82 protein-coding genes, 2 tRNA genes, 1 other RNA gene and 1 pseudogene are annotated in these 84,486 nt (G+C 52.4%); 35 read left to right on the forward strand and 51 right to left on the reverse strand.

Annotation, left to right across the window (positions count from 1 at the left end; translation table 11 throughout):
• On the forward strand, positions 1-546 hold a 546-nt coding region (locus tag OGX94_RS11105; RefSeq protein WP_286569229.1), incomplete at its 5' end, for a hypothetical protein.
• Positions 547-548: 2 nt separating this feature from the next.
• Here OGX94_RS11105 and OGX94_RS11110 read toward each other — a convergent pair.
• Together OGX94_RS11110 and OGX94_RS11115 are read right to left on the reverse strand one after the other, a co-directional pair.
• Entirely contained in the window at positions 549-1,076 is a 528-nt protein-coding gene (locus OGX94_RS11110; protein WP_161623273.1) for an HNH endonuclease, read from the reverse strand.
• A 403-nt stretch (positions 1,077-1,479) separates the two neighbouring features.
• Positions 1,480-1,755, reverse strand: coding sequence for a hypothetical protein (locus OGX94_RS11115; RefSeq protein ID WP_286569231.1), 276 nt, complete (start codon positions 1,753-1,755; stop codon positions 1,480-1,482).
• Between the two features lie 11 nt (positions 1,756-1,766).
• Between OGX94_RS11115 and OGX94_RS11120 the strand changes: the two genes are divergently transcribed.
• Positions 1,767-1,904 carry a hypothetical protein gene (locus OGX94_RS11120; RefSeq protein WP_286569233.1) on the forward strand — a complete coding sequence of 46 codons (138 nt, stop codon included), beginning with the start codon at positions 1,767-1,769 and terminating at the stop codon, positions 1,902-1,904.
• Positions 1,905-2,200: 296 nt separating this feature from the next.
• On the opposite strand, the gene OGX94_RS11125 is transcribed toward OGX94_RS11120, so the two are convergent.
• From OGX94_RS11125 to actS, 7 genes are all read right to left on the reverse strand, one after another.
• Entirely contained in the window at positions 2,201-2,836 is a 636-nt protein-coding gene (locus OGX94_RS11125) for a hypothetical protein (RefSeq protein WP_202633504.1), read from the reverse strand.
• On the reverse strand, positions 2,820-3,749 hold the full coding sequence (locus OGX94_RS11130) for a hypothetical protein (RefSeq protein WP_161623266.1): 930 nt from the start codon (positions 3,747-3,749) through the stop codon (positions 2,820-2,822). The genes OGX94_RS11125 and OGX94_RS11130 overlap by 17 nt, the downstream gene beginning before the upstream one ends.
• A gap of 173 nt (positions 3,750-3,922) precedes the next feature.
• Positions 3,923-4,270: a hypothetical protein gene (locus OGX94_RS11135; protein WP_137362210.1), complete on the reverse strand. Its 348-nt coding sequence runs from the start codon at positions 4,268-4,270 to the stop codon at positions 3,923-3,925.
• A gap of 243 nt (positions 4,271-4,513) precedes the next feature.
• Entirely contained in the window at positions 4,514-5,293 is a 780-nt protein-coding gene (locus tag OGX94_RS11140; protein WP_161623265.1) for a helix-turn-helix domain-containing protein, read from the reverse strand.
• Positions 5,294-5,594: 301 nt separating this feature from the next.
• Entirely contained in the window at positions 5,595-6,167 is a 573-nt protein-coding gene (locus tag OGX94_RS11145) for a recombinase family protein (RefSeq protein ID WP_016154337.1), read from the reverse strand.
• Positions 6,168-7,382: 1,215 nt separating this feature from the next.
• Positions 7,383-7,456 (reverse strand) — tRNA-Gly (locus OGX94_RS11150).
• A gap of 79 nt (positions 7,457-7,535) precedes the next feature.
• A complete protein-coding gene (gene actS / locus OGX94_RS11155; RefSeq protein WP_257662072.1) occupies positions 7,536-8,294 on the reverse strand; it encodes an amidase activator ActS in 759 nt (252 codons plus the stop codon).
• A 166-nt stretch (positions 8,295-8,460) separates the two neighbouring features.
• Between actS and idi the strand changes: the two genes are divergently transcribed.
• Entirely contained in the window at positions 8,461-9,009 is a 549-nt protein-coding gene (idi, locus tag OGX94_RS11160) for an isopentenyl-diphosphate Delta-isomerase (protein ID WP_003825528.1), read from the forward strand.
• A 95-nt stretch (positions 9,010-9,104) separates the two neighbouring features.
• On the opposite strand, the gene lysS is transcribed toward idi, so the two are convergent.
• The 5 genes from lysS to xerD form a co-directional block, all read right to left on the reverse strand.
• Positions 9,105-10,622: a lysine--tRNA ligase gene (lysS, locus tag OGX94_RS11165; protein WP_003026911.1), complete on the reverse strand. Its 1,518-nt coding sequence runs from the start codon at positions 10,620-10,622 to the stop codon at positions 9,105-9,107.
• Positions 10,623-10,631: 9 nt separating this feature from the next.
• A protein-coding gene (gene prfB, locus OGX94_RS11170) for a peptide chain release factor 2 (protein WP_100194817.1) occupies positions 10,632-11,730 on the reverse strand; the annotation gives its coding sequence in 2 pieces (ribosomal slippage) (positions 10,632-11,654 and positions 11,656-11,730; 1,098 coding nt in all).
• A gap of 91 nt (positions 11,731-11,821) precedes the next feature.
• Entirely contained in the window at positions 11,822-13,555 is a 1,734-nt protein-coding gene (recJ, locus tag OGX94_RS11175) for a single-stranded-DNA-specific exonuclease RecJ (protein WP_063940915.1), read from the reverse strand.
• A gap of 5 nt (positions 13,556-13,560) precedes the next feature.
• A complete protein-coding gene (gene dsbC, locus OGX94_RS11180; protein WP_003825520.1) occupies positions 13,561-14,274 on the reverse strand; it encodes a bifunctional protein-disulfide isomerase/oxidoreductase DsbC in 714 nt (237 codons plus the stop codon).
• Positions 14,275-14,297: 23 nt separating this feature from the next.
• Entirely contained in the window at positions 14,298-15,194 is an 897-nt protein-coding gene (gene xerD / locus OGX94_RS11185) for a site-specific tyrosine recombinase XerD (protein WP_126317441.1), read from the reverse strand.
• 113 nt (positions 15,195-15,307) lie between these two features.
• Between xerD and fldB the strand changes: the two genes are divergently transcribed.
• On the forward strand, positions 15,308-15,829 hold the full coding sequence (gene fldB, locus OGX94_RS11190) for a flavodoxin FldB (RefSeq protein WP_003825517.1): 522 nt from the start codon (positions 15,308-15,310) through the stop codon (positions 15,827-15,829).
• Positions 15,830-15,930: 101 nt separating this feature from the next.
• On the opposite strand, the gene OGX94_RS11195 is transcribed toward fldB, so the two are convergent.
• Complete coding sequence (locus OGX94_RS11195; protein WP_003825515.1) at positions 15,931-16,338, reverse strand: protein YgfX; 408 nt, start codon at positions 16,336-16,338, stop codon at positions 15,931-15,933.
• Positions 16,319-16,585, reverse strand: coding sequence for an FAD assembly factor SdhE (gene sdhE, locus OGX94_RS11200; protein ID WP_003825514.1), 267 nt, complete (start codon positions 16,583-16,585; stop codon positions 16,319-16,321). Before sdhE ends, OGX94_RS11195 begins: the two co-directional genes overlap by 20 nt.
• Positions 16,586-16,842: 257 nt before the next feature.
• Between sdhE and ygfZ the strand changes: the two genes are divergently transcribed.
• On the forward strand, positions 16,843-17,826 hold the full coding sequence (gene ygfZ, locus OGX94_RS11205; protein WP_126317440.1) for a tRNA-modifying protein YgfZ: 984 nt from the start codon (positions 16,843-16,845) through the stop codon (positions 17,824-17,826).
• Positions 17,827-17,957: 131 nt separating this feature from the next.
• Here the strand turns inward: ygfZ and trhA are convergent, their stop codons facing one another.
• Both trhA and yqfB read right to left on the reverse strand, forming a co-directional pair.
• Positions 17,958-18,620 (reverse strand): PAQR family membrane homeostasis protein TrhA, encoded by a 663-nt coding sequence (gene trhA / locus OGX94_RS11210; RefSeq protein WP_257662074.1) that lies wholly within the window; start codon positions 18,618-18,620, stop codon positions 17,958-17,960.
• 163 nt (positions 18,621-18,783) lie between these two features.
• Complete coding sequence (gene yqfB / locus OGX94_RS11215; protein ID WP_257662075.1) at positions 18,784-19,095, reverse strand: N(4)-acetylcytidine aminohydrolase; 312 nt, start codon at positions 19,093-19,095, stop codon at positions 18,784-18,786.
• Between the two features lie 52 nt (positions 19,096-19,147).
• Here yqfB and OGX94_RS11220 point away from each other — a divergent pair, with 52 nt between their 5' ends.
• Together OGX94_RS11220 and bglA are read left to right on the forward strand one after the other, a co-directional pair.
• On the forward strand, positions 19,148-19,876 hold the full coding sequence (locus OGX94_RS11220; protein ID WP_008785744.1) for a MurR/RpiR family transcriptional regulator: 729 nt from the start codon (positions 19,148-19,150) through the stop codon (positions 19,874-19,876).
• 120 nt (positions 19,877-19,996) lie between these two features.
• Positions 19,997-21,430 carry a 6-phospho-beta-glucosidase BglA gene (gene bglA / locus OGX94_RS11225; RefSeq protein WP_003825504.1) on the forward strand — a complete coding sequence of 478 codons (1,434 nt, stop codon included), beginning with the start codon at positions 19,997-19,999 and terminating at the stop codon, positions 21,428-21,430.
• Positions 21,431-21,523: 93 nt separating this feature from the next.
• Here the strand turns inward: bglA and OGX94_RS11230 are convergent, their stop codons facing one another.
• The 8 genes from OGX94_RS11230 to OGX94_RS11265 form a co-directional block, all read right to left on the reverse strand.
• Positions 21,524-22,267 carry an SDR family oxidoreductase gene (locus OGX94_RS11230; protein ID WP_200921214.1) on the reverse strand — a complete coding sequence of 248 codons (744 nt, stop codon included), beginning with the start codon at positions 22,265-22,267 and terminating at the stop codon, positions 21,524-21,526.
• A gap of 77 nt (positions 22,268-22,344) precedes the next feature.
• Complete coding sequence (gcvP, locus tag OGX94_RS11235; protein WP_257662076.1) at positions 22,345-25,218, reverse strand: aminomethyl-transferring glycine dehydrogenase; 2,874 nt, start codon at positions 25,216-25,218, stop codon at positions 22,345-22,347.
• Positions 25,219-25,349: 131 nt separating this feature from the next.
• Positions 25,350-25,739, reverse strand: a complete 390-nt coding sequence (gene gcvH / locus OGX94_RS11240; RefSeq protein ID WP_003026965.1) for a glycine cleavage system protein GcvH — start codon at positions 25,737-25,739, stop codon at positions 25,350-25,352.
• A 25-nt stretch (positions 25,740-25,764) separates the two neighbouring features.
• Positions 25,765-26,859: a glycine cleavage system aminomethyltransferase GcvT gene (gcvT, locus tag OGX94_RS11245; protein ID WP_003825494.1), complete on the reverse strand. Its 1,095-nt coding sequence runs from the start codon at positions 26,857-26,859 to the stop codon at positions 25,765-25,767.
• A 452-nt stretch (positions 26,860-27,311) separates the two neighbouring features.
• Positions 27,312-28,514, reverse strand: coding sequence for an FAD-dependent 2-octaprenylphenol hydroxylase (gene ubiI / locus OGX94_RS11250; RefSeq protein WP_257662077.1), 1,203 nt, complete (start codon positions 28,512-28,514; stop codon positions 27,312-27,314).
• Between the two features lie 115 nt (positions 28,515-28,629).
• The gene (gene ubiH, locus OGX94_RS11255) at positions 28,630-29,808 is read right to left on the reverse strand and encodes a 2-octaprenyl-6-methoxyphenyl hydroxylase (RefSeq protein WP_286569244.1); all 1,179 of its coding nucleotides are present in this window, start codon (positions 29,806-29,808) and stop codon (positions 28,630-28,632) included.
• Positions 29,805-31,130 carry a Xaa-Pro aminopeptidase gene (gene pepP / locus OGX94_RS11260; protein ID WP_060683272.1) on the reverse strand — a complete coding sequence of 442 codons (1,326 nt, stop codon included), beginning with the start codon at positions 31,128-31,130 and terminating at the stop codon, positions 29,805-29,807. Before pepP ends, ubiH begins: the two co-directional genes overlap by 4 nt.
• A 24-nt stretch (positions 31,131-31,154) precedes the next feature.
• On the reverse strand, positions 31,155-31,733 hold the full coding sequence (locus tag OGX94_RS11265; RefSeq protein ID WP_003026978.1) for a YecA/YgfB family protein: 579 nt from the start codon (positions 31,731-31,733) through the stop codon (positions 31,155-31,157).
• Positions 31,734-31,900: 167 nt separating this feature from the next.
• On the opposite strand from OGX94_RS11265, the gene zapA reads away from it, so the two are divergent.
• The 3 genes from zapA (at position 31,901) to OGX94_RS11280 (ending at position 33,071) form a co-directional block, all read left to right on the forward strand.
• The gene (gene zapA, locus OGX94_RS11270; RefSeq protein WP_003026980.1) at positions 31,901-32,230 is read left to right on the forward strand and encodes a cell division protein ZapA; all 330 of its coding nucleotides are present in this window, start codon (positions 31,901-31,903) and stop codon (positions 32,228-32,230) included.
• 41 nt (positions 32,231-32,271) lie between these two features.
• Positions 32,272-32,455, forward strand: a non-coding RNA gene (gene ssrS, locus OGX94_RS11275) — 6S RNA.
• Positions 32,456-32,474: 19 nt separating this feature from the next.
• Complete coding sequence (locus OGX94_RS11280) at positions 32,475-33,071, forward strand: 5-formyltetrahydrofolate cyclo-ligase (protein WP_003825482.1); 597 nt, start codon at positions 32,475-32,477, stop codon at positions 33,069-33,071.
• Between the two features lie 120 nt (positions 33,072-33,191).
• Here OGX94_RS11280 and serA read toward each other — a convergent pair whose 3' ends face one another.
• Positions 33,192-34,424: a phosphoglycerate dehydrogenase gene (gene serA / locus OGX94_RS11285; RefSeq protein WP_003825480.1), complete on the reverse strand. Its 1,233-nt coding sequence runs from the start codon at positions 34,422-34,424 to the stop codon at positions 33,192-33,194.
• Positions 34,425-34,695: 271 nt separating this feature from the next.
• Entirely contained in the window at positions 34,696-35,355 is a 660-nt protein-coding gene (gene rpiA, locus OGX94_RS11290; protein WP_003825479.1) for a ribose-5-phosphate isomerase RpiA, read from the reverse strand.
• Between the two features lie 170 nt (positions 35,356-35,525).
• On the opposite strand from rpiA, the gene argP reads away from it, so the two are divergent.
• The 5 genes from argP (at position 35,526) to scpC (ending at position 42,072) form a co-directional block, all read left to right on the forward strand.
• On the forward strand, positions 35,526-36,419 hold the full coding sequence (argP, locus tag OGX94_RS11295) for a DNA-binding transcriptional regulator ArgP (RefSeq protein WP_257662079.1): 894 nt from the start codon (positions 35,526-35,528) through the stop codon (positions 36,417-36,419).
• A gap of 233 nt (positions 36,420-36,652) precedes the next feature.
• The gene (gene scpA, locus OGX94_RS11300) at positions 36,653-38,797 is read left to right on the forward strand and encodes a methylmalonyl-CoA mutase (protein WP_257662080.1); all 2,145 of its coding nucleotides are present in this window, start codon (positions 36,653-36,655) and stop codon (positions 38,795-38,797) included.
• Positions 38,790-39,785, forward strand: a complete 996-nt coding sequence (meaB, locus tag OGX94_RS11305; RefSeq protein ID WP_286569255.1) for a methylmalonyl Co-A mutase-associated GTPase MeaB — start codon at positions 38,790-38,792, stop codon at positions 39,783-39,785. Before scpA ends, meaB begins: the two co-directional genes overlap by 8 nt.
• A 10-nt stretch (positions 39,786-39,795) precedes the next feature.
• Positions 39,796-40,581 carry a methylmalonyl-CoA decarboxylase gene (scpB, locus tag OGX94_RS11310; protein WP_003825473.1) on the forward strand — a complete coding sequence of 262 codons (786 nt, stop codon included), beginning with the start codon at positions 39,796-39,798 and terminating at the stop codon, positions 40,579-40,581.
• Between the two features lie 24 nt (positions 40,582-40,605).
• Positions 40,606-42,072 carry a succinyl-CoA:acetate CoA-transferase ScpC gene (scpC, locus tag OGX94_RS11315; protein ID WP_257662081.1) on the forward strand — a complete coding sequence of 489 codons (1,467 nt, stop codon included), beginning with the start codon at positions 40,606-40,608 and terminating at the stop codon, positions 42,070-42,072.
• On the opposite strand, the gene srsR is transcribed toward scpC, so the two are convergent.
• The 8 genes from srsR to tkt all read right to left on the reverse strand — a co-directional run bounded on the left by srsR (position 42,069) and on the right by tkt (position 51,695).
• Positions 42,069-42,965, reverse strand: a complete 897-nt coding sequence (gene srsR, locus OGX94_RS11320) for a LysR family transcriptional regulator SrsR (RefSeq protein ID WP_164562489.1) — start codon at positions 42,963-42,965, stop codon at positions 42,069-42,071. The genes scpC and srsR overlap by 4 nt on opposite strands.
• 123 nt (positions 42,966-43,088) lie before the next feature.
• A complete protein-coding gene (locus tag OGX94_RS11325) occupies positions 43,089-43,835 on the reverse strand; it encodes an oxidative stress defense protein (RefSeq protein ID WP_257662082.1) in 747 nt (248 codons plus the stop codon).
• Between the two features lie 93 nt (positions 43,836-43,928).
• Positions 43,929-44,564 (reverse strand): arginine exporter ArgO, encoded by a 636-nt coding sequence (gene argO, locus OGX94_RS11330; RefSeq protein ID WP_003027005.1) that lies wholly within the window; start codon positions 44,562-44,564, stop codon positions 43,929-43,931.
• A 196-nt stretch (positions 44,565-44,760) separates the two neighbouring features.
• Positions 44,761-45,621, reverse strand: a complete 861-nt coding sequence (locus OGX94_RS11335) for a small-conductance mechanosensitive channel MscS (protein ID WP_003825461.1) — start codon at positions 45,619-45,621, stop codon at positions 44,761-44,763.
• Positions 45,622-45,812: 191 nt separating this feature from the next.
• Positions 45,813-46,892 (reverse strand): class II fructose-bisphosphate aldolase, encoded by a 1,080-nt coding sequence (fbaA, locus tag OGX94_RS11340; RefSeq protein WP_003027029.1) that lies wholly within the window; start codon positions 46,890-46,892, stop codon positions 45,813-45,815.
• 88 nt (positions 46,893-46,980) lie between these two features.
• Positions 46,981-48,144 (reverse strand): phosphoglycerate kinase, encoded by a 1,164-nt coding sequence (pgk, locus tag OGX94_RS11345; protein WP_003027032.1) that lies wholly within the window; start codon positions 48,142-48,144, stop codon positions 46,981-46,983.
• A gap of 39 nt (positions 48,145-48,183) precedes the next feature.
• Positions 48,184-49,212, reverse strand: coding sequence for an erythrose-4-phosphate dehydrogenase (epd, locus tag OGX94_RS11350; protein WP_257662083.1), 1,029 nt, complete (start codon positions 49,210-49,212; stop codon positions 48,184-48,186).
• Between the two features lie 491 nt (positions 49,213-49,703).
• Complete coding sequence (tkt, locus tag OGX94_RS11355; protein WP_003825453.1) at positions 49,704-51,695, reverse strand: transketolase; 1,992 nt, start codon at positions 51,693-51,695, stop codon at positions 49,704-49,706.
• A gap of 279 nt (positions 51,696-51,974) precedes the next feature.
• Between tkt and loiP the strand changes: the two genes are divergently transcribed.
• Positions 51,975-52,733: a metalloprotease LoiP gene (loiP, locus tag OGX94_RS11360; RefSeq protein ID WP_003825452.1), complete on the forward strand. Its 759-nt coding sequence runs from the start codon at positions 51,975-51,977 to the stop codon at positions 52,731-52,733.
• Between the two features lie 99 nt (positions 52,734-52,832).
• Here the strand turns inward: loiP and speB are convergent, their stop codons facing one another.
• The 4 genes and pseudogenes from speB to yqgG all read right to left on the reverse strand — a co-directional run.
• Entirely contained in the window at positions 52,833-53,753 is a 921-nt protein-coding gene (gene speB, locus OGX94_RS11365; protein WP_003825449.1) for an agmatinase, read from the reverse strand.
• A 207-nt stretch (positions 53,754-53,960) separates the two neighbouring features.
• On the reverse strand, positions 53,961-55,937 hold the full coding sequence (gene speA / locus OGX94_RS11370) for a biosynthetic arginine decarboxylase (protein ID WP_071692619.1): 1,977 nt from the start codon (positions 55,935-55,937) through the stop codon (positions 53,961-53,963).
• An 8-nt stretch (positions 55,938-55,945) separates the two neighbouring features.
• The gene (gene yqgB / locus OGX94_RS11375; RefSeq protein WP_003027062.1) at positions 55,946-56,077 is read right to left on the reverse strand and encodes an acid stress response protein YqgB; all 132 of its coding nucleotides are present in this window, start codon (positions 56,075-56,077) and stop codon (positions 55,946-55,948) included.
• Positions 56,078-56,335: 258 nt separating this feature from the next.
• Positions 56,336-56,437 (reverse strand): annotated as a pseudogene (gene yqgG / locus OGX94_RS11380) (small protein YqgG); the annotation flags it as partial.
• Positions 56,438-56,979: 542 nt separating this feature from the next.
• On the opposite strand from yqgG, the gene metK reads away from it, so the two are divergent.
• From metK to ruvX, 8 genes are all read left to right on the forward strand, one after another.
• Complete coding sequence (gene metK / locus OGX94_RS11385) at positions 56,980-58,134, forward strand: methionine adenosyltransferase (protein ID WP_020996311.1); 1,155 nt, start codon at positions 56,980-56,982, stop codon at positions 58,132-58,134.
• A gap of 398 nt (positions 58,135-58,532) precedes the next feature.
• Entirely contained in the window at positions 58,533-59,927 is a 1,395-nt protein-coding gene (gene galP / locus OGX94_RS11390; RefSeq protein ID WP_008785766.1) for a galactose/proton symporter, read from the forward strand.
• Between the two features lie 78 nt (positions 59,928-60,005).
• A complete protein-coding gene (locus tag OGX94_RS11395) occupies positions 60,006-60,503 on the forward strand; it encodes a SprT family zinc-dependent metalloprotease (RefSeq protein WP_003825440.1) in 498 nt (165 codons plus the stop codon).
• A gap of 94 nt (positions 60,504-60,597) precedes the next feature.
• The gene (endA, locus tag OGX94_RS11400; protein WP_008785767.1) at positions 60,598-61,305 is read left to right on the forward strand and encodes a deoxyribonuclease I; all 708 of its coding nucleotides are present in this window, start codon (positions 60,598-60,600) and stop codon (positions 61,303-61,305) included.
• 74 nt (positions 61,306-61,379) lie between these two features.
• On the forward strand, positions 61,380-62,111 hold the full coding sequence (gene rsmE / locus OGX94_RS11405; protein ID WP_008785768.1) for a 16S rRNA (uracil(1498)-N(3))-methyltransferase: 732 nt from the start codon (positions 61,380-61,382) through the stop codon (positions 62,109-62,111).
• A gap of 19 nt (positions 62,112-62,130) precedes the next feature.
• The gene (gshB, locus tag OGX94_RS11410; protein ID WP_003027083.1) at positions 62,131-63,078 is read left to right on the forward strand and encodes a glutathione synthase; all 948 of its coding nucleotides are present in this window, start codon (positions 62,131-62,133) and stop codon (positions 63,076-63,078) included.
• A 175-nt stretch (positions 63,079-63,253) separates the two neighbouring features.
• Positions 63,254-63,817 carry a YqgE/AlgH family protein gene (locus OGX94_RS11415; protein ID WP_003027086.1) on the forward strand — a complete coding sequence of 188 codons (564 nt, stop codon included), beginning with the start codon at positions 63,254-63,256 and terminating at the stop codon, positions 63,815-63,817.
• Complete coding sequence (ruvX, locus tag OGX94_RS11420; RefSeq protein ID WP_257662084.1) at positions 63,817-64,233, forward strand: Holliday junction resolvase RuvX; 417 nt, start codon at positions 63,817-63,819, stop codon at positions 64,231-64,233. Before OGX94_RS11415 ends, ruvX begins: the two co-directional genes overlap by 1 nt.
• Here ruvX and OGX94_RS11425 read toward each other — a convergent pair.
• A complete protein-coding gene (locus OGX94_RS11425) occupies positions 64,230-65,210 on the reverse strand; it encodes a type IV pilus twitching motility protein PilT (protein WP_257662085.1) in 981 nt (326 codons plus the stop codon). The two genes, ruvX and OGX94_RS11425, sit on opposite strands and share 4 nt — an antisense overlap.
• Before the next feature lie 17 nt (positions 65,211-65,227).
• On the opposite strand from OGX94_RS11425, the gene OGX94_RS11430 reads away from it, so the two are divergent.
• Genes OGX94_RS11430 through hemW form a run of 5 tightly spaced genes read left to right on the forward strand, consistent with a single transcriptional unit; the run spans position 65,228 to position 68,534 of the window.
• Positions 65,228-65,932 carry a YggS family pyridoxal phosphate-dependent enzyme gene (locus OGX94_RS11430; RefSeq protein WP_057067562.1) on the forward strand — a complete coding sequence of 235 codons (705 nt, stop codon included), beginning with the start codon at positions 65,228-65,230 and terminating at the stop codon, positions 65,930-65,932.
• A gap of 18 nt (positions 65,933-65,950) precedes the next feature.
• On the forward strand, positions 65,951-66,517 hold the full coding sequence (locus tag OGX94_RS11435) for a YggT family protein (protein WP_003825417.1): 567 nt from the start codon (positions 65,951-65,953) through the stop codon (positions 66,515-66,517).
• Entirely contained in the window at positions 66,514-66,804 is a 291-nt protein-coding gene (yggU, locus tag OGX94_RS11440; RefSeq protein WP_003027101.1) for a DUF167 family protein YggU, read from the forward strand. The genes OGX94_RS11435 and yggU overlap by 4 nt, the downstream gene beginning before the upstream one ends.
• Before the next feature lie 7 nt (positions 66,805-66,811).
• Positions 66,812-67,405: an XTP/dITP diphosphatase gene (locus OGX94_RS11445; RefSeq protein ID WP_003825414.1), complete on the forward strand. Its 594-nt coding sequence runs from the start codon at positions 66,812-66,814 to the stop codon at positions 67,403-67,405.
• Positions 67,398-68,534, forward strand: a complete 1,137-nt coding sequence (hemW, locus tag OGX94_RS11450) for a radical SAM family heme chaperone HemW (protein ID WP_048236736.1) — start codon at positions 67,398-67,400, stop codon at positions 68,532-68,534. Before OGX94_RS11445 ends, hemW begins: the two co-directional genes overlap by 8 nt.
• Positions 68,535-68,648: 114 nt before the next feature.
• Here the strand turns inward: hemW and ansB are convergent, their stop codons facing one another.
• The 4 genes from ansB to trmB form a co-directional block, all read right to left on the reverse strand.
• Positions 68,649-69,695 carry an L-asparaginase 2 gene (gene ansB, locus OGX94_RS11455; RefSeq protein ID WP_003027108.1) on the reverse strand — a complete coding sequence of 349 codons (1,047 nt, stop codon included), beginning with the start codon at positions 69,693-69,695 and terminating at the stop codon, positions 68,649-68,651.
• 188 nt (positions 69,696-69,883) lie between these two features.
• Positions 69,884-70,603, reverse strand: a complete 720-nt coding sequence (locus tag OGX94_RS11460) for a YggN family protein (RefSeq protein WP_286569259.1) — start codon at positions 70,601-70,603, stop codon at positions 69,884-69,886.
• Positions 70,604-70,652: 49 nt separating this feature from the next.
• Entirely contained in the window at positions 70,653-70,979 is a 327-nt protein-coding gene (locus tag OGX94_RS11465) for a YggL family protein (RefSeq protein ID WP_003027115.1), read from the reverse strand.
• A complete protein-coding gene (gene trmB, locus OGX94_RS11470) occupies positions 70,979-71,698 on the reverse strand; it encodes a tRNA (guanosine(46)-N7)-methyltransferase TrmB (protein ID WP_003825406.1) in 720 nt (239 codons plus the stop codon). Before trmB ends, OGX94_RS11465 begins: the two co-directional genes overlap by 1 nt.
• Positions 71,699-71,858: 160 nt before the next feature.
• Here trmB and mutY point away from each other — a divergent pair, with 160 nt between their 5' ends.
• The 4 genes from mutY to OGX94_RS11490 all read left to right on the forward strand — a co-directional run bounded on the left by mutY (position 71,859) and on the right by OGX94_RS11490 (position 75,847).
• A complete protein-coding gene (mutY, locus tag OGX94_RS11475) occupies positions 71,859-72,911 on the forward strand; it encodes an A/G-specific adenine glycosylase (protein ID WP_257662086.1) in 1,053 nt (350 codons plus the stop codon).
• Positions 72,912-72,938: 27 nt separating this feature from the next.
• The gene (locus tag OGX94_RS11480; protein ID WP_003027126.1) at positions 72,939-73,208 is read left to right on the forward strand and encodes an oxidative damage protection protein; all 270 of its coding nucleotides are present in this window, start codon (positions 72,939-72,941) and stop codon (positions 73,206-73,208) included.
• An 86-nt stretch (positions 73,209-73,294) separates the two neighbouring features.
• Entirely contained in the window at positions 73,295-74,380 is a 1,086-nt protein-coding gene (gene mltC / locus OGX94_RS11485) for a membrane-bound lytic murein transglycosylase MltC (protein ID WP_257662087.1), read from the forward strand.
• Positions 74,381-74,590: 210 nt separating this feature from the next.
• The gene (locus OGX94_RS11490) at positions 74,591-75,847 is read left to right on the forward strand and encodes a nucleoside permease (RefSeq protein ID WP_008785778.1); all 1,257 of its coding nucleotides are present in this window, start codon (positions 74,591-74,593) and stop codon (positions 75,845-75,847) included.
• A gap of 52 nt (positions 75,848-75,899) precedes the next feature.
• On the opposite strand, the gene OGX94_RS11495 is transcribed toward OGX94_RS11490, so the two are convergent.
• Positions 75,900-78,035, reverse strand: coding sequence for an ornithine decarboxylase (locus OGX94_RS11495; RefSeq protein ID WP_257662088.1), 2,136 nt, complete (start codon positions 78,033-78,035; stop codon positions 75,900-75,902).
• Between the two features lie 468 nt (positions 78,036-78,503).
• Between OGX94_RS11495 and OGX94_RS11500 the strand changes: the two genes are divergently transcribed.
• Together OGX94_RS11500 and OGX94_RS11505 are read left to right on the forward strand one after the other, a co-directional pair.
• Positions 78,504-79,211 carry a DUF554 domain-containing protein gene (locus OGX94_RS11500; RefSeq protein WP_003825390.1) on the forward strand — a complete coding sequence of 236 codons (708 nt, stop codon included), beginning with the start codon at positions 78,504-78,506 and terminating at the stop codon, positions 79,209-79,211.
• A gap of 105 nt (positions 79,212-79,316) precedes the next feature.
• Positions 79,317-79,392: transfer RNA gene (locus tag OGX94_RS11505), tRNA-Phe, on the forward strand.
• A gap of 214 nt (positions 79,393-79,606) precedes the next feature.
• Here OGX94_RS11505 and OGX94_RS11510 read toward each other — a convergent pair.
• From OGX94_RS11510 to tssF, 5 genes are all read right to left on the reverse strand, one after another.
• Complete coding sequence (locus OGX94_RS11510) at positions 79,607-80,947, reverse strand: VasL domain-containing protein (RefSeq protein ID WP_257662092.1); 1,341 nt, start codon at positions 80,945-80,947, stop codon at positions 79,607-79,609.
• Position 80,948: 1 nt separating this feature from the next.
• Entirely contained in the window at positions 80,949-81,392 is a 444-nt protein-coding gene (gene tssE, locus OGX94_RS11515; RefSeq protein WP_126957932.1) for a type VI secretion system baseplate subunit TssE, read from the reverse strand.
• Positions 81,392-81,925, reverse strand: coding sequence for a type VI secretion system lipoprotein TssJ (gene tssJ, locus OGX94_RS11520; RefSeq protein ID WP_126957934.1), 534 nt, complete (start codon positions 81,923-81,925; stop codon positions 81,392-81,394). The genes tssE and tssJ overlap by 1 nt, the downstream gene beginning before the upstream one ends.
• Positions 81,900-82,988, reverse strand: coding sequence for a type VI secretion system baseplate subunit TssG (tssG, locus tag OGX94_RS11525; protein WP_257662093.1), 1,089 nt, complete (start codon positions 82,986-82,988; stop codon positions 81,900-81,902). The genes tssJ and tssG overlap by 26 nt, the downstream gene beginning before the upstream one ends.
• Positions 82,949-84,486, reverse strand: a 1,538-nt coding sequence (gene tssF, locus OGX94_RS11530) for a type VI secretion system baseplate subunit TssF (RefSeq protein ID WP_286569263.1), incomplete at its 5' end; no start/stop codon positions are given. The genes tssG and tssF, both read right to left, overlap by 40 nt.

An 84,486-nucleotide genomic window follows, 5' to 3' on the forward strand; every position in this document is an offset into this window, starting at 1 on the left:
TGGCTCATGATGTCCCTCTGGGATGCGCTCCGGATGAATATGATGATCTCATATCAGGAACTTGTTCGCACCTTCCCTAGATTACGGAACATAACGGCACAACTGTACCTGTATTATAACAATCCCATTCAGCAAGGGGCTAGTATGCTCAAGGTATTCATAATTAAAGGGCGGGCTATCTCAATAGTAGCCCAACTTATCGCACTGGGCTTTGTAGTAAGCATTCTATTTGTATTCTCTCGCGCTCCAATGAATGATGAAGCATCATATTATATTGGAAGCGGCACTGATAATATTTCTTTACGTGAGGTTAATATTAAACGCTTTAACGGCTGGTACTATAGTCTCGGTTGCTTATTAGAAGTCAACGGGCATCTCGTCACCGCCTCCCCTGACTCTTGCAATCAGTTACTAAATGAAACGATAACTTTATTCGATAAATACTACCCAACCAAGCCGAGGGAGTTTATTATTTACGGTCGAAATATTGGGCGGTGCAGTGACTTAACAACGCCCCGCTGCCCCGCCCTAGAAGATAATAAATAAATCTATCCATGACATGCGAATTGCCCGTGTGAGATTGTACGGGCTAATTGAACCTCATGGGTGAGTTGCTCAAGGTTCTTCCCATGCTTACGCCACCGTTTCCCATTACCTTGGACTTGAGCACAATAAACCCCATTTGTTTTATTAACACTAATTCCCTTGGGTAGATTATTACCTGTAATACATTTACGTGCATTCTGGTTGTTCTGCGCTCTGGTAGCTAATCGCAGATTCAGGATATTGTTATTACCTCTATCCCCGTCTATATGGTCGATACAATGCCCAGCAGGAATAGTACCGTTGATAACAGACCAGATAATACGATGTACAGCGTACTTCTTTCCTTTTAATTGAACAGACCAATAACCATCTTTACCGAGAGTCCCAGCACAAGCACCGATTTTAACTCTCTGGGATAGGGCACGCTTCCAAGTTAAACCGCTCGGAGATTCTGTATCGACTGCGAAGCAATTAACTATAATATCATTCCCCTTATCATTACTTATAATAAGACACTCCTTAAAACACATTGAGTTTATATTGAGCAACAAAAAACAAACCAACAATAGAAATCAATATCAGTAAACCTATGAGGAACACCCTGCAATCTAAAACCATGTTAACCGCTCATAAATTTAAAAACACTGAACACCCATATTATGGAGCATTACTTTCATGAACGATTAACATGTACAAGAAGCAGAGCAAGGTTAAATTTTTTTGATTGAGACTTAACAGCACGGTAATAGTATAGGGGGGGGTATTGGTGACAGCAGTATCGTACCACATTATACCAACTGATGATTTGAGTTAGAGGCACGATTGCTATTACCAACGTATAAGACGATATACCGGTACAAGTTTGATTGAATTTTAAATCAATGGAGTATATTATTTTTGAAGTTAAAATACGTTGCGGCGATATGTAGCCCCTTAATCGGCGCTCCGACCATTGAACCTAGATACTTTTTTAACGTCTTTTTTCTGCACTTGCTCTTTATCAGTCTCAACAATTCGCGTTAGCAACTGAATCTCACGCTCAAGCTCCAAGTGCTTCAAAGCAGCGCGAACCTCAGCAGCAGGGAATGTTTCTAGCAAGGGATTAACGTCCCACAAGCCCTCGCCTATTTCTTGAATATCCCAGCCTGTTTGTACTGACACTTCATAATCTAACGGGTGCAAGTGCTGGCCTCTGAACGTCTCAGCCACATCAGGAGGCCATGACGATATCACTGTGGGTAATCCCGCAACACAAGTCGGGACGTGAACACCAAGCGAACTGGACACGCGATAACGAATACCGGATGGAGAATCATTGGCTAAGCAAAGCGACTCGTGAAGCGCTGGTACCTGCGTAGGCAGCGCCTTTTGTTTTGTGTACAGCATCAAACCTCCTTTTTGATTCGCTGGACAGATTCCAGACTCAGCAGAATCCGAACGGCGGCGGGAGCAGTCCACCGCCTCCCGTTCACCATGACTCGATAATCCCGCCCACCCGTTCTATTTAAACCGCCTGCTGGGTCGCCTTCCCGCTTATTCGCTTTGCCTTTCCCAGAGCGTGCTCGCCACGCCAGCCCCGACGGTGCATCGCTACACAGCTTTAAAATGCGGTTAAGGGCAATAGCTTCTTGTAATGAACAACCAAGATCACCGTTCATGGCCTTTCTCCTATAGTGTTTTCGATATAATTCAAGATTTCCCGATACTCGGGATTGTTCATAAACTCAGCGTGTCGTTTCTGGTTAGGCTGGAGATACTGCACTCCCTGAGAACGTCCACCCTTGCCCGGCTGAAACAGCACGCCACGCTCTAGCAGCCACTGACCGCACTGGACACGCACCAGCATTAACTCGCCCCTGAACCAATCGAGGTACTGCTTCGCCTGCACGCGCTCCTGATACCGCTCTGAGGCCACCTCATCGGGGATATACCGGTACTCGGGATTCAGGATGTAAGGCGATTCGAGAAGAACAAACACCGCCTTGCTACGTTTAATACAGCAACCACGGCAAGCCAGATTCCGGGTGTACTGCTCGACACCGCCACATTTCACACACCGGAAGTCACCACTAGTGAAGAGTTTCTGCTTATCCATAATGGCGTTGTATCGAGCGGGGTTATGCTGCTGAATGCTGCTGAGCCGTTGTTGGTACTCGGGATAGCCAAGTCGCATTAACTGCAACTCTCGGTTCGTTGGGTGCTGCCCGTTTTGGAGTGGTGCAGGGGCCGCGCAGCCCCTACCGTTCTGTTTAGCGTTTGGCTTATTCGCTCCGTTAATCTGCTGGTACATGCTGCTCAGCCTCTACCGCTTGTTGAATTAGGTCGGGGAACATGCCGGTAATAACGGGGCGGGAACGTTGTAACGCTTTGTCGAACTCTAGCTTGTGCTTACGCTCCTGAATAGCGGTAGCCTTTGCACCATCTGAACACTGCACCGGGTGCCAGCCGTTTGCCCACACGTTCAGCGTCCAACCGTTTCCAGAAGGAATAACTGCCACTTGATTGCCGATTGTTTCAGTTGGGAGGATAGACACCGTTACCGCTGACGCATTTGGGATACTAGCTAATGCATCAGCCTTGGTTTGCCAATCAGGAGAATCAGCAAGGAAACGCACGTCTTGTCCTGCTAGATTCTGGGCAAACTTGTAGTTGCCCTTCTGGACATGCTCGGTGAGCGCTGCCATCTCATCTGGAGAGAACTGTTTCTGTAACTGCTCGCGTTGCATAAATGCCAGTAAAGCCCGTTTCAGTTCTTCGCCTACAGCATCGGAATTAGCCTGTGCTTTTGCTGCTGCACGCTGCGTAAGGGTTGCGCTGCGATATCGGTTCGCCTGATTAACCAGAGCGGTATGTACCGCCTGAACCAGATAAAGAATATCGGCCTCAGTCTGGATACGTGCGTTAATCAATGCCGATTTCAACGGTTGCACAACGCTACTCGAGTTTTCGATCATCCACGAACTGACACCCTCTGGGAAAGCTGGCTCAGGCTGGATCGCTGGAAGCTCTGCGTGCTGCTGTGCGGCTTGGATTCGCTGGAAAAGGGCTAAGGTACTGCTGGTACAAAGCGCCTCTGAGAATGGCACAGAGGCCGTTTCTGAGGGCTTCTCAGCATAAGGAGACGGTAGTACTACGGTACCGGCTGGAGTGTTAACAGATGTGTTTACGGATGTATTTACTGCTTTGTTAACTGAATTAATCATTATTGGTTTCCTTATGGAATAGGTAATATTTAGACGTGCAGCATCACCCGAGAAATTAAGCGGGTCTGTATCTGCACTATTTATTTATAGATTACGTCTAAATCACTTCTTGTTTAAATCGGTTTGGTAAAGGTCTGGTGTACACATTATAAATTTACACTTCAAACTTAATACTATTCGTTGGGGAGGTATCGGCTAATTTCTTGTAGTTTTCCTGCGTCATCAGTTGATAATTCATCTGCTGTGCTGCTACCCGTTTTAGCGTACTGAGTGATCATCCTGATATCTGCGGGTGTTGGATTAACCGAATCAAGCATCTCATCGAACTCAGCCATTAACCGCTCTCGTTTCTTTCCAGTTGCGGAGCGGAGTTCTCTGCCCAACTCTGGAATACGTTGGCGCTGAGATGGACTAAATGCAGTGCGCTTCGATTTAACATCGAAAGTATTTTGGTATCCAGTCCCGACTCGTGAGTGTTTGCCAGTTGGGAAGGTGCTATTAAAACTATTTGAATTATTCATTCTGACTCCTTTGTTATTACGATAAGTATTTACCTGTGTGGGTAAACAGATTTCTTGATTTACTTTGTGGGATGGTGCAGTTCTCACCATGTATAATATGCGGTGATTTATTGAGACACTTCTTAGAAGTGTTGTTGAGTATGACATGACAGGGAGAGGTGTAGCTATATACTTCCTTTAGGAAGTAAGACTTTTTGGGGTTTATGGGGGTGCCAAAGGGTGCCAAATCTGACACCCCTCCGATTACAGACCGTGTGCCTTAATCCAGTTACGTACGGTGCTCTGTGACGTTCCGGTAGCAGTGCTGATAGCTTTGTAGCCTAAACCCTGTTTACGCAGCTCAAGTACCCGTTGCTCTGGTGTCTGTCCTGAGTCCTCAATAGCGTGGCGCTTCTCGGTGTTAGCCTTGAATGCCTCCAGCTCTTTCAGGCGGGACTCCATATCACCCAGGCGCTTCTCATGCTCATCCAGCTTACGCACTACCATAGCCGCGTTCTGTAAGCTCAGCAGGCCACTCGACAATGTATCGGCATCCATACGAATAGGGTTTCCCTGCTTTTGTGCGGTAACTACAGCCGGATGGCTTGCATTGGCTTTGAGGGCTTTCTTCATACGTTTACGCTGCTGAGGTCTATTCATCACGGGCTTAACATCCTTTCCGGGTAACAGATCACGCACGATTTGTACCGATGGTCGAGTCTCGCCAGTGCAGTAAACGTCTAGTGAGGTTCTTACTGCGTGGGTGACTTGGGATTGGTTTAGGCTAATACGATTGGGGTTCTGCATGGCAATACGTCGTATAGCGCTCTCTGCGCGTAGCTTCTCAGCTATCGCAGCCTTTAAATCATCTCGTCCGTGCTGCGCCCTGTAGCGTTCGTACAGCGCCTTCATTGATGGGGCTTGAAGGTCGTTAGCCGTTGGGACGTAACCCCTCTTGAATGCGCCCCACATAATGCGGTCAGTGTTTTTTAAATCGGTGGGAGTGTCGTCGAACTGGTTTGGCAGATCATCGGTCTGAAACATATTTCTCCTTTGGTTACGGTGCGGGGTGTGGTGCTGGGATTAAGTCTGAGGTTGCACCAGTGGATTTACCCCGAGCACACGTGCCACGGAGAATTACAGGAGGGTGTGAAAGCGTTTTGTGCGGACTTCGCCTCCTTCCCTAGAGAGTGATATTCTAATTACCATCGTTTGTAAGACAGGATTTCTACAACCCTAGTCGGTACTCGCTTCCTTCCCCTTACAAGTGTGGTTCTAATTACCACATAGTAAATTCAATTACTTACAGAAGCTTAAGTTAAGGCAGCAGAATTGGATAAACCATTTAGATGTGTTTATTCCAGTGCCGTTTAACCGTTGCAATCCCGATACCTAGTTGTTTTGCTGCCGCTGACTGACTCAGACCACCCTCCCTACATCGCTGTACACTCACAGTCGTGTCCTTAGCCTCGGGCCTGCCCAACTTAACGCCCTGAGCTTTCGCACGCCTTAGCCCTTCCTGAGTGCGCTCCCGGATACGGTCTTTCTCGAACTCAGCAAAGGCAGAAAACATCCGTAACATTAATTTACCCTCGGAGCTGGATAGGTCTGACACAGGCAAATCAAGTGATACCACTTTAACGCCCTTCTGCATGAGCATTTCAATAGTCTGCTGCACATCGATATTGTCACGGCCTAAGCGATCCAACTTCAACACAACAAGAACATCCCCGCTCTCTAGCTTATGCTCTACCAGTGACTTAAAACCATCACGCTGCATAGCAGGCACACCACCGGATACTTGCTCTTGCACTACTCGGGCATCAGGTATCTCGTAGCCCGCATTATGAATAGCAAGCAATTGATTCTCGGTTGTCTGCTCGGTGGTTGAAACTCGACAATATGCAAATGTTCTCATCGTGTATGCTCCCTTGACTGGTATCAATTAACGGTATCATCGTATGTATTGGAATCACTTAATGTCAATGGCTATTTTAATGATGCCAATCATGATACCTAATTCTAGTATCACTTAACGAACGATTGTCGATACCAGACCAGCACCTACGATTAGCCGCATAAAAATCCATAACAATCCTAGCTATTGATACCGCGAAGCCTTTCAGGAAAAGGGCAAAGAGAACTATTAACACAACTGGTGTAGTGCAATCACATAATCGCTATAAACTACCGGAATAAAAAGAGAGTAAACTTCTTTAAAATCAACAAGTAAATAGTTCCATACTATACAGAGAGAGAGAAGCAAACCTCTTCACAAATTGAAGAATGCCGCAGGTTGATACAGGAAGCTGCACCGCATATCTGTGCTGTCACCAATAGACCCCCTACACTACGCTGCACCCTATAACCCCTCAGGTGCACCGCACATAACAAACGGCACTGTACCCACGCACGAACAACCTCGCTCAGAAGCTGAACAAGCGTCTGTACGTGAATTCTGATAGACCAGCAAGGTGAATCCCCAGCAGAACACACAGAGCGTTTGTAGTAGCGTTCCACAGCCACCCAGATCCGAAAGGCACACGGGGGAAAGGCTTCCTTTGGGTGGGGGACACCCCCTCGCCTGAATACAGTACTTTTCAGTCGTGGCCTTTTGGTACTTTAGTAAATATCGAGAAGCCTTGAGAATTAACTCATTACAAGATTTCAGACAATACAAGCCATAAAGCCCGTTGGTGGTAAGACAACGTGCGGAGCGTAGCGACTTCATCGGGGGTTATGTCAGACAGTGAAGTTTATCAGGATCGCCGTGTACCCTTTCGGGAGCGTGGCTGAGACGCTGGCAGAGCTTGCATATGGTTTGCAAGTACCGTAACCACCATAAAACCTGTTTATTCCCTGCAACGTCATCTCGACGTGTGGCATGTGGGAGCATCGGCAAAAATGCGCTTCACTGAAAGCTGTAGGAGTTATGCCGGGCGCTCGGCTTTTTGTTCGTTGTTGGGCTATCGCGGTAAGAACGTGGAACCACCGCCAGCTATTTGATATGCTCCCTAACCACATACCAGATCGCAGCAGCAATGAGTAGCCCCGTGGGTACCTTTAAAGGTAACACTGGTTACATCCGCTTTTAGCTTATTGATTCTAAAGAATATTTTAGAGTGGAAATAGCTGGAGCGGGCGAAGGGAATCGAACCCTCGTATAGAGCTTGGGAAGCTCTCGTTCTACCATTGAACTACGCCCGCATCGAAGTGCGTAAGGGATTATAAACCTTACGCTCTTCTTGGCAAGGGACTAACCGACTGACTGGCGATTAAATCACCGTCAGCATTTTGGCTTACTGCCCTGCGGCGGCAAATAACGCAGTGGATCGATAGCTGTCGCCCGATAGCGGATTTGGAAATGCAGCCGCACCGTATTCGCATCCGAGCTGCCCATCGTCGCGATTTTCTGCCCGGCCTTCACGTTTTGACCGTTGTTCACCAGCATGGTGTCATTATGCGCATACGCAGTGATGTAGTCCTCACTGTGCTTAATCATGATGAGATTACCATAGCCCCGCAGCTGATTACCGACGTAAACCACCTTCCCGGCGCCGGCGGCATAAATCGGTGTACCGCGCGCAGCCGAGATATCAATGCCCTTATTGCCGCCGTCCGCGGTTGAATAAGGCAGGATCACCTTACCGCTGGCAGGCCACTGCCAGCAACGTTGCCCTACTGGTGGCCAGGAAGACTGCGGTACGGACGAAGACGGTCTGACCGCTGCCGTTTTGGTTGAGGATTTCTTGGTTGTTTTGCCAGAGTTAGAACTGGTTTTCGCGCCACCGCTGACCTTCAGTTTTTGCCCTACTTCAATGGTATAGGGTGGTGAAATATTATTCAGGCGGGCGATCTCTTTCACGCTGGTCCCGGTAGCGCGCGAAACACGGTATAGCGTATCCCCCCGCTTCACGGTATACACGGAGCCGGAATAACTTCCTGTATCAGACGACTTGCTCCCGGAACACCCTGCTAACAGCAGACCGACACACAGCAACATCACGATACCCAGGCCATTTTTCTTCAGGCGTCCTGCACTCAAAACAATACCTCGCAACATTTTCAGACGCTTTATCATAGCAGCCAGAAACCGGATGCCAAATCATATCGCGCAACGAACCGTCGGTCCTGGCATTTCACACCCTCTGTTAATCAATCTGACTTAATTAAGCATATAATATGGGTGCTTAAGATTGATGGTGGACGCTATGCGACAGGAACATGTCATTTTATTGAATGAGCAGGACCAACCCTGCGGAACGCTGGAAAAATATGCGGCGCATACCGCCACAACTCCCCTGCATTCCGCTTTCTCGTGCTGGATATTTAACGAGCAGGGCCAACTGCTGGTCACCCGCCGCTCGCTGCACAAAAAAGCCTGGCCTGGCGTCTGGACCAACTCTGTCTGTGGTCACCCGCAGCTGGGTGAAACCCACGAAGACGCTATTGTCCGCCGGGCTCGCTTCGAACTGGGTGCAGACATCGACTCGCTCAGCCCCGTATATGCTGACTTTCGTTATCGCGCTACAGACCCGAGTGGAATTGTGGAAAACGAAGTGTGCCCGGTTTATGCCGCACATATCGTCAGTGAGCTACAGCTAAACCCAGATGAAGTGATGGATTGCCAGTGGAGCAGTCTTGAGGATGTCTTAAGCGGGATTGACGCGACGCCGTGGGCTTTTAGCCCGTGGATGGTAATGCAGGCATCGAATGATAAAGCACGAGAATTATTGCGCGAGTTTGCTAACCGTAATTGATTGCCGGATGGCAACGCAAACGCGTTTTATCCGGCCTACGAATCGTCTCCACGTAGGCCGGATAAGGCATCAGCCGCCATCCGGCATTTCACATCTTACTTAACCGGGCGCATCGCCGGGAACAGGATCACGTCGCGGATGGTATGGCTGTTGGTGAACAGCATAACCATACGGTCGATACCAATGCCCAGACCCGCAGTCGGCGGCAGACCGTGTTCCAGAGCCGTAACGTAGTCTTCGTCATAGAACATTGCTTCGTCATCGCCCGCATCTTTAGCGTTAACCTGATCCTGGAAACGCTGCGCCTGATCTTCCGCATCGTTCAGCTCGCTGAAACCGTTACCGATTTCACGTCCGCCGATGAAGAATTCGAAGCGGTCAGTGATTTCCGGGTTTTCATCATTACGACGCGCCAGCGGAGAAACTTCTGCCGGGTACTCGGTAATGAAGGTCGGTTGAATCAGGTGCGCTTCCGCAACTTCTTCAAAGATCTCGGTCACGATACGGCCCAGACCCCAGCTCTTCTCAACTTTGATGCCGATAGATTCAGCAATCGCTTTTGCAGAGTCGAAGTTATCCAGATCGGCCATGTTGGTTTCTGGACGGTATTTCTGAATCGCTTCGCGCATGGTCAGTTTTTCGAACGGCTTACCGAAGTCGAAGACTTCTTCACCATAAGGCACTTCAGTCGTTCCCAGAACGTTCTGCGCCAGCGTACGGAACAGCGATTCGGTCAGTTCGATCAGATCTTTGTAGTCCGCATAAGCCATGTAGAGTTCCATCATGGTGAACTCTGGATTATGGCGAACAGAGATGCCTTCGTTACGGAAGTTACGGTTAATTTCGAATACGCGTTCGAAGCCGCCAACCACCAGACGCTTGAGGTACAGTTCCGGCGCGATACGCAGGTACATGTCCAGATCCAACGCGTTATGATGGGTGATAAACGGACGCGCTGCCGCACCGCCAGGGATCACCTGCATCATCGGGGTTTCTACTTCCATAAAGCCACGAGCAACCATGAACTGACGGATGCCAGCCATAATCTGTGAACGCACTTTAAAGGTATTACGGGATTCATCGTTAGAGATGAGATCCAGGTAACGTTGACGATAGCGCGCTTCCTGATCCTGCAGACCGTGGAATTTGTCCGGCAGCGGGCGCAGCGCTTTGGTCAGCAGACGCAGTTCGGTGCAGTGAATAGACAACTCACCGGTCTTGGTCTTGAACAACTTACCTTTCGCGCCGAGGATATCGCCCAGATCCCATTTTTTGAACTGCTCGTTGTAGACGCCTTCCGGCAGGTCATCGCGAGCAACGTACAGCTGAATGCGGCCGCCAACGTCCTGCAGCGTAACGAATGATGCTTTACCCATAATACGACGGGTCATCATACGGCCAGCAACGGATACCTCAATGTTCAGCGCTTCCAGCTCTTCGTTTTCTTTTGCGTCGAAGTCAGCATGCAGTTGGTCTGAGGTATGATCGCGACGGAAATCGTTCGGGAACGGGATCCCCTGCTCACGCAGGCTCGCCAGCTTCTCACGGCGCGTTTTCAGTTCATTGTTAAGGTCGGCTACCGCGTCAGCGCCCTGTACGTGTTGTTCAGACATGTTGGTTCCTCATAACCCTGCTTTCAAACTTGCTTCGATAAATTGATCCAGGCTGCCATCCAGCACCGCCTGCGTGTTACGGGTTTCAACCCCGGTACGCAGATCTTTGATGCGGGAGTCATCAAGGACATAAGAACGAATCTGGCTACCCCAGCCGATATCTGACTTATTGTCTTCCATCGCCTGTTTCTCGGCATTCTTCTTCTGCATTTCCAGTTCATAAAGCTTCGCTTTCATCTGCTTCATGGCCTGGTCTTTGTTCTTGTGCTGTGAACGGTCGTTCTGACACTGCGTCACAATCCCGGTCGGGATGTGGGTAATACGCACCGCAGATTCCGTACGGTTAACGTGCTGACCACCTGCACCGGAGGCACGGTAAACGTCAATACGCAGATCCGCCGGGTTGATATCGATATCAATATCATCGTCAACTTCTGGATAAACAAACGCAGAGCTGAACGACGTATGGCGACGTCCGCCGGAGTCGAACGGACTCTTACGAACCAGACGGTGTACGCCGGTTTCAGTACGCAGCCAACCGTACGCATATTCGCCAGCAATTCTGATGGTCACGGATTTAATACCCGCCACTTCACCTTCAGACTCTTCAATAATTTCAGTCTTGAAGCCGCGCGCTTCAGCCCAACGCAGATACATGCGCATCAGCATGCTTGCCCAGTCCTGCGCTTCCGTACCGCCAGAACCTGCCTGAATATCGAGATAGCAATCTGCGCTGTCATATTCACCGGAGAACATACGACGGAATTCCAGCTGGGCCAGCTTATCTTCCAGCGTATCGAGTTCTGCTACGGCTTCGTTAAAGGTTTCTTCGTCGTCGGCTTCTACAGCCAGCTCCAGCAGGCCGGAGACATCTTCCAGGCCCTGGCTCATCTGATCGAGCGTATCAACGATGGCCTCAAGAGAAGAACGCTCTTTACCCAGCGCCTGCGCGCGTTCGGGTTCGTTCCATACGTCCGGCTGTTCCAGCTCGGCGTTTACTTCTTCCAGACGCTCTTTCTTGGCATCATAGTCAAAGATACCCCCTAAGAACGTCAGAGCGCTCCGTGAGGTCCTGAATGCGGTTATTTACCGGATTAATTTCAAACATTGTCTGATTTCTTTTATTGGACTAGTCAAAATGCGGTGATAAGAGCGGGATTGTAACTAATCCACGCCCTTTTTTATAGCGATTAGTGACGCTAAAGTGGCCAGATATTGTCGATTATAATCTGCAAACTACGGTTGCCGCGAAACTCATTAATATCCAGTTTGTAGGCAAGCTGAACTTCGCGCACGCCGTTGTCCGGCCAGCAGGTGGTATCGACATTAAACGCAATACCGTCCAGAAGTGGACCACCGCCTACGGGCTCGACCATTACCTTCAGATGACGCTCACCGACCAGACGCTGCTGGAGCAAACGGAAATGCCCGTCAAACAGCGGTTCCGGGAACATTTGTCCCCACGGTCCGGCATCGCGCAGCATTTGTGCGACCTCCATGGTCATCTCCGACGCGTTCAGTGGGCCATCCGACACCACTTCACCTTGCAGTAAGGCGGGATCCAACCACTCGGTTACCAGTTCGCCAAAACACTGCTGGAAACGCTCAAACTGCGCCTCTTCAAGCGATAAGCCCGCCGCCATGGCGTGACCGCCAAACTTGAGGATCATGCCCGGATAAAGGGTGTCCAGGCGCTCCAGCGCATCGCGCATGTGCAGCCCCTGAATCGAACGCCCGGATCCTTTGAGGGTACCGTCACCTGCCGGGGCAAACGCTATCACCGGGCGATGGAATCGCTCTTTAATACGCGATGCCAGAATCCCCACTACGCCCTGATGCCACTCGGGATGATACATAGCCAGACCGCCAGGTAGCGTATCGCTACTGCGTTCCAGCTTTTCACACAGGGTCAGCGCTTCTGCCTGCATACCCTGCTCAATTTCTTTGCGCGTCTGGTTGAGTGCGTCCAGCTCATTGGCCAGCACGCGCGCTTCACCAATGTTGTCGCACAACAACAGCGCTACGCCAACGGACATATCGTCCAGACGCCCTGCCGCATTCAGCCGTGGCCCGAGGGCAAAACCTAAATCACTGGCTGCCAGCTTTAGGGGGTCGCGATTGGAAATCTCCAGCAGCGCTTTAATACCTGGGCGGCATTTTCCGGCGCGGATACGGCTTAAGCCTTGCCACGTCAGAATGCGGTTATTGGCATCCAGCGGGACCACGTCCGCCACCGTGCCAAGCGCAACCAGATCGAGCAAATCAGCCAGGTTCGGCGGTGCAATGCCTCGCTCATCAAACCAGCCTTTGTCACGCAGGAAAGTGCGCAGCGCCAGCATCAGATAGAAAGCTACACCAACGCCTGCCAGCGATTTCGACGGGAACTCACAGTCGTGCAGGTTAGGATTGATGATCGCCTCTGCGCCCGGCAGCGTATCCCCTGGCAGGTGGTGATCGGTTACAACGACCGGGATCCCCAACGTTCTGGCATGTTCGACACCCATGTGAGACGAGATGCCGTTGTCTACGGTAACAATCAGCTGAGCACCACGGGCATGGGCCTGATCAACGACTTCCGGGCTTAAACCATAACCGTCCTCAAAACGATTTGGCACCAGGTAGTCAACGTTACTGCAGCCCAACGCGCGCATCGCCAGGATGCTTAGCGCCGTGCTGGTCGCGCCATCGGCATCGAAATCGCCGACAACGATGATGCGAGTTCCCGCACGAAAGGCGTTGTAGAGGATCTCAACCGCCTTTTCGACACCGTTTAAATGCTGCCACGGCAGCATTCCTTTCACGCTACGCTCAAGTTCCTGCGCGCTGCGCACGCCGCGACTGGCGTATAAACGGCGCAGCAGTGGCGGCAAGTCGGCAGGTAACTCGGCTGTCTCGTCGGCCTCACGCCGACGAAGTTGTATCTGTTGTTTCACGCGAATTATTTACCGCTGGTCTGTTTTGCATGTGCGTCGAGGAATTCTTTCATCTCTTTCGGGCCCTGATAACCAGGTACGACATAACCATTGCTCAGCACAATCGCCGGTGTACCGCTGACGCCAAACTGTACGCCCAGCGCATAGTGGTTAGCGATATCCACATCACAGGTCGCCGCTTTCACGCCCTTGCCAGTCATCGCGTCGTCAAAGGCTTTGTTTTTGTCCTTAGCACACCAGATAGACTTCATGTCCTGCTCAGCCTGACTGTCCAGCCCCTGACGTGGGAAGGCCAGATAACGTACGGTGATCCCCAACGCATTGTAATCTTTCATCTCTTCATGCAGCTTGTGGCAGTAACCACAAGTGATGTCGGTGAAAACGGTAATGACGTGTTTTTCCTGCGGCGCTTTGTAGATGATCATCTCTTTTTCCAGCGCGTTCAGATGTTTCATCAGCAGTTGGTTGGTGACATTCACCGGACTTGCGCCGCTCACGTCGTACATCGGTCCCTGAATAATATGTTTACCGTCTTCGGTAACGTACAGCACGCCGCTATTGGTCAGTACAGTTTTCATACCCGCAACCGGAGCAGGTTGAATCTCGGTGCTCTGCACACCCAGCTTTGCTAATGACTGACGAATTGCCGCGTCGTCTGCATGTACCATGCCGGAAAACGCCGTCGCCAGCAGGGTGAACATCATAAAACGTTTTTTCATAGCCTATCCTATCCTGTCAGCACTCACGCTCGCGGGTGATGCTGTTGATGTAGTTGCCGCAAGCGCTCCGTTGCGACATGAGTATAAATTTGCGTTGTCGAGAGATCGCTATGCCCCAGTAGCATCTGCACCACGCGCAGGTCTGCGCCATGGTTAAGCAGATGCGTGGCAAACGCGTGCCGCAGGACGTGCGGTGACAGCTTTTCGCTGTCGATTCCCGCCAACACAGCATAGTGTTTGATACGATGCCAGAAGGTCTGACGGGTCATCTGTTGCGCCCGCTGACTAGGAAACAGCACATCAATCGATACGCCGTTGAGCAACCATGGACGCCCATGCTCCAGGTATGTTTCCAGCCAGTACACAGCCTCCTCACCCAACGGGACAAGGCGCTCTTTGTTACCTTTACCGATCACCCGTACCACACCCTGACGCAGGCTGACGTCACTCATCGTCAGTCCTACCAGTTCAGACACGCGCAGGCCTGTTGCATACAGCACTTCCAGCATGGCTTTGTCGCGTAGCTCCAGCGGTTGCTCAACAAGCGGCGCTTGTAGCAGCCGCTCAACCTGTGCTTCGCTGAGATCTTTAGGCAGGCGCTGCGGAAGTTTAGGTGATGCAAGCGAGGCGCTGGGGTCATCTTCACGATATTTTTCGCGGTACAGATGCTGAAAAAAACGTCGCGTCGCACTGAGCAAACGTGCGGAACTGGTGGCTTTATACCCTCCATCCATCCGCTCAGCCAGCAAGGCTTGCAGATCATCACTTTGCGCGGTCGCAAGCGAAGCGCCGCGGTGATGTAACCATTCCACAAGCATGGTCAGATCGCGACGATACGCACTTAATGTATTTTCCGCCAGATTTCGTTCCAGCCACAGGGCATCAAGAAACTGCTCGATGCGCGCCAGATCCTGTTCCACTCGCGCCCCTTATTCCACTCTCATTTTTGATGCATTATGCCTCATTGTGCCGAGAATGCGGCGATTCTGTTACACTACCCGCAACGCTACAGCAGAATTGAGATGTTTACGTCATGAACATGGGTCTTTTTTACGGTTCCAGCACCTGCTACACCGAAATGGCAGCAGAAAAAATCCGCGATATCCTGGGTCCCGAACTGGTGACACTGCACAACCTCAAAGACGATTCCCCGACCCTAATGGAGCAATATGACGTGCTCATTTTGGGCATTCCAACCTGGGATTTCGGTGAAATTCAGGAGGACTGGGAAGCGATCTGGGAGCAACTGGACGACCTCAACCTGGAAGGCAAGATTGTCGCGCTTTACGGTATGGGCGATCAGTTGGGATACGGCGAATGGTTCCTGGATGCGTTGGGTATGCTGCACGATAAACTGATCACCAAAGGTGTAAAGTTTGTCGGCTACTGGCCCACAGAAGGCTACGAATTCACCAGCGATAAACCCGTCATTGCTGATGGACAACTGTTTGTTGGCCTGGCGCTGGATGAGACGAACCAGTACGATCTCAGCGATGAACGCATTCAGGCCTGGTGCGAGCAAATTCTTGGGGAAATGGCCGAGCACTGGTCCTGATAACCGATTTGCCGGATGACGGCGTAAATGCCTTATCCGGCCAGCATGACGCACCTAACTGTAGGCCTTCAAGCTGCGCGCCATCAGGCATGTGTCATGCGTTACCCTTGCTTCGCCTTTTGCAGCATCAACCGCCGTAAATCCCGCCACTCTGCATCATCCATACTGTCTGCTGCCAGCCACAAATGTTGACGTTTTCCGGCATCAGATCGCAAACGCAGCATCATGCCTGTTTTAACCATCCAGGGGGCGCTAACGATAGACCACTCTTGCCCTTGCCAGCGCAGACGGCCATCCATCAACAGCCGAATCTCACCCTGACAGGCGTTGATTCGACGCTGACTGCGAACGCTATCGAACACCACCAGAGAGAGCAAAACCAGCCATAATGGGGTGTAGCTCAATGGCCAGGGCATCAATAAAATAAATACCGCGACCAGCCCATGAATTAGCAGTGAAAGCCACTGCGCGCGCCATGATACGCGTAAATCAGATTGCCACTGGACCACGTTCCCGATTCCGTGTCTGGATAAGTCGCACCATCTGTTCCAGCTGCTCATCAGCTGGTTTCCCATGATTCATCAACCAGTTAAATAAATCTGGATCATCACATTCTAGCAGACGGATAAAGATACGTTTTTCTTCGTCACTTAAGCTGTCATATTCATGTTCGAAAAACGGCATGATCGAGATGTCCAGCTCGCGCATACCGCGGCGGCATGCCCAATGAATACGTGCTTTGTTGTTAATATCCATGTTCTTCTCCCTGTCTCGCGAAAACGAAGTATCCCGCTATTGTAACGTGTTTTTCCCGCTCTTTTTACGGGAATATCAGTAAACTGAAGCTCGCTCGCTAAATAAAACCTTATTAAGCCAAAGGATTCACCATTTTTGGATGTCTCCTCGCAAAGCGCAACATATGGCACAAATAGCCTGTTTAAACCGCTTGCAATGGGCCATAGCTCTTTTACCATTAGTCATTATCACTGCGTTAAGCAAATCAGGACATTATTATGGCTTTTACATCTTTTCCTCCTCGCCAGCCTTTCGCGTCAACGCGTTTGCCTCTGACGCTAATGACGCTCGATGACTGGGCGCTCGCCACCATCACCGGTGTCGACAGTGAGAAGTATATTCAGGGTCAGGTCACGGCGGATGTCAGCCAGATGACCGAGCATCAGCACCTGTTGGCTGCACATTGTGACGCCAAAGGTAAAATGTGGAGCAACCTGCGTCTGTTCCGCCAGGGTGACGGTTTTGCATGGCTTGAGCGCCGTAGCCTGCGTGATGCGCAGCTCAGCGAGCTGAAAAAATATGCGGTCTTCTCGAAGGTGGTGATTGCCCCGGACGATGAACGAGTACTGCTGGGCGTAGCGGGATTCCAGGCACGTGCAGCGCTGGCCAATCTCTTTAGCGAATTGCCGAACAGTGATAAGCAGGTCATTACCGAAGGTGCCTCCACGGTATTGTGGTTCGAACACCCTGCCGAACGTTTTCTGCTGATCGTTAATGCCACCACAGCAGAAACCTTGGTTGAAAAGCTGCGTGGCGAAGCTGAGTTAAATAACAGCCAGCAGTGGCTGGCGCTGGATATCGAAGCGGGTATCCCCGTTATTGATACAGCCAACAGTGCACAGTTTATTCCACAGGCTACCAATCTGCAGGCTCTGGGCGGGATCAGCTTTAAAAAAGGCTGCTACACCGGTCAGGAAATGGTGGCTCGTGCAAAATTCCGCGGAGCCAACAAACGCGCCATGTGGACTTTGGCGGGTGCCGCCGGTCGAGTACCGGAAGCGGGTGAAGACCTGGAGCTGAAAATGGGCGAGAACTGGCGCCGTACCGGCACCGTACTCGCCGCAGTACAACTGGCTGATGGTCAGGTACTGGTGCAGGTTGTGATGAATAACGACATGGAGGCCGACAGCGTGTTCCGCGTTCGTGAAGACGCGAAAACGCTGCATATCGTACCGCTGCCATATTCGTTAGACGAAGAGTAATTGGTAGGCCTGATAAGCGCAGCGCCATCAGGCAATTCGGCACAGGCTACCGGATTGCGGCGTTGGCTTGTCCGGCCTATAAAATACAGTCCGGGCGAGGCGTTTACGCCGCCCCCGGGGTTGCACTGAATCTATGCGTGTTGCCCCACGTACAGATAGATCGCCAGGAAATGGCAAACGCTGCCGCCCAGCACAAAGCCGTGCCAGATCGCATGGTTGTAAGGAATACGCTTACAGACGTAGAAAATTACGCCCAGCGAATACACCACACCACCAACAGCCAACAACGTCACGCCTCCCGCCGCCAACTTAACCGCCAGTTGATACACCACAATCAGCGAAAGCCAGCCCATTGTCAGGTAGGTCACCAGTGACAGAACCTTAAACCGGTGCGCAATGGTTAGTTTGAATAAAATACCGATCAGCGCCAGGCTCCAGATAACAATCATCAGCCCATGTGCCAGCGGCGAATCAAGCCCCACCAGCAGAAATGGCGTGTAAGTCCCGGCAATCAGCAGATAAATCGCACAGTGGTCGAATTTTTTCAGCCAGACTTTCGCTCTCTGATGGGGGATCGCGTGATACAAAGTTGAGGCGAGGAACAGCAGGATCATGCTGCCGCCGTACAGGCTATAGCTGGTAATCGCCATAGCGCTGGCGTTGGTATCCACTGCCTGGACCAGCAATAACACCAGTCCGACAATCCCAAACACCAGCCCGATACCGTGACTGATGCTGTTGGCTATTTCCTCTGCCAGCGAATATCCCTGCGCGATTAATGGCTTCTGAACCATAACTTACTCCCGAGAAACGAACCCTATCGTGATTGCTCCTCTAGCGTAACTGAGAATGGTTCCAGTGAACACCTGTTAGCTAAAATAATTACCAGATAAATGTTTATCATTAAAAATCATAGTGTTAGATTTTAAATTTCAGCTAACATGCGTACCATTAAAATCAAAGGCATTTAAAATCAATCACATAAAATTGCGTCTGATCCGGATAAATCTCGGCAATGACATGTTTAAGTTCTTCAAGCGTCATGTTTTCCTGCTGGGCATGTTTATCCGTCAGCGTATCCAGCGTGACGGTTGAGGCGCCTACAACCTCAATCGTGCAGAAGTAACCGTCATCTTCGAAGCGCCCAACCCGTAAAATGTCCCCGGCTTTGAAGTGTGATTCGGACTCGTCACGAATAGTGATGGTCTTGCGTCCGGCCAGAATGTCATCCTGGAAACGCTGAAAAAAAGTGATGTCATTTGGCTGCATGTTATTATTCCCTGTAGATGAAGTCTGATGAGTGAGTTTTGCCATTGTGAGTATGTTCTCCCACGCTGCCATCGCCAGTCTCAACAATCTTGAGATGCTGGTCTACAACTATGTCATCAAAAACCGTGACAAAGTCATGTACATGACCATTCGCGAACTGGCCGATGCCGTGGGTGTTTCCACTACAACCGTACTGCGCTTTTGCCGCAAGCTTAAGTGTGAAGGTTACTCAGAATTTCGCGTGCGCTTCAAATTATATTTAGAGCAGAATGAACCGCAACAGGCTAATTTCGGTGCCAGCGAAATTATCAGCTTCTTTAAAGGCGTTAATAACGATGAGTTCGATAATCTGCTCGATCAGGCTGTTGATATTATATTATCTTCCGAACGTATTATATTCGTCGGAGCGGGAACATCCGGAGCCTTAGCCAAATATGGCGCACGTTTTTTCTCAAACGTTGGAAAATTCAGTAATCACATTGATGATCCTTATTTCCCGGTAACGAATGACATGGCCAGAAACGCGCTGGCGATCGTGCTTTCTGTTTCCGGTGAAACAGAAGAGATCCTGCGCTTTGCCAGCCAGTTCAGCCTGCATAACTGTAAGGTCCTGTCTGTCACCAGTCATGAACATTCGCGGCTGGCCAAATTGGCTGACTTTAATCTCTCCTGGCACGTTCCACAGACGCGCATTGCCGGAGTATACGATATAACCACACAGATCCCTGTTATTTATATTCTGGAGTCACTCGGCCGCAAGTTGGCGAAAAGAATAGCGTAAAAAAACAATCTGTTTTTTGGATGTAACAAATCACATTAGCGCTATTTTGTTATATCGTGACATTTATCTTTCCTTTGTTAGACTCAAAATCAGATTGTATTAATTTGAGACTGAGCGCAGATGAAAAAACTTACCTTACCAAAAGATTTTTTATGGGGTGGCGCGGTTGCGGCGCACCAGGTTGAAGGCGGCTGGAACAAAGGTGGCAAAGGCCCCAGCATTTGCGACGTACTGACCGGAGGGGCACACGGCGTTCCGCGAGAAATCACTCAGGAAGTTGAACCCGGTAAGTACTACCCCAACCACGAAGCTGTCGATTTTTACGGTCATTACAAAGAAGACATCAAGCTGTTTGCTGAGATGGGCTTCAAATGCTTCCGCACCTCAATCGCCTGGACCCGTATCTTCCCCAAAGGGGATGAAAGCCAGCCGAATGAAGAAGGGCTAAAGTTCTACGACGACATGTTCGATGAACTGCTGAAGTACAACATCGAACCGGTCATCACCCTTTCCCACTTTGAAATGCCGCTGTACCTTGTTCAACAGTACGGTAGCTGGACCAATCGTAAAGTCGTCGATTTCTTTGTCCGATTTGCTGAAGTCGTTTTTGAGCGCTACAAACACAAGGTCAAATACTGGATGACCTTTAACGAGATCAATAACCAGCGCAACTGGCGCGCACCGCTGTTTGGTTATTGCTGCTCCGGCGTGGTGTATACCGAGCATGAAAACCCGGAAGAAACCATGTACCAGGTGCTGCATCACCAGTTCGTGGCCAGCGCTCTGGCAGTGAAAGCCGCACGCCGCATCAACCCGGAAATGAAAGTCGGCTGCATGCTGGCGATGGTGCCACTGTACCCGTTCTCCTGTAAGCCTGAAGATGTGATGTTCGCGCAGGAATCGATGCGTGAGCGCTACGTTTTCACCGACGTTCAACTGCGCGGCTACTATCCATCATATGTACTGAACGAGTGGGAACGCCGCGAATTCAACATCCGAATGGAAGCCGGAGATGAGCAAATCCTGCGTGAAGGCACCTGTGACTATCTCGGATTCAGTTACTACATGACCAACGCGGTAAAAGCGGAAGGCGGCAGCGGCGATGCCATTTCTGGTTTTGAGGGCAGCGTACCGAACCCGCACGTAAAAGCGTCCGACTGGGGCTGGCAGATTGATCCGGTCGGTCTGCGTTACGCCTTATGTGAACTGTATGAGCGCTATCAGAAACCGCTATTTATCGTAGAAAACGGATTTGGTGCCTACGACAAAGTGGAAGAAGACGGCAGCATCAACGACGACTATCGCATCGACTATTTGCGCGCCCACGTTGAAGAGATGATGAAAGCGGTAACCTATGATGGCGTAGACCTGATGGGCTACACGCCGTGGGGCTGCATCGACTGTGTCTCGTTCACCACCGGTCAGTACAGCAAACGTTACGGCTTTATCTACGTGAACAAACACGACGACGGCACCGGCGATATGTCGCGTTCACGCAAGAAAAGTTTTAACTGGTACAAAGAGGTGATTGCCAGCAACGGCGAGAAACTTTGATTTTTTGCCGGATGGCGGCGTATACGCCTTATCCAGCCTACAGATTAAATTCCCGTAGGCCGGATAAGCATAGCGCCATCCGGCGATTAAATCCTACTTCCCGCCAGCCAGTTCCAGAAAACTGCCCGTTACGTACGACGCCTTCTCGCTCAGCAGCCAGGTAATCGCCTGCGCGACCTCCTCCGGTTGTCCTCCGCGCTGCATAGGCAACATCGATTTCACGCGATCGACCCTTCCCGGCTCGCCGCCAGAAGCGTGCATTTCAGTGTAGATAAGACCAGGTCGCACGCAGTTTACGCGGATCCCTTGCGCCGCAACCTCCAGTGCAAGGCCGATGGTGAGCGTGTCCACAGCGCCTTTTGAGGCCGCGTAATCAACATATTCGAATGGCGCACCAAGCCGCGATGCCGCCGAAGAGACATTCACAATCGCCCCGCCTGGCCCTCCGTGTTTGAACGACATGCGCTTTACCGCTTCCCGACAACACAAAAAATAGCCGGTAACATTGGTCGCCAGCACGCGGTTAATTCTTTCAGCGGTTAGGCTTTCCACCGTGCTCTGTTCAAACAAAATCCCGGCATTATTCACTAACGCAGTCAGTGGTTCACCTTCGCGGTCAATAGATTCAAACATTGCCACAACCTGGCTTTCATCGCTGATATCAGCCCGTAGAGCAAACGCCTTTCCCCCGGCAGCGACAATGGTATTCACCACCTCCGTTGCCGCACGGATATTGTGATGAAAGTTAACCGCAACCGTGTAACCCTCTTGCGCTAACTGCAGCGCAGTTGCCCGCCCGATGCCGCGACTGCCGCCAGTAACCAGTGCGATTCCCATGGATACCTCCAGATATGAAAAAGCCGGGAGGCGACTTCGCCTTACCCGGCCTACAAAAGCTTTACTGCGCGGAAAAGTTACTGATATTCGCTCATCGGCACGCAGGAGCAGAACAGGTTACGGTCACCGTAAACATCATCAAGGCGTTTCACGGTCGGCCAGTATTTGTTCGCCACACCAGCCGGGAAGACGGCGATTTCGCGGCTATAACCGTGATTCCACTCCGCGACAAGCTCGTTTTGCGTGTGCGGCGAGTTAACCAGCGGGTTATCTTCCAGTAACCATTCACCGGCTTTCACGCGATCGATTTCAGCGCGGATTGCCAGCATCGCATTGATAAAGCGATCAAGTTCCACTTTGCTTTCAGATTCAGTCGGTTCAACCATCAGGGTACCCGCGACCGGGAATGACATAGTCGGCGCATGGAAACCGTAATCGATCAGACGCTTGGCAATATCCAGTTCGCTGATGCCGGTCTCTTCTTTCAGTGGGCGAATGTCGAGAATACATTCATGCGCCACGCGACCGTCGCGACCGGTATACAGTACCGGATAAGCATCTTTCAGACGGCTGGCAATGTAGTTAGCATTAAGGATCGCCACCTGGCTTGCCTGCTTCAGACCTTCTGCGCCCATCATACGGATGTACATCCAGCTGATTGGCAGAATAGATGCGCTACCGAACGGCGCCGCAGAAACTGCGCCCTGACGGGTGAGCATTCCTTCAATCTGCACTACGCTGTGACCCGGTACGAACGGTGCCAAATGTGATTTGACGCCAATCGGTCCCATACCTGGGCCGCCGCCGCCGTGCGGAATGCAGAATGTTTTATGCAGGTTGAGGTGCGAGACATCTGCGCCGATAAAGCCTGGCGTGGTGATCCCAACCTGAGCGTTCATGTTCGCGCCATCAAGGTAAACCTGGCCGCCAAACTGGTGTACAACGTCGCACACTTCACGGATCGTTTCTTCATACACGCCGTGAGTAGACGGATAGGTCACCATGATGCAGGAGAGGTTCGCAGCATGTTGTTCTGCTTTTGCTCGCAGATCGTCCAGGTCAATGTTGCCGTTCTTATCACAGGCGACAACCACTACCTGCATCCCCGCCATCTGTGCGGATGCCGGATTGGTGCCGTGGGCAGAAGCCGGGATCAGACAGATATCGCGATGGCCTTCGTTACGGCTTTCGTGATAGTGACGAATCGCCAGCAGACCCGCATACTCGCCCTGCGCGCCGGAGTTCGGCTGCATGCAGACGGCGTCATAACCGGTCAGTTTTACCAGCCACTCGGAAAGCTGGCCGATCATCTGGTGATAACCTTCTGCCTGCTCTGGCGGGCAGAACGGGTGAAGTTCAGCGAATTCCGGCCAGGTGATAGGGATCATCTCGGCGGCAGCGTTCAGCTTCATGGTGCAAGAACCCAGCGGGATCATCGCCTGGTTCAGCGCCAGATCTTTGCGCTCCAGCGAGTGCATGTAGCGCATCATCTCGGTTTCGCTGTGATAGCGATTAAACACCGGATGGCTGAGGATCGCATCGTCACGCAGCATGCTGTCCTGAATGGAACGGCTGTCGAGCGCCACATCTTTATCCAGCGTATCGATATTCAAACCGTGGCTGTCGCCCAGCAGAACATTGAACAACTGCACCACGTTTTCACGGGTGGTGGTTTCATCAAGCGTAATACCTACCGCGTTATGGATATCGCTACGCAGGTTGATTTCTGCCGCTTCGGCACGCGCCAGAACAGCCGCTTTGTCGGCCACTTCAACACACAGAGTGTCGAAGTAGTGCGCATGGCGCAGCTTCAGCCCTTTCTGCTGCAGGCCGGCCGCCAGAATATCAGTCAGGCGGTGGATGCGATTAGCGATACGTTTCAGGCCAACCGGACCATGATAAACGGCATACAGGCTGGCGATGTTGGCCAGCAGAACCTGCGAGGTACAAATGTTGGAGTTCGCTTTCTCGCGGCGGATATGCTGCTCGCGAGTCTGCATCGCCATGCGCAGTGCGGTATTGCCCGCCGCATCTTTCGATACGCCGATAATACGGCCTGGCATGGAGCGTTTGAATTCGTCTTTAGCGGCGAAGAATGCCGCGTGTGGGCCGCCGTAACCCATCGGAACGCCGAAGCGTTGCGCAGAGCCGAAAACAATATCCGCGCCCTGTTTGCCCGGTGCAGTCAGCAGTACCAGCGCCATAAAGTCGGCAGCGACACTGACCACAACTTTACGGGATTTCAGCTCGGCAATCAGTTTGCTGTAGTCGTGTACTTCACCGGTGGTGCCAACCTGCTGCAACAGCACGCCAAACACATCCTGGTGATCCAGTGCTTTCGCCGCGTCATCAACAATGACGTCAAAGCCAAAGGTTTCTGCACGGGTGCGAACCACGTCCAGCGTTTGCGGGTGAACATCAGCCGCCACAAAGAAACGGTTGGCATTTTTCAGTTTGCTGACACGTTTGGCCATCGCCATGGCTTCAGCAGCCGCAGTGGCTTCATCCAGCAGAGAAGCGGAAGCCATATCCAGCCCCGTCAGGTCCAGTGTGACCTGTTGGAAGTTCAGCAGAGCTTCCAGACGCCCCTGGGAGACTTCCGGCTGATACGGCGTATATGCGGTGTACCAGCCTGGGTTTTCCAGCATGTTACGCAGAATAACTGGTGGCAACTGCACGGCGGTGTAGCCCATGCCAATGTAGGACGTGAAGCGCTTGTTACGCCCGGCGATGGCTTTTAATTCAGCCAGCGCAGCGTATTCGGTCGCCGCCTCGCCAACCTGTGGCGGGGTTGCGAGCTGAATGTCTTTCGGCACAATCTGGCCGATCAGCGCGTTTAACGACTCGGCGCCAACCGCATTCAGCATCTCTTGCTGCTGCGCGGCGTCCGGTCCGATGTGGCGTTCAATGAAAGCGCCGCTGTTTTCAAGCTGGCTTAACGTCTGTGTCATGGGCGATGGTTCCTGAAACGTGCAGTGAATCGTGATGGTCTCTGTCTACGTGCCCGGTGGCGCTAGCGCTTACCGGGCCTACGCATGCTTTGTAGGCCGGATAAGCGCAGCGCCATCCGGCAAAAGCGTATTTACTCGTCTTCTAACAAAGCTTCGTATGCGGTCGCATCCAACAGCGATTCAATTTCGCTTTCATCGCTGGCTTTGATTTTGAAAATCCAGCCACCCGCATACGGCTCGCTGTTGACCAGTTCCGGGGAGTCGCTGAGCGCATCGTTAACCGCAACAATCTCACCGCCTACTGGCGCATAGATATCGGATGCCGCTTTTACGGACTCCGCAACGGCGCAATCATCGCCCGCGCTGACGGTGGCGCCAACTTCTGGCAGGTCAACGAAAACCATGTCACCTAACAGCTCCTGAGCGTGTTCGGTGATACCAACGGTGTAAGAGCCGTCAGCTTCTTTGCGCAGCCATTCGTGTTCTTTGCTGTATTTCAGTTCTGCAGGTACGTTGCTCATCAATCAATCTCCAAAAAAGGATGAATTACGCGACGGCTTTGCCGTTACGCACAAAAACAGGTTTAGTCACTTTTACCGGCATTTCACGGTTACGGATCTGTACGATCGCAGTCTCACCGATACCCGCAGGCACGCGCGCCAACGCGATGCTGTAACCCAGGGTTGGGGAGAATGTGCCACTGGTGATAATGCCTTCATGCTGGTTGCCAGAAGCATCGGTGAAACGCACCGGCAGTTCATTACGCAGCACGCCCTTCTCAGTCATCACCAGCCCGACCAGCTGTTCGTGGCCTTTTTCGCGCTGCATTTCCAGCGCTTCACGACCAATAAAGTCGCGGTCAGCCGGTTCCCACGCGATGGTCCAGCCCATGTTGGCCGCCAGCGGAGAAATACCTTCGTCCATCTCCTGGCCATACAGGTTCATACCCGCTTCCAGACGCAGGGTGTCACGCGCGCCGAGACCGCAAGGTTTGACACCAGCCTGAACCAGCGCACGCCAGAAATCTGCCGCCTTTTCATTCGGCATGGCAATTTCATAACCTGCTTCGCCGGTATAACCGGTGGTTGCGATAAACAAATCACCTGCCTGAACGCCGAAAAACGGCTTCATGCCTTCAACCGCATGACGCTGCTCGTCAGTAAACAACGTAGCTGCTTTTTCCTGCGCGTTTGGACCCTGCACCGCAATCAGCGACAGGTCGTCACGAACGGTGATGTCGATGGCGTAAGGTTCAGCGTGTTGGGTAATCCAGGAGAGGTCTTTTTCGCGGGTGGCGGAGTTTACAACGAGGCGGAAGAAATCTTCAGTGAAGTAGTAGACAATCAGGTCATCTATCACGCCGCCCGAAGCGTTGAGCATCCCGGAGTAGAGGGCTTTACCCGTCTTCGTTAGCTTCGCGACGTCGTTTGCCAGCAGATAACGCAAGAACTCCCGGGTGCGGCTACCGCGCAGGTCGACGATGGTCATATGCGACACATCAAACATTCCGGCGTCGGTGCGAACAGCATGGTGTTCATCGAGCTGAGAACCGTAATGCAGTGGCATCATCCAGCCATGGAAATCGACCATGCGCGCGCCACATAGCGTGTGTTGTTCGTACAAAGGAGTCTGTTGAGCCATCTTTTCCTCGTTGAATAAGCGGGGCTACCAACTCTTTCGCGGTGAAATTTTCGCCACGAAACCCAGCACCGCAGCCGCTCCAGGGGCTACGACGCAAACGTTCTCTTTGTCCTGAACTTACCACCGAAACAGACGCTAAACCATAAGTCAAAATTAACCATCACATTAGCTTATGGCGAAAAACAGCCAGATCGCTAACAGAATAAAACTCCATACACATAACAATTAATCAGAACAACAAACGAATATAAGCGCAAAATTACAGCACCAATCCATATTAAATGTGGAAAAAATGTCAAAAATGGCGTTATGAAAAAAACGTAAAATTAGAAAAACTAATGCGAAAAAAGGAGTGGAATTAGATTATTTCAAATGAGAGAAGCACCCCGGCGCGAAGGCCGGGAGAGGAAAGTGTGACGGGTCTCAAACTCTTAAGATTGTCCTTACGGACACTAACGTAACCACTCGGGAAGATCGTTCAGTCCCATCGCCTGACGGATGAGTTGTGGTTTTACGCCCGGGAGGGTATTGGCCAGTTTCAGCCCAATATCGCGTAGCAGTTTTTTCGCCGGATTCTCGCCTGCAAACAGTTCACGGAAACCCTGCATCCCCGCCAGCATCAGCGCTGCGCTATGCTTACGGCTGCGCTCGTAGCGGCGTAAATAGAGATACTGACCAATATCTTTTCCCTGACGCTGTAGCCGCTTAAGCTCATCGATCAGTTCCGCCGCATCCATAAAGCCAAGGTTAACCCCCTGACCCGCCAGCGGGTGGATGGTATGCGCCGCATCCCCCACCAGCGCCAGACGATGGGCCGCGAACTGGCGGGCATAACGTCCCGTCAGCGGAAACGCCTGACGTTCGCTTTCAAGGCTGCACAGCCCCAGACGATTATCAAAGGCGATATTCAGCGCCTGATTAAACTCGTCAACGCTTGCCTGCTGCATACGTTCTGCTTCCTGCGGCGAGAGCGACCAGACGATAGAGCACAGGTGCGGATCGCTGAGTGGCAGGAATGCCAGAATCCCCTCGCCATGAAACGCCTGACGCGCAACCGTACCGTGAGCTTCCTGCGTACGGATAGTCGCCACCAGCGCATGATGACGGTAGTCCCAGAAGGTGAGCGGAATGTCCGCTTTATTGCGCAGCCAGGAATTAGCACCATCGGCACCGACGACCAGACGCGCCGTCAGCATTGCGCCATCTTTGAGGCTCAGAAATGCCTCGTTCTCGCCCCAGGCCACCTGCTGTATTTCAGCTGGCGCCATCATCGTAATATCCGCTGAACGCTGCGCCTTTTGCCACAGTGCATAATGGATTTCTGAGTTTTCAACGATGTGACCCAAATGGCTGTAGCCCATGCTCTGGTCATCAAACGCAATACGTCCAAAGCTGTCTTTGTCCCAGACTTCCATGCCGTGGTAGCAGCAAGCGCGACGAGCAACAATGTCGGACCAGACGCCAAGACGGGTAAGCAGTTTTTCGCTGGCTGCATTAATGGCCGAAACGCGAAGCTGAGGAGGAGCATCCGCCGCCAACGGCTGCGGAACATGTTGTTCTAACACCGCAACGCGCAACCCGCTGCCCTGCAGGCCGCAGGCAACCGCCAGTCCCACCATGCCGCCACCAACAATTGCTACATCAACACTTTGCACTGTTTGTACCTCGAAACCTGTAATCCGTAGGCCTGATAAGCGCAGCGCCATCAGGCATTTTTGCGGGGACCCTTGCCGGATGTCGGCGTTGCCTTATCCGGCCTACAGGTCATATTTATCGTGCAACCCAACCCAGGGTCCGCTCCGCCAGCGCATCGCGCGCAGGGGTGAATAATTCCATCGCCATCAACCCGACATTGCGCCCAACAACCAGCGGGGCCCAGTGATTGGCAAACAAATACACTAAATTGTTGGTCACACCAATCGTCGTCTCGCGATCGCGCTCGCGGCGCTGCTGATAGCGTGCCAGCACCGCATAATCCCCCACATCTTCCGCGCCGTTCTGCGCCTGCGTCAACGTCTCTGCAAGGCTCATTACATCGCGCAGGCCAAGGTTGAAACCTTGCCCGGCAATGGGATGCAGCGTCTGGGCGGCGTTCCCTACCAGCACGGTACGATGGGTAATCGCTTTCAGCGCCGTAGTTAACGAAAGCGGATAAGCGCTGCGTTTACCAGACTGGGTAATACGTCCCAGTCGCCAGCCAAATGCGGTTTGTAGTTCACGGCAAAACTGTTCGTCGGACCAGGTCATGATCTCATCACGCTGCTCCAGTGGATGGCACCACACCAGCGAGCAGCGACCGTCAGACATTGGCAGCATTGCCAGCGGGCCATATTGCGTGAAGCGTTCAAACGCTCGCCCGTCGTGCGGTACAGAGGTCGTGACGTTGGCAATCACCGCCAGTTGCTCATAAGGCTGTTGCAGCCAGTCAACACCGCAGGCAGTCGCCAGTGCGGAACGCGTGCCGTCAGCAGCCACCAGCAGGCGACCGGTAATCATCTCGCCATTCTCCAGCGTCACTTCAACGCGCTCCCGCGTGCGCGACACGCTGGCTACGCGGTCGGGGCAGTGCAATGTGACACCCGGTGCTTTGCGCAGCAGCGCAAACAGACGCAGCCCGACGTCGTGCAGTTCTACCACCTGGCCCAGAGCCGGAATACGGTATTCCTGCGCATCCAGCGTCACAAATCCGGCATGGCCGCGATCGCTGACGTGAACCGTTTTAATGGCCGTTGCGCAATCGGCAATCGCCTGCCATACGCCAATTCTCGCCAGCTGTTGGCAGGTTCCTGCCGCCAGCGCGATCGCCCGGGCGTCAAACCCGGGATGGAGGTCAGTTTCAGGTTCGCTCGCTTCTATCAGATGAACCGGCAGAGTCCCATGGCTGAGCTGAGAAATGGCCAGCGCCAGCGTCGCACCGACCATACCACCACCAACGATAATCACGCTCATTGCAGTCGCGCCGCAGCCATTAAGGCTTCAATGTCATCAGCTTTCTTCACTACGCTGGCGGTCAGGTTTTCATTGCCGTCCTCGGTGATGAGGATGTCATCCTCAATACGAATGCCGATACCACGATAAGCCGGCGGTACATCGGCGTCCGGCGCGATATACAGTCCCGGTTCGACGGTGAGTACCATTCCCGGCTCAAGAATACGTGAGCGGTCCTGACCATAAACGCCGACGTCGTGCACATCCAGACCCAGCCAGTGACTTAGGCCATGCATAAAGAATGGGCGGTGAGCATTTTCGGTAATCAACTGATCGACATCACCGTGCAGAATGCCAAGTTTCACCAGGCCCGTAATCATGATGCGCACCACTTCGCCAGTGACTTCCTGAATGGACGTTCCGGGACGATACAGACGCAGGCTGGTCTCTAAGGATTCCAGTACGATATCGTAGATTTCACGCTGTGCTGGGGTAAATTTACCGTTTACCGGGAAGGTACGCGTAATGTCACCCGCATAGCCTTTGTATTCACAGCCAGCGTCAATCAGCACCAAATCGCCATCGCGCATTTCACTTTCATTTTCGGTGTAATGCAGGATACAGCCGTTTTCACCGCTGCCGACAATCGTGTTATAGGACGGATAACGCGCGCCATGACGGGTAAATTCATGGTGAATCTCCCCTTCTAACTGGTATTCAAACATTCCCGGACGGCATTTTTCCATCGCGCGGGTATGCGCCAGTGCGGTGATTTCTCCGGCACGACGCATGACCGCGATTTCTTCCGGTGATTTGAACAGGCGCATTTCATGCACCATCGGACGCCAGTCGATAATCGCGGCAGGCGCGTGCAGATTTTGTCTGGAGCCTTTGCGCAGTTTATCCAGCGCCGTGCACACAATCTCGTCGGCCCAGGCATACTCGCCCTGGGCGTGGTATACCGCGTCCAGACCATTGAGCAGCAAATACAGCTGTTGATTGATTTCACTGAAGGCCAGCGCCCGGTCAACGCCAAGTTTTGCCGGGGCAGCATCCTGGCCCAGACGGCGGCCAAACCAGATCTCCGCCGTCAGATCGCGAACCCGATTGAACAAAACGCTGTGGTTATGAGTGTCATCACTTTTGATCAGCACCAGCACGGCTTCAGGTTCGTTAAAACCGGTGAAGTACCAGAAATCACTGCTTTGGCGGTAAGGGTATTCACTGTCCGCGCTACGCGTCGTTTCCGGTGCGGCAAAAATCAGCGCGGCGCTGCCGGGCTGCATTTGTGCCAGTAAAGCCTGGCGACGACGCTGGAATTCTTGCTGAGATATCTCGCTCATCACACTCTCCTTTGCGTTTCGTTCTTAGTGCAGAGTCGGTTTACGGACTTCCGGCGCGGTCGGCTGCTGACGCGTAAACGTGTCATGACACAGCAAGGCGGCTACGCGCACGTATTCGATGATCTCTTCGAGCGACATTTCCAGCTCTTCCTGATCTTCGTCTTCGTCATATCCCAATTGAGCGATATTGCGCAGGTCGTCAATCGCTTCCCCGGTTTCGCCGGTCACTTTGTCGAGCTTCGGTTGCGTGACGCCAAGGCCCAGTAAAAAGTGGTTTACCCATCCCGCCAGCGCATCGGCGCGATCGAACACGCTGACGTCATCCCCTTCAGGCAGATAAAGCTGAAAAAGGAAGCCGTCGTCTTCGAGGGCATCACTGGTGGCTGAGTGCATTTTCAGCAGCGCCTGAGCCAGCTCGTGACCAAAGGCCAGACCTTCGTTCGTCAGGTCGTGCAGCAGCGGCTGCCATGAGCTGTCGTTATTTCCGCCGCAAATCATTCCGCTTATCAAGCCGTGCATTTCGGCCGGGGTTAATCCAGCCCCTTGTTGGTTCAAAAACTGGCTAACTTCGTTGTAACCAGGCATTTCGTTCTGTATAGACATAAGCATTCGTCATCAAAGGGAGGAATATTCATGGTATGCTACCACTTTGGACCCTGGTGGACCAGAAAAGGGCTTGTATCTTGATACCAGGGTAGCTATAGTGTCGCCCCTTCGCGGACCCACGGTCTGGAGACGAAGGCAGCGCAGTCAATCAGCAGGAAGGTGGCATGTCTGCACAACCCGTCGATATCCAAATATTTGGCCGTTCACTGCGAGTGAATTGCCCGCCTGAACAAAGGGATGCGTTGAATCAGGCTGCGGACGATCTCAATCAGCGATTGCAAGATCTGAAAGTTCGCACTAGAGTCACAAATACTGAGCAGTTGGTTTTCATCGCCGCGTTGAACATCAGCTATGAATTAACTCAGGAAAAAGCGAAGACGCGTGAGTACGCGGCGAGCATGGAACAACGTATTCGGATGCTACAACAGACCATCGAACAGGCGTTGCTTGATCAGGGTCGCATAACCGAAAAAACGGGCCAAAACTTTGAATAACACTTTTCGGTTTACTGTGGTAGAGTGACCGTGAAGACAAAATTTCTCTGAGATGTTTGCAAGCGGGCCAGTCCCCTGAGCCGATATTTCATACCACAAGAATGTGGCGCTCCACGGTTGGTGAGCATGCTCGGCCCGTCCGAGAAGCCTTAAAACTGTGACGACGCATTCACCTTGAACCAAGGGTTCAAGGGTTACAGCCTGCGGCGGCATCTCGGAGATTCCCTTCTACCTGGCAACAGCCATGACATTACTTTCTGAACTCCCTTTATCCCGGCAAGAAATCCGTCAACTGATTCGGCAGCGTCGTCGTGCGCTTACTTCCGAACAGCAACGACAATACGGTCAGCAAGCCGCGACCCGAATGCTCAGTTATCCCCCTGTTGTACTCGCTCATACCGTGGCGGTATTCCTCTCGTTCGATGGCGAACTCGATACCCAGCCGCTAATAGATCAGCTGTGGCGAGCGGGCAAGCGCGTCTATCTTCCGGTTCTTCATCCCTTCAGCCCTGGCAACCTGCTGTTCCTGCACTATCATCCGCACAGCGACCTGGTAACCAATCGCTTAAAGATCCAGGAACCACGACTTGATGTACGTGACGTATTGCCGCTCTCACAACTGGATGTACTGATTACGCCGTTAGTGGCGTTTGATGAGGTCGGGCAACGCCTGGGTATGGGCGGTGGATTTTATGACCGTACGTTGCAAAACTGGCAGCAGCATAAGATCCAGCCCGTAGGCTACGCGCACGATTGTCAGCGAGTGGAAAAGCTGCCTGTCGAAGAATGGGATATCCCACTGCCTGCGGTGGTGACGCCATCCAAAATCTGGGAGTGGTAGCTTTTTTTGCCAATTGCGGCAAGGCTCGAAAACAGAATGTATGCGTGACAGGAAGAGATTTTGAGGCCGGGAAATCAGAGGAAAGATGGGCAGGTCAACCGCCTGCCCATGTAGAGGAAATCAGTACAGCAGACGAGCGCGAATGGTTCCCGGAAGGGCTTTCATCGCCAGCAGCGCTTTCTCTGCCACATCTTCATCCGCTTCAATATCAATAACCACGTAACCTACCTGTGCGGAAGTCTGCAGATACTGCGCGGCAATGTTGACGCCCTGCTCGGCAAAAATCTGGTTCAGCGCAGTCAGTACGCCCGGACGGTTTTCGTGAATGTGCATCAGACGACGACCGCCGTGCAGCGGCAGCGAAACTTCCGGGAAGTTAACTGCAGACAGCGTAGAGCCGTTGTCGGAATACTTGGTCAGTTTCCCAGCCACTTCCAGACCGATGTTTTCCTGTGCTTCCAGCGTTGAACCACCAATGTGCGGCGTCAGGATCACGTTGTCGAAATCACACAGCGGCGAAGTGAAAGGATCGCTGTTGGTTGCCGGCTCGGTTGGGAATACGTCGATTGCTGCCCCTGCCAGGTGCTTGGTCGCTAACGCGTCGCACAGCGCAGGAATATCAACAACTGTGCCGCGTGCGGCGTTAATCAGCAGTGCGCCTGGTTTCATCAAGGCAATCTCACGCGCGCCCATCAGATTTTTGGTGGAGGCATTTTCCGGTACGTGCAAACTGACCACGTCGCTCATATTGAGCAGGTCGGAAAGATGCTGCACCTGCGTGGCGTTGCCGAGCGGGAGTTTATTTTCAATATCATAGAAATAGACGTGCATCCCCAGCGATTCCGCCAGAATGCCTAGCTGAGTACCAATGTGGCCGTAGCCGATGATCCCCAGTTTTTTGCCACGCGCTTCAAACGAGCCGGTAGCCAGTTTATTCCACACGCCGCGGTGTGCTTTGGCGTTTGCTTCGGGTACGCCGCGTAGCAGGAGCAGCAGTTCGCCAATCACCAGTTCCGCAACGGAACGCGTGTTAGAGAATGGCGCATTAAACACGGGGATCCCGCGCTTTGCCGCAGCGCTGAGATCAACCTGGTTGGTGCCGATACAGAAGCAGCCAATCGCGACCAGTTTCTCTGCGGCGTCAATCACATCTTCAGTCAGATGGGTACGGGATCGCAGGCCAATGAAGTGGGCATCACGGATGGACTCTTTCAGTTGTTCAGTGTCCAGAGCGCCTTTATGAAACTCGATGTTGGTATAACCTGCTGCACGAAGGCTTTCGAGCGCTTTTTGATGCACGCCTTCAACCAGCAGAAATTTAATCTTATCTTTCTCCAGTGATACCTTTGCCATTTCCCCGACCCTGTCTTTTTTTGTTCAAACTGATGTGTTGTGTGTGGGATTTTCATCCGTCTCTTCAACATATCAAAAAATAATATTGCGGCAATATGAACGTTTGCGTCGCCGTGCTGAAGAAATGTCATTCAGAGAGAAATGTCAGAGGAAAATACTGGCGATAACTTTTTCTTTGGAGAGATCGGCAGGACAATATTATAAACGTGACACAAGTCACCAAATTTGCCCTGCCAAAATTTTTTTAACGGGAGAAGACACTCCCGTCAGATCATTTTACGATAGTTTTCACGCCGTCTGGCGTACCGATCAGCGCGACGTCCGCACCACGGTTGGCAAACAGACCGACGGTTACCACGCCCGGAATCGCATTGATGGCGTTTTCCATCGCGATGGCATCGAGGATCTCCAGACCGTGTACATCAAGGATCACGTTACCATTGTCCGTCACTACACCCTGACGGTATTCAGGACGACCGCCCAGCTTCACCAACTGGCGAGCCACAGCGCTGCGCGCCATTGGGATCACTTCAACCGGCAGCGGGAAGTTACCGAGAATATCGACTTCTTTGGACGCGTCGGCAATACAGATAAATTTCTTCGCCACGGAAGCAATAATTTTTTCACGGGTCAACGCTGCGCCGCCGCCCTTGATCATCTGCATGTGGCCGTTGATTTCATCCGCGCCGTCAACGTATACGCCGAGGCTGTCCACTTCGTTAAGATCGAACACGTGGATACCGAGGCTTTTGAGTTTTTCGGTTGAAGCGTCCGAACTGGATACCGCACCTTCAATCTGACCTTTCATTGTGCCCAGCGCATCAATAAAGTGTGCGGCTGTTGAACCTGTACCTACGCCCACAATGGTACCGGGCTGTACATACTGAAGTGCCGCCCATCCTACTGCTTTTTTCAGTTCATCCTGCGTCATGATCGTTTCGCCTGTGGTGTGAATATGGTGGGAAAATTCACGCGCATTATAGAACATTGTGCAGAAAAATGTCCCCACACCCGCTCGCAAGCGGCGGATTTCGTCTTTACCCAACCTAAATTTGTGTCATAGTGCAGAACAAGCAAAATTTTCAGGAGTGCGTCAAAGCAATGAAACGTCCGGACTACAGAACACTACAAGCACTGGATGCGGTTATTCGTGAACGAGGATTTGAGCGCGCGGCGCAAAAGCTGTGCATCACGCAATCCGCGGTTTCACAGCGCATAAAACAGCTTGAGAATATGTTCGGACAACCGCTGCTGGTGCGTACCGTACCACCACGCCCAACCGAACAGGGGCAAAAACTACTGGCGCTTTTGCGTCAGGTTGAACTGCTGGAAGACGAGTGGCTGGGTGATGAACAAACCGGTTCGACGCCGCTGCTGCTCTCACTGGCGGTGAACGCCGACAGTCTGGCGACCTGGTTGCTTCCGGCGCTGGCTCCGGTACTGGCAAATTCGCCGATTCGGCTTAACTTGCAGGTTGAGGATGAAACCCGAACTCAGGAACGTCTGCGTCGTGGTGAAGTGGTCGGTGCGGTGAGTATTCAACATCAGGCGCTGCCAAGCTGTCTGGTGGATAAACTCGGCGCGCTGGACTACCTGTTTGTTGGCTCTAAACCTTTCGCCGAGCGTTATTTCCCTAACGGCGTCACCCGCTCTGCCCTGCTGAAAGCTCCAGCGGTAGCGTTTGACCATCTTGATGATATGCACCAGGCGTTCCTGCAACAAAACTTCGACCTGCCGCCGGGCAGCGTGCCGTGCCATATCGTTAACTCGTCTGAAGCCTTTGTTCAATTGGCGCGTCAGGGAACGACCTGCTGCATGATCCCCCACTTGCAGATTGAGAAAGAACTGGAAAGCGGCGAGCTTATCGACTTAACGCCGGGCCTGTTCCAGCGCCGGATGCTGTACTGGCACCGTTTTGCGCCGGAAAGCCGCATGATGCGCAACGTCACCGATGCGCTGCTGACCTATGGTCACAACGTACTGCGTCAGGATTAAACCGCTCATAACCTCTGAGTGCCGGATGGTGGCGTAACGCCCTATCCGGCCGACAAGTCTTTTACCCTCTTTTCATGCTATTCCCGCCACGTCTTTGAAATAAATCACAAAATCAAACACGCCACGCGGCAAAAAACGACGCCCTGTTGGCTATTTTTTGCTGGCGACAAGCCAAATGAAAAAGCTCACCGTATTCGCAAAGATTCAACTTATTGCGTAATACGGAGCAAAAAATGGCAAACGTGCAGGAGTGGCAAACACTCGCCAATAAAGAACTCAGTCGACGGGAAAAAACCGTCGAGTCGCTGGAAAGACAGACGGCGGAAGGGATTGCCATCAAGCCGCTGTACACCGAAGAAGACCTCGATAATCTGGAAGTCACGGGCACCCTTCCCGGTCTGCCGCCTTACGTGCGTGGCCCGCGCGCCACCATGTATACCGCGCAGCCGTGGACCATTCGTCAATACGCTGGTTTCTCTACCGCCAAAGAGTCCAACGCCTTTTACCGCCGCAACCTCGCCGCCGGGCAAAAAGGGCTTTCCGTCGCCTTTGACCTTGCCACCCATCGTGGATATGACTCTGACAACCCGCGCGTGGCGGGTGACGTCGGCAAAGCGGGCGTGGCGATCGATACCGTCGAAGATATGAAGATACTGTTCGACCAGATCCCGCTGGATAAGATGTCGGTATCGATGACCATGAACGGCGCGGTTCTACCGGTGCTGGCGTTTTATATCGTCGCTGCAGAAGAACAAGGCGTAACGCCGGAACAACTCACCGGAACCATTCAGAACGATATCCTGAAAGAGTACCTGTGCCGCAACACCTACATTTATCCACCAAAACCGTCCATGCGCATTATCGCCGACATCATCGCCTGGTGCTCCGGCAACATGCCGCGCTTTAACACCATCAGCATCAGCGGCTATCACATGGGTGAAGCCGGAGCGAACTGCGTGCAGCAGGTAGCGTTTACGCTGGCAGACGGTATTGAATACATCAAAGCCGCACTCTCCGCCGGACTAAAAATTGATGACTTCGCCCCGCGCCTGTCGTTCTTCTTCGGTATCGGCATGGATCTGTTTATGAACGTCGCCATGCTGCGCGCAGCGCGCTATTTGTGGAGTGAAGCGGTCAGTAGCTTTGGTGCGACCAACCCGAAATCTCTCGCTCTGCGTACCCACTGCCAGACGTCCGGCTGGAGCCTGACCGAGCAGGACCCGTACAACAACGTGGTGCGTACTACCATTGAAGCACTCGGCGCTACGCTTGGCGGTACCCAGTCGCTGCATACCAACGCCTTTGATGAAGCGCTCGGTCTGCCCACCGATTTCTCCGCCCGTATTGCGCGTAATACGCAAATCATCATTCAGGAAGAATCAGAGATCTGCCGCACCGTCGATCCGCTGGCCGGGTCGTATTACGTCGAGTCACTCACCGATCAAATCGTGAAGCAGGCACGCACGATCATCAAACAGATTGATGAGGCAGGCGGCATGGCGAAAGCGATCGAAGCCGGGCTCCCTAAACGGATGATCGAAGAAGCTTCCGCGCGTGAACAGTCGCTGATCGACCAGGGTAAGCGCGTTATCGTCGGCGTCAATAAGTACAAGCTGGATAAAGAAGACGAGACGTCGGTACTGGAGATCGACAACGTGAAGGTGCGCAACGAGCAGATTGTCTCGCTGAAACATATCCGCACCACCCGCACCAACGATGCCGTCAAGACCGCGCTATCCGCGCTGACCCACGCCGCGCAACATAATGAAAACCTGCTGGCTGCTGCCGTCAACGCCGCCCGCGTTCGCGCCACGCTGGGTGAAATCTCCGACGCGCTGGAAGTCGCTTTTGATCGGTATCTGGTTCCCAGCCAGTGCGTCACCGGAGTGATTGCGCAAAGCTATCATCAGTCTGATAAATCCGCCGATGAGTTCGATACCATCGTTGCGCAAACCGAACAGTTCCTCGCGGAAAATGGCCGCCGCCCGCGTATTCTGATCGCCAAGATGGGTCAGGACGGCCACGATCGCGGCGCGAAGGTGATCGCCAGCGCCTACTCCGATCTCGGCTTTGATGTCGATCTCAGCCCGATGTTCTCCACACCGGAAGAGATCGCCCGCCTGGCGGTAGAAAACGATGTGCATGTGATTGGTGCCTCATCGCTGGCCGCCGGCCATAAAACGCTGATCCCGGAACTGGTTACCGCACTCAAAAAATGGGGGCGTGAAGATATCTGCGTGGTAGCAGGAGGTGTTATTCCGCCGCAGGATTACGCTTTCCTGCACGAACATGGCGTGGCAGCCATTTATGGCCCCGGCACACCAATGCTCGACAGCGTCCGCGATGTGTTAACCCGTATCAGTCAGCATCATGATTAACGCCGCCACGCTTGAAGATACCGTCCGTCGTTTGCGACTCGGTGAACGGGCTACGCTCGCCCAGGCGATGACGCTGGTCGAAAGCAACCACCCGCGCCACCAGCCGCTGAGTACGCAATTGCTGGACGCGATTATGCCGTTCACCGGTAACGCCCTGCGCTTAGGGATCACCGGTACGCCGGGCGCGGGCAAAAGCACTTTCCTGGAAGCATTCGGCATGTTGCTTATCCGCCACGGATTACGGGTAGCGGTGATCGCCGTCGATCCCAGCAGCCCGGTCAGCGGCGGCAGCATTCTTGGCGATAAAACCCGCATGACGGAGCTGGCCCGCGCCGAATCTGCGTTTATTCGACCGGTCCCTTCCAGCGGTCATTTAGGCGGTGCCAGTCAGCGCGCCCGGGAATTAATGCTGCTGTGCGAAGCGGCTGGCTTTGACGTGGTGATTGTAGAAACCGTCGGCGTAGGGCAGTCAGAAACCGAAGTCGCAGGCATGGTGGATTGCTTTATCTCACTGCAAATCGCTGGCGGTGGCGACGATTTACAGGGCATCAAAAAAGGCCTGATGGAAATGGCGGATCTGGTCGTCATCAATAAGGACGACGGTGATAACCATACCAGCGTGGCCATCGCCCGCCATATGTACGAATCCGCCCTGCATATTCTGCGTCGTAAATATGACGAGTGGCAGCCGCGGGTATTAACCTGTAGCGCCCTGGATAAACGCGGCATTGAGGAGGTCTGGCAAGCAATAACCGATTTTAAAACGTGCCTGACCGCCAGCGGTAAACTGGGAAAAGTTCGCCAGCAGCAGGCGGTGGACTGGTTACACCAGCAGGCTGAAGAAGAAGCCCTGCATCTGTTGTTTGCCCGCACTGATTTCGACCGCTATTTCCAGCAGACGCTACAGGCCGTCAAAAACAATGATCTTTCGCCACGCACCGGTCTGCGGCACATCAGCGAATTTATTCAGCATCATTACTTTCAATAAAGAGAACATTATGTCTTATCAATACGTCAACGTGGTCATCATCCAGAAAGTCGCGGTTATTGAGTTCAATTACGCCCGCAAGCTCAATGCCCTGAGTAAAGTGTTTATTGACGATCTGATGCAGGCGCTGAGCGATCTCAATCGTGCGGACATTCGCTGCATCATTCTGCGCGCCCCGAGCGGGGCCAAAGTGTTTTCTGCCGGGCATGATATTCATGAACTCCCGACCGGACGTCGCGATCCGCTCTCCTATGACGATCCGCTGCGTCAGATAACCCGTATGATCCAAAAATATCCGAAACCGGTGATCTCCATGGTCGAAGGCAGCGTCTGGGGCGGCGCGTTTGAAATGATCATGAGTTCCGATCTCATCATCGCCGCTGAAACGTCCACCTTCTCAATGACCCCAGTCAACCTTGGCGTACCGTATAACCTGGTGGGCATCCACAACCTGACCCGCGACGCTGGTTTTCACATCGTTAAAGAGCTGATTTTTACCGCTTCACCCATCACCGCTCAACGCGCCATGGCGGTCGGGATCCTTAACCATGTCGTGCCCGTCGAGGAACTGGAAGATTTCACTCTGCAAATGGCGCACCACATCTCGGAAAAAGCACCGCTGGCCATCGCCGTCATCAAAGAAGAACTTCGCGTGCTGGGTGAAGCGCACACCATGAATTCCGATGAGTTCGAGCGTATTCAGGGCATGCGCCGCGCGGTGTACGACAGCGAGGATTATCAGGAAGGGATGAACGCGTTTATGGAAAAACGTAAACCTAATTTTGTTGGCCATTAATCACGTCCGAGGAAGGAGACGGCCATGAAACGGATGAGCGCCGAACAGGCGGCAGAAATTATCCAGCACGATGATATGGTGGCGTTTAGCGGCTTTACCCCTGCGGGTTCACCCAAAGCGTTACCCAGCGCAATTGCCCAACGCGCCTGCGAACAGCATCAGAACGGGCAGCCTTTTCAGATCCGCCTGCTGACCGGAGCATCAATTGGTGCCGCCGCTGATGATGTTCTATCCGCGGCGGATGCCGTTTCCTGGCGTGCGCCTTATCAAACGTCATCGGGCCTGCGCGAGAAAATTAATCAGGGCCAGGTGAGGTTTGTCGATCTCCATTTGAGTGAAGTGGCGCAAATGGTTAATTACGGTTTTTTTGGCGAAATCGATGTTGCCGTCATTGAAGCCTCCGCTATCGCGCCAGATGGCCGGATTTGGCTTTCCAGCGGTATTGGCAATGCACCCACCTGGCTGCTGCGGGCGAAAAAGGTGATAATCGAGCTAAATCATTACCATAATCCGCGTGTGGCGGAGTTTGCCGACATCGTGATACCCGGTGCGCCACCACGGCGTAACAGCGTACCTATTTTTCATACCATGGATCGCGTAGGCAATCAGTGCGTGCAGATAGACCCCAAAAAGGTGGTTGCGGTGGTGGATACCGAGCTGCCCGATGCCGGAAATGCGGCGGATAAAACCAATCCGGTCAGCCAGCAAATTGCCGATAACGTAGTCACTTTCCTGCTGGCAGAAATGGCGCACAAACGCATTCCAGCGGAATTTCTACCCTTACAAAGCGGCGTGGGCAATATCAACAACGCGGTGATGGCGCGGCTGGGGGAAAACCCGGATATCCCGCCCTTTATGATGTATTCGGAGGTGTTGCAGGAGTCGGTGGTGCATCTACTGGAAACGGGCAAGATAACAGGTGCCAGCGCCTCCAGCCTGACCATTTCAGCCCCGTCGCTACAGAAGATTTACGACAACATGGACTTCTTCGCCAGCCGGATTGTGCTGCGCCCGCAGGAGATCTCCAATAACCCGGAAATCATCCGTCGGCTGGGGGTTATTGCGCTCAACGTCGGCCTGGAGTTTGATATCTACGGCCATGCCAATTCCACGCACGTTGCGGGGGTGAACCTGATGAATGGCATCGGCGGCAGCGGGGATTTCGAGCGCAATGCCTACCTGTCTATCTTTATGGCGCCGTCGATTGCCAAAGGCGGGAAAATCTCCACCATCGTACCGATGTGCAGCCATGTCGACCACAGCGAACATAGCGTTAAAGTGATCGTGACCGAACAAGGGATTGCCGATCTGCGTGGGCTATCTCCGATGCAGCGGGCGCACACGATTATCGATAACTGTGCACACCCTCTTTACCGGGATTATCTGCACCGCTATCTGGAGAAAGCGCCCGGCGGGCATATCCATCACGATCTCAGCCATGCGTTCGATCTGCATCGCAACCTTCTCGAGACTGGATCGATGCTCGGTTAACTTGCGCTACCGTCACGATCTTCAGCAATATGCTGGAGCATGGTGGCGGTATAGCGATGATTTTTCAGCGAATAGAGAAACTCCTGCATATACATGGGGCTGCCGGGTGCATCGAAATACTTTAACGTCGACGGGTTCACCAGCCGCCAGGCGAAGTGAGGGATTACCGTCAAAAACTGCCCGCGCTCTACCGCGCTAATCTTGGCCATAAAGCTATACGGACGGTAGATAATCATCGGGTTGATCCCGCAGGGTCGCATGTATGCATCCAGCATCGCCTCAAAGTTGGCGCGATTCTGGAAGCGCATTTGCAGCCAGGGCAGCTCGCGCAGCAGATCCTGCGGCTGTTTTTCTTCGTAGCGCCGGGAAACGAGAAACCCCAGACGCAGCGGAGGCAGCTCGCTAATCGCCAGATTCTCCAGTTCCTGGACGCGGGGGGAAACGTGCTGCGGCGAGATAATAAAATCCAGTTTGCGATCGAACAGGTTATCAATCACCCCATTCTCGCTGAATTCAACGGCCTGAGCCGTCACGCCGTCATACTTGTCACCAAGGCTAATCAACTGGTCAAAAATAATCGTTGGGTAGGTATTGTCGATCCCGATGACGATTTCCCGCGAGCGGCGAGAGGCGTTATGGATTTCGTTATCAATGGCAGAAAGGCGCTGATAAACGGGAAACAGCTTCTGATACAGTTCCTGTCCGGCTTTATTCAGGCTGATGTTGTTATCTTTGCGGGTAAACAGCGTATAGCCGATTTGATCCTCCAGTGCGGCAATGCTTTTACCGAAAGGCGATGCGGTCATATGTATTTTTTCTGCCGCTCTGGCGATGTTATTGGTTTGCGCCAGCAGAATGAAATTACGCATCTTTTTCGAGATAAAAATATCCATAGCGTCCCCTTAAAAATCGCTATGGCCTATCCTCATTACGGCGAAAAAAAAGACTGGATGTGGGGTCTCATTTTTACAGTTGCTCACAGAAAAAACCCGGCTGGAAAGCCGGGTCTGCAATGATTACTGGGTTTTGGCTGGCGTTGCTGCTGGTTGCCCCGCCGTCGGCTCAATCTGGAAGACCACATCAACCTGATCGTCAAACTGAATAACCGGCTGTTCGTAGGTTTCCTGAGCGGATGTCGCAGGCGCTGCATCTGCTTTCATCATCCGTACCATCGGGCTCGGTTGATAATTGGAAACATGGTAACGCACGCTGTAAACGGGCCCCAATTTGCTGTTAAAGCCCGCAGCTAACTGCTCAGCCTGATGAATAGCATCATCAATTGCTGCTTTACGCGCTTTATCTTTGTAAGTATCCGGCTGGGCAACGCCAAGCGATACCGAACGGATCTCATTCAGACCGGACTTCAGTGCACCATCAAGCAGCGCGTTGAGTTTGTCCAACTGACGCAGCGTGACCTCAACGGTACGTACCGCACGATAGCCTTTAAGGACGCTTTTACCATTCTGGTAGTCGTAGTCCGGCTGGGTGCGCAGGTTTGCCGCGCTAATATCTTTCTTCGCTATCTGGTTCTGTTCAAGGAAGGACAGATATTGTGCCACGCGCTCATCAGCCTGCTTCTTTGCTGAAGCCGCATCCTTTGCAGCTACGTTCACTTCAATCGCCAGAGTAGCGATGTCTGGTGTCGCATCCACGCTTGCCGTTCCGGAAGTCACGATGTGCGGTCCATTTGGCAACTCATTTGCCTGTACCGATAGTGCGCTGAATCCGACTAATGCCGCCAGGGCCATTATTTTGAACTTCACGGTCGTTCCTCCATGTTTCATTAATTACCCCGAAACTCAGGGCACATGCAGGCAAGCTTAGCCGATCTCGCTGCGTTGTCCATCAGACAACACTTAGTTGAACAACGCATGAACGTGCGCAACACCTTCTTTTGCCAACTGAAAAGCGATAAACCACATCACCAATCCTACCAGGGTATTGATGATCCGCTGTGCTTTAGCAGTGCGCAAACGCGGAGCGAGCCAGGCCGCCAGCAATGCCAGACCGAAGAACCACAGGAACGAAGCGCTGACAGTACCCAGCGCAAACCAGCGCTTAGGCTCAACGTCCAGTTGGCCTCCCAGACTCCCCAGCACCACAAAGGTATCCAGATAAACATGGGGGTTGAGCCATGTCACCGCCAGCATAGTAGCGATAATTTTCCAGCGGCCCTGCTTCATCACCTCGGCGCTGGCCAGTTCCAGGTTACTGCTCATCGCCGTTTTTAACGCCCCGAAACCGTACCAGAGTAAAAATGCCACCCCACCCCAAGTGACAAGCGCCATCAGCCATGGTGACTGCATCAGCAAGGCGCTACCACCAAAGATCCCCGCGCAAATCAGCACTAAGTCGCTGATAGCGCAGAGTAAAGCAATCATGATGTGATACTGGCGACGGATCCCCTGATTCATCACGAAGGCGTTTTGCGGACCGAGCGGAAGTATCATAGCCGCACCAAGTGCAAGCCCTTGAAAATAATACGATAACACGTTAATCATCCCGAACTGTTTCTCTTAGGAGCAGACTATAGCGCGGGGAAAACATTAGCGGAAATGGATAATTTTAATCAGGGATAAGAAGAATTAATACCACGGGGGGAGGGGGAAATGCCGGATGACGGCTGACGCCTTATCCGGCCTATAAAACCTGTGGGCCCGGTAAGCGATAGCGCCACCGGGCACGCGATTACTCTGCCGCGCTCTCTTTCACACGCTTGAAGTTCACATCCATCTGCGGGTACGGGAAGCTGATACCGTTGGCGTCAAACTCGCGTTTAATACGCTCCAGTACGTCCCAGTAAACGCTTTGCAGATCGCTACTGTTGCTCCAGACGCGTACCACAAAATTAATCGAGGAAGCGCCCAGCTCATTCAGGCGCACCGTCATTTCACGATCTTTAAGGATACGCTCGTCAGACTGAATGATATCGGTGAGGATTTTTTTCACCTGATCGATATCGGAGTCGTAAGCCACGCCGATGATAAATTCGTTACGACGAACCGGCTCACGAGAGAAGTTAATGATGTTCCCGGCAATGATTTTACCGTTTGGGATCACCACAATCTTACCGTCTACGGTACGCATAGTCGTGGAGAAAATCTGCACGTTGAGTACGGTTCCCGCTACGCCTCCGAGGTCTACATACTCACCTGCGCGGAACGGACGGAACATCACCAGCAGCACGCCAGCAGCGAGGTTGGACAGCGAACCTTGCAGCGCCAGACCAACGGCTAAACCTGCGGCACCGAGAACGGCAATCACAGAAGCGGTTTGTACCCCAACGCGACCCAGAGCGGCAATCAGCGTGAACGCGATAATACCGTAACGCACCAGTGCAGAGAGGAAGTCAGCAACGGTTGCATCAATTTTACGTGCCACCATCAGGCGGTTAACGGTGTTTGATACGATGCGCGCCACAATCATACCGATAATGACAATGGCGATGGCCGCAACGATGTTGACGGCATAGCTTAACAGCAGCTCCTGATTGCGGACCAGCCAGGTGCCCGCACCATTTATGCTGTCGACAACATTCAAATCTTCCATTCAATATTCCTTTTTTGCTTACCCAAATGGGAAAAATAAAGCCGTCCCAACGGGACTGGCAATCTGACAAGGGTAAACAATAAACCTGGATTTTGCCAAACAGATCACAGAATTCTCTGCCAGCAGCATATTGAAATGGCAATAAAAAAGGCCCGCATTTGCGGGCCTCATGTCATGTAGAACGGCGTAAATTACAGAACGTCAACCGCGTTCAGTTCTTTGAAAGCCTGTTCCAGACGGGTGATCATGGTTGCCTGACCAGCACGCAGCCATACGCGCGGATCGTAGTATTTCTTGTTCGGCTGATCTTCGCCTTTCGGGTTGCCCAGCTGGCCCTGCAGGTAAGCTTCGTTCGCTTTGTAGTAGTTCAGAACGCCTTCCCAGGTAGCCCATTGGGTATCGGTGTCGATGTTCATTTTCACTACGCCGTAGCTTACGGAGTCTTTGATTTCCTGAGCAGTAGAACCGGAACCGCCGTGGAAGACGAAGTTCAGGCTGTTGTGCGGCAGGTTATGTTTCTTAGAAACATAGTCCTGAGAGTCGCGCAGGATGGTCGGGGTCAGAACAACGTTACCCGGCTTGTAAACGCCGTGAACGTTACCGAAGGAAGCTGCGATGGTGAAACGCGGGCTGATTTTGCTCAGCTCGGTGTATGCGTAATCAACGTCTTCCGGCTGGGTGTACAGTGCAGAAGCGTCCATGTGGCTGTTGTCCACGCCGTCTTCTTCGCCACCGGTGCAACCCAGTTCGATTTCCAGGGTCATGCCCATTTTGGACATGCGCGCCAGGTATTTGGAGCAGATTTCGATGTTCTCTTCCAGAGACTCTTCAGACAGGTCGATCATGTGAGAAGAGAACAGCGGTTTGCCGGTTGCTGCGAAGTGTTTTTCACCCGCGTCCAGCAGACCGTCGATCCACGGCAGCAGTTTCTTCGCGCAGTGGTCAGTGTGCAGGATAACCGGAACACCGTAGTGTTCAGCCATCTGGTGAACGTGATGCGCGCCAGAGATAGCACCCAGGATTGCAGCGCCCTGAGGAACGTCAGACTTCACGCCTTTACCCGCGATGAAAGAAGCACCACCGTTGGAGAACTGTACGATTACCGGCGCTTTAACTTTTGCAGCGGTTTCCAGAACGGCGTTGATGGAGTCGGTACCCACGCAGTTAACAGCTGGCAGAGCAAAGTTGTTTTCTTTTGCTACCTGGAAAACTTTCTGTACGTCATCACCAGTGATTACGCCTGGTTTTACGAAATCAAAAATTTTAGACATATTACGAATCCTGTATCTTCGGCCTTGGAAAGGGCGCGCGCTCTAAAGCGCGCTAATAATTGGGCAGGTTTCCCTGCCCATTAAATGCTTACTTTTTAGCGCGCTCTTCGAGCATCGCTACTGCTGGCAATACTTTACCTTCCACGAATTCGAGGAAAGCGCCGCCGCCAGTGGAGATGTAGGAGATTTTGTCAGCAATGCCGAACAGGTCGATTGCTGCCAGGGTGTCACCGCCGCCTGCGATAGAGAACGCTTCGCTGTCTGCGATAGCGTTAGCAACGATTTCAGTACCTTTGCGGAAGTTCGGGAACTCGAACACGCCAACCGGGCCGTTCCACAGAATGGTTTTCGCATTCTTCAGGATGTCAGCCAGCTGCTGTGCAGAAGCGTCGCCGATGTCCAGGATCTGCTCGTCTTCTTTCACATCGCTAACGGACTTCAGAGTAGCCGGTGCAGTTTCAGAGAATTCAGTCGCTACGCGAACGTCGGTCGGGACCGGGATGTCACAAGTGGTCAGCAGACGCTTAGCTTCGTCAACCAGGTCAGCTTCGTACAGGGATTTACCCACGTTGTGGCCTTGAGCGGCAACGAAGGTGTTCGCGATACCACCGCCAACGATCAGCTGGTCAGCGATTTTTGACAGAGAATCCAGAACGGTCAGTTTGGTGGAAACTTTAGAACCGCCAACGATAGCAACCATCGGACGAGCAGGTTCTTTCAGTGCTTTACCCAGCGCATCCAGCTCAGCAGCCAGCAGCGGACCTGCGCAAGCTACATCAGCGAATTTACCGATACCGTGAGTAGAAGCCTGTGCACGGTGAGCTGTACCGAAAGCGTCCATTACGAATACGTCGCACAGCGCAGCATATTTTTTGGACAGTGCTTCGTCGTCTTTCTTCTCGCCTTTGTTGAAGCGAACGTTTTCCAGAACCACCAGTTCACCGGCAGCGACTTCAACGCCGTCCAGGTAATCTTTTACCAGGCGAACCGGAGCAGACAGTTTGTCTTTCAGGTAGTTAACAACCGGCAGCAGAGAGAATTCTTCGTTGTACTCGCCTTCGGTAGGACGACCCAGGTGGGAAGTTACCATCACTTTCGCACCCTGTTTCAGGGCCAGTTCGATGGTCGGCAGAGAAGCACGGATACGCGCATCGCTGGTTACTTTCCCTTCTTTAACTGGTACGTTCAGGTCCGCACGGATAAAAACGCGTTTACCAGCCAGATCCAGATCGGTCATCTTAATTACAGACATGGTGAATCCTCTCGTTGATTCATAAAGTTTTGTCGACGCTCAAGCGTCGAGCCTGAAACCAATAGCAGCCATCGCTAACGTAGTGTCGAGCATACGGTTAGCAAAGCCCCATTCATTATCACACCAGACCAGCGTTTTGATCAGGTGAGCGCCACTCACACGCGTTTGCGTACCATCTACGATGGCACTGTGCGGGTCGTGGTTAAAATCTACAGAGACCAACGGTAATTCCGTATAGTCAACTATACCATGAAATGCACCTTGTGCTGCTTTTTGCAGCAACTGGTTGACTTCACTGGCTTTTACTGGTTTTTTCACCGTCACGCTTAAGTCGATCGCCGTCACATTTATGGTCGGTACACGCACCGCTATCGCTTCAAAACGATCGTTAAACTGCGGGAAAATTCGCGTGATGCCCGCCGCCAGTTTGGTATCAACCGGAATAATCGACTGGCTGGCCGCTCGCGTGCGACGCAGGTCAGGATGATAAGCATCAATAACCTGCTGATCGTGCATCGCAGAGTGGATCGTGGTGACGGTACCAGACTCAATGCCGTAAGCATCATCCAGCAATTTAATGACGGGTATTATGCAATTCGTGGTGCAGGAAGCGTTGGAAACGATCCGGTGCTCAGCGCGCAGCTGATCCTGATTAACGCCATACACAACGGTTGCGTCGATGTCGTGACTACCAGGATGTGAAAAGAGCACTTTTGTTGCACCAGCGGCAATATGCGCCTCGCCGTGTTCGCGATTGCCGAAGACCCCCGTACAATCCAGCACGATGTCGACACCCAGTTCGCGCCATGGAAGTGCATCGAGTGTTCGCTCATGCAGAATGCGGATAGCGTCATCGCCAACCATGAGCTGGTCACGTTCCTGACGAACATCCCAGGCAAAACGTCCATGGCTGGTGTCATATTTCAACAAATGCGCCATGCCTGCAGCATCCGCAAGTTCGTTGATTGCCACCACGGTGATTTCCGCCCGACGCCCGGATTCATACAAAGCACGAACCACGTTGCGTCCGATGCGACCGAAACCATTAATCGCTACGCGTACGGTCATAGGTCTCCTGCAAGGATTTCTCAGAAACGATGTGGCAGACAGAGTAATGCAGCAAATCGCTCAGGGAAACCTTACCTGTCGCAAACTGCGACTAATTGGTTAATTGTCGAACATTTAATCGACTGAAACGCTTCAGCTAGAATAAGCGAAACGCGGAATAAAAGGAATGATTGTCCAGCAACAGAACACAGTTATCTGACTTGCGTCACATTTTAACGCCCTTCAACGCTAAATTTATTCCATATTCCAGAATGACGAATAACCGTAGCAAAATTATTTCGTTGTCGTGTTACACACCCTGATTTAAATCAGAAAGCCCCCTAACCTACATCTAATCACCAGCGCGAGGTCCGAGTCCCGGAGCCCTTCAACGATGCCGCAGACGGTCTGGATAGCAGACTGCGCCGTGCGATTGCGCAACGCGCGGCGCGTTCCGGAAAAGCAAAAAAAAACGGGCCGCCTGAGCGACCCGTTTTCACCTGTAATCGAAATTACAGCAGTTCTTTTGCTTTCGCGACAACGTTGTCTACGGTGAAGCCGAACTCTTCAAACAGCAACTCTGCCGGAGCAGACTCACCAAAGGTGGTCATACCGACGATTGCGCCGTTCAGGCCCACGTATTTGAACCAGTAGTCAGCGATACCTGCTTCCACTGCAACGCGAGCGGAAACCGCTTTCGGCAGCACAGACTCACGGTAAGCGGCATCCTGTTTGTCGAACGCGTCGGTAGACGGCATGGAAACCACGCGAGCCTTCACGCCTTCGGCAGTCAGTTTGTCCCACGCAGCCACAGCCAGCTCAACTTCAGAACCGGTAGCGATGAAGATCAGTTCCGGCTGACCGTCACAGTCTTTCAGCACGTAACCACCGCGAGCGATGTTTGCCAGCTGCTCTTCGGTACGCTCCTGCTGTGCCAGGTTCTGGCGGGAAAGGATCAGCGCGGTCGGGCCGTCCTGACGCTCAACACCGTATTTCCACGCAACGGCGGATTCAACCTGGTCACACGGACGCCATGTGCTCATGTTCGGGGTCACACGCAGAGAAGCAACCTGCTCTACCGGCTGGTGAGTCGGGCCGTCTTCGCCCAGACCGATGGAGTCGTGGGTGTAGACCATGACCTGACGCTGTTTCATCAGCGCAGCCATACGCACCGCGTTACGGGCATATTCCACAAACATCAGGAAGGTGGAGGTGTACGGCAGGAAACCACCGTGCAGCGAGATACCGTTGGCAATCGCGGTCATACCAAATTCACGCACACCGTAATGGATGTAGTTACCGGCAGTATCTTCGTTAATCGCTTTCGAACCAGACCACAGCGTCAGGTTAGACGGTGCCAGGTCAGCGGAGCCGCCGAGGAATTCAGGCAGCAGAGGACCGAAGGCTTCAATCGCGTTCTGAGAAGCTTTACGGCTGGCGATTTTCGCCGGATTAGCCTGCAGCTTAGCAATGAACTCGTTCGCTTTTGCGTCGAAGTCAGACGGCATTTCACCTTTCATACGACGGGTAAATTCAGCCGCTTCCTGCGGGTAGGCTTTCGCATAAGCAGCGAACTTCTCGTTCCATGCAGCTTCTTTTGCCTGACCGGCTTCTTTCGCATCCCACTGCGCGTAGATTTCAGACGGGATTTCGAACGGTGCGTATTTCCAGCCCAGCTGTTCACGGGTCAGTGCGATTTCTGCATCGCCCAGCGGTGCACCGTGAGAGTCGTGAGTACCCGCTTTGTTCGGAGAACCGAAACCGATGATGGTTTTGCACATCAGCAGGGACGGTTTGTCGGTCACTGCGCGAGCTTCTTCTACTGCACGTTTAATGGCGTCAGCATCGTGGCCATCAACGCCACGAACCACATGCCAGCCGTAAGCTTCAAAACGCTTCGCGGTGTCATCGGTGAACCAGCCTTCAACGTGGCCATCGATAGAGATGCCGTTGTCATCGTAGAACGCAACCAGTTTACCCAGCTTCAGCGTACCAGCCAGGGAACATACCTCGTGAGAGATACCTTCCATCATGCAGCCGTCGCCCATGAAAGCATAGGTGAAGTGGTCAACGATGTCGTGACCTGGACGGTTAAACTGCGCCGCCAGCGTTTTTTCAGCGATAGCCATACCCACTGCATTCGCAATGCCCTGACCCAGAGGACCTGTAGTGGTTTCAACACCCGCGGTGTAACCCACTTCCGGGTGACCCGGAGTTTTGGAGTGCAGCTGACGGAAGTTCTGCAGCTCGGACATCGGCAGATCGTAGCCGGTGAGGTGCAGCAGGCTATAAATCAGCATGGAGCCGTGGCCGTTGGACAGCACGAAGCGGTCACGGTCAGCCCAGGACGGGTTAGTCGGGTTGTGGTTCAGGAAATCACGCCACAGGACTTCGGCAATGTCAGCCATACCCATCGGGGCACCCGGGTGACCGGATTTGGCTTTCTGTACTGCGTCCATGCTCAGCGCACGAATAGCATTGGCAAGCTCTTTACGTGAGGACATTTTGACTCCAGATCGGATAATGAAGGCTGAGCCCTTAACGACTTGACGACAGCGCGTTTTGGGCTACGCCGGAAAAAAGTGCCAACAATGTAACCCAAGCCGCGTGTCATGTACATGGAGCATCCTTTTGCCGCTTCAGAAATCTCTGGATCATGCGCGCAAGTTGCGCAATCTTCTCGCCCGCGTATTGTTCTTTTCTTTATACTTAGGCCGAGCGTCGGTTCACCTGCAAACGACGTAATTTTTAGAATAATCCTGACTTTGTGCGGAAGAGAAAAAATGAAAATTCGCGCTTTACTGCTTGCTACGAGCATGGCTGCGGCATTGACCGGCTGCCAGAACATGGACTCCAACGGACTGCTTTCTTCTGGCGCGGAGGCTTTTCAGGCCTACAGTCTGAGCGATGCTCAGGTAAAAGCGCTGAGCGATCAGGCCTGTAAAGATATGGACAGCAAGGCTACTATCGCTCCGGCCAGCAGCGAGTACGCAACGCGTCTTGGCAAAATCGCCGCCGCGCTTGGCGATAACATAAACGGCCAGCCGGTGAACTACAAAGTCTATATGGCGAAAGATGTGAATGCCTTTGCCATGGCAAACGGCTGTATCCGCGTGTACAGCGGCCTGATGGATATGATGACCGACAACGAAGTCGAAGCGGTAATCGGCCATGAAATGGGCCACGTCGCGCTGGGTCACGTGAAAAAAGGTATGCAGGTTGCGCTGGGTACTAACGCCGTACGTGCAGCGGCGGCATCCGCTGGCGGCATTGTCGGCAGCCTGTCGCAGTCGCAATTGGGCGATCTTGGCGAGAAACTGGTGAACTCGCAGTTCTCCCAGCGTCAGGAATCCGAGGCGGATGATTACTCGTATGATTTGTTGCGCAAACGCGGGATCAATCCGGCAGGTTTAGCCACCAGCTTTGAGAAACTGGCCAAACTGGAAGCTGGACGTCAAAGCTCAATGTTTGACGATCACCCGGCATCCGCAGAACGTGCGCAACATATTCGCGATCGCATGAGCGCAGACGGGATCAAATAACCGTTAATCGTGCCGGATGCGGCGTGAACGCCTTATCCGGCCTACAAACATCAACCAGCTGTAGGCCGGATAAGCGTTAGCGCCATCCGGCAAAACAACTTATTCTCCTTTTTTCGCTGCCTGGATGTACAGCATTTCCAGAGCCAGCGTAGCCGCTGCCAGCGCGGTGATCTCTGACTGATCGTAAGCCGGAGCCACTTCAACAACGTCCATCCCGACGATGTTCAGATCTTTCAGACCACGTACCAGCTTGATCGCGCGATCGGAAGTCAGACCGCCAATCACTGGCGTACCGGTACCCGGCGCAAACGCTGGATCCAGACAGTCGATATCAAAGGTCAGATACACCGGCATATCACCGACAATCTGCTTAACCTGGGCGATGATGTCATCTACGCTGCGATCGTTCACCTGGCAGGCATCCAGCACGGTAAAGCCGTTGTCTTTGTCGAATTCGGTACGAATACCAATCTGCACAGAGTGATTCGGATCGATCAGCCCTTCGTTCGGCGCCGTGTAGAACATAGTGCCGTGGTCGAATTCGCAGCCGTTCGCGTAGGTATCTGTGTGGGCATCAAAGTGCACCAGCGCCATTTTACCAAAATGCTTAGCGTGCGCGCGCAACAGCGGCAGCGTGACGAAGTGGTCGCCGCCGAAGGAGAGCATGCGCTTACCGGCAGAAAGCAGCTTCTCAGCATGCGCCTGCAGTTTTTCACTCATTTCACGCGCATCACCGAAGGCATAAACCAGATCGCCGCAGTCCACCACGTTCAGGCGCTCGCGCATATCGAAATTCCACGGGAAGCGGTTGTGTTCCCACGCCAGGTTAGTGGAAACCTGACGGATTGCCGCCGGACCATGACGCCCGCCCGCGCGGCCAGACGTTGCCATATCAAACGGTACGCCGGTGATCACCCAATCGGCGTCGCTTTCGTATGGCATGAAGTTCATCGGCAGACGTAAAAAACCAAAGGCGTTAGAAACCAGGGAGTTGTCGTATTGATGACCTAAGGTGCTCATGTACTGACCTCTTTAAAAATCGATGAAAAAAAATCCCCTCCGCGTCGTTAAGCCCGACGAGGAAGGGATTGATTTGGTAGCTGCATATTTACGGCAAATTATCGCCGTTATTTTGTACGGATTCAAGTAAGTGCCACAAATGCGGCTTCGCCTTATCCGGCCTACTTTCGTAGGCCCGGTAAGCGTAGCGCCAGCAGGCATTTATCGTTACTCATCTTCCAGGTAAGTATAACCGTACAGACCGGCCTCAAACTCTTCGAGGAACTGTTGCTGCAGCTCGGTATCCAGATCGGTGTTTTTCACCTGGTCACGGAACTGCGTCAGCAGGGTGTTCGGATCCAGCTGCACGTACTGCAACATATCCGCCACGGTATCCCCTTCATCAGACAGCTCAACTTCCACACTGCCGTCAGGGAAGACGAACACGTCAACCGCTTCGGTATCACCAAACAGGTTGTGCATGTTGCCGAGGATCTCCTGGTACGCCCCCACCATAAAGAAGCCCAGCATCGGCGGGTTCTCCGGGTCGTATTCCGGCATCGGCATAGTGGTCGCAATGCCATCACCGTCAACATAGTGGTCGATAGCGCCATCAGAGTCACAGGTGATATCCAACAGCACCGCACGGCGCTCAGGTACCTGGTTCAGTCCTTCCAGCGGCATCACCGGGAACAGCTGATCGATCCCCCACGCATCCGGCATCGACTGGAACAGCGAGAAGTTGACGTAAATCTTATCCGCCATACGCTCCTGCAGCTCGTCGATAATCGGGCGATGCGCGCGGTTGCTCGGGTCGAGTTGTTTCTGCACTTCATGGCACATGTTCAGATAAAGCTGCTCAGCCCACGCGCGCTCTTGCAGGCTAAAGGTACCTGAAGAGTAACCAACGTGAATATCGTGCAGATCCATCTGGCTGTCGTGCAGCCATTCACGCAGCGAACGGCGAGTTCCCGGTTCATGCATTTCTTGCCAGGTTTCCCACATGCTTTGCAGAGCACGCGGCGCATCGTCAGCCGGAGGCGTTGCTTCTGTGTGTTCGCTACGCTCAACGCCGATAATGTTAGATACCAGCACGGTATGGTGCGCGGTAACCGCGCGGCCAGACTCGGTGATTACCGTCGGATGAGGCAGACCGTGTTCTTCACAGGCGTCGCCAATAGCCCAGATGATGTTGTTGGCATATTCGTTCAGGCCGTAGTTTACAGAACAGTCAGACTGCGAACGGGTACCTTCGTAATCCACGCCCAGACCACCGCCCACGTCGAAGCACTGGATATTGACGCCAAGCTTGTGCAGCTCAACGTAGAAACGCGCCGATTCACGTACGCCGGTGGCGATATCACGAATGTTCGCCATCTGCGAGCCAAGGTGGAAGTGCAGCAACTGAATGCTGTCCAGACGACCGCGCTCGCGCAGAATTTCGACCAGTTGCAGCACCTGGTTTGCCGCCAGGCCGAATTTCGATTTTTCCCCGCCGGAGGACTGCCACTTGCCAGAGCCCTGCGACGCCAGACGCGCACGCACGCCCAGACGCGGAACGACATTCAGGCGTTCAGCTTCATCCAGCACGATAGCGATTTCAGACATCTTCTCGATGACCAGATAGACCTTATGGCCCATCTTCTCGCCAATCAGCGCCAGACGGATATATTCGCGGTCTTTATAACCGTTACACACGATCACGCTACGGGTCATTCCGGCATGGGCCAGAACGGCCATCAGTTCAGCTTTGGAACCCGCTTCCAGCCCCAGCGGTTCGCCAGAGTGGATCAGCGATTCAATCACGCGACGGTGCTGGTTGACCTTGATCGGGTAAACGAGGAAATAGTCACCGTTGTAACCGTAAGATTCACGGGCACGTTTAAACGCGGCGTTAATCGAACGCAGACGGTGTTGCAGGATCTGCGGGAAGCAGAACAATGCAGGCAAACGCTGGCCCTGCGCTTCACGGGCTTTCACCAACTCAGCAAGGTCAACGCGCGCTTCGGGTACGTCCGGATCCGGGCACACGCTGATGTGACCCAGTTCATTGACGTCGTAGTAGTTATTACCCCACCAGGCAATATTGTAAGTACGCAGCATCTTGCTGGCTTCCTGGGAACTCATTGCAACCTCCTGCATGGAGCGTAGTACACCGTGTTCGCCTGCTGACGAAGGCGAACCCAAAGAAATGTCGTCAGACATAGCGAACCTCAAATTTTATTAACAAGTGTAAAACAGTTGACTACTATCGCAATCCGAAGACGCGATAACAACCCAAATACAGGCAGAATTTGCAGCAGATAGTGCTGACGCTCCGACTGTGCGACCGGTTTCTTTTTCATATCAATGTAAACACGTAACCGAACTTAATGCTGACGGTTCGGCGAAACCACGAGAAAACTCTTGTTTACCAAGAGCGCCCTTGTTCAGTTCTTAGTGACCGTTACCGGCTCTTCAGTCCTGAGATACGCCGAGATGGGTATACACTTCATCCTTCATGCAGCCTCTTTGTTGGCTACGCTCATTCGCCCCAGTCACGTACTACTCGTACGTTCAGGGGACTCATTCACTTGCCGCCTCGACGCAGCATAAATGATTTTGTGTATATAACATCGACAGGTATGCAAAGCAGAGATGCAGATTGCGGGGGACATATGTACACCAGAACGGTGCGACAGATTCTGCAGAATACAACGGTTCATTATCTCGTATCACCTCCACGGTTGCTCCTTACGGAACGAACCCACAAGCCAAAGCTAAAGTTTTAACCCGGCTGGAAGTGGCAACACGATGAAAACGTCGTGTGCTTTTGTCTATCCTAAATAATTCGAGTTGTGGGAAGGCGGCAACGCAGAGAGTCCCCGGGAGCTTACATGAGTAAGTGACTGGGACGGGGCGAGTATTGCCAACGCACATGCAACTTGAAGTATGACGGATATGAGCCGCGCGCCGCGTTTTATACCGATAAGAAAGTCAAAAAGCAAAAGATAAATATGCACATTGCCAGCACCGTCAGGAAAAATTTCCAGTTACATTTTCAGTACAATGCGACCTCAATCAAAAAAAGCTGGAAATCAGGCGAAGAACTGTCCTAAAATAGCCGTCCAGATGTTAATCCATCTATACCGATTAACACTCAGACTGCCAGTGTCCGTCATCTGCAGACTCATGGTAGAATCTTCTACACATGGCTATTCCACTCGACAGTTTGAGCTAACCAAATTCTCCTTAGGTGAAATTAAATATGGCAAAACACCTTTTTACGTCCGAGTCCGTATCAGAAGGGCATCCTGACAAAATCGCTGACCAAATCTCTGATGCTGTGCTGGATGCAATCCTGGAACAGGATCCAAAAGCACGCGTTGCCTGCGAAACCTACGTCAAAACCGGTATGGTTTTAGTTGGCGGTGAGATCACCACCAGCGCATGGGTTGATATCGAAGAGATCACCCGTAACACGGTTCGCGAAATTGGCTATGTGCATTCCGACATGGGCTTTGACGCCAACTCTTGCGCGGTACTGAGCGCGATTGGTAAACAGTCTCCGGACATCAACCAGGGTGTTGACCGTGCCGATCCGCTGGAACAGGGCGCAGGCGACCAGGGCCTGATGTTTGGTTATGCAACCAACGAAACCGACGTGCTGATGCCAGCACCTATTACCTATGCTCACCGTCTGGTGCAGCGTCAGGCTGAAGTGCGTAAAAACGGCACCTTATCCTGGCTGCGTCCGGATGCAAAAAGCCAGGTAACCTTCCAGTATGACGACGGCAAAATCGTCGGTATTGATGCGGTTGTTCTGTCTACTCAGCACTCTGAAGATATCGACCAGAAATCGCTGCAAGAAGCCGTTATGGAAGAGATCATCAAGCCGGTACTGCCGACTGAATGGCTGACCGCTTCGACCAAATTCTTCATCAACCCAACTGGTCGTTTCGTTATCGGCGGCCCGATGGGCGACTGCGGTCTGACCGGTCGTAAAATCATCGTTGATACCTACGGCGGCATGGCGCGTCACGGCGGCGGTGCATTCTCTGGTAAAGATCCGTCTAAAGTTGACCGTTCCGCAGCCTATGCAGCCCGTTACGTAGCGAAAAACATCGTTGCCGCAGGCCTGGCTGACCGTTGTGAGATTCAGGTTTCCTACGCAATCGGCGTGGCAGAACCGACATCTATCATGGTGGAAACGTTCGGTACTGAAAAAGTGCCTTCAGAGCAGCTGACCCTTCTGGTGCGTGAGTTCTTCGACTTGCGCCCGTATGGCCTGATTCAGATGCTGGATCTGCTGCACCCGATTTACAAAGAAACCGCTGCTTACGGTCACTTTGGTCGCGAACATTTCCCATGGGAAAAAACCGACAAAGCACAGTTGCTGCGCGACGCTGCCGGTCTGAAGTAATTTAAACCAGACTTAACGCTTATGAAGACCAGCCTCGCGCTGGTCTTTTTTTATACCTATTTCCTCTCCCACATCCATCACCAAACCGCGCTGATTACTATTGCTTTAAATGAAAATGAAAGCGATTACATCACACCATATTTCCCTCTACCTTGAATTAACATCTCTTAGCCAGCACACTTGCATCACTGTTACATTATCTTTCATCATTGTCTTAAATTCAGACGACAAACATTATTTAATCCCAATAAATAATGTTAACTTTCAATGAATTAACTAATAACCCGCATGAATGATAGTGTAAGCGATTACACTAATGTGATGTGATTCGCATTTTTTTACCCCGTACTCACCTACCCTTAACATCAACAAAACTAGCTACCCAACCGGAGGGCATCATGCCTGACAATAAAAAAACGGGGCGTTCCAACAAAGCCATGACATTTTTTGTCTGCTTTCTGGCAGCCCTGGCTGGATTACTTTTTGGCCTGGATATCGGTGTTATTGCCGGTGCTTTACCGTTCATCACCGACGAGTTTCAAATTACCCCGCACACTCAGGAATGGGTGGTGAGTTCCATGATGTTTGGTGCGGCGGTAGGTGCTGTCGGCAGCGGTTGGCTCTCCTTCAAACTGGGACGCAAAAAAAGCCTGATGATCGGTGCGATCTTGTTTGTTGCGGGTTCACTGTTCTCCGCCGCTGCGCCAAACGTTGAAGTCCTGCTGGTTTCCCGCGTGCTGCTCGGCCTGGCTGTAGGTGTTGCGTCTTATACCGCGCCGCTGTACCTGTCTGAAATTGCCCCGGAAAAGATTCGTGGCAGCATGATCTCCATGTATCAGCTGATGATCACCATCGGTATTTTGGGCGCGTATCTTTCCGATACAGCGTTTAGCTACAGCGGCGCATGGCGCTGGATGCTGGGTGTAATCATCATCCCTGCCCTGCTGCTGCTGGTTGGCGTTATCTTCCTGCCGGACAGCCCACGTTGGTTTGCAGCTAAACGTCGTTTTGTTGATGCTGAACGCGTCCTGTTGCGTCTGCGTGACACCAGCGCAGAAGCCAAACGCGAGCTGGATGAAATCCGTGAAAGTCTGCAGGTGAAGCAGAGCGGCTGGGCGCTGTTTAAAGAAAACAGCAACTTCCGTCGCGCGGTATTCCTTGGCGTTCTGTTACAGGTGATGCAGCAGTTCACCGGGATGAACGTCATCATGTATTACGCACCGAAAATCTTTGAGCTGGCGGGCTACACCAACACCACTGAGCAGATGTGGGGGACTGTTATCGTCGGTCTGACCAACGTACTGGCAACCTTTATCGCCATTGGCCTGGTTGACCGTTGGGGCCGCAAACCTACTCTGATCCTTGGCTTTATCGTGATGGCTGTTGGTATGGGCGTTCTGGGGACAATGATGCACGTGGGTATTCACTCGGCATCCGCACAATACTTCGCAGTACTGATGCTGCTGATGTTTATCGTTGGCTTTGCCATGAGCGCTGGTCCGCTGATTTGGGTACTGTGCTCTGAAATCCAGCCGCTGAAAGGCCGCGATTTCGGCATCACCTGCTCTACTGCAACCAACTGGATTGCCAACATGATCGTCGGCGCAACCTTCCTGACGATGCTGAACTCGCTGGGCAGCGCCAACACCTTCTGGGTCTACGGCGGCCTGAACGTACTGTTCATCTTCCTGACTCTGTGGCTGATCCCTGAAACTAAAAACGTCTCTCTGGAACACATTGAGCGTAACCTGATGAAAGGTCGTAAACTGCGCGAAATTGGCGCACACGACTAATCACCAAAGGCTTCCTCCCTCAGTGGGAGGAAGCCTTCCTCTTGCAGTCCCTTCCCTGTCGCACTATCCTCTGGCGTTATGAAAACCTCCCGTCTCCCTATCGCCATCCAGCAAGCCGTTATGCGTAGCCTGCGGGAAAAACTCGCCCAGGCCAATCTCAAGCTCGAACGCCAATATCCGGAGCCAAAGCTGGTTTACCAACAGCGCGGCACCGCCGCGGGCACTGCGTGGCTACAAACCTATGAAATTCGCCTTAATCCCGTCCTGCTGATGGAAAACGTCGACGCATTCATTAACGAAGTGGTGCCCCATGAACTGGCGCATTTACTGGTGTGGAAGCACTTTGGGCGCGTGCCGCCACACGGGAAAGAATGGAAATGGATGATGGAAAGCGTGCTGGGCGTACCGGCCCGGCGCACGCATCAGTTCGAACTGCAATCGGTGCAGCGCAAGACCTTTACTTACCGCTGTAAGTGTCAGGAGCACCAACTGACCGTCCGCCGCCATAACCGCGTTGTGCGCGGTGAGGCCACCTACCGCTGTGTTCACTGCGGCGAGCCACTGGTTGCAGAATAATCTTCAGAATTATCAGGAACTTTTCTGACCTAACTGATTGCATACTGGAATAACTTTCGCTACGTTGCGGGCTCGTTTTGACACGGAGTTTGTGATGTACCGTCATTTTTCTTTTGCTGCGGCCCTGTTAGCCGCTGCGTTTTCAGGCCCGGTTTTAGCCGAAGGCATCAACAGTTTTTCTCAGGCAAAAGCAGCAGGCGTCAAGGTTAACGCCGATGCGCCGGGCGATTTCTACTGCGGTTGTAAAATTAACTGGCAAGGCAAAAAAGGGGTCGTTGACCTCGAATCCTGCGGCTATAAAGTGCGAAAAAATGAAAACCGCGCCAGTCGAATTGAATGGGAGCACGTTGTCCCCGCCTGGCAATTTGGTCATCAGCGTCAGTGCTGGCAGGACGGAGGGCGTAAAAACTGCGCCAAAGATCCGGTCTATCGTAAGATGGAAAGCGACATGCATAACCTGCAACCTGCGGTGGGTGAGGTAAATGGCGATCGCGCTAACTTCATGTACAGCCAGTGGAACGGTGGCGAGGGTCAGTATGGGCAATGCGCCATGAAGGTCGACTTCAAAGAGAAAGTTGCCGAGCCGCCGGCCCGCGCCCGCGGTGCCATTGCTCGTACCTATTTTTACATGCGCGACCAGTACGATCTGACGCTCTCCCGCCAGCAAACTCAGCTTTTTAACGCCTGGAATAAGCAATATCCGGTCACCGACTGGGAGTGTGAGCGCGACGAACGCATTGCAAAGGTACAGGGGAACCATAACCCATATGTGCAACGCGCTTGCCAGGCGCAAAAGAGCTAACCTACACTAGCGTCAATATTTTTAACCATGCCCTGGCCTTTCGCAGCCCAGGGCCATGACGCGGATGTTTAACTATGCGCATTCCTCGCATTTATCACCCTGAGCCAATCACTTCCGGCAGCCAAATTTCACTGTGTGAAGATGCAGCCAACCATATCGGCCGCGTGCTGCGTATGGGACCGGGCCAGGCGCTACAGCTGTTTGATGGCAGCAATCAGGTATTCGACGCTGAAATCACCCACGCCAGTAAAAAAAGCGTGGACGTGAAGGTACTTAACGCTGAACTCGACGATCGTGAGTCGCCGTTGCACATCCACCTGGGTCAGGTGATGTCGCGCGGTGAAAAAATGGAATTCACTATCCAGAAATCGATCGAACTGGGTGTAAGCCTCATTACGCCACTTTTTTCTGAGCGCTGCGGCGTTAAACTGGACAGTGAACGCCTGAACAAGAAGCTCCAGCAGTGGCAGAAAATCGCCATTGCCGCCTGCGAACAGTGCGGTCGTAACCGGGTGCCCGAAATTCGCCCGGCAATGGATTTGGAAGCATGGTGCGCGGAACAGGACGAAGGTCTGAAACTGAACCTGCATCCGCGCGCCAGCGCCAGCATCAATACGCTGCCGCTGCCGGTGGAACGCATCCGCTTGCTGATTGGCCCGGAAGGCGGGTTGTCGGCAGATGAAATTGCCATGACCGCACGTTATCAGTTTACTGATATTCTGTTAGGACCTCGCGTTCTGCGTACTGAGACAACCGCGCTCACCGCCATTACTGCGCTACAGGTGCGTTTTGGCGATCTGGGCTAAGGCATAAACGGAGAAGAAAATGATCAAGCTCGGCATCGTGATGGATCCCATCGCAAGCATCAACATCAAGAAAGATTCCAGCTTCGCTATGCTGCTGGAAGCGCAACGTCGCGGTTACGAAATTCATTATATGGAGATGGCCGATCTTTATCTGATCAACGGTGAAGCCCGCGCCCATACGCGTACCCTGAGCGTAGAGCAGAACTACGACAAATGGTATGAGTTCAAGAGCGAGCAGGATCTCCCGCTGGCAGACCTGGACGTTATTCTGATGCGTAAGGATCCGCCATTTGATACCGAGTTCATCTACGCAACCTATATTCTGGAACGTGCAGAAGAAAAAGGGACGCTGATCGTCAACAAACCGCAGAGCCTGCGCGACTGCAACGAAAAGCTGTTCACCGCATGGTTTGCCGACCTGACGCCGGAAACGCTGGTCACGCGTAACAAAGCGCAGCTGAAAGCCTTCTGGCAAAAACACAGCGACATCATTCTCAAACCGCTGGATGGTATGGGCGGCGCATCTATTTTCCGTGTGAAGGAAGGCGACCCGAACCTTGGCGTCATTGCTGAAACGCTGACCGAGCACGGTACCCGCTACTGCATGGCGCAGAACTATCTGCCAGCAATTAAAGATGGCGATAAACGCGTCCTGGTGGTCGATGGCGAACCCGTTCCTTATTGCCTGGCGCGTATTCCGCAAGGCGGCGAAACCCGTGGTAACCTGGCCGCTGGCGGTCGTGGCGAGCCGCGTCCATTGACCGACAGCGACTGGGAAATTGCACGTCGCATTGGACCAACGCTGAAAGCGAAAGGTTTGATTTTTGTCGGTCTGGATATCATTGGCGATCGTCTGACGGAAATTAACGTTACCAGCCCAACCTGTATTCGTGAAATTGAAGCGGAGTTCCCGGTTTCAATTACCGGTATGCTGATGGATGCCATTGAGGCGCGTTTGCAGAAGTAAATACGTTGCCGGATAGCGACGCCATCGCGTCTTATCCGGCCTGTAATTGCACCCCGCAGGCCGGATTAGGCGAGCCGTCATCCGGCAAAGCTATCTTCAGAGGGTGACATCTTCGAGCTTTGCCCACATACTGGGCTCTGTTGCTTTTTTGAACCAGGAAACAGAACCTCTGACAATGAATTTACAGCATCACTTTCTGATTGCCATGCCTGCTCTCCAGGATCCGATTTTCCGCCGTTCCGTGGTGTACATCTGTGAACATAATGAGAACGGAGCAATGGGGATTATCGTTAATAAGCCTCTGGAAAACTTACAAATTGAAGGGATTCTGGAAAAGCTGAAGATTACCCCAGAAGAACGCGATCCGGCCATTCGTCTGGATAAACCAGTGATGCTCGGCGGCCCGCTGGCGGAAGACCGTGGATTTATTCTCCACACTCCACCGTCACGCTTTGCCTCCAGTATTCGCATCTCAGATAACACCATCATCACAACCTCCCGCGATGTACTAGAAACCCTGGGTACGCAGGAGCAACCGTCCGAAGTGCTGGTTGCGCTGGGTTATTCATCATGGGAAAAAGGTCAACTGGAACAAGAGCTACTGGATAACGCCTGGCTCACGGCGCCCGCAGACCTCAACATCTTATTCAAAACGCCGATTGCCGACCGCTGGCGCGATGCGGCGAAGCTTATCGGGATAGATATTCAGACCATGCCTGGCGTGGCGGGACATGCCTGATGAGCGGAACATTACTCTCTTTTGATTTTGGTACGAAAAGTATTGGTGTTGCTGTTGGTCAGCGCATTACCGGTACGGCCAGACCGTTGCCCGCCATTAAGGCGCAGGACGGTACGCCAGACTGGAGTTTGATTGAACGCCTGCTGAAAGAATGGCAGCCAGATGAAATCGTTGTCGGCCTACCACTCAACATGGATGGCACAGAACAGCCCCTTACCGCGCGCGCGCGTAAGTTCGCTAACCGTATTCACGGTCGCTTTGGCGTAACCGTAACGCTGCACGATGAACGCTTGAGCACCGTCGAGGCCCGCTCCGGCCTGTTCGAACAAGGCGGATACCGGGCGTTGAATAAAGGCAAAGTAGATTCCGCTTCTGCCGTGGTCATCCTCGAAAGCTATTTCGAGCAGGGTTACTAAATCCGTCCCTGCGCCTGACGCTGCTGCTGACTTTGTGCAAATGTCTGCATACCTGTCTGCTGCCCGGTTTGAATTACGCCGGGCAGCTGATGCGTTTTCCCTTCACGAATCAAATTGCACACGGCAGGCGTGTTGACGAGCAGCTCAAATAGCGCCACGCGTCCTCCCAGCTTATCTTCCTCCAGCTTTTGCGAAAGTACCGCCCGCAGGCTGTCTGCTAACTGGTTACGCACCGGATCCTTCTCTGTTGCCGAAAAGGTGTCCACCAGCCGCGCGATGGCCTGTGCCGCCCCTCGCGTATGTAACGTTGCCAGCACCAGATGCCCGGTTTCCGCTGCCGTTAACGCCAGACGAATGGTTTCCGCGTCGCGCAGTTCGCCCAGCAAAATGACGTCGGGATCTTCACGCAGCGCGCCGCGTAAACCGGCGGCAAAAGAAGCGCAGTGTACGCCCACCTCCCGTTGTTGAATAAGACAACGCTGGCTGGTGTAGCGATATTCAATCGGGTCTTCCAGCGTCAGAATATGCCCTGCAACATGCTGATTAAGGTACTCTACCATCGCCGCCAGGGTCGTTGATTTACCGCTACCGGTAGCGCCTGTCACCAGAATTAACCCATTTTCACTGCGCAGCAGTTCAGGTATGACGTCAGGGGTCTGGAGATCGTCTAAACGTGGACAATCAAGCGGGAGCAATCTTAGCGCCAGTGAGGTTCCCTGTTGATGAACAAAAGCACTGGCGCGCAGCCGCTGGGAACCTGCCAGCGCAATAGCAAAATCTACCTGCCCCTGTTCCCGCCACTGTACCTGTTGTTGCTCACTGAGCCAGCACATCAGCAGATTCTCCACGTCAGGCGTAGTAAAGGGTGCGATTTCGACTTTTCCACGTATGCGCCAGCGCGCAGGCCATGCATTGCACAGGTGTAGATCCGACACGTTATGCTTTACACTAAGGGCCACTATTTCTTCCATATTCATATGAACATCCTCGGAAAATGAACGATATCGCGCATAACCTGGCACATGTCCGGGACAAAATCTCAGCCGCCGCGACGCGTTGCGGGCGGTCTTCAGAAGAAGTTACGTTGCTTGCAGTCAGTAAAACCAAACCTGCGAGCGCCATCGAAGAAGCCATTACCGCAGGGCAGCGTGCCTTCGGTGAAAACTATGTGCAGGAAGGGGTGGATAAAATCCGCTACTTCCAGGAAAAAGGCGTCAACGATCTGCAGTGGCACTTTATCGGCCCGCTGCAGTCCAACAAAAGTCGTCTGGTCGCCGAGCACTTTGACTGGTGCCATACGATCGACCGTCTGCGTATCGCTGCCCGTCTGAGCGAACAGCGCCCGGCGGAATTGCCGCCGCTCAATGTACTGATTCAAATTAATATCAGCGATGAGAACAGTAAGTCAGGCATTCCGCTGGCAGAGCTTGATGCACTGGCCGCTGAAGTCGCTGCACTGCCGCGCATTACCCTGCGTGGTCTGATGGCGATTCCGGCTCCAGAGTCAGATTATGTAAGGCAGTTTGAAGTTGCACAGCAAATGGCGGTAGCATTTGCCGGGTTGAAAACACGCTACCCAGGCATCGACACTCTCTCACTGGGAATGTCTGATGATATGGATGCCGCCATCGCGGCGGGTAGCACGATGGTGCGCATTGGCACTGCCATTTTTGGTGCTCGTGATTACACTAAAAAATAAGGAAAACTAAGGAACACCATGAATACGTTGACCTTCCTGCTCTCAACGGTAATTGAGCTGTATACCATGGCGCTGCTGCTGCGCGTGTGGATGCAATGGTCTCGCTGCGATTTTTACAACCCGTTCTCGCAGTTTATAGTGAAAATCACTCAGCCCATCATTGGGCCGTTACGCCGCATTATTCCCCCGATGGGACCGATCGACAGCGCCTCGGCATTAGTTGCGCTCGTTCTCAGCTTTATCAAAGCAATCGTGCTGTTTAAGGTGGTCACGTTCCAGCCGATCATCTGGATCGCCGCCGTACTGATTGTCCTGAAGACTATCGGGCTGCTGATTTTCTGGGTGCTGCTTGTGATGGCGATTATGAGCTGGGTCAGCCAGGGCCGCAGTCCTGTAGAGTACGTGCTGATTCAACTGGCAGATCCGCTGCTACGTCCTATCCGTCGCATACTTCCAGGCATGGGCGGGATCGATTTCTCCCCAATGATTCTGGTTCTGCTGCTCTACGTTATTAACATGGGCATCGCGGAAGTGTTACAGGCGACAGGCAACATGCTGCTGCCGGGGCTGTGGATGGCGCTATGAGTGCCGTTACACCCTGCGACGACGGTCTGGTTTTACGGCTCTACATTCAGCCTAAAGCCAGCCGTGACAGTATTGTGGGTTTACATGGCGACGAAGTTAAAGTCGCCATTACCGCCCCACCGGTAGATGGCCAGGCCAATAGCCATCTGGTGAAGTTTCTCGGCAAACAGTTCCGTGTGGCAAAAAGCCAGGTCGTCATTGAGAAGGGCGAGCTTGGTCGTCACAAACAGGTTAAAATCATTCATCCGCAACAGATCCCGCCCGAAATTGCGGCGTTAACTGATTAGGTATCCCATGCAAAAAGTTGTCCTCGCGACCGGCAATGCCGGTAAAGTGCGTGAACTAGCCTCTCTTCTGAGTGATTTCGGTCTTGATGTTGTTGCCCAAACGGAACTGGGTGTTGATTCTGCAGACGAGACCGGGCTGACGTTTATTGAGAACGCCATTCTGAAGGCGCGTCATGCCGCGCAAATTACCGGCTTACCGGCCATTGCTGATGACTCAGGTCTGGCAGTAAATGCCCTTGGCGGCGCGCCGGGTATCTATTCAGCCCGCTATTCCGGCGAAGATGCGACCGATCAGCAGAACCTGGAAAAACTGCTTCACACCCTGCAGGATATTCCTGATGACAAGCGCCAGGCGCAGTTCCACTGCGTGCTGGTGTATATGCGCCATGCAGACGATCCAACGCCTGTTGTGTGCCACGGAAGCTGGCCGGGCGTGATTACCCGTGAACCTGCCGGAAACGGTGGTTTTGGCTACGACCCGATCTTCTTTGTGCCGTCTGAAGGGAAAACCGCAGCCGAACTGACCCGTGAAGAAAAGAGTGCAATTTCTCACCGCGGACAGGCGCTAAAGCTGCTGCTGGATGCCCTGCGTAATGGTTAAGCTTCCGCCGCTAAGTCTTTATATTCACATTCCGTGGTGCGTGCAGAAATGCCCGTACTGCGACTTCAACTCGCATGCGCTAAAGGGCGAAGTCCCTCATGATGACTATGTGCAGCATCTGCTGAGCGATCTGGATACTGAGGTGGCCCATGCCCAGGGCCGTGAAGTAAAGACGATTTTTATCGGTGGTGGCACGCCGAGCCTGCTTTCTGGCCCGGCGATGCAAACGCTGCTCGACGGCGTGCGAGCACGGCTGAATCTGGCCGAAGATGCAGAAATCACCATGGAGGCGAATCCCGGGACGGTGGAAGCTGATCGCTTTGTGGATTATCAACGCGCTGGCGTCAACCGTATCTCGATTGGCGTACAGAGCTTTAGCTCCACCAAACTCGAACGTCTGGGACGTATTCACGGGCCGGAAGAAGCCAAACGAGCAGCACACCTGGCGAGCGGTCTGGGGCTACGCAGCTTTAATCTCGACCTGATGCATGGTTTGCCGGATCAGACGCTGGAAGAGGCGCTGGGTGATTTACAGCAGGCAATCGCGCTCAACCCACCGCATCTTTCCTGGTATCAGTTGACCATCGAACCCAACACGCTGTTCGGTTCCCGACCGCCGGTTTTACCGGACGATGACGCGCTGTGGGATATTTTTGAGCAAGGCCACCAGCTACTGACCGCCGCGGGATATCAGCAGTACGAAACCTCAGCCTACGCCAGACCGGGTTATCAGTGTCAGCACAACCTTAACTACTGGCGTTTTGGCGACTATCTTGGCATTGGCTGCGGCGCACACGGTAAGATCACATTCCCTGACGGACGCATCCTGCGCACCACCAAAACACGGCATCCGCGTGGGTATATGCAAGGGCGTTATCTCGAAAGCCAGCGCGATGTTGCCGAAGCCGATAAGCCGTTCGAGTTCTTCATGAATCGTTTCCGGCTGCTGGAAGCCGCGCCTCGCGCGGAGTTTACGCAATATACCGGTCTTACCGAAGACGTTATTCGTCGACAGATCGATGAGGCTATTTCCCAGGGCTACCTGAGTGAATGCGATGAGTACTGGCAGATTACCCAACACGGTAAGCTGTTCTTGAACTCGCTGCTGGAGCTGTTTCTGGCGGAGTGATGGCTGGTGAACGTAGGCCTGATAAGCGTAGCGCCATCAGGAAAATTGCCGGATGGCGGCTGCGTCTTATCCGGCCTACAGGGTTAGGGCGGTAAGCGCAGCCACCTTCATCGATTAATACTGATTAAACATTTCCTGGATCTGCTTAGGATCCTTGGTTTGAGTCAGCGCAAGCTGCAGCAGAACACGTGCTTTTTGCGGGTTCAGGGAACCTGAAGCCACAAATCCGTATTTTGCATCATCAACTTCTGCATCCTGTGTAGTGGCGCCCGTTGGTACACGAGATGAACGCACTACAACGGTACCTTTATGCGCGGCGGTTGCCAGCGTATCGAAAATGGTTTTATACAGGTTACCGTTACCTACACCCGCACTGACGATCCCGGCGTAACCCGCATCCACCAGCGCTTTTGCCGGCAGATCGGAGGCATTAGCGTAGTTATAAACAATCCCAACTTTCGGCAGTTCGGTCAGCTTAGACACATCGAACGGAGTAGACGTGGTGTGCTTACGCGCAGGCGTACGCTGGTAGTCGATTTTACCGTTATGGATGTAACCCAGCGGGCCGTAGTTAACGGATTTGAAGGTAGCGACGTCGGTAGTGTTGGTTTTAGTCACGTCACGACCATCCATAACGGTGTCGTTCATCACCACCAGCACTCCGCGGTTGGCAGAGGCTTTGTCTGCGGCAGTTACTACCGCGTTATACAAGTTGAACGGGCCATCAGCGCTCATACCCGTAGACGGACGCATTGCGCCGACCAGCACCACCGGCTTGTTGCACTTGACGGTCAGGTCGAGGAAATAGGCGGTTTCTTCCATGGTATCCGTACCATGTGTTACCACGAAGCCGTCGGTTTTATCACACTCGGTATTAATCTTTTTCGCCAGCGTTAACCAGACTTCGTCATTCATATCCTGGGAGCCGATATTCACCACCTGCTCGCCTTTAACGACAGCGATATCTTTCAATTGAGGTACGGCCTCAACCAGATTTTCTACGCCAACCTTGCCTGCCGTGTAGTTAGATTTTGTCGCGGAATCACCGCCGCCGGCAATCGTCCCACCGGTCGCTAAAATGGTGATGTTTGGCAGTGCAAGCGCCGCGCCGCTGAAACCCATAACCAGTGCGGCAAGTGCCGTTTTCTTGAAAAACTCCATGTTATTTCTCCAGTTACTTGAATTTGCAGCATTATGTCTATCCTACAGATGAATAATGTGACGAGTTCCAATTAACCAGATTTATATCTCCACCAAATTGCCGTTCTTAGAGATGGATATCAAAAAAACAGAAATATACAAAATAAAACGGCACAGAATGTTTCTGTGCCGTTAATAAGAGGTGAAGATTATTTCAGAGTGCTAACCAGCGTTTTACGATCGTTTTCCAGCGTCACAACGCGGGAACAGATATCTTTGCCAAACTGCTGGAAGTCTTGTTCCTGATTCTTCCATTCGTTCTGAATTGAGGTCTGCAAACCACCGAGGCTTCCGAGTACGCCCTGCAGTGGATTACCACCGCCTTTGAGCACGGCTTTCGCTCCCATCTCGTTGATGCTGTCCTGCAAAATGCCGCCCATCGCCTGATTCACCAGCTGTTGTCCGTCCGCGCGGACCTGATCAATCGCCTTATAATGGAAAGTCAGGCCATCAGTTCGATGCTCGATGATGCGGTTCATCTGCTCTTTCAATTGCGCATCCAGCTTGGTTAAGCGGCCACGCATGTTGCTGCTTTCACCGACCTCTTTGGCGATGATTTTGTCTAGCGCCACGCGACCTTTCTCTACGCGCGCTCTGGCACCTTCGTCGATCCACGGCAGGCTGCTACGCAACGCCGCCTGATAATCTTTGGCCTGCTCACGCTGTGCGGCGTTCAGGTTGTACTGTTTACCGTTGAAGGTGACATCGCCGGCCTGGGTAATAACCAGGTCGCCATTTTCACCCTTCACCTGCACCGTTTGTGGGCTCAAAATCACATCGTCACGCGGGGTGACGCTGCACTGGTAATCTGCATGTGCGGCCATCGCCGTGAACGTTAGGACTGCCGCCAGCAGCGTTTTGCGCATCATATCTTTCCCTCAATACAAATCGGGTCGGCATTTGCCGACCCTGTGCTACTTAGTCCCACCAAATATCGAAAAGTTCGCTGGTACGCACTTCTTCGAGTTTGTGCTCTTCCAGCCACTTACGCACGATTGCCTGGTGTTCTTCGGTGCATTTGCCGATTTCCTGCAGACAGATCAGACCTTCCCAGGCCAGATAGCCGCTGCCGTCAAAAGCCAGCTTGTTCGGTTCGATGACTTCATTGATAAAGTCATCAACGATTTGATCGACCTGCTCTCCAGATGTACCTTCCGGGAAACGCCATGCAACCGAAAATCCTACTTCCTGGAATTCTTCGATGTGCATCTTTTTACGCAGACGACGGCTACGGTTCTTTGCCATTATTTCACCCTCTCGAACATTAAGTCCCATACGCCGTGGCCAAGACGATGACCACGTTGTTCAAATTTGGTTACCGGGCGCGATTCCGGGCGCGGTACATAATCGTTACTCTCTGACTGGTTTTTATACCCGTCAATCGAGGACATCACTTCAAGCATGTGCTCCGCATACGCTTCCCAGTCGGTCGCCATATGGAACACGCCGCCCAGCTTCAGCTTACTTAAGATATGCTCAGCAAACGGTACCTGAACGATACGGCGTTTATTATGACGTGCTTTGTGCCATGGGTCAGGGAAAAACAGCTGAACCATAGATAAAGAATTGTCAGGAATCATTTTATGCAGGACTTCAACGGCATCATGGCACATGACGCGCAGGTTCTCGACACCCTCTTCATGGGCTGAAGCCAGACACGCACCAACGCCAGGTGAGTGAACCTCAATGCCGAGGAAATTCTGTTCCGGACGCGCTTTCGCCATTGCAACCAGCGACGCTCCCATACCAAAACCGATTTCCAGCGTGACTGGCGCGTCACGGCCAAACAGTTCTGCGAAATCTACAGGCTCTTCGCTGAACTCAACGCCCATCACCGGCCAGTAGTTTTCCAGCGCGTGTTCCTGCCCTTTCGTCAGTCGCCCCTGGCGACGAACAAAACTACGAATCCGGCGCAGAGGGCGGCCGTTTTCATCAAATTCCGGTGAAATGACGTCGTTCTTCATAAAAGTTTAGTCTGCTGTGTTTGAGTTCTGAAAACGGGCATTATCCAAAGTTAGTTGCCGGATGCAAGTAAAGGAAGAAAGTGAGCAGCGGAAAGTTCCGGTTTACACCCCGTTGCCGCTGTGCTGCAATCTTGCCCCCGGCAATAATGAAACGGTAATCATGCAAGCGTCTCAATTTTCGGCTCAGGTTTTGAGCTGGTACGACAAATACGGGCGGAAAACGCTGCCCTGGCAAATTGACAAGACGCCTTACAAAGTATGGCTCTCTGAGGTAATGCTGCAACAAACTCAGGTTGCGACCGTTATCCCTTATTTTGAGCGCTTTATGGCGCGCTTCCCAACGGTAACGGATTTAGCCCATGCGCCGCTGGATGAAGTTCTGCATTTGTGGACCGGGCTGGGTTATTACGCCCGTGCGCGTAATCTGCATAAAGCCGCGCAGCAGGTTGTGACGCTGCATAGCGGTATATTTCCGCAAACCTTTGATGAAGTAGCCGCCCTACCTGGCGTCGGACGTTCAACCGCAGGCGCGATCCTTTCTCTCTCTCTGGGTCAGCATTTTCCGATTCTCGACGGTAACGTCAAACGCGTGCTGGCTCGCTGTTATGCTGTAAGCGGCTGGCCGGGTAAAAAAGAGGTCGAAAAGAAGCTGTGGGAGCTGAGTGAGCAAGTTACGCCGGCCCAGGGTGTTGAGCGTTTTAATCAGGCGATGATGGATTTAGGCGCCATGGTCTGTACGCGCTCAAAACCTAAATGTTCCCTGTGTCCGTTGGAAAATGGCTGTGTGGCGAGCGCCAATGCAAGTTGGGCGCTGTATCCCGGTAAAAAGCCCAAACAGACGCTACCGGAACGAACGGGCTATTTTTTACTGATGCAGCATGATGACGAAGTGCTGCTTACACAGCGACCGCCCAGCGGCTTATGGGGTGGTTTATACTGTTTTCCGCAGTTTGACGACGAAGATGGACTGCGCAACTGGCTGGCGCAACGACAAATTAACGCAGATAATCTGACCCAACTTAATGCGTTTCGCCATACCTTTAGCCATTTCTACTTAGATATTGTGCCTATGTGGCTTCCCGTGTCTTCATTCACCTCATGCATGGATGAAGGCAACGCGCTCTGGTATAACTTAGCGCAACCGCCGTCGGTCGGACTGGCGGCTCCCGTGGAGCGTTTGTTACAGCAATTACGTGCCGGTACACACGTTTAACGTACCGGACGATAGAGAGGACTTTTTATGAGCAGAACAATTTTTTGCACTTTCCTGCAACGCGAAGCAGAAGGCCAGGATTTTCAGCTGTACCCGGGCGATCTGGGAAAACGCATTTATAACGAGATTTCTAAAGAAGCATGGGCGCAATGGCAGCATAAACAGACCATGCTGATTAACGAGAAAAAACTCAATATGATGAACGTCGAACACCGTAAGTTACTGGAACAGGAGATGATTAACTTCCTGTTTGAAGGTAAGGATGTGCATATTGAAGGCTATACGCCAGAATCATAAGAACCGTTGCCGGATGGCGCTGCGCTTATCCGGCCTACGTTTTAATCTGGTCCTTGCAAACAACAAACACAACACGCACTCCCGGAATGATGAAAAAATTTCTCGCGCTTGCCGTTATTGTGCCGTTGCTCATCTCCTGTTCCAGTTCGACCAAAAAAGGCGATTCCTATAACGAAGCCTGGGTCAAGGATACCAACGGTTTTGATATTCTGATGGGGCAATTTGCCCATAATATTGAGAATTTGTGGGGATTTAAGGAAGTGCTGATTGCGGGTCCGAAGGACTACGTCAAGTATACCGATCAGTATCAAACCCGCAGCCACATCAACTTTGATGACGGTACGATAACCGTCGAGACCATTGCCGGGACAGATCCCGCTGGACACCTGCGTCGAGCGATTATCAAGGCATTGCTGATGGGCGATGATCCGGGTTCTATCGACCTCTATTCCGATGTCGACGACATTAAGATTTCCAAAGAACCATTCCTGTACGGACAGGTGGTCGATAATACCGGCCAGCCCATTCGTTGGGAGGGACGTGCCACCAACTTTGCCAACTACCTGCTGCAAACACGGCTTAAAAGCCGCAGCAATGGCCTGCGTATCATCTATAGCGTGACAATCAACCTGGTGCCTAACCACCTTGATAAGCGCGCGCATAAATACGTCGGTATGGTGCGTCAGGCTTCACGTAAGTATGGCGTCGACGAGTCGCTGATTCTGGCTATCATGCAAACCGAATCCTCATTTAACCCGTATGCGGTGAGCCATGCCGATGCGCTGGGACTGATGCAGGTGGTACAGCACAGCGCAGGGAAAGATGTATTCCGCTCGCAAGGGCGCTCAGGCACGCCGAGCCGTAGCTTCCTGTTTGACCCGGCCAGTAACATTGATACCGGTACGGCCTATCTGGCAATGCTCAACAATGTCTATTTGGGCGGTATCGATAATCCGACCTCACGTCGCTATGCGGTAATCACCGCGTATAACGGCGGTGCGGGCAGCGTACTACGCGTGTTCTCGAACGATAAAATTCAGGCCGCGAATATCATTAACAGCATGTCTCCTGGTGACGTTTATCAAACGCTGACCACCCGACATCCCTCTGCTGAATCACGCCGATACCTTTACAAGGTCAATTCCGCACAAAAATCATATCGACGCCACTAATGTATCCCTCTTCAGCCCCCTAAAACGGGGGCCTGAAGCACCAAAAATGTTAACTCCATCACTCTTTTGCTTTGCAATCAGAAATTGTTTGCAAATATTTGTCACAGGTAACAAAAAAAGAGTGCCTCTCATTGATAGAATCACATCATATAGCCACGGCAAATGTGCCTTTTAAAACATTCATCCGCATTACGGTGTGAGGAAATTAACATGAATCTTAAGCTGCAGCTGAAAGTTCTCTCGTTTCTGCAGTTCTGCTTATGGGGTAGTTGGCTCACTACCCTCGGCTCCTATATGTTTGTCACCCTTAAATTCGATGGTGCATCCATTGGCGCGGTGTATAGCTCGCTGGGGATCGCCGCCGTGTTTATGCCAACGCTGTTAGGGATCGTGGCCGATAAATGGATCAGTGCGAAGTGGGTTTACGCCCTTTGCCACTTGGTCGGCGCAGGAACGCTGTTTGCCGCAGCCGAAGTCACCACGCCAGGGGCAATGTTCTTTGTGATCTTGCTTAACTCCCTGGCCTATATGCCAACACTGGGGCTAATCAACACCATCTCCTACTATCGCCTGCAATCTGCCGGGATGGATATCGTTACCGACTTCCCGCCAATTCGTATCTGGGGCACCATCGGCTTTATTCTGGCGATGTGGGCCGTGAGCTTCTCCGGCTTTGAACTGAGCCATATGCAGCTGTATATCGGTGCGACATTGTCCCTGGTACTGGTACTGTTCACCCTGACGCTGCCGCATATTCCGGTTGCCAATCAGCAGAAAAACCAGAGCTGGACATCAATGCTCGGTCTGGATGCTTTCGCGCTGTTTAAAAACAAGCGTATGGCGATTTTCTTCATCTTCTCAATGATGCTGGGCGCAGAGCTGCAGATTACCAATATGTTTGGTAACACCTTCCTGCACAGCTTCGATAACAACCCGCTGTTCTCCGGTAGCTTTATCGTGGAACACGCATCGGTGATGATGTCGATTTCACAGATTTCCGAGACGCTGTTTATCCTGACCATCCCGTTCTTCTTAAGCCGTTACGGTATTAAGAACGTGATGCTTATTAGTATTGTGGCGTGGATGCTGCGCTTCGGCCTGTTTGCCTACGGCGACCCAACGCCGTTCGGTACCGTGCTGCTGGTTCTGTCGATGATTGTTTACGGCTGCGCCTTCGACTTCTTCAACATCTCTGGTTCTGTGTTCGTGGAGAAAGAAGTACGCCCTGAAATCCGCGCCAGCGCACAGGGTATGTTCCTGATGATGACCAACGGCTTCGGTTGTATTCTGGGCGGACTGGTGAGCGGTAAAGTCGTTGAACACTATACGCTGAACGGTATTACCGACTGGCAGACCGTGTGGTTGATCTTCGCAGGTTACTCGCTGGTTCTGGCTTTTGCCTTCGTTGCGCTGTTTAAATACAAACACGTACGCGTTCCAGCAGGCACACAGACTATCGCGCACTAACGTTTACGCAGAGAAAAGCGGGTTACCAAAAGGTAACCCGCTTTTTTTGCGCTTACTTCACCACATATCCATACAGACGCTTAATACCGTCTGCATCCGTTTCACTGTAAACACCTTGCAGCTCCGGCGAGAAGCCTGGCAGCAGGTTTACGCCCTCTTCCAGCGCCAGGAAATATTGCTGTACCGCCCCACCCCATACTTCGCCCGGTACCACGCACAGCACGCCCGGAGGATAAGGCAGCGCACCTTCCGCCGCAATGCGGCCAGCTGCTTCACTAATCCGCACCAGTTCAACATCACCACGGATAAAAGCGCTGTTCGCATCCTGTGGGTTCATCGCCACGGCAGGTAAACTTTCCTGACGGAACATCGCTTTTTGCAGATCTTTCACATCAAAGCTGACGTACAGTGAGTGCATCTCCTGGCACAGTTCACGCAGCGTGTAATCCCGATAGCGTACCGGATACTTATTGAAGATGGTTGGCAGCACATCTGCCAGCGGCGTATCGTCTTCAATATGCTGCTCAAACTGCGCCAGCATCGCCACCAGTTGCGCCAGTTTCTCTGCGCTTTCTGCCGGGGTCAGCAGGAACAGAATCGAGTTAAGGTCGCATTTCTCCGGCACGATGCCGTTTTCACGCAGGTAATGCGCCAGAATCGTCGCCGGAATACCAAACTCGGTATATTGCCCGGTTTGTGCGTCAATGCCCGGAGTGGTTAACAGCAGTTTGCAAGGGTCAACGAAATACTGGTCGCGCGCGTAGCCGGAAAAACCATGCCATTTAGCACCTGGTTCGAAGCTAAAGAAGCGACGCTCGCTGGCAATCACCTGCGTCGGATAGCTTTCCCACGGTTTGCCATCGACTACCGGGGGAACAAACGGCTGAATCATCTTACAGCGGGTAATAATCGCTTTACGGGCCTCAATGCCCAGCGTCACACACTCCGCCCACAGCCGACGACCGCTCTCGCCTTCATGGATTTTGGCGTTAACGTCCAGCGCCGCAAACAGCGGGTAAAACGGACTGGTAGAAGCATGCAGCATAAATGCATTATTCAGACGCTTATGCGGGCAGAACCGCGCCTGACCGCGAATATGGTTATCCTTTTTGTGGATCTGCGAGGTTTGCGAGAATCCGGCCTGCTGTTTGTGTACCGACTGGGTGACAAAGATCCCCGGATCGTTAGCATCGAGATCCAACAGCAGCGGTGACCCATCGGCCATCATCGGAATAAATTGTTCGTAGCCGACCCATGCTGAGTCAAACAGGATGTAATCACACAGATGACCGATCTTGTCGATCACCTGCCGGGCATTGTAGATCGTACCGTCATAAGTGCCGAGCTGAATGATCGCCAGACGGAACGGGCGCGGTTGTTCTGCCTTTTGCGGCGCAATATCACGAAGTTGCTGGCGCAGATACTCCTCATCAAAGCAGTGCTCGTCAATGCCGCCAATAAAGCCAAACGGATTACGCGCCGCTTCCAGATACACCGGCGTCGCACCCGCCTGGATCAGCGCACCGTGGTGGTTCGACTTATGGTTATTACGGTCAAATAGCACCAGATCGCCGCGCGTCAGCAGCGCATTGGTTACTACTTTATTGGCCGCAGAGGTCCCGTTCAGCACAAAGTAGGTTTTATCCGCGTGGAAAACTTTCGCAGCAAATTTCTGCGCATGTTTCGCCGAGCCTTCATGAATCAGCAGATCGCCAAGCTTAACGTCGGCGTTGCACATATCCGCGCGAAACAGATTCTCACCAAAGAACTCGTAGAAATGGCGCCCCGCGGGATGCTTTTTAAAGAACTCACCGTGTTGATGTCCTGGGCAGGCAAATGTGCTGTTCCCCATCTCGACATACTGAGTCAACGTGTCATAGAACGGCGGCAGCAAATCTTCTTCATACTGACAGGCAGCAGACTCCAGCTCCAGCCAGTCCTGCGCCTGACCGCGAATGACCGCATTCACGCCCGCCGGCAGATCAACATCCGACTCTGCGAACAGAAACACGGGTATATGAAAACCGGTGCGTTTCAGCAAAGCAAGGATCCCGCTGCGGCTATCCGCAACGGTAATGACGACTGCCGCAACGTCAGTAAAATCAGTACTGTCCAGCGACACCACCTGACGATGGCTGGACAGACGAGAAACCAGTTCTCCACTGGCGGCAATTTTCATTGATTTCATAAGCGCAATAACCCGTTTCGGGAAAATCAAAAGTCCCGGACAAAGCCACATTGCTTTGCCCACGAAATGACAGGTCAAACTGGTTACCAGCCCCGACCGCCAGACATCAGTAAAAGCAGATAGCCTCTGATTTTACTGTTATCCTGCAGTGAGCGTGCGCTGCCCTCACCGCATGGTGGGAGCGTAAAGATAAGTCGCAGGAAGGGGCAAACGTCGCGCAAAAAGGCGATGTTGAAGGCGATGTAGGGGGAGTAATATCATCCCAGGCAGCCCCATTCAGACAGGAGAAAATTCGCGCAATCATGGCACCTTTCACTTTCAGGCGCAAGATAAAATCCGGAGCCTGAACCTCACAGATAAACAAGCATTTCGCCTGTCAATCGCGGCATAATAATGCAATCTGAAAACATATTTTACCCAGAGAATTGCCTTTAGCATCAAGACGATAATGGGTATGCAGGAGCAAACGTGGTAATTGGACCCTTTATTAATGCTGGCGCCATTTTATTTGGTGGTGTTCTCGGCGCACTACTCAGCCAGCATTTACCGGAACGCATTCGTGCCTCCATGACCTCCATATTCGGACTGTGCTCTTTGGGAATTGGTATTTTGCTGGTTATCAAGTGCGCTAACCTACCGGTGATGGTCCTGGCTACGTTAGTCGGTGCATTAATTGGCGAGTTCTGTTATCTGGAAAAAGGGATCAATACCGCGGTTGCCAAAGCGCAGCAGCTTTTCACCCGGTCGGATGCCAACACCACACACGAATCCTTCATCCAGAGCTATGTGGCCATCATCGTGCTATTTTGCGCCAGTGGTACCGGGATCTTCGGGGCGATACATGAAGGGATGACCGGCGACCCGAATATTTTAATCGCGAAGTCGTTTCTTGATTTCTTCACGGCCATCATTTTTGCCTGTTCATTAGGTATCGCGGTATCGGCAATTTGTGTACCAATGCTGGCAATCCAGCTAACGCTTGCCACCTGCGCAGCACTTATTTTGCCCCTGACGACGCCAGCCATGATGGCCGATTTCAGCGCCGTAGGTGGACTGCTGTTGTTGGCAACCGGTTTACGTATTTGTGGAATCAAAATGTTTGCGGTTGTGAATATGCTTCCTGCCCTTCTGCTGGCAATGCCGCTTTCCGCCGCGTGGACGGCATTTTTTGCCTGAGAATGCGTGCAATAGCAACAATGTGGTGATAGATTGTGCAGTCTGCGTTGATTTGAAGAAATTTCGTTGACGAAACGAAGCGAATCGGTTTTAATGCGCCTCGTTGCCCGGATAGCTCAGTCGGTAGAGCAGGGGATTGAAAATCCCCGTGTCCTTGGTTCGATTCCGAGTCCGGGCACCACTATTCAAAGAACCCGCCCAAAAGGCGGGTTTTTGCTTTTAGCGAAACGGACTCTTCATCGAACTTCGTTCGATTATTCGCCGCCAGCGGCTCACCCCTTCGGGGCCAGCGCGACAAGCGCGCTGTTCAACGCTTACAGCGTTAGTCCGAGTCCGGGCACCACTATTCAAAGAACCCGCCCAAAAGGCGGTTTTTTGCTTTTGGAGAATAGTTACTATTCTCTCCTCACCGAACTTTGTTTCAACAGCGCATAACGATTAAGAAGCTGATTAATCCGCATATCAAGTTGCTGATACAAAGCGGGTGATACACTTCCCTGCTTTTTTAACTCCTCATCAATTTGGCGCAATAACTCTTCTGTCGGCGGCGATTGGTCAAGCTGGCGGCGGATAGTGAAAATGGCTGATTTCAGCTCCGAACCCGTCAGATATTTACCTTTACGTTCATCAAGCGAATTTAGCTGGGCAGTTAACGCCTCCAGCCCCTGCTGAGCATGATGCCAGTTTTGCAGAGCACTTTCCGGCAACGCTTCCGTGTTTAACTGTTTCTGTAATCCGCTGGCGAATACCGTAGTCTGCGATTCTTCCGGCCACAGGGTGACTAATTGCTGTGCTAATGATGCGGCATATTCTCTTGACCACAAAGGTGACAGGCGATGTAAAACGTCCAATTGCCCTTGCGTTGCGGCGATTAATTCCTGTTTCTTCTCTTTCAAATCTGAGGAATGTTTCAATGTGGACAATTGTTCAGGTGTCAGCCCCCGTGGCAATGGCTGAACCAGTTCAAATCTGTCGGCCCACATAGGGCTGATACCAAGAAAAGTGCCTGTACTCACCACTGCCGTTGCCATGACACCGATGGCGAATCCCAACCACATTCGCCGGGGTCGATGAACGCTTTGAGTAGCAAACTCCGCTGCGCTTGATTGATCGGGCGACGATGCTTCATTAACCACAAAGACCAACTGTGGCAAAGACGTCTCAGCGTGATTAGTCGTACCTGAAGCCGGTATCATCACAGCGGTGGATCCCGAATCCGCTTCAGACTTCTCCAGGCGTAAAGCTGCGTTATGCATCCAGGTAACGACAGCGTCTAGTTTACTTAACGTTTTTAACTCAAGGCGTTGCAGCACCTCACAGACATGTTTCAGACTCTGCTCAACCCGATACACCATTGATAAATCCGCATATGACAACGTTAGCGTGCGTAATTCTTGCTGTAAACGAGCTGACAGCCATGCCAATATTTCAACGCGGGCATGGGTTTGCTGCGGCCATATTACGCTCCAGTGATGCGTCAGTAATGCCTCCAGCAGTTCCGCGCTTTCGGCTAGCCCAGCCAAACCTGCGCTACGAATTCTGGCGACGGTGTACCAGGCCAGTGTTTGCAGTTCGACTCCGTTATGACGAAACAGAGCCAGGCTTAACTGTTCCACCTTTTGCCAGTCAACATCCGGGCGTGCGGGGTGAGTCAGCTTGCTGATTTCATCGCGTAACTGACCAAACTCCGTGAAAGCACGCGGATCGCCGCCGGTGCTGATGCGATTCTTTTCCATGTCAGTACACTCCCGTCTCAAGCCACCCCTGCTTCTTAAGATGACGGATAAGAACCCGCCCCTCAGGGGTAAAATCAGTGCCATAGCGCACAATGCCAAGATCATGAAGTTCCGCATCAATGGAATAACGCAAATGCCCCGGCATTTCCTGCTCCTGCATCGTTACCTTAATGTCTTTTAGTCGCGGTTCATACTTCAACAAAACCTGAGAAAGCGTGCTGATAAGCTGATGTGCTGTTCCCGGCATACCCTGGAGGATTTTGGTCATATCCGGCAGACCATAATCGGGTAAATGTTTGAGGCTACCGGCACGAGTATTCAAAATGCGCTGCATATTATCGAGGACGGACAAGATGACCTGCGTATTTTCGCTGACTGCGAGCAAAGGAAAACCACCGGAAAAATTACCCAGCAAGATGTCATAAAGAGAAGGCTGTTTAATCATTACTCATCCTCCGGCATCAGGAGAACCAGAGCCTGAGAATTTAATTCAATCACTCGCGCCTTATCAGGATCGAGATCTTCACGACGTAATACCACACGCCATGAATCTTCAGACTGATCGGGAGAAATAAACATTCCCGCCACGGCAACATATTGCGCTTCGTTTTCGAATGGAATATCGACAGCTACGCTTTCACCTGGTCGTACCCTAACATCTTTCTGAGCCAATAAATCTGCTTTCACCACCGTACTATCTTGCGCAAATAAGGACTGATAATTAGCCGAGTCAAATGCTTTTCGATCTTTGAGTTGGTAAATACGCACGACCGTCGAAAGCGCTATGCCCTGCGCATTTTTATTTGCGGCTTCTCTGGCGGAAAGATCCAAATGCAGGGTTTTAATTTCCTTATAAAAAATCGACTTCGTTAATGACACGGTACCTTCAGATACTTTTTGTGTCAGACCACACCCAGTAACTAAACTGACCATTCCGGTTATTACGGCAAAATTAATAGCGATAATCGCCAGTCTCATCGGCTTCCCTCCGTTGAACATGTTGAGTAAGGCTCTGCCAAAGCCCAAGCTTAATTGTTATAAATTGATTCTTCGCTTCCTGGTTATCCAGACGCATCACAGCAGTGCGGCCAAGCTGAACTGCGTGCTCACTTTTATTACTGGTAAGATGAGCATCCGGAAGCACCGATCGAGGAATGCGTAATTGCAGTCTCGCATTCACTCTGGCACCTAAATAAACGTGCATCAGCGCGAGAAAATCATGGTAAAGCTGGCCACCCGGTAACCATTCGCGAGCCTCATCGGGAACGTCCGTTGTAAGCGTAATTAGCACCTGACTGTTAATATCTACGGCGCTACTTCCCATCACCGGACGAGAATGGAGGCTAACGGGTTGCCGCACACTCATTTTTAACGCCTTATCCAGCAGGATTAAGCGTTTATCATGAGGGGCCACGGTGGTATTTGTTGTTGGCGATAATAAAGAAACCAGCGCGGATATACCTTCTGCCGTACGCGTTGGCATTCTCATTATTCCCAGCAGCGCCAAAAAGCGCGATATCGGGGTAGCTGTTTGTATGGCGCACCCCTGAATTCCCAGCCCAGTCAACCCCAGCAAATATTGTGATGTTTCATCTGTTCCGCCTGGTCGAAAAGTCGCTGGATAGCTGTATTTACGCCAGATTCGATAAAACTGCGTAATTAAGCGATGGTTAAAAATATCCAGAAACTCAGCGGCAACGTCCGCACCTTCCTGACGCTGGGCAATATCATTCTGATAGGTTGTCGGCAGCGGCGATTCCACGCCATACAGCCCCATAAAAGTGACACGAACCGTTGGTGGAAGTGTGGGTTGCTGCGGATCATATTCTGCACTTTTTATTTCACCCGCCGGGAATCCCATCCCCGGATGAGGGCGAAAACGAATGGTATCGAAACGTGGGCTTTGTTGGCTTCCGGGACAGGGCGCTTGTGGATCCCACTGTTCCAGCAACTGACAGAAACGATAAAAATTAGTACGGGGTAGGTGTTCGCCAAGGCTCGTTAGCAACCGGGTAGTCGCTGATTGTGATTCTCTTTCCATCGCAAGCTTTTCCCTGCCGGCTGTATGATTAAAGTAAGCTGATTAAACAAATGAATATCCGCATACAATGCAAAAAAGCGGTTAAGCATTTCACCAAACAGATGAATATCGCCTTCGCCTGTAAATCCGTTTTCATCAAGCGTTACTTCGATGTCCACACCACGGAGTAGAAATCCTTTTTCAAAGCGCTGTATTTCATGTTGTTGAACATCCATGATCGCATCCAGACGACGATAATTAAGTTCATCATCCTGCCAGTTATAGAGAGACAACGTTCCTTTAAGCACTTCAGCGCTGGCCATCATATTCAGAAAGCTGGATCCCAGGTGACTCAACACTCGCCAGTGAAAACGATCCTCAGCGGGAGGGTAAGCAGGTAGCGTCGGTTTAGACAGATTGCGAACGGCAAGCGGCGTCTGGAGTATCTGCTCACAACGATTGAGCAATGTACTTTGCAAAGCTCGCCGCGGTAGCTGACCGTTTGTTCCGGTCACTTTCAAAGACAAGGTTTCATACTCAGCAAGGCGATCCCGCTCCCAGGCATCTCCCCCGAGGATCAGCCATGTATCATATAATCCGGATACGCCGCGTCTGACACGAGTATGGTAATAACGCTCAGGTGCATTACGGCGCATCATGCCTCCCTTGTGGCGAAAACTGGTGAAAGGGGCATAAACGGCGTTACGCGTTCGCTGTGATCCTGAAACCGCATCGACTGCAAAAATTTCCGTGTGGCCATCTTGCAACCTTCGCGGACGCAGCAAATATTCGCTTTCCAGACCATTAACTACCAGCGGATCGGCTTCGATAGTGAAAAGATTAATAACCGGAACACAATGAAGACGAATGTTTTCACTCCCCACAGGAAGCTCAGAATCCCACTGTTGAGTCAGTATCGCTTCTATTTCAAAGCAGTCTATCCCCTCAGGAAACGATATTTCTTCCAGACCGTTAAGATGGACAAACATAAATTTTTCGCGGAACGTAAAATACTCAAGCAACAATTGCCAGCCGCCAAACGCCGTATCGCCTTTTGGCCACAAACTGTCTTCATCGGCAAATCCGCCCGGGGAAAAGTAACCCTCCAGTCGAATACGTTCTACGCTGTTGGGGAGTCTCAAATAAAGAGAAGCCAGACGCTTTGTCAAAGCAAGGTGCAGCGCGTGGGTCACCGGCGCGTCACCGCTGAGGTAAAGGCTGAGGTGCGTCAGATCGGTTTGCGACCAGTCCATCTGTGGATTGCACTTTATTCGCATACGGATGACCGAGCGCCCATCAGGTTCGGCATCGATTTTCACCGCCGCGACAGACAGCGGATTAAGTGTGACGGGCTGAGTAGTACGATACTGACATACCGTTTTTTTAGGGCCAACGGGCTGTGACAATACGCCAAACTTCGCGTTAATCCGCTCACTCATTTTTAGGGAAGGTGCGAATAAGCAGGTCATTTCTTCCCAAGCTGACTCGCTGATTAAAATTTCGCGGATCTGGGCCGATT

The organism is Citrobacter sp. Cpo037 (assembly GCF_030332945.1).
GTDB lineage: Bacteria > Pseudomonadota > Gammaproteobacteria > Enterobacterales > Enterobacteriaceae > Citrobacter > Citrobacter portucalensis.

Coding starts and splice junctions, on each gene's coding strand:
- OGX94_RS11110 (WP_161623273.1), bottom strand. CDS start 1,076: ATGTGTTTTAAGGAGTGTCTTATTATAAGTAATGATAAGGGGAATGAT.
- OGX94_RS11120 (WP_286569233.1), top strand. CDS start 1,767: ATGACGATATCACTGTGGGTAATCCCGCAACACAAGTCGGGACGTGAA.
- OGX94_RS11125 (WP_202633504.1), bottom strand. CDS start 2,836: ATGTACCAGCAGATTAACGGAGCGAATAAGCCAAACGCTAAACAGAAC.
- OGX94_RS11130 (WP_161623266.1), bottom strand. CDS start 3,749: ATGATTAATTCAGTTAACAAAGCAGTAAATACATCCGTAAACACATCT.
- OGX94_RS11135 (WP_137362210.1), bottom strand. CDS start 4,270: ATGAATAATTCAAATAGTTTTAATAGCACCTTCCCAACTGGCAAACAC.
- OGX94_RS11140 (WP_161623265.1), bottom strand. CDS start 5,293: ATGTTTCAGACCGATGATCTGCCAAACCAGTTCGACGACACTCCCACC.
- OGX94_RS11145 (WP_016154337.1), bottom strand. CDS start 6,167: ATGAGAACATTTGCATATTGTCGAGTTTCAACCACCGAGCAGACAACC.
- idi (WP_003825528.1), top strand. CDS start 8,461: ATGCGACAGGAACATGTCATTTTATTGAATGAGCAGGACCAACCCTGC.
- lysS (WP_003026911.1), bottom strand. CDS start 10,622: ATGTCTGAACAACACGTACAGGGCGCTGACGCGGTAGCCGACCTTAAC.
- dsbC (WP_003825520.1), bottom strand. CDS start 14,274: ATGAAAAAACGTTTTATGATGTTCACCCTGCTGGCGACGGCGTTTTCC.
- fldB (WP_003825517.1), top strand. CDS start 15,308: ATGAACATGGGTCTTTTTTACGGTTCCAGCACCTGCTACACCGAAATG.
- sdhE (WP_003825514.1), bottom strand. CDS start 16,585: ATGGATATTAACAACAAAGCACGTATTCATTGGGCATGCCGCCGCGGT.
- ygfZ (WP_126317440.1), top strand. CDS start 16,843: ATGGCTTTTACATCTTTTCCTCCTCGCCAGCCTTTCGCGTCAACGCGT.
- trhA (WP_257662074.1), bottom strand. CDS start 18,620: ATGGTTCAGAAGCCATTAATCGCGCAGGGATATTCGCTGGCAGAGGAA.
- yqfB (WP_257662075.1), bottom strand. CDS start 19,095: ATGCAGCCAAATGACATCACTTTTTTTCAGCGTTTCCAGGATGACATT.
- OGX94_RS11220 (WP_008785744.1), top strand. CDS start 19,148: ATGTTCTCCCACGCTGCCATCGCCAGTCTCAACAATCTTGAGATGCTG.
- bglA (WP_003825504.1), top strand. CDS start 19,997: ATGAAAAAACTTACCTTACCAAAAGATTTTTTATGGGGTGGCGCGGTT.
- OGX94_RS11230 (WP_200921214.1), bottom strand. CDS start 22,267: ATGGGAATCGCACTGGTTACTGGCGGCAGTCGCGGCATCGGGCGGGCA.
- gcvP (WP_257662076.1), bottom strand. CDS start 25,218: ATGACACAGACGTTAAGCCAGCTTGAAAACAGCGGCGCTTTCATTGAA.
- gcvH (WP_003026965.1), bottom strand. CDS start 25,739: ATGAGCAACGTACCTGCAGAACTGAAATACAGCAAAGAACACGAATGG.
- gcvT (WP_003825494.1), bottom strand. CDS start 26,859: ATGGCTCAACAGACTCCTTTGTACGAACAACACACGCTATGTGGCGCG.
- ubiH (WP_286569244.1), bottom strand. CDS start 29,808: ATGAGCGTGATTATCGTTGGTGGTGGTATGGTCGGTGCGACGCTGGCG.
- pepP (WP_060683272.1), bottom strand. CDS start 31,130: ATGAGCGAGATATCTCAGCAAGAATTCCAGCGTCGTCGCCAGGCTTTA.
- OGX94_RS11265 (WP_003026978.1), bottom strand. CDS start 31,733: ATGTCTATACAGAACGAAATGCCTGGTTACAACGAAGTTAGCCAGTTT.
- zapA (WP_003026980.1), top strand. CDS start 31,901: ATGTCTGCACAACCCGTCGATATCCAAATATTTGGCCGTTCACTGCGA.
- OGX94_RS11280 (WP_003825482.1), top strand. CDS start 32,475: ATGACATTACTTTCTGAACTCCCTTTATCCCGGCAAGAAATCCGTCAA.
- serA (WP_003825480.1), bottom strand. CDS start 34,424: ATGGCAAAGGTATCACTGGAGAAAGATAAGATTAAATTTCTGCTGGTT.
- rpiA (WP_003825479.1), bottom strand. CDS start 35,355: ATGACGCAGGATGAACTGAAAAAAGCAGTAGGATGGGCGGCACTTCAG.
- argP (WP_257662079.1), top strand. CDS start 35,526: ATGAAACGTCCGGACTACAGAACACTACAAGCACTGGATGCGGTTATT.
- scpA (WP_257662080.1), top strand. CDS start 36,653: ATGGCAAACGTGCAGGAGTGGCAAACACTCGCCAATAAAGAACTCAGT.
- meaB (WP_286569255.1), top strand. CDS start 38,790: ATGATTAACGCCGCCACGCTTGAAGATACCGTCCGTCGTTTGCGACTC.
- scpB (WP_003825473.1), top strand. CDS start 39,796: ATGTCTTATCAATACGTCAACGTGGTCATCATCCAGAAAGTCGCGGTT.
- scpC (WP_257662081.1), top strand. CDS start 40,606: ATGAAACGGATGAGCGCCGAACAGGCGGCAGAAATTATCCAGCACGAT.
- srsR (WP_164562489.1), bottom strand. CDS start 42,965: ATGGATATTTTTATCTCGAAAAAGATGCGTAATTTCATTCTGCTGGCG.
- OGX94_RS11335 (WP_003825461.1), bottom strand. CDS start 45,621: ATGGAAGATTTGAATGTTGTCGACAGCATAAATGGTGCGGGCACCTGG.
- fbaA (WP_003027029.1), bottom strand. CDS start 46,892: ATGTCTAAAATTTTTGATTTCGTAAAACCAGGCGTAATCACTGGTGAT.
- pgk (WP_003027032.1), bottom strand. CDS start 48,144: ATGTCTGTAATTAAGATGACCGATCTGGATCTGGCTGGTAAACGCGTT.
- epd (WP_257662083.1), bottom strand. CDS start 49,212: ATGACCGTACGCGTAGCGATTAATGGTTTCGGTCGCATCGGACGCAAC.
- tkt (WP_003825453.1), bottom strand. CDS start 51,695: ATGTCCTCACGTAAAGAGCTTGCCAATGCTATTCGTGCGCTGAGCATG.
- loiP (WP_003825452.1), top strand. CDS start 51,975: ATGAAAATTCGCGCTTTACTGCTTGCTACGAGCATGGCTGCGGCATTG.
- speB (WP_003825449.1), bottom strand. CDS start 53,753: ATGAGCACCTTAGGTCATCAATACGACAACTCCCTGGTTTCTAACGCC.
- speA (WP_071692619.1), bottom strand. CDS start 55,937: ATGTCTGACGACATTTCTTTGGGTTCGCCTTCGTCAGCAGGCGAACAC.
- yqgB (WP_003027062.1), bottom strand. CDS start 56,077: ATGAAAAAGAAACCGGTCGCACAGTCGGAGCGTCAGCACTATCTGCTG.
- metK (WP_020996311.1), top strand. CDS start 56,980: ATGGCAAAACACCTTTTTACGTCCGAGTCCGTATCAGAAGGGCATCCT.
- galP (WP_008785766.1), top strand. CDS start 58,533: ATGCCTGACAATAAAAAAACGGGGCGTTCCAACAAAGCCATGACATTT.
- OGX94_RS11395 (WP_003825440.1), top strand. CDS start 60,006: ATGAAAACCTCCCGTCTCCCTATCGCCATCCAGCAAGCCGTTATGCGT.
- endA (WP_008785767.1), top strand. CDS start 60,598: ATGTACCGTCATTTTTCTTTTGCTGCGGCCCTGTTAGCCGCTGCGTTT.
- rsmE (WP_008785768.1), top strand. CDS start 61,380: ATGCGCATTCCTCGCATTTATCACCCTGAGCCAATCACTTCCGGCAGC.
- gshB (WP_003027083.1), top strand. CDS start 62,131: ATGATCAAGCTCGGCATCGTGATGGATCCCATCGCAAGCATCAACATC.
- OGX94_RS11415 (WP_003027086.1), top strand. CDS start 63,254: ATGAATTTACAGCATCACTTTCTGATTGCCATGCCTGCTCTCCAGGAT.
- ruvX (WP_257662084.1), top strand. CDS start 63,817: ATGAGCGGAACATTACTCTCTTTTGATTTTGGTACGAAAAGTATTGGT.
- OGX94_RS11425 (WP_257662085.1), bottom strand. CDS start 65,210: ATGAATATGGAAGAAATAGTGGCCCTTAGTGTAAAGCATAACGTGTCG.
- OGX94_RS11430 (WP_057067562.1), top strand. CDS start 65,228: ATGAACGATATCGCGCATAACCTGGCACATGTCCGGGACAAAATCTCA.
- OGX94_RS11435 (WP_003825417.1), top strand. CDS start 65,951: ATGAATACGTTGACCTTCCTGCTCTCAACGGTAATTGAGCTGTATACC.
- yggU (WP_003027101.1), top strand. CDS start 66,514: ATGAGTGCCGTTACACCCTGCGACGACGGTCTGGTTTTACGGCTCTAC.
- OGX94_RS11445 (WP_003825414.1), top strand. CDS start 66,812: ATGCAAAAAGTTGTCCTCGCGACCGGCAATGCCGGTAAAGTGCGTGAA.
- hemW (WP_048236736.1), top strand. CDS start 67,398: ATGGTTAAGCTTCCGCCGCTAAGTCTTTATATTCACATTCCGTGGTGC.
- ansB (WP_003027108.1), bottom strand. CDS start 69,695: ATGGAGTTTTTCAAGAAAACGGCACTTGCCGCACTGGTTATGGGTTTC.
- OGX94_RS11460 (WP_286569259.1), bottom strand. CDS start 70,603: ATGATGCGCAAAACGCTGCTGGCGGCAGTCCTAACGTTCACGGCGATG.
- OGX94_RS11465 (WP_003027115.1), bottom strand. CDS start 70,979: ATGGCAAAGAACCGTAGCCGTCGTCTGCGTAAAAAGATGCACATCGAA.
- trmB (WP_003825406.1), bottom strand. CDS start 71,698: ATGAAGAACGACGTCATTTCACCGGAATTTGATGAAAACGGCCGCCCT.
- mutY (WP_257662086.1), top strand. CDS start 71,859: ATGCAAGCGTCTCAATTTTCGGCTCAGGTTTTGAGCTGGTACGACAAA.
- OGX94_RS11480 (WP_003027126.1), top strand. CDS start 72,939: ATGAGCAGAACAATTTTTTGCACTTTCCTGCAACGCGAAGCAGAAGGC.
- mltC (WP_257662087.1), top strand. CDS start 73,295: ATGATGAAAAAATTTCTCGCGCTTGCCGTTATTGTGCCGTTGCTCATC.
- OGX94_RS11490 (WP_008785778.1), top strand. CDS start 74,591: ATGAATCTTAAGCTGCAGCTGAAAGTTCTCTCGTTTCTGCAGTTCTGC.
- OGX94_RS11495 (WP_257662088.1), bottom strand. CDS start 78,035: ATGAAATCAATGAAAATTGCCGCCAGTGGAGAACTGGTTTCTCGTCTG.
- OGX94_RS11510 (WP_257662092.1), bottom strand. CDS start 80,947: ATGGAAAAGAATCGCATCAGCACCGGCGGCGATCCGCGTGCTTTCACG.
- tssE (WP_126957932.1), bottom strand. CDS start 81,392: ATGATTAAACAGCCTTCTCTTTATGACATCTTGCTGGGTAATTTTTCC.
- tssJ (WP_126957934.1), bottom strand. CDS start 81,925: ATGAGACTGGCGATTATCGCTATTAATTTTGCCGTAATAACCGGAATG.
- tssG (WP_257662093.1), bottom strand. CDS start 82,988: ATGGAAAGAGAATCACAATCAGCGACTACCCGGTTGCTAACGAGCCTT.